The organism is Pseudarthrobacter sp. BRE9 (assembly GCF_031844305.1).
Lineage (GTDB): Bacteria > Actinomycetota > Actinomycetes > Actinomycetales > Micrococcaceae > Arthrobacter.
Window position 1 is genome coordinate 172,560 of record NZ_JAUZUY010000002.1, and the last position, 115,343, is coordinate 287,902.

Sequence of the window (115,343 nt, forward strand, 5' to 3'; positions counted from 1 at the left end):
GTGCCGGCTGGGGACGACGACCGGATTCTCGATGCGGTACGGCAGGCACTGGCAACCCTCGAGGGTGCGGCAGGCAGGGCGGGCTGAACCGTGCACGTTGTCGCCACCGCCGGACATGTCGATTCCGGTAAAAGCACCCTGGTTCGCGCGCTCACCGGCATGGAGCCGGACCGTTGGGAGGAAGAACGGCGCCGCGGGCTGACCATCGACCTGGGGTATGCCTGGACAACCCTGCCGTCCGGACAGGATGTTGCGTTCGTTGACGTACCGGGCCACGAACGGTTCCTCGGCAATATGCTCGCTGGGATTGGACCAGCGCCGGTGGTCTGCTTCGTCGTAGCCGCGGATGAGGGTTGGCAGGCGCAGTCAAGCGATCACCGGGACGCCGTCGCTGCGCTTGGGATAGAACACGGTGTTGTGGTCCTCAGCCGCGCGGACCGGGCATCCCGGCAGCGGGCGGAAGACGTGCTCGCCCGGACCCGCAGCGAGTTGGCAGGGACCGGTCTGAAGGACGCGCCCGCAGTGGCTGTGTCGGCCATCGACGGGACCGGCCTGGCTGACCTGCGCGCCGTGCTCGACGACGTCCTGTCCCGGGTGCCGGCCCCCGCCACCACGGGTCGGGTCCGGTTGTGGGTGGACCGCTCGTTCACAATCACCGGTTCCGGAACGGTGGTGACCGGAACATTGGCAGCAGGAACACTCGCCCAAGGTGACCGGCTGGAGCTGCTGGGCCACGCCGATTCCCGGTCCGTTGTGGTCCGTGCCGTGCAAAGCCGCGATACCTCATACACCTCCGTGGGACCGGTCAACCGGGTGGCGCTGAACCTCCGTGATGTTGCTGCCATGGACATCCGGCGTGGAGATGCGCTGGTCACCCCAGGTGCATGGCCCACTACCGGCGTCGTCGGCATCCACCGCACCACGGGCGTCCCGTATACGGAGGCGCCGGAGCAACTCACGGTGCATGTTGGCACTGCGTCCGTGCCTGCCCGGCTGCGACCGTTCGGAACCGATCACGCCCGGCTCGTCCTTGACAGGCATCTGCCGCTCGTCCTCGGAGACCGGATGGTGCTGCGTGACCCGGGAAGCCGCTCGGTGCTGGGCGGCGCCCGCGTCCTCGATGCCGACCCTCCGGCCTTGCTGCGGCGCGGCGACGGGGCCCAATGGGCGGAGCGGCTTGCAGCCATGGACCCTGCCGGAGACGTGCTGGGAGAAGTAGCAGCACGCGGGGCCGTCCAGGTGCAACACCTCCGCAGGCTCGGGCTGTTGTCCGGGGACGATGCGGAGGCGCCGTCCGGCGTGCAGGCTTTCGGGGATTGGTGGGTGCATGCCCCTGTCCTTGAGGCTTGGCAGCACCGGCTGCGCCATGCAGTCCAGGCGCTGCAGGAGCGGGATCCCTTGGCGCCCGGCCTTTCCATGGGTGCCGCGCGGGACCTGCTCAGGCTTCCCGACGAGAGACTGCTTTCCCCCGTCATCCAGGGGGCAGCGCTTGAACAGCACAGCGGCCACATCCAGCTGCCCGGCAGCCAGGGCAACCTTGGACGTGTCGAGCCGGCAATCGCTGAGTTGGAGCGCAGGCTCAGCGCAGACGCGTTCCGTTCCCCGGAAGCCGATGAGCTGGCTGCACTGGGCCTCGGTGCCCGGGAGCTGGCCGCCGCCGAACGTACGGGCCGCTTGCTGCGGCTGCGCGACGGCGTGGTGTTGCTGCCCACGGCGCCGGCCCTTGCCATGCGCGCCCTCGCACGCCTGGACCAGCCCTTCACCACAAGCCAGGCGCGCCAGGCACTTGGCACAACACGCCGGACCGCGGTTCCGCTGCTGGAACATCTCGATTCGCGCGGCTGGACCCAGCGCCTGGATGCCGGTCACCGCACGGTGGTGCGCTGAGTTGCCATCCGGCTTCCATGAGTCAGGCCCAGAAGTTGGGTGACGCGCTTACGGGACCGGGTGCGAGTGGACGGCGAGTGCTGGGCGGCTAATGCTAGGTCCGGGAGCGGAGCTCGGCGCAGGCAGGAGGGTGAGCGAGTTCAGAGCCGACGGGATCCCTAAAGCGCGGTAGTCCCATCCGGCCGCCCGGTACGCCTCTGCGTCGAGGGCGTGGCGACCGTCGACGATGTTGCGACGCGAGACCAGCCGGCCCAGCGCGACGGGGTCCGCCCGTTTGAACACCTCCCATTCGGTCAGGAGCGCGAGGACTTCCGCGCCCGCAACCGCCGATTCCACGCTGGCAGCATAGGTCAATTCAGGGTATTTCTTCCGGGCATTGTCCATGGCCTGGGGATCGAATACCGTGACTTGCGCCCCGGCGCGGTGGAGCATGCGTGCGACGTCCAAAGCCGGGGCGTCCCGGATGTCGTCGGAGTCGGGCTTAAAGGCCGCGCCAAGGATGGTGACTTTAACGTCGGCCAGGTTCCCATAAGCGAGGTCGGAGACGAGGTCGACCGTCCGCTGCCTGCGGCGCCGGTTGATGTCATCCACCTGGTGCAGGAAGCTTACGGCCTGTCCGACGCCGAGTTCGCGGGCACGGTAAGCGAACGCTCGGATGTCCTTGGGCAGGCATCCGCCGCCGAAGCCTAGTCCGGGTTTGAGGAACTGGCCGCCGATCCTTTCGTCGTAGGAGAGTGCTTCGGCCAGCAGGTTCACGTCACCGCCGACGGCTTCGCAAATTTCAGCCATGGCATTGATGTAGGAGATTTTGGTTGCGAGGAACGAATTGGCTGCCGACTTGACCAGTTCCGCAGTGGCAAGGTCTGTTGTGATGACAGGGGTTCCTGCTGCAATCAGGGGCGCATAAGCAGCGCTTAACTGTGCCTGCGCCCAGTCGCTGGCCACTCCGAAGACGATGCGGTTGGGCCGGAGCGTGTCTTCAACGGCATGGCCTTCGCGGAGGAACTCCGGGTTCCATGCAAGTTCCACCGCGAGGCCGCCGGGCGACAGACTGCGGACCAGGGAGGCAAGCCGGGCGGCCGTGCCGACTGGTACCGAGGATTTGCCCACGATCAGGCACCTGTTGTGCAGATGACTGGCGAGCCGGCGCACGGCGGTGTGGACGAAACGGAGGTCAGCCGCATCCGAATCGGGTGACTGGGGTGTTCCAACACAGATGAAATGAATATCCGCATCCGCAGCTTCCGCGAATCCGGTGGTGAAGCTCAGCCGTCCGGTTTCCAGCGCTTGCCCAAGGAGCTCGTCCAGACCGGGTTCATAAAATGGAAGGTGGCCTCGCGAAAGGTCGCTGATCTTGGCTTCGTCTACGTCGATTCCCATAACGTTATGACCGAGGAGAGCCATACAGACCGCTTGGGTGGCACCCAGGTAGCCGGTTCCTATCACAGATACGGTGAGCGAGGGTGTCACGGCCGCAACCGGTGGCAGCATGGCGGCGATGGATTTCATGGAGTTCTCCTTTGCAGCTTGTGCGGTTGTGCGACGCCTAAGTGCGGGCAGGCATCGGAGGTGGGCTCAGGGGCGGGTAGCCGTTCCGCCCCTGGCGTCTTCCTGCGCCACGGTTTCGGGTAACAGCGGATGCAGGCGAGATGCTGAAGGACACGCGTTCGTCAAAGTTTGTTCCGCCGCCGATTCTCTGCAGTGGTGAGGTATCGCGAGGCTTCAGCTCCCCAGGGCGGCCGAAACGAATACAGGCATGCGAGACGCAGCTTCGTGCAGTTTGCATAGGCGGCAAACCGATGGGGGCTGACGTGTAGCCCGTGTGCTGTGGCAAGGACGCTGCGGTGGGCGATGACGTAACGTCTGGTTGTCAGGAGGTGTTGGCGAAGGCGCAGCTCCAGGTGGACGTCGAGGTTGGCCAGGTCAAGGGCGGCCTCGGCCCGGCAGCTTTCATCAAAGTCCAAAAGACCGGGCACCGCCTGGGCGCCCAATCCGAGTAATTGTTTATCGTGTAGATCCCCGTGGGCCCACACCAGGGGATCGCTTGGGGTGCCTGCGAGCGCGGTAACAGCAGCTTCCGCTCGTTCCTGGAGGGCTGCGCGAGCCGGTGCGGCCTCCGGGATACCCGCGCTGTGCCTGAGCCAGTGGTCAATCCAGCGCTGGAGATTGGCTGCCTCGGTCTCCGCAGTGTGTTCGGGCAGGCGCTCAAGGGTGGGGCGGTGCAGGGGACTGCTTGAAAGCGACACGGTGGCGGCCCAAGCCTGTGACCATTGGATCCAAATGGCGGCAAAGGCTTCGTTGGTGAGTATCGCGTGGTCCTGATCGAGTTCGTAGTACGAGCGACCGGGAAGGCTGCTGAAGACAATGACGTCGGGACCTGCGGTGATGATCCGCGGAGTGGCGAAGAACCTGCCCGCCACTGAGGCGGCGAGGACGTGCCGCACGGTGGCTTCCGTGGCACGCCCTGGGCGGAACACTTTGATGTACTGGTTCCCGGCATGGATCACAGCGCGTTTGTGGGCCCGGTGGACGAGGAGCTCGCCCTTGGCGGCTTCCCGGGCAAGGGCGGGCATCAGCGGGTCGTCGCGGGGGACAGGGTCGACGCTTCCGTGCCGGAGTTGGGCAGCGAGCACTCCTGACCCCGGTGCCTCCTGGACTTCCATGTCGTAGTCGCCGGCCAGAGGCCCGGGCCAGGCCCGGCGTACTGACCACTCGGTGCCAGCGGCATCGGTGACGTGCGCAGGTACCGGCGGATGCCAGTTCATACGATCAATTCCCTTGCCCGGTCAAGGTGCCAGGCCATGTCGGCGGCCCATTCCGGGGCGCGGTCTCGAAAGGGCTCGACGCTGCCGACGAAAAGTCGGTAAGCCGCCCAAAGGTTCAGGCGGCCGGAGGAGAAGGTACCTCCGGAACCGATGTAGCCGTCGACCAGCTGTGCAGTTTTGGGTCCGCCCGCGTTACGCGCCCGCCGGGTATTTCGGGCGGAGGTTTCCTCGACGGCAGCGAACGAACCGAGGTCCGCTTCCGGTGCACTGGCGTGGGCCCGGTCAAAGTCGATGAAGCGCACTTCCGTGCCGGCAACGAGCACCTGGTCGGAAGAGAAGTCGCCGTGGACCAGTGAACCACTGAAGGTGGCTTTTTGCGCCAGCAACCGATCACTGAGTCTTGAGGCGACCAGATCGGCAGTTTCGGCGAGTTGGGGCAGGAGCGCGGCGACCATGGCGCTGGTGGCGAGAAGCTGGGCGCCCAGGTTCGGTGGCGAACCGGCCGTGGCAACACGCGCAGCATCAGAGATGCCATGGAGCGCCGCGAGGGCCTCACCGGCGTGGCCGGCCGCGTTGTCGCCGTGAAGGGTACCCAGGTCTCCCGCACCCCACAGAGGACTGGCGCCGATGCCGTGGGCCGAGCATCTTGCGTCCGCGAGAAGTGGAAGGACCGGGACCCCGTGACGGTTGAGTACGTTCCAAAAATGCACTTGCCGGTTCCGGTCGTAGGGCTCCGTGCCGGCTTTGATCACGACGGATCCGGCGGCGGAAGGCACCATGAACACCACCCTTCGTTCGGGCTTGTAGCGCAGAACCGTGCCAGCGCTTTCGGGGCTGGCACTGCCGGGCGACCATCGTGCACTCAGCCGCCGAAGGCCGTGGTTACGCAGCCACAGGAGGTTTGCCACCAACTCCCAGTCGTCTTCGAAACCTCCGACGGCGACAAGGGCACCGTGCCGGGACTCGTGGGTGGGCACGAGGCGGATGTCACGTCCGCGTGCTCTGGAGAGTTGCTGCCGACCGAGGATCTTGTCATCGTGCGGCGTTCCGCCCCGGGCCCAGCCGTAGTGGTCCCTGCCGTGAAGCGAGTGCCGGAATGCGACGAGCACCGACGTGTGGGGCTTGTAGCGAACCCTGGTGACATGGACGGGTTCGCCCAGCAGTTCCGAGAGACGGTCGTCGTCGAGAAGGTCAGCAAGGCAGGGAAGCTCAGAGTCACGTTGTGCGAGGGCCCGGTCCGGCTGAGCGGAACCTGTTGGAACCCGTCTCATGCCTTCACCTGCACAGCGTCCCTGGAGTGCGCGCGGCGTTGTTTTTGCACCCACCTGGTGAAACGCGTGTCGGGGTCGAGTAGCAGATCGGCCGGACGGCCCTGCTCGACGATGCGGCCGTCTTCGAGCCAGATGATGCGGTCGCACGATCGTGCGGAAGAAACGTCGTGGGTGATGGTGATGCATGTCCGGTCCCTGGTCAGGGCGGCCAGGGCGTCCAGGACGGAGTCGCGGGACTCATGATCCAGTCCGGCGGTAGCTTCATCGAGGATGACGATGGGCGCCTGCCTGAGAATGGCTCGGGCGATGGCCAGCCGCTGGCGTTGCCCGCCGGAGAGATCTTTGGCAGCTTCTCCCAAAACGGTCTCGTAGCCGAGGGGAAGCTGCTGGATGAACGAATCAGCTTGGGCGAGCGATGCGGCTGTGTGGATTTCCTCCTCCGTGGCATCCAAGCGTCCGAATCTGATGTTTTCTTTGACCGTTGTGCCGAAGAGGACGGAGTCCTGGAGCAGGATGGAGACGTGCGAGCGGACCGACGCTATCTTGAGGTCCTTGAGGTCAATGCCTCCGACGCGGACCGTTCCGGAGGAGGGGTCGATCATCCGGAGGACCAAGCTCGCGAGCGTGGATTTTCCAGCCCCGGACGGTCCGAGGATGGCCAGATGTTCCCCGGCGCGGATGTTAAGGGTTATCCCCTGCAGCACTGTTCCTTCCCCGTGCCCGGCACAAACGTTCTCGAAGTCGATGTCCGGATTCCGGCTGTCCAGCACTCGGGCCTCGGGTGCCTCGGGCAGGTCGGTTTGCGCGTCCAGGAGGTCCGCAACCCGTTCGCCCGAGGCCGTTGCCCTTGCGATGCGTCCGGTCTGCTTGGCCAGATCCTTCAACGGTTTCATCCCGGTTTTCAGGTACGTCAGGAAGACAACCAGATCTCCTGGGGTGATCGCGTGATCAAGTACGCGCCAGCCACCTCCCGCCAGGACAACGGCAGTGGCGACGCCGATCAGTACATCGGTGCGACGTTCGAGCCCCGCTGCGAGGCGAAGGGCGACAACACCGGTTCCCAGGGTCGACTTGTTGCTGGACCGGAAACCGGCGCTGATCGCGTCCTCAAGGCCATACGCCTGCACTTCACGGATAGCACCCAGGGTCTGGGCGGCCGTGGACGCCAGGGAGCCTTCCCCCTTGCGCGAGTTCCCTGCCGCTGCGGTGATAGGGCCGGAGGTCTTCCGGGAAAGGAGAGCGAAGATCCCCGTTGCCACGAAGACGACCAGGGCCAGCAGCGGGTCGAGCCAGAGCAGGACTACGGTCATGGCGAGAAGGGTGGCCACGTTTCCCAACAGCGGAAGTCCCGCAGTGACTGCGACCTCCTGCAGACGGGAGACGTCACCGACCAGGCGCTGGACTGTGTCCCCCGTCGAGGCGCGGGTGTGGTGCCGCATGGACAGGCTTTGCACATGCCGGAAGGCACGGGCCCTCAGGTCAGCGGCGATCCGTGACCCAATGAGGGCGAAGGAAATCGCAGACCAGTAGTTGGCAATGGCGCGCAGGACGCTGATGACCACGATCGCGGCCCCGCACAACAGCAGCGAGTCGAGGTTCGCAGTCATGCTCGGACCGGGTTTGCGCAATGACGCGCCCAGTGAACGGGACACGGCGTCGATGACCAGTTTCACCGGCCATGGTTCCAACAGTCGCAGGAGCACCTCGACCACCAGCGCCGCGAATCCACCCGCCATCAGGAGCCGGTGCCCCTGCATGTGCGGGCTGACGCACTGCAGGGTCCGGCGGAGCCCTGACGCCGGTTTAGCGCTTTGCCTGGGGGCCAAAACACGGCGCGTCCATTTTTGCGCCGGATGGTTATTGTGTTGGGGATTGAGCCTCATGAGCTGGAAGCCTTTCGTGAAGCCGGCAAGGCAGCCGTGATTCCCGCCAGAACGCCGTTCCAGTCGAACCATGCAACGGCATCTTCCCGCGCGTGGACGCCGAGGCGGCCCCGGAGGGCCGGATCGGACGCCAGTTGGGCGAGCGCTACAGCCAAAGCGCCTGGTTCCGAGGGCGGCACCAAAATGCCCGTCCGGCCGTGGTCCAAAATGTAGGGAATCTGTCCGACGTTGCTGGCGACGATGGGCATCGCCGCGGCCATGTATTCGTAAACTTTGAGCGGGGAAAAGTAGTTGCCGCCCCCAGCCTCTGCCAAGGGATAGGGGGCGGCTGCCGCATCGCATTGGTGGAGCAGCGCAGGGACAGCCCCGGGCGCGACAGCACCAGTGAACTCAACTTCAACACCAAGAAACGACGCCAACTGCTCAAGCTGGGTCCTGCCCGGTCCGTCACCGATGATCCGCACGCACCAGCGGTCCTCCCGGCGGATCACTGTGGAGTTGGCACTTGCGGTGGCCTCCAGCAGGTCTGGCACGCCGTGCCAGGGCTTAAGCGTCCCGACGAACGCCACCGTCAGGTGGTCGGGGTTCCGCCGCCCCGGTGGCCGTGCGGTGATACGCCGGGTGTTGACGCCGTTTGGCGCCAGGATCGCCCGCGCTGCGGGTACTCTCTGCTGGACCCAGCGCAAGACGGGTTCGGAAACACAGGCCACGACGTCGGCTGCACCGGCGTTCCGGCGGAGGACACTTTCGGCCGCTTTCACCCCTGTCAGCTTGCGGTACCGCCGTTGTTCATCAATGAGGGGCGCGTTGACTTCCAGGATCGTCGGAACTTCGAGGATGCTGGCCACGATGGAGAGGGCCGGACTGAACAGCGAGTACCGTTCATAGGCCAGACTGCACCCCGATCGCAGGATTTTATCGGTCAGGGCAAGGGCTGCGTCTTCGACCGCGAACTCCCGGGCCGGTTCGGCCACTGGCTCCGGGATGATTTCGACGGCCTCAAGATCTGCAAGGTCGACCGGCCTGTCCGTTCCCAGCCGGGTGCAGTAAACCGTCACCTCCGCGCCCGTGTTCCGCCACGCCCGTACGATTTCCTGGACATGGACTGAGGATCCCTTGGTGCCAAAGACCGGGACCCCCGGGTCGGCACAGATAAAGGCCACATGCATCAGGAAACCCTTTTTCGATTCTGGCTCAAAGCCCGGAGCGTTTGCGCCTGCTGGCGGGAGTCGTAGTCGTGTTCGATCAAGGCGCGTGCATTACGCGCCAGGGCAGTCCTGTCGGTACTCCCATCAGTGATGCGATGGATCGCCCGGGCAAGGGCCGGTGCGCTACCCGGCTTGGTGAGGACGCCGGTGTGGCCGTCGCGGACGACTTCGGGGATCCCGGTTACAGTGGTCCCGATGCATGGTACTCCCGCGGCCATCGCTTCCAGCAGCACGGTCGGCATGCCGTCCGCGTTCCCGTCCGCGGCGACAATGCAGGGTGCCACAAAGATGTCCGACCACCACAGCAGTTCCTGGACTTGGTCCTGGGTCAGCGCTCCGAGAAGCCGGACCTTATCGATCAGCCCGAGCCGTTCAATGCTGTCCTGCAGTTCCTGGGCAAGGGCTCCCGTCCCGCCTATCCTCATTTCGAGGTGGTACCCCTCCGCTACAAGCTCGGCTGCGGCTGGAAGCAAATGCTGAAATCCCTTCTTCTCCACGAGCCGGCCCACAGCGGCGATGTGCACGGTTGTCCGGACAGGCGGCGGATCCCGATAGGGGAAACGCTCCAGTTCCAGTCCGTTGCGCACCAGGTACAGCCGGGACGTGGATTCCGGGAATTGCTGGCGCAGATAGCGGAGGTTATATCTACTGATCGTCACCGCATGGTCAGCCTGCTCGAGCTTGAGGCGGAGGTCTTCGCTCCGGACCGACTTATGGAAGATGTCCACGGCGTGAGCCGTGAAGGAGAACGGGATGCCGGTGATCGCGGAGGTCAGCCGTGCCACGCTGGTGGCGACCGATGCAAAATGGACGTGCATGTGCCGGATGTTCCGCTGATGGAGGGCCGTCGCAAGATGTATAGCCTGGCCGGCGTCGTCCGGTTCTGCGGCGGCCAGCCCCGCGAAATTGCGCGCGACGGCCTCCGTGAGCCCGGCGCCGCCGGCGGCGTGGAGGGCCTCCCACAGCTCAACTGTCTTGAGCGGGCGCTCCACGTATGTCACGGGTGCGCGGACCCTGGCAAGTTCGGCGTGGAACCGTGGGTCCTGGGGCGGCCGCAGGGAGAAGATCTCGATCCTGTCCCCGGCTGCTTCCCGAGCCAGGATCTCGGAAACGATGAAGGTTTCAGAGAACCGGGGATACATTTTCAGGACGTAAGCCGTCGCAGGCTCAGACTGCCACACGGCCAGCACTCTCCGTAGTCCGGGAGGGCCGGGGCAGTACTTCGATCAGCGGGCCAGGGTGCAGCAGGTCAGCGGCCAGTTGCGGGACCCGGTTCAGTCCGTTGAGGCCAATGCGGCTTCGGTCCACCCTGGTCCCCACGCTTTGAGTCAGCCAGTCGGCAAGGATCTGGGGAGTCAGCGTCCCGATACGGTGGAGTTGCAGATACCCGTCCCGGGCCAGTGACCGAGCACGGATTAGCTGTTCAGCCCGTGAGTGCTCGCGCGGTACGACCAGCGCGGGAATGTCGGTGCTCATGATCTCGCACACGCTGTTGTAACCGCCCATGGAAACGACGGCGGACGCCTGGCGCAGGTGGCCGACTACGTCGTCGAGGTTTGCCACAACCGTTGCTCCGGTGGCTGCTGCCAGCCGGCGTATGTGGCATAGGTCCGGGGCAGGCATTTGTGGTCCTGTGACGATCAGGTGGCGGAGGCCCACCGGGACGCGTGTCCTCGCAGCGATTCCGGCCAAAGCGCGTCCGTCCGACCCTCCGCCCACGGTTGTCATGACAAAGGGCGCCGGCATGAAGGTGGGAACCGAGCCGGGTGACCGGCCTGTTGCCAGGTACCCCGTGTAGCGGATCATCCCCCGCAGAGAGAAGGGAATCTCGCCAGCCGCAACTGGATCGTGGATTGAAGGGTCGCCGTACACCCAGATTTCGTCGAAGAGCTTCCTGACGACGCCGGGTCCGCCAAGGCGATCCCATTCAGCGAGCGCCGCTTTCGGGGAGTCCAGGACCTCACGCAGTCCGAGCACGGTGCGGGCGCCCCGGCGTGCCCGTACCCGGTTTAGTGCAGCTTCCAGTTCGCCGTGGATCCCGGTGGCGTGGCGGTCGATAATGATCAGGTCCGGGCGGAATCCCTTCAGGAAGCCTTCCAGGACGGCGCCTCGCAGCGAAACCAGATCCTTCATATGCATGTTCAGGTTCCGGGGCTGGTATCCGTCGGTTCCTTTATCAACGCCCGGCAGGAGGACCCAGTCCCAGGCAGTGGGGGCCTGGAAACCCGGGGCGACAGCCGTGCCTGTTATCAGTAGGCCGGTGACGGCACGTCCGGTGAGACCGGGTAGTTCCTTGGCGAAGGCGTGGGCAAGGGCCAGGTTGCGGCGGGCGTGCCCGAGTCCAAGAGAGTCATGAGAATAAAGTGCAATTCGTAACGGTTCCACGATGGTCCTCCCGCAGCTATGCCCGCCCCAGGCCGGATCAACTGCTTGCCACTGTGCCGGGCCGTCATGAGAACCGGATTGGGTGGTGGTTAGAGGTCTCTCATTGATTCAGAGCTCTACCAGGCGGTAGCCGGCGCCGCGGACGGTGACAAAGCGGTCTGCGCCCAGTTTTTGCCGCAGGTAGTGCAGGTAGACGTCCACCACATTCGAAGCCCCCACGTAGTCGTAGCCCCATACGCGGCTGAGCAGCTGATCCCTGGTGAGGACCTGCCCCGGGTTGCGCAGAAAAAGCTCGGTCATCGTGAACTCGCGGGCGGAGAGCTCGACTTCCGTCCTTCCGGCCCGGGCGAGGCGTGTGAGCAGGTCCAGTTCAAGGGACCCGCATCGCAGTATCCGACCCTGATCTTCCGGGCTGTTCTCCCGGAGCCGGACTTTGATGCGTGCCAGGAGTTCTTCGAACCGGAAGGGCTTGGCCAGGTAGTCGTTGGCGCCGCCGTTCAGTCCGGCGACGGTGTCGGTCACGGACGTTCGGGCAGTCAGGATAATGACTGGCAGGCTGCATCCCGACTTGCGCAGCAGGCTCAAGACAGTGAAGCCGTCGAGCCTGGGCAGGCCGACGTCAAGGAGCATGAGGTCAAAATGACCCGTGGTGGCGTAGTCAAGGGCAGTGATGCCGTCGGCGACGACGGATGGTGTGTAGGCCGCGGCGCGCAGCCCCTTTTCTATGAACCGGGAGATGCGCTCTTCATCTTCTGCGATAAGGATCCGGCTCATGAGGCAGGTTCCGGCCCGGACATCGGAAGATGGAGGCAGAAGGTGGAACCCCTGCCGCGTTCGGAAGCCAAGCTGACGTGGCCGCCATGGGCCTCGGCGATGGCGCTCACAATCGCGAGACCGAGGCCGGACCCTTCCTGGCCGCGGCCGGGGACCGCCCGTGCGAAGCGATCAAAGATGTGGCCCTGGTCCTCGGCCGCGATGCCTGCACCCGTGTCACGCATCCACAGGGCAAATACCGGCCTCCCTGCCAGCGGGGACTCCGCCGGCATAGCGGGATAATCGATTCTGGTGCCCACGGCGATTGTGGACGATGGGTCCGTATACCTCACGGCATTTGCGGCCAACTGCACGAGTGCCTGCGTCAGCCGCTGCGGGTCGGCGGAAATGACTGCGCCGGCTGTTTCGTCGATCTGCCAGTGACGGTCGGCCAAAACGCGGATCTTTTCCATTACATGCGCGGTGAAATCGACAAGGTGGATGCTTTCCCTCCGGACAAAGTCCGGCTGGCGGGAGTGGGCCAGAAGGAGGAGATCGTCGACCAGGCGCTGCATGCGGTCTGTCTCTTCAAGGACGAGGTCCCTTGTCCCCGCGATGTCGGCTGGGTCAAGGACCGACATCAGCTCTAAATGCCCTCGTATGATCGTCAGCGGTGTACGAAGTTCGTGACTGGCATCGTCCATGAACTGTTGTTGTTCCCGGACCCCATCGTCCAGACGTTGCATCATGGTATTGAAGGTGCGGGCCAACTGGGCCACGTCGTCAACGCCGCTCCGAACAGCAACACGACGGCTAAGGTCCTTGTGACTGACGATTTCCGTGGCCTCGCGGAGCCGCCGGAGCGGGCCAAGAAGCCGGCCGGCCAGGAGGCCCCCGACCGCCCCGGAGACTGCCAGCGTCGCGGCGGAAACCGAGGTGTAGGTCCAAAGCGAGGCTATGACGCGCTCGCGCTGGTCTTCATTGGTTTTACCCACCATCAGCACCGTCGTCGCATCCTTTCCACCGCCAAGGGGGCTGACCGCGATCCGCAGCGGCTGACCCGCGGCAAGCTCGCCCAACACGGGGTGGTCGAGGGAAGCAAGGGCAGTCGCGCCGTCGTATCTGTCTTTGCGGAGGAGGCTCGTCTCGGGCTCGCCTTCAAACTTCCAGGCCACCCTTCCGTCGATCAGCACGGCGATGACCTCATGCCGACTGGTCTCGATCTCGTCCACGGCGTCTTTGACCCGTGCAACGGCCCTACCAGCCTCGCCGCTGGCGGACGGGGCCGAGTTGGGCTCTGGGTGGGCGATGAGTTTGTGGATCTGACGGGTCCTGTCCAGAAGAGCCTGATCCACCCGGCTGTCCAGATCCCGGAACTCCAGCCCGTAAGTGATGAAGCCGGCGAGAGCAAGGCCTGCGCACATGAGGACCAACATCGTGGCCAGTACGCGGAAGCGGACCGACCGCGCCTTGGGCCCCAGTAGCCGCACACTGTCCTCAAATTCCGGGGGAGCGGCAGAGAGACGAAACTTCCTCCACGGCCTCCGGCTCCCGGTGACGTGGGAGGCGCCCTGGCCGTGCCCCGGTTCTGGACCGGGCGCAAGGGTTGTCTTGACGGCCGTTGTGGTCAGAGACATAGCGCGGTTTATTTGCGTGCGGGGCACCGCGGCGCGAACGCGGGCCTCACGCATGAAACGCATACCGCGCGCGACCAGGTCGCGATCATAGAGGTGCATGACTGCCCTCCAAGGCTACTGCCAACAGGGTCTGGCGCAACGGGTGGCTGGCACACGGTGTCACCCCCTACAGCCCAGGCGTCCACTGCCCCAAGTTCCGGGACAAGGTCCCTGATTACGGCCCACAAGGGCCACCTAATTCTTCCGGCAGCACAGGCCGGGATGGGACAATTGTATTTCTCGGGTCACTACTATCGGGCGAGATGAGCTACGCATTTCTAAAGGAGGGGGACTGCCCCCTGAAGTAGCCGCGGAAAGTAGGGGGTCCTACAGGTAACGTCCCGAATAGGGCCACAAAAAGGCGTGTAAATTGCCCACATTGCCGGCTCTGGATTAGGATCCACTGCCCTCGAACCACAAATAATTCCTTATGTTCCCGGCACGTCCCTGAGTTTGCAGGGCTGGAACGTAGTTCGAGTTCCTGTCCGGGCACAGTGGTTCCGTAAAGTCAGAACCTTATTCCAGGGCCCGGAAGGCCCACTCAAGGTAGCACTGCCGGGCTCACGAATCCTTTCGGATCCGCTGAAGGATTTCGTCCACGACGCGCGAAAGCGGTGCGGTGGCGTCGATCGTCGTGCCGCCGGCCGGGATTTCTTCCCGCGTTCGATGGAGGCGTTCGATCAGTTTCCTTTCCGCATGCCGCCCTCCCCATTCGTCGTCCGGACGTTCGTCAAGCCGTCGGTGCAACGTTTCAAGGTCCACCTCGAGAACGAACACCGCATCAAACAGGTCAATAAACTTGGAGAGATTTCTGGAGCCGCCGCAGAAGAACGTTACGGGCTCCCGCTGATCCGCGATCAGGGCCTTTACGTCATCCACCCTCCAGAGGTGGTGATCATGCACGGAGATGCCCGTGATCCCGGCGAGAGGTTCACCGGTTTCCGGATCGCCTTGATAAGCCAGTTCGCGGTCGCCATTGATAGCCTGGAAGCCACGCCGCCGCAATTCGTTGCAGACGGATGTCTTGCCGGTACCGGAGCCGCCTTCGATAAGGTAGTTCTTCCTGCCCATGCCTGATGGTATCGAGACGGAGTGTCAGGGAAAGTGGATCCATCATGTTCTCGCATGGCTCGTGCTGCGCTGCTGGGAACCGTGATGTTATCCAGCCATGAAGCTTGATGGTTTGATTAGTCAGTGCTCCGGGTAAAACGCTTTGTTGTTTTCAGCCTCTTCGTGGTTTGCGTCAGCACCGCTGTCTCCTTCTGGTTCATCCGGCAGTCGCCCGCGGACGCCCGGGTTGCCTTTTCGGCGCCGCCGCGGGCGGGTGCGACATTCGAAGCCCGGCCCAGCGGTATCGATACCGCCGTCAACGTGACACGAAGTCCGGATGCCGAGTGGCTGATGCGGGCTGCCGCGCAGACAGGCATCCCCGCCCGGGCGCTGCGGGCTTACGTTGCTGCCGCCGCCACGGCCAACGATTCCACTCCCATCTGTGGCATCGGTTGGAACACGTTGGCCGCCGTCGGTTTCGTCGAATCAGCCCACGGAACATATGGCGGCGGCAGGCTTGACGCCGAAGGGCAGGCGAGTGGCCCCATCGTGGGCCCAAGTCTCGACGGCGATGGTTTCGCTGCCATCGCGGACACGGACGCCGGTGCCCTGGACGATGACGCCCGCTGGGATCACGCCGTCGGACCGATGCAGTTCATTCCGTCCACGTGGGGGCTTGCGGGGATGGACGGGAACGGGGATGGGACAGCGGACCCGTCCAACATCGACGACGCCGCCCTCAGCGCCGCCACGTATCTGTGCGCCCACGGCCGAAACCTCACAACGGCGCAGGGGTGGACAGACGCCATCCACTCCTATAACCAGTCGGATGCCTATCTTCGGCAGGTGCAGTCCCAAGCGGCCGATTACGCCGAAAAAACGGGAACGCCGGAATAGGCCGGGGGCTACCACCTGCCCGTTAGGCGGGCTGCCAACTGACGGGAAGCGCCTTCAGCCCGTAGACGATGGTGCTTTCCATCCGCTCCAGCTGCGCTTCGGGTGCCAGGGAAAGTCCGGGCAGGCGGGCCAGCAGCGCCTCGAGTGCAATCCTGGCCTCCAGTCGGGCCAGTGGCGCGCCGAGGCAAAAGTGGACGCCGTGCCCGAATGCAAGGTGCCGGTTAGGGTTTCGGTCCACGTCGAACTCAGCCGGGCGCTGGAACTGCTGCTCGTCGCGGTTGGCGGAACCGATCCACGCCACGATCGGTGCCCCTGCCGGGATTCGCTGATCGCCCAGAATTGTCTCCGCCACGGCCACCCGGTACATCGACTGGACCGGAGACCGGAAGCGCAGCACTTCTTCGAGGGTCTGGGGAAGCAAGGCGGGCTCTCCAAGGACACGGCCGAGGGTATCCGGCGACTCAGCCAAACAAAGGACGGCGTTGCCGATCAGGTTGGTGGTGGTCTCGTTGCCGGCGACGAGCAGCAGGCTGCAGAAGCCCAGCAGTTCAGGGACCGTCAGTTTTTGGCCGTCGATCTCAGCGGAGAGCAGGGCGCTGATCAGGTCATTGCCGGGCTGGTTCCTGCGCCGGTCAATGAGGGCCAGAAAGTACTCCATCATCTCGGCGGCGGTGGCATCCTGCCCGCCGGTGGGTGGGCCGGTCTGCGCTTGGCTGACAATCACGTCCGACCATTGTTTGAAACGCTCGCGGTCCTCGGCCGGGATGCCCATGAGCTCGGAAATCACTATCACTGGCAGCGGGTACGCCAGTTCCTTGATCAGGTCTGCACTCCCGCGGGCCACGATCCCGTCCAGCAGCTCGTCCGTAAGTCCGGCAATGCGTGGAGCCAGAGCGTCGACGGCTTTCGGTGTGAATGCCTGTGTGACCAGGGAGCGAAGCTGCCGGTGCCTTGGGGGATCGGTGGTGATGAGGCTTGCGGCGAAGAGCTGGCCGGACCCGGTTGGACTATCACCGCCCATGCGGGACGAGAACGTAGCGTGCTCGGACAGCACCCGCTGGACGTCGTCATACCGGAACACGTGCCAGCTCCCCGATTGATCGTCCTGAAAGACAGGGGCGGTTGACCGCATTCGTTCATAGTGGGGAAAAGGGTCCAGCGGATATTCGGCGTGCTGTGTGACATCCATGGTGGCCTCCCTGCCTCCTGGCACTCCCCGGACACGACCGGCACCAAGGCCTCAAATGACTGGGCGTGGAACCTTGATCCTAACCAAAGCCTGCCCCCCGGGTCATTACCCCCGTCGTCGAAGTTTGGCTACCGGAAACGCCTGTGCTGCCCGGCTGGCCGGGGGAACCAGCCGGGCGGCGCAGTTCAGCAGCGCAGTTCAGCAGCGCCTTTCAGCTGACGCGCTCCTCAGCCGGTTGGCCCGACGCAACCGCGCGGGGGACTGTCAACAGGCTTACGACGGCCAGTGCTCCTGCTGCCGCGAACGCGTAGAAGCCCCACGGGTAGGCGATCCCTGCGGCGACCAACCCGCCCGTGACGGCAGGTCCCGCAATGGCGCCGACGCGACCCACTCCAGCAGCAAATCCCAGGGCGGTTGCCCGAAGGCGCGCCGGGAACAACTGGCTCACCCAGGCGTAAACGAGCACCTGCGAACTGAAGACAAAGACGCCCGTGACGAAGACAAGCGCGTTGAGCAGGATCGCGTTGTCAACCTTGAAGCTGAGCAGGGCAAGGAACACTGCGGAAAGACCGAACCACAGCAGCACGATGGGCTTGGTCCCGTGCCTGTCGGCAAGGACGCCCGCGATAAAGAGGCCTGCGACGGCACCCAGGTTCAAAACGAGCAGCAGGGAAAGGCCTGCACTGACGGGATATCCCGCCGATGCCATCAGTTGCGGAAGCCATGTGTTCAACCCGTAGACCAGCAACAGCCCCATGAATGAAGCCGCGGCGATCGCCGCGGCCACCACGGGATAGGGCTTTTTGGCCAGATCCCTGAAGGTGGTCTGCTCCTCTTTCCGGGCAGCCCGTTCCGCGGGCGATGTTTCCGGCAGTTTGAACCAGAGGAACGGCAGGAGCGCCAAGCCGGTAAGGCCGCCCACCACGAACATCGTGCGCCAGTCGGGAATCACCATCAGCGCCAGGAAGGCTGTTGCCACGGCGCCGACGTGGTAGCCGGTCATGGTGCGGGTGGTTGACTTACCGGCCGAACCGGACGGGGCGTAGTCATTCATGTATGCGAGGGCGACCGGAAGGCACGCCCCAAGTCCGAGGCCGGCCAGGAGCCGGAAAGCGCTGAACACTGCCACGTTGGGAGCCCATACGACGGCGATGGTGAAGATCGAGAACCAGAGCACGCATGCGAAGAGCAGCTTCCGGTGCCCGAACTTGTCTGAGAGCGGAGCTATGAACAACGCGCCCAGGCCGACGCCAACGAGGGAAATGGTTGCGGCCAGCGTGGCACCAACCGCATCGAAGCCCAGTTCGCCGGTCTTGAGGAGGGTCGGGATAACGGTGCCCAGCACCACCAGGTCAAAGCCGTCCAGGACCATGGCCAGCCAGCAAAGCCAGACCGGCCATCGGGACGGGCGGGTCGTGGGAGAAGTTGTCATGTAATCCTCTTTGATCAATACGGGGAAGAGGCGGGCCGGGGTGGGAGCTCCATTACCTGCGGGAGTGATCTGTGGCACGCCTTCAGCCAGCGAGAATACTCTAAGTTCAAGAAACGCACAAAAGTTCGGAACGCGAACGTAATGCCACTCCATGTCTAACCTTCGGAATCGCTACGGCGTCCGACCTTCGCATTAGGGTGTTGTTGTGCACGCCGTGGACCACGGCCCCGCCCAGGTGGGCGGCGCAAAGGCGGGAACCTGGGCAAAGGAGCGCCAATGGGTGATGGATTGACGAGCGGCCGGCTGGAGCGCCTTTTCACGGGTTCGGTGTGGGCCGAGGGACCTGTGTGGGTACCCTCGTCGCAGTCTGTGCGCTGGAGCGACATTCCGAACGATCGCATTCTGGAGTTCGACCCCGCCACCGGGACTGCCCGGGAATACGCTGTAGGCGTTGAATTCACCAACGGCCGCACGCTGGACGCCGACGGCAGTGTGGTGCAGTGCAGCCACGGACTCCGCCGGGTGGAGCGCGACCGCGAAGGGACAGTCACCCGCCTCGTGGACTCCTTCCAGGGCCGCCGGCTGAATTCACCGAACGACGTGGTGATTGCCCGCGACGGCAGCATCTGGTTCACGGACCCCCCGTACGGAATTCTTCCCGGCACGAAGGAAGGTCACGAGGGAGAGCAGGAATATGGCGGCTGCCATGTGTTCCGTTTTGAACCGGGCTCCGGATCAATGACGGCGGAAGTCACCGACCTCGTGCACCCCAACGGGCTCGCCTTCTCGCCTGATGAGTCCGTCCTCTATGTCGCGGATACGGCCGGTTCCCGCTATGGCGTTCCGCTGCGCATCGCCGCCTACGGCGTGCACGAGGGGCGCTGCAGCTCCAGGACACGGACGCTGGAGCTTGACGACGGCCATGCGGCTGACGGCCTGCGGGTGGACGTCGAAGGCAGGATCTGGACCTCCGCCGGCCCCTCGGTAAGGATTTACTCACCGTCCTTTGAACTCCTGGACACGATCGCCGTACCCGAGACCGTCTCGAACCTCTGCTTTGGCGGTGCCGACGGCCGGGATCTTTACATCACGGCAACTACGAGCCTGTACCGGATTCGCACCACCACCAGGGATGCGGCGGCCCGGAACTTTGAGCACCACAACTGATTGCGAGGACATAATGCAGCATCGAACCCTTGGCCGCAGCGGCACCGTGGTCACCAGCTACGCACTGGGCACCATGACATTCGGTGCGGAGGCGACGGAGGAAACGTCCCATGCCATCCTGGACAGTTATTTCGAATCCGGGGGCAACTTCATTGACACTGCCGACGTCTACAGCGCCGGAGTCTCCGAAGAAATCATCGGCCGGTGGCTGGACAAACGGCCCGACGTGAGGGACAGGGCGGTGATCGCCAGCAAGGGGCGCTTTCCGATGGGGACGGCACCGAACGACGTCGGAACGTCCCGGCGGCGGCTGGCCCGCGCCCTGGATGATTCCCTCCGCCGCCTTGGCGTGGAACAGATCGACCTGTACCAGATGCACGCGTGGGACCCCATCACACCTTTGGAAGAGACCCTCCGTTTCCTGGATGACGCGGTGACCCACGGCAAAGTCGCCTACTACGGCTTCTCGAACTTCCTGGGCTGGCAACTCACCAAGGCTGTGCATGTTGCACGCAACCAGGGATGGAACCCGCCTGTCAGCCTGCAGCCCCAGTACAGCCTGCTGGTCCGGGACATCGAATTCGAGATCGTACCGGCGGCGCTTGACGCGGGAATCGGCCTCCTGCCGTGGTCGCCCCTTGGCGGCGGCTGGCTGTCCGGCAAGTACAAGCGCGACCAGCAGCCATCCGGCGCAACCCGCCTTGGCGAAAACCCCGAACGCGGCATGGAGGCCTGGAAGGCACGCAACGGGAACCCGCGCACGTGGGAGGTAATCGATGCTGTGCAGGACATCGCTGCTGCCCACGGCGTGAGCCCGTCCCAGGTGGCCCTGGCCTGGCTGGCGGGCCGCCCTGCGGTTACATCAGTGATTCTGGGCGCCCGGACCACGGCGCAGCTCGCTGACAACCTCGCCGCCGCTGAACTGCAGCTCACCCCTGAAGAAGTTGACCGGCTCACCCAGGCCAGCCAGCCGGCCACTGGCGTTTACCCCTACGGGCCAATGGCCCGGGAGCAGCGCAGCCGCAAAATGGAGGGCGGGCGGTAGCTCCACCGCGACGAAAAGACGCAGAAGGTCCTACTCCGAGTGCTTCAACACGTCTGGAAGCTCGTCCACGTACACCGTTTGCGGCGGCTCGAAGTAGATCACCAGCACTTCAGTACCTAGCGGGAACTCGCTGGTTTTGTCGAACGGATGGGCGTGGAAGGCCATAATGCCGCCGAGGTAGGGCAGCATCACTTCGCCGATGGTGCCCGGGCCGATGCGCCCGGTCACCCTGCCGATTTTCCCGGTCAGACTGCGGTCAACGTCCTTGCGCACAGGCAGCCTTATGCACCGGGAGCCTTGGGTGGACGCTTGGTGTCCTCACCCTTTCGGAGCGCGGACGCGAGGGCAGGCAGGTAGTCGCCTGCCTGTGTCAGGATCCCGCCCAGCATCTTGTTGACGCCCTCGCCGCCGTTGAGGACGGTCATGTTGCCCACGTGGGAGAAAGGCTCTGCTGCTGCGGCAATGATGGCGGGCATGTTCTCTGCAAGCTGCTGGGAGATGACCGCGTCCTGGTTGGTGCCCAGCGCTTCGGCCCGGGCCTTGATGCCGTCCGCTTCGGCCAGCGCCTTTGCCTTGATAGCGGACGCCGCGGCGTCACCTTTGGCCCTGGTTGCGGCGGCTTCGGCCTCGCCGGTGACCTTGGTTGCTCCGGCAGCGGCTGCGGCTGCGGTGGCATTCGCCTGGGCCTGGAGTTCGGTGCGCCGGGCGTTGGCCTGGGCCTCAAGCTCGGTGCGGCGGGCCAGCGCTTCGGCGGCGCTGATGTCCGCCGCTTTCTGGCCTTCAGCGTCGGTGCGTTTGGCGTAGGCCTTCGCATCTGCAGGTTTGCGGATACTCGTCTGCAGTTTCTGCTCCTCACGGTCCGCCTCAAGCTTGGCAACTTCGGTTTCCTGGACCACCACCTGCTGCCGGGCGGTGGCCTCGGCCAGCGGCCCGGCCTGGGCGGCATTGGCCCGGGCGCGCTCGGCGTTGGCCTGCGCCACTGACTGCCGGATTGCCGAAACGCTCTGTGCGTCGGCGATCAGGGCTGCCGCTTCCGCCTCCTTCTCCGCCGCTTCCCGGTTGCGGGTGGCCTCGGCAATCCGGGCCTCCATCTTCACCTGGGCAATATGGGGCTTGGCAATGTTCTGGATGTAGCCGGTAGGATCCTGCAGGTCCTTGATTTGGAGCGAATCCACCACGAGGCCCAGCTTTTCCATCTCCACCCCGCTGGCGCTGCGGACCTGCGACCCAAGCTTGTCCCGTTCCCGGATGATCTCCTCCACGGTCATGCTGCCGATAATGGAGCGCAGGTGTCCCTCAAAGACGTTGTATACCTGGCTCTGCATTTTGGGTTGCTGGCCCAGGAAGCGGCGGGCCGCGTTGGCAATAAAAGGCGGCGCATCGCCAATTTTATAAATGACGACCCCTTCCACAATGACCTGAATGCCTTGGGAGGTGACGCAGGAAACTTTGAGTTCCGTTTCATTCAGCGTCAGTGACAATGGCCGCACCGTCTGGAGGCCAGGGAGGACCAGGGCACCCTTGCCGGTGACGATCTTGAAGTCCATTCCTGCCCGGGTTTCCAGGGTTCCGCGGGTCAGACCGGAGATGATCAGGGCCTCGTTTGGTTCGGCCACCTTCCACATCAACTTTGTTGCCACCCAGATAAAAACAATGGCAACAAGCACGCCCAAAATAATGGCAATGAGTGGGAAGAACGGTGCAAAGTCCGGCATGGCCAAGGTCCTTTCAGTGCCGCGAAAAAAGCTTCACGGTAAAGCCCCAATAAATGCAGCCGTCCATTTACCCGACCAACGAAAGCACGTCTCTTGCGGCACGCCTGGCCAGCTGTTGTGAACAGTCTGGTTGGGCACCGGCCAAGAGTCCAGAGCGGAATGGATATTTGCCTGCAGCAACGAAAAGTGGCGCACGACGGCGGCACGTGGCACCCGCCGGGGCTGCGGTCAGGTGGCGGGCAGGTAGTGGTCAGCGGCGGGTCAGGTACCCGGACCCTGTTGCCAGGAGTGCCTCGACTTGCGCGGAGCGGTGGGCCTCAAAGACGCGGTCTGCGTTGGCGCGTGTGCTGGCAAGGAACGGTATTGGCAGGCTGGCGTTGCATCCCCTGCAGCGGATCTCATCGGTCCACACCCAGTTGTAGGCCACGTGATGTTCCAGGACGCTTTGCATGGCAGCGGTTATGGCCGACGCGATGATACCGGCTGCGGCGCCGAAAGGCGCCGGGTCCCCGGTGCTGCGGATGGACCCAACCTCAATATCGATGCTCATGGTGCCTCTTCCCGCGATCCGGATGGTGCTGTCGAGCATAGTGTGTTTGCCGTCACGAGCCCGCATTGGCGGGGTATCGGTTGCCTAACGGTCCGCGGTGAAGGGGCCCCTTTCAGGTTGCCGGCGCATTGTCCACGGCTGTGACCTGCGTGGCATCCTGTTTGTCCCGCCCAGGCGGCGGCCCCAACACATTTCGCAACACGTGGGACGCCGCCCGCCCCTGAGGTCCGTCTGCACCAGCCGGAATTATGCCGGGAGCCGTACTCCCGTACCGCCCGCGGCTCGAGCCCCCACGCCAGCGAGGGCAAAAGTGCAGCCTCCTACCGGCCCTTGCCGCCGGAACTGTCCCTGAGCGCGGCAGCCAGGTAGGGCGCGGTGCGGCTTTCACTGGAACGTGCGACGGCGGCCGGGTGGCCGGCGGCGATGAGCTGGCCGCCGGCGTCGCCACCGGCGGGTCCCAGGTCCATCACCCAGTCGGCGGCTGCCACCACGTTCATGGCGTGTTCCACGACGATCACCGTATTGCCGGCATCCACCAGGCGGTTGAGCTGGGCCATCAGCAGCTCAACGTCGGCCGGGTGCAGTCCCGTGGTGGGTTCGTCCAGCAGGTACAGCGTGTGCCCGCGCCGGGCCCGCTGCAGCTCAGTGGCCAGCTTGATCCGCTGCGCCTCACCTCCCGAAAGCTCGGTGGCCGGCTGGCCCAGGCGGAGGTAACCCAGGCCCACGTCCTGCAGCGTCTCCAGCGACCGCGCCGCGGCGGGAACCCCGGCCAGGAAACAGGCGGCGTCATTGACCGTCATTCCCAGCACCTCCGCGATGTTCCTGCCCCGGTAGGTGACCTCCAGGGTTTCGGGGTTGTAGCGCGAACCGTTGCATTCCGGGCACGGACCGTAGCTGCCCGGCAGGAAGAGCAGTTCCACGGCCACGAAGCCCTCGCCCTGGCACGTCCCACACCGTCCGCCGGCCACGTTGAAGGAAAAGCGCCCGGGACCGAAACCCCGGCTCCTGGCGGCGCCGGTGGCTGCGAACTCCTTGCGAACCGCATCGAACAGCCCTGTATAGGTGGCCAGGTTGGAGCGGGGCGTGCGCCCGATCGGCTTCTGGTCCACCTTGACGGTGCGGTCGATCCGCTCCAGCCCGGACACCTGCCCCACACTGCCGGGGCCACCGTCGTCGTCAATCCCCGCGCCCGGCTCTTCGCATGAGTCCTGGCCGTCATCATTGGCCCGCGGGGAGGTGCCGGCCACCTCCGCGAGGACCTTGCTGACCAGGGTGGACTTACCCGAGCCTGAGACGCCCGTGACTGCCGTCAGGACGCCAAGCGGAAAGGCCACATCCAGGTTCCGCAGGTTGTGGCGGCTGATGCCCCGCAGGTCCAGCCATCCGGAGGCCTCCCGCGGTTCACTCCTGCCGGTGCCGCTGTCAGCCATCAACCCTGCCGGCTCCGTGGGGAACAGGAACGGCCGCGTCACGGACCCTGCCACCGCGTCAAGGCCCTGGACGGGCCCGCTGTAGAGCACCTGCCCGCCGTCTTCGCCGGCCCTGGGACCCACATCCACCAGCCAGTCGGCACGCCGGACTACGTCCATGTTGTGCTCCACCACGAACACGGAATTTCCTGATGATTTCAACCGGTCAAGGACAGCCAGGAGGGGTTCAGCGTCAGCGGGATGCAGGCCGGCGGACGGTTCGTCCAGCACATAGATCACTCCGAACAGCCCGGAACGAAGCTGGGTGGCAATCCGGAGCCGCTGCATTTCGCCCGGCGAGAGCGTTGGCGTGGCCCGCCCCAGCGCCAGGTACCCCAGGCCAAGGTCCAACAGCACGGTGATGCGCTGCAGCAGGTCGCCGGTGATGGCCACAGCCACTTCATTGGATTCGGACGACTGCTTGCGCGACGCCGTGCCTGCCGTGGCCAGCATGGTGGTGGGGCGGATGATCTCCGCCAGTTCGGCCATGGGCACTGCATTGAGTCCGGCAATGGTGTGCCCGGCGAAGGTCACAGCAAGGGCCTCGGGCCGCAGCCCGGTGCCGCCACACCGCGGGCACGGTCCCGTCTCCATGAAGCGCAGCACCTTTTCCCGCATGGCAGGGCTTTTGGAGTCGTGCAGGGTGTGCATTACGTAGCTCCTGGCACTCCAGAACCGGCCCTTGTAGGGTTTGGCAACGCGGTCCCGCTGAGGCGTCACTTCCACCACGGGCTGTTCCTCGGTGAAGAGGATCCAGTCCCGCTGCTTGCGGGGCAACTCCCGCCAGGGAACGTCCACGTCGTAGCCCAGGTGGCTTAGGATGTCGCGCAGGTTCTTGCCCTGCCAGGCACCGGGCCAGGCGGCGATTGCGCCCTCGCGGATACTCATGGACGTGTCCGGAACCAATGAGGCTTCGGTAACTGTGTGGGCGGTACCCAGGCCGTGGCATTCGGGGCAGGCCCCTGCCGCGGTGTTGGGGGAGAAGGCATCCGAATCCAGCGGGGAAGCGCCGGCGGGGTAGCTGCCGGCACGGGAGAACAGCATGCGCAGCGAATTGGACAGCGTGGTGACGGTCCCTACCGTGGACCGGGAGGTCGCCGTGCCCCGGCGTTGTTGGAGGGCGACGGCGGGCGGCAGCCCCGTGATCTGCTCCACCTTGGGATTGTGGCCTTGCTGGATCAGCCGGCGGGCATAGGGCGCCACCGATTCGAAAAACCGGCGCTGCGCCTCCGCATAAATGGTGCCAAAGGCCAGTGACGACTTGCCCGAGCCCGAAACGCCAGTGAACGCCACAATCGCGTCCCGTGGCACGTCCACGCTGACGTTGCGCAGGTTGTTCTCACGGGCACCCCGCACCCGGACGAAGCCGTCTTCGGCGTGGTCCGCCGTTGGGGCCTGGAGGTCCAGCTCGGTCAGTTCATTAGTGTTCTGTTTGGCATGCACCACTTCGACTGTAGTAGCCACCGGTGCCGGGCCGAACTTGGGGGACCTGTCGGGACGGCGCGGACGGATTTACACTGAAGCATTCCGTGACGCTGGCAGGCTGGGGCAGGTGCCCGGGGGAAGAGTAGATCAACTACATAAGTGGAAGGGCCGGCCATGGGCAACGCGTCGCAGGGAGCGAACAGGGCAGTATCAGAGGCCGCGTCGGCGAGCCGCAGCCCTGCGGTCCGCATTCTGGCCCGTGCGGGTTTTGTCTTCATCGGACTGGTCCATATCCTGATCGGCGTCATCGCTTTACAGCTGGACCGGGGACAGGGCGGTGAAGCTGACCAGTCCGGGGCGATTGGAGCCCTGGCCTCCAAGCCCGGCGGCGGAATCCTGCTGTGGGCCGGGGCAGTGGCCTGCGCCGCTCTTGCCTTGTGGATGCTCAGCGAAGCCTTTTTCGGGGCCCGCACCGCCACCGATTCAAAGAAGAAGCTGAAAGAGGCCGCGAGCGCGGTGGGAAAGGCTGTTGTCTTCGGTTTCCTGGCCTTCACTTTTGCCGTCTTTGCCTCCGGCGGCAGCAAGAACTCCAGCCAGTCGGCCAGCGATTTCACGGCAAAGCTGATGGGAGCACCTGCAGGAGTGGTGCTGTTGATCGCGGTGGGGCTGGCAATCATCGGTGCCGGTGGTTTCTACGCTTACCGCGGCATCACCCGGAAGTTCATGAAGGACCTGCAGGACCCGGGTAATGCCCGGACAGCCGTGGAATGGATCGGAACCGTCGGCTACGCAGCCAAGGGGGTGGTGCTCGCCGTCGTTGGTGTGCTGATCATCGTGGCGGCCGCCACCGCCGACCCCTCCAAATCCTCAGGCCTGGACGGCGGGCTGAAGACCCTCGGCGCGCAGCCGTACGGGGTGTTCCTGCTGGCCGCAATCGCCGCGGGGCTCATTTGTTACGGAGTGTACTCCATGGCCCGGGCACGCTACGGAAAGTTCTAGCCTGTGCCCCTGGGCCCGTCCTGGCGGGTTCGCCGGGCTGCCCGTGAGCGTGTCCGCGACGGGCTGACAACGCAGCCTACCGCTTCGGCCAGCGGGATGCGCAGGGCAGGTCCATGGCCTGGCAGGACAACCGAGGCGTCGACGCCGGCCAGGTTCCGCAGGGCGGCAAACGCGGCGCCCGGATCTGAGTGATACATGGCAGGCAGCATCTGTGGACCCGACGTCCGGCTGATCGGGTGGCCGCTGACAAACGAATCGCCGACGACGATGGCACGTGCTTCCGGCAGCAGGATTGCCGCATTGCCGGGCGTATGCCCCGGCACGGAGAGGGCAACAGGCCGGCCAGGCAGGGTCCGGAGCCTGGCAGCGTCCCACGCCTCCGCCCGCGTCGCGGGCCTTGCAGCCAATGCGCCTGCCCTGATGGCGTGCACCATCCAGCGGAACACGCACGGCCGCCACGCCCTGCTGAGGACCTGGCCCAGGGTGACCTGGTGCTTCTCCTTCCCCTGCACGTGCGCCAGCTCCCCGGGCGCGCACAGGACCGGGGTCCCATAGGACTCGGAGAAGAAGGCCGCGGAGCCCGTGTGGTCCACATGGCCGTGCGTGACCACAAGGGCCAAGGCGTCCGCCGGTTCCAGGCCCAGGTAGTGGAGCGATGCAAGGACATGCCGGCGGTCATCCGGATAGCCGCTGTCAATGAGGATGTACCCCGTCCCGTCCCGGACTACGGTCCAGTTGGAAGCCGGCCCTTCAGCGAAATAAACGCCGGATGCCTGTTCGGAAACGCTGGTTGCGGGATCCCACCCGGTGGTTTGCTGCTGCACGGGTAAAGCGTAGCCCGCAGGCAACCGCATAGCGGTCCGCGGGCAACCGCACAAACGGATGCCGGATCGCCGGCATCGGGGTACCTAACGCCCCTAAAGTTTCTGTGCAGTCCCTGTGCATCCTTTGATCCTGGTCACCTTGGCCCTACAGTGTTCCCACCATTGCCTACGATGGGACACGGACAGAGGACGGATTGGCGGCGCGCAGCCGCCGCCGGCCCGCGACGATTTGCAGGCAGGAGGTGGACCATGCACCACGATGTGCTGCCCTATGGCCATCCACTGCACCGGCATCCCGGCCGGGTGATAGCTGCGGGTGCGGTTGGTCTCGCCCTGGCCGTAACGTCAGGCAGTACGGCACAGACGCAGCCGCCGGCCACAGCCCCTCCGATCCGCGTTGTGGTGGTGGGGGACTCGCTGAGCACCGGCCATGGCACGTCACCGCAGCAGGCGTGGCCGGCGTTGATGCGGAAAGACCCGCTGGGCGCCGGACTGGAAGTGGTTAACGCCGCCGAGAATGGCAGCGGTTACCTCAGCGCCGGTGATTTGGACGGCACTTTCGGCACCGAGGTTGAAGACTTCGTGACGGCAGATACCGGCATCGTTGTCTTTTTTGGGTCGGAGAATGACCTTGGCTATGCCCCCGCAGACGTTGGTGACGCCGCCTTGGCCGCGATGGACCGTGCGGAAGCGCTGGCCCCGGCAGCCAAGATCATTGTGGTGGGCCCGCCGTCGTACTCCGCAAGCCCGGATCCGGCGCTGGTGGACATCAGCGACCAGCTCAAGGCCGCTGCCCGGCAGGCGGGCGGTGAGTTCGTGGACCCCATCGCCGAGGGCTGGATCAGTGATGATTTTGACGATCTCATTGGCCCCGACGGGGACCACCCCACCGTCCTGGGACAGCACTACCTGCTGGAGCACATCGGCGCCCACCTCGAACAGGCGGCCCCGGCGGCGGCCGCAGCGCAAGGACATCCGGACCCACGCAGGCCTGCGGCCTAGATCAACGGCCAGGGGTAGCGCATGCCGGTGTGGTCAACCGGGAGTACCTTGTCCTGGAGCACCCGCTGGACGCGGCGCCGGAGGGCTGCCACCTCGGCGTGGTCGAGCAGCGCGGCCACATCGGCGGGCACCGTGGCGGCCAGGGGCCTGATGTCCTCGAGCAGCGCGTCCTGAATGGGCTCACCGGCGAAGTCCCAGATCACGGTGCGCAGTTTGAACGCCGCGGAGAAGCACAGGCCATGGTCGATGCCCCAGATATGGCCGTCTGTGCCGCGCAGCACGTGCCCGCTTTTCCGGTCCGTGTTGTTCGCCACGTAGTCGAACAGGGCGATCCGGGCCAGTTCGGCATGGGTCGCGGGGGAGTCTGCGTACAGCGTGAAGTAATGCTCCTGGAGGTCCCCTTCGATGAACCACTGCAGGGAGCCGACCCCAAGCGGCGCGTCCGTGCGGACCACCGTTGGCGGTACGATTCCCCATCCCAGTGCCTCGCTGAGCAGGTAGGCGGCGCACTCCCGGCGGTACAGGCCGGCGTCGAAATCTGCGAGCGGGCGTTCCCCGGCCTCCGGCTTGTAGACGGCCCAGGCGGATTCCTCCGCGCAGGTAAGCTCCACCAGGAACGTGGCGTTGCTGCCGCTCATGATGCGGCCCAGCAGCTCAACGCGGCCCTCGTTAAGGAGGGTCAGTTCCCGCCCGGACACCGGATACCCCGTGCGGCCGCGTCCGGCGGCCATCCAGTCCCCGCCCATCGCCTCCCTGCCCATCGCCCATGCATCACGGCGACCTCAGCCCGCTCAGGGGTTCCGACGTCGAATTCACCGTGAGCACGGCCGGCGCCTGGCCGTCCACATAGGAGATCGCGGAGACCGACGCCGGGCTGATCATGATCCGCTGGAAGAGGTCCAGGTGGGTGCCGAGGTTGTGGGCTACGGCCGCCTTGATGGGGTCGGCGTGGGAGAAGCAGACGACGACGCCGCCCGGATGGGCGGCGCGAAGGGCCTCCAGGGTGCCCACCATCCGGGCCTGCATACCGGAAAAGCCTTCTCCGTTGGGAAACCGGAAGGCCGACGGGTTGTGTTGGACGGTCTGCCACTCCGGCAGGGCCGCCAGGCCGGCGAGCGCGGCGCCGGTCCAGTCGCCGAAGTCGCATTCCAGGAGACCGGCCTCCTCGGTCACCGCCCTGCCTGTGTGGGCCGCCGCAGGTGCGGCGGTTTCGAGCGCGCGCTCCAGGGGCGAGGAGTAGATGGCCTGGACGGGCAGTCCGGAAAGGCGTTCGGCAACGGCCTCAGCCTGGGCCCGTCCGTGCTCGGAAAGGTGCAGTCCCGGGGCCCTGCCCGGCAGGACTGTACCCGTGGTGGGCGTTTGGCCGTGCCGCACCAGGAGGATCAGCGTGCTCTGTGTCATTGGGTCTAAGCGTAGCCGCGCGGCGCCCTTGGCCCCGCACGGTGAAGCGAGGAATCTGGAGGAATCTCTCGATTAGCCGCAGGGCGGGGCTTACCGTAGAGGGGTGACTGATCGCCCCGATATTTTTACCGTTGGTGAACTGCGTGCAGCAGGGTATGTCCTCAAGGACCTGCGCCACGAGATCCGCGGCAATCTCCTCGCCGCCCTGGCCGCGGGGCGTGACCCCTGGCCCGGTTTGTTCGGCTTCAGCCGGACGGTGATTCCGCAGCTCGAGCGGGCACTGATCGCCGGGCACGACATCGTCCTGCTGGGTGAGCGGGGGCAGGGCAAGACCCGCCTGCTCCGCACCCTGGCCGGGTTGCTGGATGAGTGGTCTCCGGTGATCGAGGACTCTGAGCTGAATGAGCACCCCTTTGAACCGATCACGGAACAGTCCCGTGCCCGGGTCCTGACCGAGGGGGACCGGCTGCGGATCGCCTGGCGGCACCGGTCGGAGCGCTATGTGGAAAAGCTCGCCACGCCGGATACCTCGGTGGCCGACCTGGTGGGCGACGTGGACCCGATGCGCGTGGCCGAGGGCCGCCGCCTGGGAGACCCCGAGACCATCCATTACGGGCTCATTCCCCGCTCCAACCGCGGCATCATTGCGATCAACGAGCTCCCGGACCTTGCCGAGCGCATCCAGGTGGCGATGCTCAACGTCATGGAGGAGCGGGACATCCAGATCCGCGGCTACGTGCTGCGGCTGCCGCTTGACGTGCTGGTTGTCGCGTCCGCCAACCCGGAGGACTACACCAACCGCGGCCGGATCATCACACCCCTGAAGGACCGCTTCGGCGCGGAGATCCGGACCCACTACCCGATCGAACTGGAGGACGAGGTCTCCGTCATCCGGCAGGAGGGCCGGCTGGTGGCGGACGTCCCGCCCTTCATCCTGGAAATCCTGGCCCGCTACACCCGCGCCCTGCGGCAGTCCCCGGCCATCAACCAAACATCCGGCGTCTCCGCCCGGTTTGCCATCGCCGGGGCGGAGACAGTGGCCGCGGCCGCACTGCGCCGGGCAAGCCTGCGCGGCGAGGACCCTGCCGTCGCCCGGATCATCGACCTCGAGCCCGCCGTGGAAGTCCTGACCGGCAAGATCGAGTTCGAATCGGGCGAGGAAGGACGCGAACAGGGCGTCCTCGACCACCTCCTGCGCACCGCCACGGCCGAAGCGGTCAGGGCGCACTTCCAGGGCCTGGATATGGGCCCGCTCGTGGCAGCCCTCGACGGGCACCGGACCGTCACGACCGGGGAACAGGTGACGGCCCGGGAGTTCCTCGGCAACCTCCCGTCCCTGAACGGCTCAGGCCTCTACGACGAAATCGGCCGCCGCCTCGGCGCGACAAATGACGGACAGCGGGCCGCCGCCGTCGAACTGGCGCTCGAAGGCCTGTACCTCGGCCGGCGGATCTCCAAGGAATCCGACGATGAGGAAACCATTTACGGCTAGGCACAGGAGGCACCATGGCCATCCACAAGCGGTCCGCCAAGTACGGCCGGTACACCGGCGGCCCGGACCCGCTCGCCCCGCCGGTTGACCTGGCCGAGGCGCTCGACGCCGTCGCCGAAGACGTGATGGCAGGGTACTCGCCGCGTCATGCGCTCCAGGAGTTCCTGCGGCGCGGCGGCCGGGACCGTGACGGCCTGGACGACCTCGCCCGGCGCGTCCAGCAGCGGCGGCGGGACCTGCTCAGCCGGCACCGGCTGGACGGCACCCTGGACGAAGTGAAGAAGCTCCTGGAAACCGCGGTGCTGGAGGAACGCAAGCAGCTGGCACGGGACGCCACAATGGACAACACCGACCGTGCCTTCCGCGAGATGCAACTGCAGAACCTGCCGCCCTCCACCGCCGCGGCCGTCAATGAGCTCGCGTCCTACGACTGGCAGTCAAGTGCCGCCAGGGAAGCGTACGAGCGGATCAAGGACCTGCTGGGCCGGGAGGTCCTTGAACAGCGGTTTGCCGGCATGAAACAGGCGCTGGAGAATGCCACTAATGAGGACCGCGAGGCAGTGAACGCCATGATCCGGGACCTCAATGAGCTGCTGGGCAAACACCGGCGGGGCGAAGACACGGACGCCGATTTCCAGGAGTTCATGGCCAGGCACGGCCACTTCTTTCCGGAAAATCCTCAATCCGTGGAGGAACTGGTGGATGCCTTGGCCCAGCGCGCCGCGGCGGCCCAGCGGCTCCTGCAGTCCATGACCCCTGAGCAGCGTGACGAGCTGATGAGGTTGTCCGCCCAGGCATTCGGCTCGCCGGAACTGATGGCCCAGCTCAACGAACTCGACTCCACCCTGCAGGCGCTGCGTCCCGGGGAGGACTGGACGGGATCGGAACGCTTCGAAGGGCAGGAAGGCCTGGGGCTGGGTGACGGGACAGGCGTGCTGCAGGACATCGCCGAGCTCGACGAACTGTCCGAGCAACTGTCCCAGTCCTACAACGGCTCCCGGCTTGACGACCTGGACCTTGATGCCCTCGCCCGGCAGCTGGGGGAGAACGCCGCCGTGAGCGCGCGTACCCTCGCCGAGATTGAGCGTGCCATGCAGGACGGCGGCTACCTGCGGCGCGGGGCCGACGGCGACCTGCGGCTGTCTCCGCAGGCCATGCGGCGGCTGGGGAAATCGCTGCTGCGGGACACCGCCAGGCAGCTCTCCGGACGGCAGGGAAACCGGGACACCAGGATGGCAGGGGCCGCCGGGGAGCAGACAGGCTCCAGCCGGCAGTGGGAGTTCGGGGACGCCGAGCCCTGGGACGTCACCCGCACCATGACCAACGCCATCCGGCGCACCATGGCCGACGGCGGCGACCCGGCCCGCGGCCTGCGCCTCGCCGTCGGCGACATCGAAGTGGCGGAGACGGAGGCCCGCACGCAGGCAGCGGTAGTCCTGCTGGTGGACGTGTCCTTCTCCATGGCTGCCGAGGGGCGGTGGGTTCCGATGAAGCGGACCGCGCTGGCACTGCACCACCTGGTCTCCACCCGCTTCCGCGGCGACCGGCTGCAGCTGATCACGTTCGGCCGCTACGCCCAGTCCATGGACATCGGCGAACTCACAGCCCTGCCGGCCCTCCGCGAGCAGGGCACCAACCTGCATCACGGTCTGCTGCTGGCGGGCCGATTCTTCCGCAGCCACCCATCCATGCAGCCCGTCCTGCTGATAGTCACCGATGGCGAGCCCACGGCGCACCTGCTGCCCGACGGGGACTCCTGGTTCAACTGGCCGCCGGACCCGGAGACCATCCGGGCCACCGTTGCCGAACTGGACCGCCTTGGCCGCTCCGGCGTCCAGACCACGTTCTTCCGGCTGGGCAACGACCCCGGCCTGGAGCGCTTCATCCAGCGGATGGCGCGGCGCGTTGACGGCCGTGTGGTGGCGCCGGAAGTGGGCGACCTTGGCGCAGCGGTGGTGGGGGAGTACCTGCGGGCCCACGTCCGCAGCGCCTACGCCGACGGCGACTGGTTCTGACCGGTTCCTTGCCGGGCTTCCGGGCCGGGAATAGCATGGGCGCCATGAGCCAACTGATGGTGGACCTGATCATCACCCTGGACGGCTTCGCCTCGGGTGAGGGGTGGCCGGGCTGGTGGGGCCTGGAGGGCCCGGAATACCTGGCCTGGCTCCAGCAGGAGGCCGGGAAGGGTTATACGTTGCTGTTCGGGGCCAACACCTACCGCCTAATGTCAGGGATGTCAGAGGAAGCAGCCGCCGGGGACGCGGGATATTCGCAGGACGAAGGCTCTGCCCTGACGGGCCTTGCCGCCGTTCCCAAGGTGGTGTTTTCCTCCACCCTGGACGCACCGCTCCAGTGGCCGAACTCCCAACTGGTGGCCGGGGACGCGGTTGAGGCCGTCAGGCAGATGAAACAGACGCATCCCGGGCCCTTGAGTACCCTCGGCAGCCTCAGCCTCTGCCGTTCCCTGGTTTCAGCAGGGCTTGTGGACCGGTTCCGGTTGGTCGTCTTCCCCCTGATCACCGGGCGCACGGGACGCGAACGGATCTACGACGGCTACCCGGACGTCGCGCTGGAGATGGTCGACAGCAGGACCTTCGACGGACGCCTCCAGCTGCTTGAGTACATCCCCCGCGTGATTGACCGCCCGCCGCTCAGCGGCCGGCCGTAACACCGCGGCGTACCGCCGGGACCGGCAGTCTGGCGGTGCGCGCGGGTCAGCGCAGCACCACCACCTCCAGCCGCGTGTCTTCCTGTTCGTGGGGGAGCAGGGCAGGACCGGCGACGGCGGGACGGTTCAGTTCAAAGGCGCCGTTGACACGGGCCGGCACGGGAGTCCTGCCTTCGGTGCTGGATGTCGTCCGGATATCGTTTCGTACGGAAATTCGGGGGGTCAACGACAAAGCGGCGAGTCAATCGGGTTCGATCAGCAATGACCTCCCCATTCCGTGTCAGGATCAAGGTATGCCCCAGCGACTCATGCTGCTCGACACTGCCTCCCTCTACTTCCGCGCCTTCTACGGCCTGCCGGACACCATCCGGCGCCCGGACGGAACCCCGGTCAACGCCGTCCGGGGGTTACTGGACATGATCGCCCGCCTCAGCACCGACTACCACGCCACCCACCTGGTGGCCTGTTGGGACGATGACTGGCGGCCGCAGTGGCGGGTGGACTTGCTCCCCACCTACAAGGCCCACCGGGTGGCCGAGGCGGTTCCGGGCGGGGCCGACGTCGAAGTGGTGCCCGAGGGCCTCCAGGCGCAGTTGCCCATGATCCGCCGCGTCCTGGAGTTGGCCGGTATCGCCATTGTGGGCGCGGCGCACCACGAGGCCGACGACGTCGTGGGCACCTACGCGAGCCAGGCCGGCTTCCCCGTGGACGTCGTCACGGGCGACCGCGACCTCTTCCAGGTATGCGATGACGAACGGGCGGTCCGGGTGATCTACACCGCCCGCGGCATGAAGAACCTTGAAGTCATGACGGAAGAAACCGTGGTGGCCAAATACAAGGTCCTGCCCCAGCAGTACGCCGACTACGCCACCCTTCGGGGAGACGCCTCCGACGGCTTGCCCGGCGTGGCCGGGATCGGCGAGAAGACGGCAGCGTCCCTGCTCCTGAAGTACGGAACCCTCGAAGGGCTGCTGGCGGCTGCGGAGGAACCAGGCACGGGCGTGTCCGCGCCTGTCCGGGCCAAACTCGCCGCGGCCGCCGCATACCTGGAAGCAGCCCCCGCCGTCGTCCGCCTGGTGAAGAACCTGGCGCTGCCCACCCTTGAGGAGGCTGGCGCCCGCCTGCAGCCCGTGACGGGTGACCGGCGCGCGGAACTGGAGCAGCTGGCCACCGACTGGAACCTCGGCGGCTCCGTCCGCCGTCTGCTGGCCGCGCTGGACCTGCAGGAGGCGGCGCCGGCGCCGTCCTGACCGCCCCCGGGGCCACGTCATTTTGTTGCGTCAAACAACGACGTTGCGGCGCCGGAAAGCCGGGCGCCGATGACGCCGGAAGTACGGGCATGACAATTCGTTGCGCCGCGGGTCGGTGCGTTTCGGGCGGCTTGAATGAGCCGAACGGCTGATGGTTTGGTGAGGTAACGATCCAGACGAGAGGCCATTTCCATGACAGTCACTTCAGATCTTGCTCCCAGGCGGCTTCGGGACATTTTCGGAACATTCGCCAGCGGCCTGACCATCATCGCCGGGTCCACCCCCGACGGGCCCGCCGGTTTCACCTGCCAGTCCTTCGCGTCCCTGTCGCTGCAGCCGGCGCTGGTCACGTTCAGCCCGGCCAGGACGTCAACCACCTGGCCCGTGCTGAGAGGAGCCGGCTCGTTCACTGTCAACATCCTCCCGGCGGAACACCAGCACCTTGCGGGGCAGTTCGCCCGCTCGGGGACGGATAAGTTCGCCGGCGTCAGCCATACGTCCTCGCCGCTGGGAAATCCCGTGCTGGATGACGCGCTCGCCTGGATCGACTGCGAACTTCATGCAGAATACGACGGCGGCGACCACACCATCGTGGTGGCCGCGGTACGGCACCTCGATGCCCGGAACGACGCCGACCCCCTGCTGTTCTTCAAGGGCCGGTATGCCGGGCTCACGCCGGCGGAGCGCCTGCTCCAAGCGGCGGGCTGAGCAGGGACGGAGCAGGGACAGGGGAAGCCGGCCACGTCCCCCGCGGGCGGGGGATGACCGGCTTCGGCGTGGATCAAGGCGGAGGGCTCAGTAGGAGATGAAGGCCACGAGTTCGCCCACCCGGTCCTCGGGATAGTTCCGGGCAATGTCGGCCTGGCTGATGACGCCAACCAGCTTGTGCCCGTCAATCACCGGAAGCCGGCGCACCTGGTGGTCCTGCATGGTGCGGATCGCTTCCTCGATGGAGTCGTCGGCACCGATGGTGACCGGCTTGCCTTCGGCCAGTTCGCCAGCCTTGGCACTGCGCGGGTCGCCGCCTTCGGCCAGGCACTTCACCACGATGTCGCGGTCCGTCAGCATCCCCTTGAGCCGGTCGTCCTCGCCGCAAATGGGGAGGGAACCAACATCAAGTTCCTTCATTTTGCGGGCAGCTGCCTCCAGGCTCTCATTCTCGCCCACGCACTCCACGCCGCCAGTCATGATTTCGCGCGCCTTTGCCATGTTCGTCTCCTTTATTCCTGCTGCTTTGCCGTATCTGCGGCTGGATCGGATGGCCCTTCGGTGTGTCATTTTGAGGCAGACGGCTCCGGAGAGCTGCCGATAAAAAAATGCTAAGACTGCTTAGTAACGGGTGTCCAGACTCCGCCCATCCCACATTCCGCTGCGCCTGTGAAGGGCGCCCCACTCTTGCCATGGGCCCATCCAGTAGTAAGCTTGCTGAGCATTACTAGTAAGCTTGCTGATTAAATTGGATTGGAGCAGGAGCTATGGGCGCAATTTTCGGGACGGCCCTGTCATTGATGCTGACCGTTGGCGGCGCCGCGGTAGCCGCAGACCGGGGCCCCGGAGGCGTGCAGCACTATCTGGCCGGCCACGTGCTCCTGGGAGTGGGCATCGGCCTGCTGATCGCCACCGCCCTGCGAACCGGCATCCGGCTTCTCCTGGCGCGGCCAACGTCCCGGGCGCGGACGGCTCCCACGGCACCTCCGGCAGCGGAGCTGGCCCCTGTGACTGTCCTCCCTGTCCGGACCGCCTCCGCTGTCCCGCTGCGGGGCAGGCATGCCGCCTAAGGTGCAACCACTATTGGAACGAGTACCGGCTTCGCCGGCCGGAACGGTGGATCCCGTACCGCGGCGCCGTCACGGAGCCCGGGTGCTGATCCTGTTGTGCTGCGCCGTCGTTACGGCTGCGCTGGTGGCCGGCGCGGCCGGCATCCGTTCCGGTGATGCGGACGAAAACGTCCTCCGGGGTTTCCAGATCCGGGTGCTGAGCATCAGCCAGGCCGCGGCCGAGGACAGGGTGGACGGGGCGCTGGCTGCCCTGCAGGCCCTCGAGAAGGACCTGGGCGATGCTGCAGCAGGCGGCCGGCTTTCGGCAGCGCGGTACCGCAGCATCGCGAACGCGCTTTCGGCTGTCCGGGCGGATCTCGCCACGCAGGTGGCAGCAGCCTCCGCGGCAGCATCCCCTGGCACGGCACCGGACGCCGTCACGCCCGCTCCTGTCCTTGCCGGCACCGGGCAGGAGCCCGTTCCAGTGGAACCGGCCGTTCCGGCCGTTGCGCCTGCTCCTGCCCCCGCCTCCGAAGACGCCGCCCCCCAGGACTCCGCCCCGGCAGCTCCCGCCCAGGAGCGTCCGGACGCTGCGAAGGAGGCCAAAGGCAAGGGCAAAGGCCAAGGCAAGCCCTGACCGCAGCGAAAAGGAGCTTCCCTGTCAGGGCAGAATGGACGGATGAATCCTCCAGACGGCCTACCCGGTGCCGGCGCGTTCGACCTTGGCGCCATTGGTGCCGGACTTGCCTTCGCAGGATCACTTTCCGTGTTGCGGAAGGCGCTGGGAAGTAGTGGTTCGCCGGGCGCCGCCGTTGTGCAGGCACCGCCCGGGACCGGTAAAACCACCCTTGTCCCGCCGCTGCTGGCAAACCTCCACGGCCGGCGGGGCCGCGTCGTGGTCACCCAGCCGCGTCGGGTCGCGGCCCGGGCCGCCGCCCGGCGCCTCTCCGCCCTCGACGGCAGCCGGCTGGCCGGACGCGTGGGCTACACCGTCCGCGGGGAACGCCAGGCAGGCCCGGACACCCGAATCGAATTTGTGACCCCGGGCATCCTGTTGCGCCGCCTGCTGTCAGACCCCGGGCTGGAAGGCACTGCCGCCGTCGTCCTGGACGAGGTGCACGAGCGCGGCCTGGAAACGGACCTCCTGCTCGGCATGCTCGCGGAGGTCCGGGCGCTGCGCGGGGATCTCGCCGTCGTCGCCATGTCCGCAACCCTTGACGCGCCCCGGTTCGCCGCGCTGCTGGGGGATGCCGACGGCGGTGGCCCGGCACCCGTCGTCGACTGCCCTGCCGTGAACCATCCGCTGGACGTGCAATGGCTCCCGGCGCCCGCGGCGCGGCTGGATGTGCGGGGAGTGGCGCGCGCCTTCCTGGACCATGTCGCCGCCGCGGCCGCGGACGCCCAGGTCCGTGCTGTTGCCGCCGACGGGTCCGTGGATGCGCTCGTGTTCCTGCCGGGTGCCAGGGAGGTCTCCTACGTTGCGGCGGCCCTGCGCAGCCGGCTGGGCCGTCACGTTGACGTGCTGGAACTTCATGGCCAGGTGGGCCCGGCGGAGCAAGACAGGGCAGTGTCGGGGCGTGGTCCGGGCGATCCTCCGCGGATCATCGTCTCCACAGATCTTGCCGAGTCCTCCCTGACGGTGCCCGGCGTCCGGCTGGTCATTGACTCCGGGCTGTCCCGGGAACCGCGGCGGGACGCGGGCCGGGGCATGAGCGGTCTTGTCACCGTCTCCTGCTCCCGGGCGTCCGCTGACCAGCGGGCCGGGCGCGCCGCACGGCAAGGCCCGGGGACGGTGGTCCGCTGCTACTCCCAGCAGGCGTACGGTGCGGCTTCCGCCCATGCGACGCCGGAAATCAACGTGGCAGACCTGACCGGCGCCGCGCTGGTCCTCGCGTGCTGGGGCGCACCCGGCGGGAACGGGATCGCCTTGCCGGACCCGCCGCCCCGCCAGGCGATGGAGGACGCCGTCGAGGTGCTCCGGGAGTTGGGCGCCGTGTCCGACGACGGCCAGGTGACGGCAGCGGGCCGGGTCCTTGCCGGCATCCCTGCCGATCCGCGGCTGGCACGGGCGTTGCTCGACGGCGGCACCTCCGCAGGCCACCAGTTTGCCGCCGGGGTGGTGGCAGCGCTCTCCGGCGACCACCGCGCGCCGGGAGCGGACCTGCCCCGCCTGCTCGCCCAGCTCAGCGCCGACACAGGCCCGGCGGGAAGGCGCTGGTCGGAGGAGTCGAGGCGGTTGGCCGCCCTGGCGCGGCGGCAACAGGACGGTGCCGGTGTGGTTCCCGCGGCCACCGCCGCCGCAGGCGAAGCTGTTGGGGCCGTCGTCGCACTCGCTTTTCCGGACCGTGTGGCCCGGCGTGTGCCGGGCAGCGACGGCGCCGGGCAGTACCTGCTGGCATCCGGTACCAGGGCGGGCCTGCCCGCCGGCAGCACGTTGTCGGGCCACGAGTGGCTGGCCGTGGCCGAGGTGTCCCGCGCGGAAGGCAGGGACGCAGCCGGCACGGGCGCCGTCATCCGTGCCGCTGCCCCCATTTCCCTGGGCGTTGCCGAAGCGGCGGCGTCCCACCTGCTGGCCGACACCGTGGAAGCAGAATTCAGCGGGGGCCGGTTGAGCGCGCGCAGGACCCGGCGGCTGGGTTCGCTCGTGCTCTCCGCAACACCTGTGCGCCCCACCGCGGAACAGGGCAGGCGGGCCGTGGCGGCCGCGGTGCAGTCCAGTGGACTGGCTGCCCTGGCATGGTCGACGGCGGCGGCTTCCTTCCGGCGCCGCCTCGCCTTCCTGCACCGCGAGCTGGGTGCGCCATGGCCTGATGTGTCGGACGGGGCCCTGCTGGGCCGGCTGGAAGAGTGGCTGGGACCCGAATTGGGAGACTTGGCCGCCGGGAAACCGGTCACCGCGGTTGACCTGGCTGACCCGTTGCGACGGCTGCTGCCCTGGCCCGAAGCTGCCCGGCTGGGCGAGCTTGCGCCGGAATACCTTGAGGTTCCCAGCGGTTCCCGGGTCCGGATCGACTACCCGGAACCAGGTGACGCCGCCGCGCCCGTTGTGGCGGTGAAGCTGCAGGAGTGCTTCGGGCTGGCTGAATCCCCGAGACTGGTGGGCGGCCGTGTCCCGGTCCTGTTCCACCTGCTGTCCCCGGCCCGCCGGCCCCTCGCCGTGACGGATGACCTGACCTCGTTCTGGTCAGGCCCCTACACGCAGGTGCGTGCGGAGATGCGTGGGCGCTACCCCAAGCATCCCTGGCCGGAGGACCCGTGGTCAGCCCCCGCCACGGCACGCACCAAGCAGCGCAGGTAGCCGCTCTTCCCCGGCGGCTGCACCCGGGCGTGAAAAGTCCGATACACGGCCGAAACGTCTTGTCGACGTGCTGAAACATGGCTGTCCTAGGCTCCTTCCTACGCGGACAGTGCGGTCCGCAGCCCCTACGGAAGGACGCACACCATGTTTCCCTTGAACAGCCTTAACCTCCTGCTGGACGGCCGGCGCAGCGACGACGCACGGCGGTACGACGCCGGCCCGTCCGGTGACGGCGCGACCGGTGCCTTTCCCGCGGGCAAGCTCACCTCTGCCGCCTGGGAAGGCTGGTGGCACGAGGACGCTGCCTAGCGGCCTCGCATGTGCGCTGCGATAAACGCGGCCACGGGGGCTGCCAGGGAGGCGCCCACCTCATCTGCTGGCCGCTTCCTTCCCGCCACCGCGAACGAGTGGTCACCGCCCTGCACCCACTGCAGCACGGCGTTGGAACCGATCCGGGCCACGACGTCCGCCAGGATGTCCGGCGTGGCAAACGTGTCGCGGGTTCCCTGCAGGAACAGCATCGGCGTGGTGAGCCCGTACAGGTGCTCATCCCGCAGCTTCTCCGGCTTCCCGGGGGCGTGCAGGGGGTAGCCCAGGTACACCAGGCCGGAGGCCGCCATCCCATCGGCAACGGCCATGGACGCCATCCTGCCGCCGAACGACTTGCCGGCCGCCCAGACCGGGCCGCTGTCACCGTTGGCAGTCACCTGGGCGCGGGCTGTATCCATGGCCGCCCGCCAGGCGGCGATGGCGGCCGGAGGGCGGTCAGGGAACTTCCGCCCTGCCTCACGGTACGGAAAATTGAAGCGGAGGGTGGCCAGGCCCAGGCCGTTGAGGGCATCCGTGAATCCGCGGAGGAACGGGTGGTCCATTCCGGCACCTGCGCCGTGTGCCACCACCACGGTTGCGCTTGGATCTGCGGGGCGGGCGTAGGCGGCGGAAAAGGTGGTGTCACCCACGCTGACGGTGAGCTGCTGATCGGATGCGGGCATGGAACCATCATGCCGGAGTGCTGCCGGATGTTCCGGAGCAATGCCCGATGTTCCGGGTCCTGCCCGTGCCGGGGTGTACGTTGTCCCCATGGCGAGTGAACAGACCACCATCACCGTGCAGGGTCCCAACGGGCCCCGCGAGATGCGCATTTCCAGTCCCAGCCGCGTCCTCTGGCCGGACCTGGGCCTTACCAAGCTGGACCTGGTGAACTACATCTGCGACGTGGGGGAGGTGTTCATCGCCGCCAACGGGGACCGCCCCGTGGCGCTGCAGCGGTTCTCCGGCACCGTCGACGGTGAGCAGTTCTTCTCCAAGAATCCACCCAAGGGCACGCCGGATTTCATCCGCTCCGTCAAAGTGGTTTACCCCAGCGCAAGGTCGCACCCGCAACTCGTGTTCGATGAGCCTGCGGCGGCCGTGTGGGCCGCCCAGATGAACACGGTGGTGTTCCATCCCTGGCCTTCCCGCGCCGAAAACACGGACAACCCGGACCAGTTGCGCATCGATCTTGACCCGCAGCCGGGAACCGACTTCGATGACGCTGTCCCCGCCGCGCTGGTGCTGAAGGACGTCCTGGCCGAGGCGGGCCTCACCTGCTTCATCAAGACCTCCGGAAACCGCGGACTCCATGTTTATGCACCCATCGAACCAACCCGCGAATTCCTGGACGTCCGGCACGCGGTCATCGCCGCGGCCCGTGAAGTGGAGCGCCGCATCCCGGACAAAGTAACCACGGCCTGGTGGAAGGAAGAACGGGGCCGGAAGGTTTTCCTGGATTTCAACCAGGCCAACCGCGACCGCACTATTGCCGGTGCCTACAGCCCGCGGGCCCTCCCGCACGCCCCCGTGTCCTGCCCCATCACCTGGGCGGAACTGGAGCACGCGGATCCAAAGAACTTCACCATCCTCACGGTTCCGGAACGGTTGAAGACGGTGGGGGATCCCTGGGCGGATTTCAACGCCGGCCCCGGCACCATCGACACCCTGCTGGAGTGGTGGGACCGCGACTGCAAAGCCGGCCTGGGCGAGATGCCCTTCCCGCCGGACTACCCCAAGATGCCGGGCGAACCGCCCCGGGTCCAGCCCAGCCGCGCCCGCAAGCCGGACTGACGGCCACAACGACCGGCGGGCCGGACTCACCCGGCCGCTCCACAACGGGGCACTTTGACGCGGACACGCCGGCCGCCGTCGTGATTCACGACGGCGGCCGGCGGCAAAGTGCCCCGGGACGATTGCCCGCGGCGTGAACGCGGTGGCCGGGGTTACTCGAAGCGGGACGGATCGCCCATGCCGCGGCGGACCACCTCGGCCACCCCGCTGGAGAAGTCGACCACGGTGGTGGGCTCGGCGCCGCAGTCCCCGGCGTCGATGACGGCGTCCACCTGGTGGTCCAGCCGCTCCTTGATCTCCCAGCCCACGGTCAGCGGCTCCTCCTCATCCGGCAGCAGCAGCGTGCTGGACAGCAGCGGCTCGCCCAGTTCGGCCAGCAGCGCCTGCACCACGCGGTTGTCCGGAATCCGCACCCCCACGGTCTTCTTCCTGGGGTGGAGCAGGCGCTTGGGAACCTCCCTGGTGGCGGGCAGGATGAAGGTGTAGCTGCCCGGGGTAACGGACTTGATGCTCCGGAACACGTCATTGCCGATGTTCACGAACTGTCCCAGCTGCGCGAAATCCCGGCAGACCAACGTGAAGTGGTGCTTGTCATCCAGGTGCCGGATGCTCCTGATCCGGTCCAGGGCCTCGCGGTTGCCCATCTGTGCGCCGAGCGCGTAGCAGGAGTCCGTGGGGTAGGCGATCAGGCCGCCGTCCCGGATGATATTCACTGCCTGCGCGATGGCGCGCGGCTGGGGGTCCTGGGGATGAACGTCAAAGAATCTGGCCATGACCCAGAGCCTACGTTCCCGCGGACCCCGCCGCACCACGTGCCACGGCATCGGCGCCCTGAAATACGGGATGAACAGGGGAGGCGTCCCCTACCGGGCGGCGTCAGGATGGGGCAGGATGTTGTCTGCCCACGTTCCGGCCGGCGCAGTTCCGGCCCCCTGCGAAGGAGAACAAGCCCCATGCCAACAATCCTCAATCCCTACATCAGTTTCCGGGACAATGCCCGCGAGGCAATGAACTTCTACCAGTCGGTGTTCGGCGGCGAGCTGACACTCAGTACCTTTGGCGACTTCCAGGCCAGCGAGGATCCGGCGGAAGCTGAAAAGATCATGCACGGGATGCTGACCAGTACCCAGGGCCTGGTGATCATGGGCGCTGACACCCCCAACAGCATGGAGTACCACCCCGGTTCCGCCATTTCCATCTCCCTCAGCGGCGATGATGAGGTGGAACTGCGCGGCTACTACCAGAAGCTGAGCGGTGACGGGGGAGCGGTGACTGTCCCGATGGAAAAGTCGCCGTGGGGTGACATCTTTGGCATGTGCACCGACCGCTACGGAGTCGCCTGGCTGGTCAACGTCAACGCCGCCCAGCCCACGCCGGCACCCTGACATGCAACCGTGAGATGTGGCGGGCGGCCGCCAGGCGGAAGTACCGGACCCACCTCTTGGATCTGCCCCCTCCACCTTGAGGCCGGGCGTCCGGGCTGGGAGGATTAACGGGTGAGGCCGCTCATGGACTTCTTGTCCGACAAATGGTGGATGGTGTTTCCGCTGATGGCGTTTGCTGGCCGCTGGGCGGGCGGCTGGCGGCGCGCGGGCGAGCGCCGGTACCGGCGCAAGGTGGAACTGTACAAACTCCAGAACCAGGCACGTGAAGACGGGCGGGCGTCCCTGGCCGAGGTGCAGGCGCTGATGGACACCCATGACGCCACCAACCGGCGATGGCTTGAATATGAGCTCGACGTGGGCAAGCTCATCGATTTTCCCCTCATGACGGACGTCCGGGAACCACTCACGGTGGCCTTCCTGCGCGCCAAGCGGGAAGCTGACGGCCAGCGGCCCTCTTCCGCCGAAGACCTGCAAACAGTCGCCGGCGTTGACGCCTACCGGCAGGCAGTGAACAACTTCGCGGTGGCCCTGGACGTGGCCGAACGCGAAGCCAGGCGGATCAGGGACAGCAAGTTCAGCGGACCCGAACGCCAACGGCTGGCCACCGCCCGGAAGCTGCTGATGATCGCTGAGAACCATGCGGCTACCCCGGCCGAGCGGCAGGCCGCCTACAAACGGGCGCGCCGCGAACTGGACGGGCTCATCGTACTGCCGGACGTCACCGTTGCGGCCCTTGAGGAAAAGATCGCCCCGCAGCTGGACGCGGGCCCCAGGCCGCCGGAATTCCACCAGGGCTGAAACCTCGGTGGTGCAGCGTGGGGAGAACTCTTTATGTGGACGTCGACGGCGTGGTCTGCCCCTTCGGCCCGGAAGGAACCACGGGCTGGGGGTCCGCCTGGCAGCGCGCCGACGCTGGACTGTTGCCCGTCACCTTCGCCGCCGAACTCGTCACAGGGCTGAACTCCCTGGCCCTTACTCCCGGGCTGCGGTGTGTCTGGCTTACCAGCTGGGAGGAGCTGGCGCCCCAATACCTCTGTCCCGCCGTCGGACTTGCCGGCAGCAGGTGGCCCTGGCTTGCCGCGGACGGGGCAGCCGGCGGGACCGGCTGGTGGAAGCTCCGGGCCATCCAGGAGGACGTCGAAAAGACCGGACCAGACGCCATCGCATGGGTGGACGACCAGCTGGCATTCGAGGCCGAAGCACAGTCCTGGGCGCGCTTCCTGGGCAAGCGCATCCTCACGGTGTCGCCGCATCCGCGGCAGGGAATCACGCCGGCGGAACTGGACCTCCTCCGCTCTTTCCTTGCCCGGTCCGTGTTTTGACCTCATGCCCGGGACGCGTACGATCGATAAGGTTTCCCGCCGGTTGTGCCATCGCCGCAACTCATTCCAAAGCAAACAGCTGGTGAACTATGCTGTGCAAGGCAGCCTGGTAAGAGAAACTTGCTGAACGTCGACTCTGCAGATTGGGCAACAGGTGGATATCACCTTCATGGTGGCGCTGGTCATCGCACTGGCACTATTTTTCGACTTCACGAACGGCTTCCACGACACCGCCAACGCCATGGCCACGCCCATCGCAACCGGTGCCATCAAGCCCAAGACAGCGGTGGCCCTGGCAGCCGTCCTGAACCTGGTAGGGGCCTTCCTTTCCACCGAGGTGGCCAAGACGGTGTCCGGCGGCATCATCCGGGAGGGCTCCGGAGGCGTCCAGATCACACCGGAGATTATCTTCGCCGGGCTCATGGGAGCCGTCCTGTGGAACATGGTTACGTGGCTGAAGGGTTTGCCGTCCAGCTCATCGCATGCCCTGTTCGGCGGACTGATCGGCGCGGCAATCGTCGGCGCAGGATTCAGCTCCGTCAACCTTGAGACGCTGCTGCAGAAGGTCATACTTCCGGCCGTCTTCGCACCGGTGATCGCAGGAGTTGCCGCCTACGTATGCACGCGCCTGGCCTACGCCCTCACCTCACGCCACGACCCCGAGACCGGCACCAAGCTCACCCAGAAACGCGGCGGGTTCCGCACCGGCCAGATCTTCACGTCCAGCCTGGTGGCCCTGGCCCACGGAACCAACGACGCCCAGAAGACCATGGGCATCATCACGCTGGTCCTGATCGCCGCCGGAAGCCAGGCGCCCGGTTCCGGTCCCCAGATCTGGGTAATCACTGCCTGTGCCCTCGCCATCGCCATCGGCACCTACGCCGGCGGCTGGCGGATCATCCGCACCATGGGTTCCGGCCTGACCGAGGTCAAGCCCGCCCAGGGCTTCGCGGCCGAGTCCAGCACCGCGTCCGCCATCCTCGCCTCGTCCCACCTTGGCTTCGCCCTTTCCACCACGCAGGTGGCGTCGGGTTCGGTCATCGGCTCAGGCATGGGGCGCCGCGGGACCACGGTCCGCTGGAACATGGTGGGCAAGATCGCGTTGGGATGGCTGTTTACCCTGCCTGCCGCCGGAATCGTCGGTGCCCTGACCGCGCTGCTGGTGATGACCGGCGTCGTGGGCGTGCTCATTGCCGCCATTGCCGGGAGCGGCGCGGTGCTCTTCATGTTCTTCTACTCACGCAAGTCCTCCGTGAGCCACCAGAACGCCGTCGAGGTGGAGGAAGCCGGCCAGGCCGTCCGGTTCGCCAAGAAGAAGGCCATGGCCCGCGCCCGGGCCGAAGCCAAGGCAAAGGCCAAAGCCGACGCCAAAGCCAACAACCCCAAGGAGAATCGGCGATGAAGTGGTTGGAACTCCTGGCCGTTGCCGGCGCCACCCTGGTAGCTGCCGCAACAGTGGTGACCCTCTACTCACTCGGCGTCCGGTTCACGGCCATCGCCGCTGACGCACAACAGACTTCTCCGGGCCTGAAGCGCTCCTTCGCGTATGTCTGTTTTGGCCTGTGCGGCCTGGCTGTCCTGCTGGGCCTGTACCTGATCATTCCGTACTTCTCGAAGTAGCAAACTCCCGGAAGCTGCACGACGGGCAGCCATAGCACGCGCAGGGCCTTGGCCATTGGCTGGACCGGGCCGCCTGGCTAGGCTGGTGCGATGCCCCGCATCCAATATTTCGTGGCCGCGTCCCTTGACGGTTTCATCGCGACATCCACGGACGACCTCGGCTGGCTTCTGCAGTTCGACGGCTTCGAGGGCGGCGCGGACAGTTACAACGAGTTCATGGCCGGTGTGGGCTGCATGGTCATGGGCGGGGAAACCTACGCCTGGCTGATGGAGCACGAGCCCGGCAGGTGGCCGTACACGGGCACGCCCAGCTACGTCTTCACCCACCACGAATACCGTGCCCCGGACGGGGCAGACATCACGTTCGTCCGCGGCGACGTTCAGGAATTCATCACGGACTTCCGGCGGGCCGCCCGGGACCGGAACATCTGGGTGGTGGGCGGCGGCAACCTGGCGGCCCAGTTCGCGGATGCCGGCCTGCTGGATGAAATCATCCTCTCCGTCATCCCGGTGGTGCTGGGCGGTGGGAAGCGGCTGCTGCCGATGAAGGGCCCGACGCCGCCGCTGGAGCTGGCTGCGTCCCGCACCCTGGGCAGGGGAATCGTCGAGCTGCGCTACCTGCTGCCCGGAAGGACAGGTCCACAGGCCTGACGCTGCCCGCCCTATCCGGCGTTGTCCCGGAGCATGTTGGTGATGCGTGCCGTCGACAGCCGCCGTCCCTGGGCGTCTGTCATGACGATCTCATGGGTGGCAAGCGTGCGCCCCAGATGGATCGCGGTGCAGGTTCCGGTGACCAGGCCCTTCGCGATGGACCGGTGATGGGTCGCGTTGACCTCAATGCCCACGGCGTGCCGTCCCGGCCCCGCATGCATTCCTGCGGAGAACGATCCCAGGGTTTCTGCCAGCACCACATGGGCGCCGCCGTGGAGGATTCCGGCCACCTGGGTGTTGCCCTCCACCGGCATGGTGGCAACGGTGCGTTCCGGGCTCATCTCCAGGAAATGGATCCCCATCTTGACCACCAGGGCGCCGACACCGAACCTGCCCAGCCAGCCGTGCATGTGGTCGGGAATTCCGGCGGCTGCGAGCTCTCCGGCGAAAGCGCCCGGCGTGAAATTGTCTGTCATGGCAACTAGGCTGGCACCTGTGAGTGAAACAACCAAACCGGCCCCTTTCCCATCTTCGGCCCTCGATGAAGACGCTGCCGCGCAGCTTTCGTCCGCCACGCCCCGGCCTGCTGCAAAGGCCGCCATCCCCGCTGCCGGTGGGTCTGTTTCAGCTACGGAAGCGCCCGTCATTCCCCTTACCGGCCAACCGCGGCTGCTGGTCCTTGACGGCCATTCCATGGCGTTCCGCGCCTTCTTTGCCCTGCCGGCGGACAAGTTCTCCACCTCCAACGGCCAGCACACCAACGCCATCCACGGCTTCACCTCCATGCTGATCAACCTCATCAAGGAGCAGCAGCCCACCCACGTCGCGGTTGCGTTCGATGTTTCGGACGAATCCACCCACCGGAAGACCGAGTACAGCGAGTACAAGGGCGGCCGGAACGAAACGCCCCGCGAGATGAGCGGCCAGATCGACCTCATCGCCCAGGTCATGGAGGCCTGGGGCATCAAGACCATAAAAATGCCCGGCTACGAGGCCGATGACATCCTGGCCACCCTCGCCACCATGGGTGAGAAGGCCGGATTCGAGGTCCTGCTCGTTTCCGGCGACCGGGACGCCTTCCAGCTCATCACGGACAACGTATTCGTGCTCTACCCGCGCAAGGGCGTCAGCGACATCCCCCGGATGGACGCCGCCGCGATCGAAGCGAAATACTTCGTCAGCCCGTCCCGCTACTCGGACCTTGCCGCCCTGGTGGGGGAGACAGCGGACAACCTCCCCGGCGTGCCCGGCGTGGGACCCAAGACCGCTGCGAAATGGATCAACCAGTACGGCGGCCTAGAAGGCGTCCTGGAACACCTTGACTCCATCGGCGGCAAAGTAGGTGACGCCCTGCGGGAGAACGTCGACGCCGTGAAGCGCAACCGACGGCTGAACCAGCTCCACACGGATCTGGACCTCCCCGTCACGCTGGAGGACCTCTACCAGCCGCGCCCCGACCAGGCCGCCATTGAAGATCTCTTTGACCAGCTGGAGTTCAAGGCCATCCGCGGCCGGCTGTTTGCCCTCTACGGCGACGCTGACACACCCGCCGCCGAACGGGAAAGCATTGAAACCCCGGACTACACCACACCTGCCGATGCTGCCGAACTGGCAGCCTTCCTGGCCGCAGGCGCGGGCCGGCGGACCGCCCTCGCCGTCGACCTCGTACCCGGCCGCATTGGCGAGGACGCCGCCGCGGTGGCCATCGTGCGTGGTGACGCCGCAGTCTACGTCGACCTCACCGGCCAGGACGCGGAGACCGAGAATGTGCTGGCCGGCTGGCTGCGGGACCCCGAAGCACCCAAGGTGATGCACGGCTTCAAGGCAGCGCTCAAGGCTCTCACGGCCCGCGGCCTGGAGCTGGAGGGCGTAGTGGACGACACCTCCATCTCCGGCTACCTCATCCAGCCGGACCGCCGCACCTACGAACTTGCCGAGCTCGCCCAGCACCACCTCAACGTGGGAATCCCGGCCGCTACCGCCAAAGCCGGGCAGCTCGAGCTGTCGTTTGACGGCGACGACACCGCGGCGGCCGACGCCCTGGTCCAGGCCGGCGCCGTCGTACTGGCCCTGAGCCGCTACTTCGAGGACGAACTCAAGGAACGCCGGGCGGAGGAACTGCTGTCCACCCTCGAACTGCCGGTCAGCCGCGTCCTTGCGGATATGGAACTCGCCGGCATAGCGATCGACATGGACAAGATGGACGATCAGCTCGCCGACCTTGCCCGGGTCATCGACCAGGCGCAGGAACAGGCCTTCGCGGCCATTGGCCACGAAGTCAACCTCGGCTCGCCCAAGCAGCTGCAGACCGTCCTGTTCGATGAACTGCAGCTCCCCAAGACCAAGAAGATCAAGTCCGGCTACACCACGGACGCGGCTTCCCTGAAGAACCTCCTGGACAGGACAGGGCACGAGTTCCTGGTTCAGCTCATGGCCCACCGCGAGGCCGCCAAGCTGCGGCAGATGCTCGAGTCCTTGAAGAAGTCCGTGGCGGAGGACGGCCGGATCCACACCACTTACGCCCAGAACGTGGCCGCCACTGGACGGATCTCGTCCAACAACCCGAACCTGCAGAACATCCCCATCCGCAGCGAGGAAGGCCGGCGCGTCCGCGGCATCTTCGTGGTCAGCGATGGCTACGAATGCCTGCTGTCCGCCGACTACTCCCAGATCGAGATGCGCATCATGGCGCACCTCTCCGGTGACGCGGGCCTGATCCAGGCGTACAAGGACGGCGAGGACCTGCACCGCTTCGTCGGCTCGAACATCTTCCACGTCCCCACAGACCAGGTCACCAGCGCCATGCGCTCAAAGGTGAAGGCCATGTCCTACGGCCTGGCCTACGGATTGACCTCCTTCGGCCTGTCCAAGCAGCTGGAAATTTCCGTTGACGAGGCGCGCACCCTCATGAAGGACTACTTCGACCGCTTCGGCGCGGTCCGCGACTACCTGCGCGGCGTGGTGGACCAGGCCCGCGTGGACGGCTACACCGCCACCATTGAGGGACGCCGCCGTTACCTGCCCGACCTCACCAGCACCGACCGCCAGCTGCGGGAGAACGCCGAGCGCATCGCCCTCAACAGCCCCATCCAGGGTTCCGCAGCGGACATCATCAAGCGCGCCATGCTGGGCGTCCATGCCGAACTTCAGGCGCAGGGCCTGAAGTCACGGATGCTGCTCCAGGTCCATGACGAACTGGTCCTGGAAGTCGCCGCCGGGGAGCGGGGCGCCGTGGAGAAATTGGTGACCGGGCAGATGGCCGCAGCTGCCGACCTGAGCGTGCCCCTGGAAGTCCAGATCGGCGTCGGACCCAGCTGGTACGACGCCGGGCACTAGGCACGGAGTGGCCCCCCGCCGGGCAGGGGATGTTTGTGCTGTTCAGTGGCGGGCCTCATTGACTAGGCTCGGGTAAATGGGTGATCTGAGCGAAGACTATGAAATCCGGCGCTTTCCGGCTGTGTCCAAGGGCAAGGAAGGGTACGCAGAGGCCGAAACCTGGGCCCAGGCCGTAGCGTTTGGCTTCCACGAGTCCAGCCGCAGCCCTGACCACCGGGAACGCTCCCTCGCCACCTATGAAGTGGATGGACGGATCTTCACGGGGGCGTACCAGACCGGACCCGTGGCCGCCTCATCCCTGCCGGCCGAGGTGCCCGTGGCCACGTTCGGGACCTTCCGCAAGACCCTCAACATCGGCTTCGGCCGCATGCTGGAAACCCAGATGGTCACGGCCGTGACGGTCCGCACTTCCCATCGCCGCCGCGGCCTGCTGCGCCGGATGATGACCGAAGACCTGCAGGCCGCCAAGGACGACGGCATTTCCGTGGCCGCACTGACGGCCTCGGAGGGAAGCATCTACGGCAGGTTCGGCTACGGAGTGGCGAGCCTTGAACGGACCGTCAAAGTGGATACCACCGCCCGGTTCAACCTGCGGCACCAGGCCGTGGGCACCGTCGAAGTCGCCGACCCCAAGGTCCTGCTGGAAGTGGCTCCGCTGGTGTTCGACCGCGTCCACCGGCACACGCCGGGGTCCCTCGGCCGGCAGGAATGGTACCGACAGCTGGCGTCGGGGTCGCTGGGACGCGACGGCAAGGAGGATCCCGCCATCAAGGTGGCGCTGCACTACGGCCCGGACGCAGCCATCGACGGCTACGTCTCCTACAAGTTCCTCGGCTGGGACACCACCCCCTTCACCGTGGAAGTCGTGGACCTCGTGGCCGGTACGGACCACGCCTACCTTGAACTCTGGCAGTACCTGGCCGCCATTGACCTCGTGGAACGGGTCACCTGGAACGAAGCGCCGGTGGATGATCCCCTCGCCTGGGCACTGGCGGACCCGCGCTGCATGGATGCCTCGGACAGCCGTGACATGCTGTGGCTCCGGATCCTGGACGTCCCGCAGGCCCTCGCGGCGCGGCACTACCCGGCTGACGGCCGGCTGGTCCTCGACGTGGAGGACGCGCTGGGCCTCACGGCAGGAACTTTCGCGTTGGAGGTCAAAGACGGCCAGGCCGCCGTCGAACGTGTGGCAATGGGGGAAAAGGCTGACCTGGCACTGGATGTCTCGGCGCTGTCCTCGATCTACCTTGGCGGAGTCAGCCCCGTGACGCTCAAGGCGGCAGGTATGGTCTGCGAGGCGACTCCCGGCGCAGCGTTGAAAGCGCAGCAGATGTTCGCGGTTGAGCGGGCAACGCACTGCCTGACCCACTTCTGACGTTCCCGAACGCCCGGGGCGGCCGCTTTGACCCGAATTGCAGGCAGCGACTAGAATAAACGGGCGTGTGTTACGTGTGCATCGCTATGGTTCGCATTTGAACGCCACGCAATCAGGATGACCCGGCAATCCGCCGCGCTCCGCCTCCAGGTCAGTACCCGGAAGTGGTGGTCACCTGACCGACTCACTATCCACAACGGAGCCCCTACTACATGACCATCACCTCCACCGAGAAGCCCGGTACCCCCGTAGTCGCCATTAACGACATCGGTACCGCTGAGGACTTCCTCGCAGCAGTCGACGCGACCATCAAGTACTTCAACGACGGAGATCTCGTCGAAGGTACCGTCGTCAAGGTCGACCGCGACGAAGTTCTGCTCGACATCGGTTACAAGACCGAAGGTGTCATCCCCTCCCGCGAGCTTTCCATCAAGCACGACGTTGATCCCGGAGACGTTGTCTCCGTTGGCGATCAGGTCGAGGCCCTGGTGCTCACCAAGGAAGACAAAGAAGGCCGCCTGATCCTCTCCAAGAAGCGCGCTCAGTACGAGCGTGCCTGGGGCGACATCGAGAAGGTCAAGGAAGAAGACGGTGTTGTCACCGGTACCGTCATCGAGGTCGTCAAGGGTGGTCTTATCCTCGACATCGGCCTGCGCGGCTTCCTGCCCGCATCCCTCGTCGAGATGCGCCGTGTACGCGACCTGGCTCCGTACATCGGCCAGCAGATCGAAGCCAAGATCATCGAGCTGGACAAGAACCGCAACAACGTGGTCCTGTCCCGCCGTGCATGGCTCGAGCAGACCCAGTCCGAGGTCCGCTCCACGTTCCTCAACAAGCTGGAAAAGGGCCAGGTCCGTCCCGGCGTCGTTTCCTCCATCGTCAACTTCGGTGCCTTCGTGGACCTGGGCGGCGTAGACGGCCTGGTTCACGTTTCCGAGCTGTCCTGGAAGCACATCGACCACCCGTCCGAGGTTGTCGAAGTTGGCCAGGAAGTCACCGTCGAGGTTCTCGAAGTCGACCTGGACCGCGAGCGTGTTTCCCTGTCGCTCAAGGCTACGCAGGAAGACCCGTGGCAGACCTTCGCCCGCACCCACGCCCTCGGCCAGGTTGTTCCGGGTAAGGTCACCAAGCTCGTTCCGTTCGGTGCGTTCGTCCGCGTCGAAGACGGCATCGAAGGCCTGGTCCACATCTCCGAGCTGGCTGTCCGCCACGTGGAGCTGGCAGAGCAGGTCGTCTCCGTTGGCGACGAGCTGTTCGTCAAGGTCATCGACATCGACCTCGAGCGCCGCCGCATCTCGCTGTCCCTCAAGCAGGCCAACGAGGGCGTCGACGCCGACAGCACCGAGTTCGACCCGGCTCTGTACGGCATGGCCGCAGAGTACGACGAAGAGGGCAACTACAAGTACCCCGAGGGCTTCGACCCCGAGTCCAACGAATGGCTCGAGGGCTACGAGACGCAGCGCGCCGCCTGGGAGCAGCAGTACGCTGACGCCCAGACCCGCTGGGAAGCACACAAGAAGCAGGTTGCCCAGCACGCTGCCGACGACGCTGCAGCTGCAACGTCCGGTGACAGCGATTCCGGCACCACCAGCTACTCCTCCGAGCCTGCTGCCACCGACACCGGTGCCGGCACCCTGGCTTCGGACGAGGCTCTTGCTGCTCTCCGCGAGAAGCTGACCGGCAACTAATTGCCACCGGCCCTTCCGGGCTGACACAACAGACCCCCTGCCTTCGGGCAGGGGGTCTGTTGCTTTAACCAGCCGCTCCGCCGGCACGCGCAACCCAAATGCGTAACTTTTGCTGGCTGGGGTCCGGGTGCTGCCACCTATTGCGGGGCCGGCGGGCCGGCCAGGACGCATAAGTTGCGCAACCCGGTCAGCGGGTTTCCCCTAGAGCTCGACGACGGCAAGGACTGTCCCGTCTGCGTGGTGGGTCAGTGCAGCCCCGGCTGCGGCCAGCAGCCGTTGGGCGACGGCGTTCCCCGCCAAGGTGCGGGCGCTGACGCGCTTGAGTCCGGCCCGGCGGGCCTCCGCCAGGACCAGGTCCAGGGCAGCAGCGCCGATACCGCGCGAACGGAAGCTCCGGCCAAGCCAGATGCCCGTTTCGCCTGAGGGAGTGCCTGAACTGGTTTCCCGCTTGAGTCGCACGGAGCCGGCGATCAGGCTGCCGCTGAAGACGGCCCAGGACTTTTCCGCGGCGGGTCCGTCCAGTCCGCCGGCCGCCGCCTGATGGTAGCTGTAGAACCAGGCGGTGCGCTCCAGGTTCCAGCCGGGGCCGTCCAGCGGGGGAGCCACTTCGTCCGGGGAGGCGTCGCGCTTGGCCAGTTGGAGCAGCCGGTCCGCTACGGCTCTATCAACATCCACGAGGGTGACTTCAGTTGAGGGGTTCATCCACCCATTCCGTTCCATCGGGACTGAGCGTGGCCGTTCCCGCCGTCAGCTGGAGGATGCGGTCAGTTGCGGCAGCAATGGCGGCAGCATGGTCCGGCACGGCAATCCGCAGCACCGTGTACCGGTCCTGGTAGCTGGTCTCGGCCATGACAGCGCCGGCGGCCCGCAGATCGTTTTCCAGCCGGCCCGCTCCCGCGTGCGGTACTGCGGTGGAACAGATCCGGAGCCTGCTGCGGCGGACCAAGGGTGCCAGGTCCAGGGCGGCCGAGACCGATTCGGAGTAGGCCCGGACCAGGCCGCCGGCGCCGAGCAGGATGCCGCCGAAATAGCGCACGACGACGGCACTGACGTCACTGAGGTCGGCCACCCCGGGCGCCGTTTCCCTCTTCAGCAGGGCTTCGAGCATGGGGATGCCCGCCGTCCCGGCGGGTTCGCCGTCGTCGCTGGAGCGCTGGATGGTGCGGTCCGGCCCGATGACGAACGCCGAGCAGTGATGGCGGGCATCGTGGAACTCACGGCGCAGGCCCGCCACCAGGTCGCGGGCCGTGTCCTCGGTGCCGGCCCTCCGCAGAACGGTAATGAACCGGGAGCGTTTTATGTCGAGTTCATGCCGGAAGTCCTGGCCGGCCGCCAGCGTGGTGTAGGTGCCTGACCGGCTGTCTTGCTCTTGCATCCGCCCCAGTCTAGGCCCCACCCACCGCCTCCCTTACCTCGCTGCGCCCGGCCAGGGGACCTGCGGCGGCGTGTGCTAGTAGGCTGACGGCGTGCTGAAAATTGGACTGACGGGCGGGATCGCTTCAGGGAAATCGGTGGTGGCCGCCCGGCTGAAGGAACGCGGCGCCGTGCTGGTGGACGCTGATGCGCTGGCGCGGGAGGTGGTTGAGCCCGGAACCGAAGGGCTGGACCGGATAGTGGTGGAGTTCGGCGCGGACATGCTCGACGACGCCGGGCGGCTCGACCGGGCACGGCTCGGCGGGGCGGTGTTCGGCAACCAGGAGCGGCTGGCGGCCCTGAACGCCATCGTCCACCCCCTGGTACGCACCCGCGCGGCCGCCATAACGGCAGCGGCGACGGAGGACGCCATCGTGGTCCAGGACATCCCCCTGCTGGTGGAAACGGGGCAGGGGGCAGCATTCCACCTGGTGCTGGTGGTGGACGCCCCGGAGGATGTGCGGCTGCAGCGGATGCAGGAGCTGCGCGGCATGACGGAGGAGGCGGCGCATTCGCGGATGGCCGCCCAGGCTACCCGGGACGCACGCCTCGCTGCCGCCGATGTCGTCCTGGACAACTCCGGCACGGTTCAGCACCTGCTTGACCAGGTGGACAGGCTCTGGGACGGGCGGCTGGTGCCCTTCGCCCACAACTTGGCGGCGGGGACGCGTGCGCCCCGGAACAGGGGACCGGTGCTGGAGCCGCACCGGACGGAATGGGCGCAGCAGGCGGCCAGGATCGCGGCACGCCTGGCGGCGGCTGCACCGGGCCTCGTCCTGGCCGTGGACCACATCGGTTCCACCTCTGTTCCCGGCCTGGCCGCCAAGGATGTCATCGACCTCCAAGTGTCCGTGCCCGACCTGGAGGCCGCGGGCAGGATCGCACCGCTCCTGGCCGCTGCCGGCTTCCCGGCGGTGCGGGGTATGGAATCGGACACCCCCAAGCCGGACGCTCCCGATCCGTCAGAATGGCTGAAGCGGTTCCACGCCAACGCGGACCCGTGCCGTGCCGTGAACGTGCATGTCCGGGCCGCCGGCTCGGCCGGATGGCGTTACGCCCTGCTGTTCCGGGACTGGCTGCGGAACGACCCCGCCGCGCTCAAGCTCTATGAGGGACACAAGTCGGAGCTCGCTGCACGCTTTGCCGGCTCTGGCAGCACCGGGGCCTACGCGTCAGCCAAGGAACCGTGGTTCACGGACGTTGCGTGGCCGCAAATGTCCGCCTGGGCCGGGGCAACCGGGTGGGAGCCGCCGTCGTACACGTCCTGAGGCCGGTCCCTGGAGGGGTGGCTGTTCGCCTGTAACGGACGGGGCCGTACAGTGTCGGTGGCCGGTTGTAGATTAGATCCATGAGCCTTGCGCAGGAGATCAACCGTGTTGTAGCGCCCTTCGAAGTCATCAGCGAATTCAAGCCCGCGGGCGACCAGCCGGCCGCCATCGCGGAGCTGACGGAGCGCATCAACAACGGCGAGAAGGACGTGGTTCTGCTCGGTGCCACGGGTACCGGCAAGAGCGCCACCACCGCCTGGCTCATCGAGCAGGTGCAGCGGCCCACCCTGGTAATGGTGCAGAACAAGACCCTCGCCGCGCAGCTGGCCAACGAGTTCCGCGAACTCCTGCCCAACAACGCGGTGGAGTACTTCGTTTCCTATTACGACTACTACCAGCCCGAAGCCTACGTCCCGCAAACGGATACGTTCATTGAAAAGGACTCCTCCATCAACGAGGAAGTCGAACGGCTGCGCCACTCCGCCACCAACGCCCTGCTGACCCGGCGCGACGTGATCGTGGTGGCCACCGTGTCCTGCATTTACGGTCTGGGAACCCCCGAAGAGTACATCGCCGGGATGGTCACCCTGCGCAAGGGCCAGGAGATGAACCGGGACGCCCTGCTGCGAAAGTTCGTCTCCATGCAGTACGCCCGCAACGACATGGACTTCCACCGCGGCACCTTCCGGGTACGGGGCGACACCGTCGAGATCATCCCGATGTACGAGGAACTGGCGCTGCGGATCGAGTTCTTCGGGGATGAGGTGGAGAACATCTACACCCTGCATCCCGTCACCGGCGAAGTGATCCGCGAGGAGACGGAAATGTACGTCTTCCCGGCCTCGCACTACGTCGCCGGGCCGGAACGGATGAGCCGGGCCATCAAGACCATCGAGGAGGAGCTCGCAGAACGGCTGGCGGTCCTGGAGGGCCAGAACAAGCTTGTGGAAGCCCAGCGCCTCCGCATGCGCACCACCTACGACCTCGAAATGATGCAGCAGATGGGCTTCTGCAACGGCATCGAAAACTACTCCCGGCACATCGACGGCCGTCCCGGCGGCACAGCGCCGCACTGCCTCATCGACTACTTCCCGGACGACTTCCTGCTGGTGGTGGACGAATCCCACGTCACCATTCCGCAGATCGGCGCCATGTACGAAGGCGACATGTCACGGAAGCGGACCCTGGTGGACCATGGCTTCCGGCTGCCGTCCGCCATGGACAACCGCCCGCTGAAATGGGACGAGTTCCTGGAACGGATCGGCCAGACCGTCTACCTGTCCGCCACCCCGGGCAAGTATGAACTCGGCAAGGCCGACGGCTTCGTCCAGCAGATCATCCGCCCCACGGGCCTGATCGACCCCGAAGTGATCGTCAAACCCACCAAGGGGCAGATCGATGACCTCCTCGGCGAGATCCGCACCCGGGTGGAAAAGGATGAGCGCGTCCTCGTCACCACCCTCACCAAGCGCATGGCCGAGGACCTGACCGACTATCTCCTGGGCCACGGCATCAAGGTGGAGTACCTCCACTCCGATGTTGACACGCTGCGGCGCGTTGAACTCCTCCGTGAGCTGCGCCTGGGCAGCTTCGACGTCCTGGTGGGCATCAACCTGCTCCGTGAAGGACTGGACCTGCCCGAGGTCTCCCTGGTGAGCATCCTGGACGCGGACAAGGAGGGCTTCCTGCGTTCGTCAACGTCGCTCATCCAGACCATTGGCCGTGCCGCCCGCAACGTGTCGGGCCAGGTGCACATGTACGCCGACCGGATCACCGACTCCATGGCCAACGCCATCGACGAAACCAACCGGCGCCGCGCCATCCAGGTGGCCTACAACCAGGAACACGGCGTGGACCCGCAGCCGCTCCGCAAGAAGATTGCGGACATCACGGACCAGCTGGCCCGCGAGGACGCGGACACCCAGGAACTGCTGAACAACAACCGCCTGGCCAAGGGTGCCAAGCGGAGCAAGTCCGGCGCCAAGGGCGGAGCACAGGTGCGCGCGGACGGCCTGGCCGCTGCGCCGGCGGAGGACCTGGTGGGCCTGATCGAGCAGCTGACGGAACAAATGCATGGTGCCGCAGCGGAACTGCAGTTCGAGGTGGCAGCCCGGATCCGTGACGAAGTCAGCGAACTGAAGAAAGAGTTGCGCCAGATGCAGGCGGCCGGCCACGCTTAAGGCCTGCCCTAACCGGACCGGCACATCCTGACCGCACAACGGCGGGCACCCATCCCGGGTGCCCGCCGTCGCGCTTCGCGTTGCAGTGGTGCCGCTTTACTTCCGTGCCGAATCGATCATTCCCTTCGCTTCCTGCATCAGGCCCTTGGCTGCGTCAGTGGGGGATTTACGGTCAAACAGCACATCGGTGCTGTAGCGCTGGATCAGCGCCTGCACTCCGGAAGAACCGGTGGGAGGCACCGGGGGCCCGCTCTTCAGATCCGGCTTGATGTCCTTCAGGAATGCCGCTGCGGCCTTGTCCGCGGGGGTCAGCAGCGGGTCGATTGCCGTCTGGACCTCGGAGTTGGTGGGGAAGCCCCGCTCGGTCAGGATGGTCTTGGCCGCATCCAGGTTGTTGAGCATGTAGTTGACTACTTCGGCGGCTTCCTTCGGGTGCTTGCTGCGGGAGGAAACTGACCAGAACATGGACGGTTTGTACGACATGCCGTTCTCCTTGGCGCCGCCGGTGGAACTGGGGGCGCGCAGGATCTTGACGTCGGTCTTCAGCGCGGACTGAAGCGCGTTCACCTGGTTGGTCCACCACCAGGACATGGCCGTCTTCCCGGTGGCAAACAGGGTTTGTTCCACAGGGGCGCTGATGTCCTCGGTGGCTATGTTTGCCGGCGGGGCGGCGCCCTGGTTGCGCAGGTTCAGCACGTTCTGGAAGAAGGACGCAGCGGTGTCCTCCTTGAAGCCAAGGCCGCCATCCTCCGAGTACAGCGACTCACCATGCTGCATGGCCCAGGTATTCAGGTCCGAATCGGTCAACGAATAGGAACTGCCGTAGTTGGTCTGGCCGGCCTTGCCCGCTGCTGCCGCGATCCGGGCAGCAGTCCGGGTGTAGTCGTCCCACGTCCAGGTCTTGTCGTCCGGGATGGGAACCCCGTAGTCCTGGAACATCTTGGTGTTGATCATCACGGCCTTTGCGTTCTGGCCGGTGCTCAGGCCGAACTGCTTGCCGCTTACCTGACCTGACTTGAGGGCGTCCTGGTCAATCTTGGACGTGTCAATGTTCCCCTGCTTGGACAGGTCCAGCAGTGCGCCCCGGCCACCATATTCAGCGATGTAGGCCTGGTCCATTTGGATCACGTCCGGTGAGTCGTTGGCGGCCGTGGTGGTGGCCAGCTTGTCCCAGTAGCTGCTCCATACTCCGGGCTCAGCCTGGACCTTGATGTTGGGGTGCGAGGCCTGGAAGGCGTCGATCACCTGTTGGGTCTGTTTGTTCCGCAGGTCATTGCCCCACCACGTGAAGCGGACGGTGACGTTTCCGGCGCTGTCGCCCGACGAAGAGGACGAGGAGGACGAGCAGCCGCTGGCGAGCATGGCCAGTGTTGCGGCGGTGGCAAGGGCTTTGACCACCATGCCAGTGCGATGAGGAGTCTTCATTGACCAACCTTGATCTTTTTGGAAAGGACACCGGGCCCGGGTGAGAAACCGCTTTCTCGCCCGGAGCGATTATTGCAAGCGTGGTGGGAGGCGTCAACACCTACGGGGAAAACGTTATCCAACAGTCGGACCGGGGCCGGTCCGGAATCCCACCCGCGCGAGCGGCCACCCGTCTGGGGTACAGTTAATGGCACGTAGGGGAGTATCCCAGGCGCTACGATCGTCAACACGCAGGGCACAGTTGCCCCGCCGGGCGTAGCGGGCCGCCGTATCAGCACCAAGTGCGCAGGCAGGCCGGAGAGACTTACACCATTTCTGTGTGCCCTGCGAAAGGCTTTCCTGTGCTCGATTTGCCCGTTTGGTTCGAGGTTGGCTCGTTCGTCGTCCTCGGCCTGATTCTCCTGGTCGACCTCCTCCTGGTGGTCCGGCGACCGCACGAACCGTCCATGAAGGAAGCCGGCCTGTGGGTGGCTTTCTACGTCACCTTGGCCCTTGCTTTCGCCGGTGCCATGTTTGCTTTCACCGGCGCGGAGTTCGGCAGCCAGTTCGTTGCCGGCTGGGTCACTGAATACAGCCTCAGCATCGACAACCTGTTCGTGTTCATCATCATCATGGCCAGGTTCTCCGTACCCCGGAAATACCAGCAGGAAGTCCTGATGGTGGGGATCATCATCGCGCTGATTTTGCGCGGTATCTTCATCATGCTCGGCGCCATCGTCATCGAACAGTTCAGCTGGGTGTTCTACATCTTCGGTGCGTTCCTGCTGTGGACCGCCTGGAAGCAGGCCCAGGACGAGGGCGAAGAGGAAGAAGACCGGGAGAACCCGCTGATCGCCAGGATCCGCAAGGTCATTCCCATGTCGGAGAAGTTCGACGGCGGCAAGCTGCGGACCACGGTGAACGGCAAGAAGGTCTTCACCCCCATGGTGATCGTCTTCATCACCATCGGCCTCACGGACCTGCTGTTTGCGGTTGACTCCATTCCCGCCATCTTCGGCCTGACCCAAAGCCCCTTCATTGTCTTCACAGCCAACCTGTTCGCCCTGATGGGGCTGCGGCAGCTGTACTTCCTGCTCGGCGGCCTGATGAACAGGCTGATCTACCTGAAGCACGCGCTGTCTGTCATCCTCGCGTTCATCGGCGTCAAGCTCGTCCTGCACGCCATGCACGTGAACGAGCTGCCCTTCATTAACGGCGGACGCCACATTGAATGGGCACCCGAAATTCCGACCTTCGTGTCGCTTGCCGTCATTGTGGGCACCATCATCGTCGCCGTCGTCGCCAGCCTGCTCAGTTCCAAGGCCCAGGCTGCCAAGATTGATCCCCGGCTCGAGGAAGACGTCCGCAAGAGCCACAGCGACGTCGAGTAGGATCCCGCCCGCTCCTGTGAATCCTCAAGATCCCGGCCGCCTGCGCGGCCGGGATCTGGCCATTAAACCCCTCGCGGAGACGGCGGGCTGTAGCCCCTGTGGCACGCGCCGCCGCGGGACTATGCTCTGAACATGGCCCGCACACTTGTGATGGAGCAGGACGTGCGCCACGTGCAGCGGCGCACCGTTGCGCTCTTGAGCGTGGCCCAGGTTTTCAGTGGACTTGGAACAGGATCAACCGTGTCCATCGGCTCAATCCTGGCCGTGGAACTCTCGGGTTCCAGCGCGTGGGCCGGCGCCGTCGCCACGGTGATGACGCTTGGAGCCTCTGCCGCGGCCCTGCCGCTGGCGTCGCTTGCGGAACGGCGCGGACGCCGGGCCGGCCAGGTGGCCGGTCTCTCGGCGGCTCTGGCAGGGGCCGTGCTGATGGTGCTGGCCGTTGTATCAGGCCTCTTCGCCCTGCTGCTCCTGGGATCGGCCGGCATCGGTGTGGGCACGGCCGCGAGCCTGCAGGCAAGGTTCGCCGCTGTCGACCTCGCCGCCGCAGAGCACCGGGGACGGGCATTATCCACCGTTGTCTGGGCGGTAACGGTCGGCGCGGTGGCCGGTCCAAACCTGATCCAGCCGGGCGCGGCCGTGGGGGCAGCGTTGGGACTGCCGCCGGTGGCAGGCCCGTTCGTAATTTCCGGGGCCGGGCTCCTCATCGCCACGGTGATCCTGTTCGCCGGCCTTCGCCCCGACCCGCTGCAGCTGGCGCGCCAACGCGCCGCGGCCCACGCCGCCCCGGCCGGTCCGCCTGCAGGGGGAGCACCGGCCGGCGTTCCTGCCGCCCCTCCCACCGACGCCGTGGCCGCAGCAGCGGCAGCCCGGGGATCGCTCAGCCGTGGGCTGCGCGCCATCCGCGGCTCACGGACGGCCCTGCTGGCCGTGACCGGCGTCGTGGCCGCGCACGCGATGATGGTCGGGGTGATGTCGATGACGCCGCTGCACCTCCAGCATCTGGTGGAAGGGCCGGGACAGCATGCGGGGCACGTCGCCGAGGGGGACGTGCTGGTGATCATTGGTTTCACCATCTCACTGCACATCGCCGGCATGTTCGCGCTCTCTCCGGTCATGGGCTGGCTGACCGACAGGGCCGGCAGGGTTCAGACCATCATGATCGGCTTCACGGTGCTGATCGCGGCGGTGGCTGTTGCCGGGTTTGGCCAGTCCTCAACCACGGCAGTGGCCCTGGGGCTGGTCCTGCTGGGCATGGGCTGGTCCGCGGCAACGATCTCAGGCTCCACACTCCTGGCCGAAAGTGTGGGGCAGGAAGCCCGGGTGGCAGTCCAGGGTGTTTCCGACATGCTGATGGGCGCCGCCGGTGCCGTGGGCGGCGCGGTGTCGGGACTGGTTCTTGGCTTCGCCGGCTACCTCGGCCTGAACCTGGTTGGCGGAACCATTGGGGCAGCGGTTTTGGCCGCCGCGATCGTCACACGCCTCTCCCACCGGCAGTCAGCGGCCGCCTGACCGCACCATGCCCAGCAGGCGCGCAAATATTCTCTCACCGTCGTCGGCGATTCCGTCGTGGTGGAAGTCCGCCGTCTCCCAGACCTGCAGGCCGCGCACCGCTGCTGCAGTCTGCAGGGAAAGGTCCCGGTCCACGTAGATGTCGTCGGAATAGACCGCCGCGGCCACGGGAACAGTGTTGGCGGTCAGCACCCCGGGGTCGTACAGCGGGGTCCAGTCCTTTTTGGTGGCCAGCAGTTCCGCCACCTCCCGAAGGGGCCGGAGTGCCGTGTCCTGCTCGAAGTACCACGGGTACACCATCTCGCCCGTGAGCAGCAGCGGGTCGGCGTCCGGCCGGAACCATGGGTTCTCGCCGAGCATCCGCCATGCTGACCAATTAGTGGCGTGCCCCTGGCCGTAGATGGATTCGTGCATCAACGCATACAGCGGGTTGGAGCGGCGGGAAACCACGCTGTGGAGCTGCTCCAGGAACGCGTCGGACAGCCGCGGTCCGCTGGCCGTGTCCACAAAGGCGTCCTCGAGCAGGTAATGGAGGCTGTCCACGCGCGTGTTGCCCCCCAGGAACGCCCCCGCCATCTGGAACCGCTCCACGGTGAGCGGTCCGCCGTCGGGCAGGAATTCAGGTGTGGAACGCAGATGGCGGGCGATCCGCTCCACGACGTCCCTGTCCTCTGGGTACCAGCCGAAGTACTCATCGTTGCGTGCCGCTACCCGCTGGTATGTAGCCCGGTACACGTCGTCCGCGCTGCCGGCAAGCGGGGCAAGGCCGCCGGTGATCAGCACCTCCCGCAGGCCTTCAGGCGCGAAGGACAGGTAGGTAAGCGCACAGAAGCCCCCGTAGCTCTGGCCGTAAATGGTCCAGGCGGGTGATTCGAGGGCGCGGCGGATCAGCTCTGCGTCCGCCACGATCGAGTCCGCCCTGAAGTGTTCCAGGTAGGCGGCCTGCTCCGCTGCGGAGCCGATCGCAGGCAGGGTGGTGCGGTCAAGGGGCGTGGAGAGCCCGGTGCCGCGCTGGTCCAGCATGAGGATGCGGAAGTCCTGTGCCGCGGCCTTGCCCCAGCCGCCCAGCGAACCCCACCTGTTGCCGCGGCCGCCGGGGCCGCCCTGCAGGAAGAGGAGCCACGGCAGCCGCGCGGCGGCCTCCTCGCTGTGCGCGGCAGACACGTACTCCCGCGCGAAAACCGTGATGGTTTCGCCCGACGGCCTCCCGTCGCCGGCGCGGGCATGATCCATTGCAGTGGAATGGTCCAGGGGGACCGTGAAGTAATGCTCCACCGTGCGCATGCCACGGAATTCATGCCGGGCCCTGATCTCATGCCGGACGACGGCGGTCGCCTGGTCCCGTTGGGTGTCAGCCACGGGCGGGAGCGGGACGCGAGTTGCGGGATGGTGCCCGGCCGAACTGGTCCAGCGCTTCTCCGGTAAGCCTGAAGGTGGACCAGCCATCCATGGGCCGGGCGCCGAGGCGGCGGTAGAAATTGATGGACGGCTCGTTCCAGTCCAGCACGCTCCATTCCACCCGCGCGTAGCCGTTCTCGACTGCGATCGCCGCAAGGTGCTGCAGCAGGGCCTTGCCGTGTCCTTCGCCGCGGGCTTCCGGGCTGACGTAAAGGTCTTCCAGGTAGATCCCGTGCACGCCCTCCCAAGTGGAGTAGTTCAGGAACCACAGCGCGAAGCCCTGGACCTCACCCGCCGCGTTTTCGGCCATGGCCGCGAAGACGCGGGGGTTCTCGCCGAAGAGCACCTGCTCCAGCCGTTCGGGGGTGTTCCGGACGGCGTCGGGTTCCTTCTCGTAATGGGCCAGTTCATGGATCATTCGGAGGATGGCGGGCACGTCGTGCGGGGTAGCGGGGCGGATTACACTCATTGGTCGAGCTTACCGCCGGCGTCAGAGCCGGTTCACGTCGGTCACCCTGACCACCGCTGTTCCGGTGGCATCCGATTCCGCAAGGTCCACTTCCGCGGAGATACCCCAGTCGTGGTTGCCGGCGGGGTCATCGAAAATTTGCCGCACCTTCCACGTTCCGGGTTCCTCCGTGATGATGAGCAGGCCCGGCCCGCGGGCGTCCGGTCCCGTGCCGATATCGTCGTGTTCGTCGAAGTAGTCGTCCAGCGCGTCTTCCCAGCGTTCGGCACCCCAGCCGGAGCCGCCGTCGAGCTCTCCCAGCGCAGTGGCGTCCTCGTCGGCGAACAGTTCCACGCGCCGGAACATCTCGTTGCGCACCATCACGCGGAACGCGCGAATGTTGGAGGTCAGAGACGGCGGCGGGGGCGGCGGCGCGTCGTGCGGCGTGGGCGCCGCCCCGGAGGTCAGTTCCTCCCATTCGTCCAGGAGGCTGGAGTCCACTTGCCGCACCAGCTCGCCCAGCCAGGCAATGAGATCTTCCAGGTCCTCGCGGAGCATGTCCTGCGGAACCGTTTGGCGCAGCGCCTTGAAGGCATCGGCAAGGTACCGCAGTACGATTCCTTCGGACCGGGCCAGGCCGTAGAACTGGACGAATTCGCCAAAGTTCATGGCCCGCTCGTACATGTCACGCACCACCGATTTGGGCGCCAGCTCAAAGTCGCCCACCCACGGCGCCGCCTTCCGGTACACCTCGAAGGCTTCGCCCAGGATTTCCGCGAGCGGTTGGGGATAGGTGACCTCGTCCAGCATGGCCATCCGCTGGTCGTAGTCGATGCCGTCGGCCTTCATGGCGGCCACCGCTTCGCCGCGCGCCTTCTTCTGCTGGGCCGACAGGATCTGCCGCGGTTTCTCCAGGGTCGCTTCGATCACGGACACCACGTCCAGGGCGTACGACGGCGACTCCGGGTCAAGGAGCTCCAGTGCGGCAAGTGCGAAGGGGGAGAGTGGCTGGTTCAGGGCGAAGTTCGGCTGGAGGTGGACGGTCAGCCGGACGGAACGGCCGTCGGGGCCCTGTTCTTCGGGCGGAATCCGTTCGATGACCTCGGCGGCCAGCAGTTCCCGGTAAATGCCCAGGGCCTTCTTCATCAGCCGCAGCTGGGAGGACCGGGGCTCGTGGTTTTCGGTGAGCAGCCGCCTGGCAGCCGCGAATGGGTCCCCGGGCCGTTCCATCAGGTTCATCAGCATGGCGTGCGTCACGGTGAAGCTGGATGTCAGCGGGTCCGGTACCGATTCCACCAGCCGCTTGAACGTCGGTTCGCCCCAGGACACGAAACCCTCGGGCGGCTTCTTCTTCACCACCTGGCGCAGTTTCTTCTGGTCGTCGCCGAATTTCGCGGTGGCCTTGGCCATCGCCTTGACGTTCTCGATCACATGCTCGGGTGCCTGCACCACCACGGTCCCGGCGGTGTCGTAGCCCGCCCGGCCGGCCCGGCCCGCGATCTGGTGGAACTCACGTGAGTTGAGCGGGCGGGTGCGGACGCCGTCGTACTTGCTCAAAGCCGTGAGCAGCACCGTCCGGATGGGGACATTGATGCCCACGCCCAGGGTGTCCGTGCCGCAAATAACCTTCAGCAGCCCCGCCTGCGCCAGCTGCTCCACCAGTCGGCGGTACTTGGGCAGCATTCCGGCGTGGTGCACACCGATTCCGTGGCGCACCAGCCGGTTCAGCGTCTTCCCAAACCCGGCGGCAAAGCGGAAGTTGGCAATCAGCTCCGCGATCTTGTCCTTTTCCTCCCGCGTGCACACGTTGATGCTCATCAGGTTCTGGGCGCGGTCGATCGCTTCGAGCTGGCTGAAGTGCACCACGTAGACGGGCACCTGCCGGGTGGACAGCAACTCCTCCAGCGTCTCGTGGACGGGAGTCTGGTGGTAGTAGTAATGCAGCGGGATGGGCCGCTCGGCGGAACTGACGGTGGTGGTGGCGCGGCCGGTCAGCGCCGTGAGTCCCGCTTCGAACCGGCTGACATCGCCCAGGGTGGCGGACATCAGCAGGAACTGCGCCTGCGGAAGCTCCAGCAGGGGGACCTGCCAGGCCCAGCCGCGCTGGGGGTCGGAGTAGAAGTGGAACTCGTCCATGATCACCGCGCCGAGTTCGGCTGCCGAGCCCTCCCGCAGCGCGATGTTGGCCAGGATCTCGGCGGTGCAGCAGATGATGGGAGCATCCTGGTTCACCCCGGAGTCACCGGTGATCATCCCAACGTTCTCCGCTCCGAAAATCTCGCAGAGCGCGAAGAATTTTTCGGACACCAGGGCTTTGATCGGCGCCGTGTAATAGCTGCGGCGGCCCTGCGCCATGGCCTGGAAGTGCGCCGCAATGGCCACCAGGGACTTCCCGGACCCGGTGGGGGTGGCCAGTATGACGTTCGCCCCCGTCGCCAGCTCCATGATCGCCTCGTCCTGTGCCGGGTACAGCGACAGGCCCCGGCTTTCCGTCCACTCCACAAACCGGGTGTAAAGGGCGTCGGGGTCGACGGCGGCAGATTGGGCGGTGGCGGACAGATCGCTCAGCTGGTCAACGAGTTTCATTGACTTCAACCTTAGTGCCCCGTCGCGCGCGGGTCCGGAGTCCCCGGCGGGTTAGGCTACGCCTTGCCCGTGTGTGCGTCAGAACCTGGAGAAATTCATGAAATGGGACCCCGCAAAGTACGTCCAGTTTGGCGATTACCGGAACCGGCCGTTCTTCGATCTCACAGCCCGCATCCATGCCGACCGGCCCATGCAGGTGGTGGACCTTGGCTGCGGGCCGGGGAACCTCACGGCAACCCTGGCTGAACGCTGGCCCGGCACCCGGGTCCTGGGCGTGGATTCCTCCGCGGAGATGCTGGCAAAGGCGGCAGCCTTGGTGGAGGAAGAAGCCTCCCTTGAGTTTGAGCAGGCGGACATTGCGGGCTGGATGCCCGGCCCGAACACGGACGTCGTGGTCAGCAACGCCGCCCTGCAGTGGGTCCCGGGGCACCAGGACATGATGCGGAGGTGGCTGGAAGTTCTCCGGCCCGGGGCCTGGTTCGCTATGCAGGTGCCCGGTAATTTCAACGCGCCGTCGCACTCGCTCATGCGGGACCTCGCAGGGTCGGACCGCTGGGCAGGGAAGCTGGGCGGCGTGCTGCGGGGCGGGGAGGCAGTGGGGGAGCCCGCGGACTACCTGGGAATCCTGCTCAACGCCGGCTGTGCGGCGGACGCGTGGGAGACCACCTACCAACAGGTCCTGCCGGGGCCGGACCCGGTGCTGGAGTGGGTCCGGGGCACGGCACTGCGGCCGGTCATGGCCGCCCTCGATGATGACGATGCGAAGAGGTTCGAAACCGAATACGCCGCCGCTTTGCGGGATGCGTACCCCCGCGGCACCCATGGCACCGTGTTCCCTTTCCGCCGCATCTTCGCAGTGGGTCGTAAGGCGGGCTGACATCCGGCTGGCGGGTTTTCGGCGCGGTCACAGGCTGTGACAGCACCGAAAAGTGATCTGGCTTACAATGACGACTGTGGTTTCGGGGTCAAGCCGCTGGCCCCCTCTTCGGCCCAGGCATTTACAGGGGGTATTTTGCTGGTCGGACTCTTGAAGCGGCAGCTTGCCGGTCAAGTCGCGTATGTGTGGGCGATCGTTTTCCTGCAGCTGGTCCAAGCGGCGGCAAACCTGCTGCTGCCTACCCTGAACGCGGCCATCATCGATGATGGGATCGTCGCGGGCAAACCGGAGGTGATCTCGCGCCTCGGCATGCTCATGGCCGTCATTGCCGTGGTGCAGGCAGCCGCCGCCATCGCGGCCGGCTACCTTGGCGCGGTGGTGGCCATGAGGACCGGGCACCGCCTGCGGGCCGAGGTTTTCACCCGGATCCAGTCACTGTCCTCCCAGGACGTGGCCCTGTTCGGAACACAGAGCCTCACCATCCGCGCCACGAACGACGTCCAGCAGATCCAGGCTTTCGCCGTGCTGGTCTTCACCATGCTCTTTGCCGGGCCTGCCATGGGCGTCGGCGGCATCGTCCTGGCCGTGCAGCAGGATGTGGCATTGTCCCTGGTGGTGATCGTCATCGTGCCCCTGCTCCTGCTGATCATGTACCTGATCGTCCGCCGGCTGATTCCGCTCTATCGTGAGGGCCAGGACCTGCTGGACCGATCGGGCGGGATTCTGCGCGAGCAGATCATCGGTGTGGACGTAATTCGTGCCTTTGTCCGCCAAGGCCATGAGGTCCGGAGGTTCGCGGAGACCAATGCGGCATTGACTGCCAACAACCTGCAGTCTGCGCTCCTGGTGGCGGGCATGCTGCCCATGATCATGCTGGTGGTCAATACCAGCTCGGTTGCCGTCGTCTGGTTCGGCGGGCACCGGATCCAGGCGGGACTGATGAACCTTGGAGCGCTCACGGCGTTCATCGCCTACATCATGCAGATCCTGCTGGCGATCATGATGTCGATGTACGTCCTCATGACGGCTCCGCGGGCCGCGGTCTGCGCAGAACGGATCCAGGCGGTGCTGGACACCGAGCCGTCAGTCCGCAATCCAGCTGGCCGCAGCCCGGCCAGCCAGAGTGCAGCCGGGCCGCCGCAGTGGAGTGCCGGCCTGCAGGGGCAGCCGGCAACGCTCGCCTTCCAGGGCGTCGCTTTTTCTTATCCGGGAGCGGAAGCGCCGGTGCTGGCGGATATTAGTTTCACCGCGGCTCCCGGTACCACCACGGCAATTGTTGGCTCCACCGGCAGCGGCAAGACCACGCTGCTGAACCTGATTCCACGATTCCTCGACCCCACCAAGGGCCGGATCACCTTGGCCGGGCACGACATCCGGGACCTGACCCTGGACCAGCTCCGTGCTGCCATGGCCATCGTGCCCCAGCACTCCCACCTTTTTACCGGAACAATCGCGGACAACCTGAGGATGGCGGACCCCGACGCCACGGACGAGGAACTCTGGGCGGTCCTGGAGACGGCGCAGACCATGCGGTTCATGCGCGACCTTCCGCTTGGACTTGCCACCCCCGTAGGCCAGGGAGGCGCCAGCCTGTCAGGGGGCCAGCGGCAACGGCTCTGCATCGCCAGGGCCCTGTTGCGCAAGGCGCCCCTCTACCTCTTTGATGACAGCTTCTCGGCGCTGGACTACGACACCGACACCAGGTTGCGGCAGGCCCTGGACCAGGCGCTCACCGACGCCACGGTCATCATTGTGGCCGAGCGCCTTTCCGCCGTGGAGGACGCGGATCTCATCCTGGTGCTCGACGACGGCCGGCTGGTTGCGCAGGGAACGCACCGGGAGCTGCTGGGAACGTCCGCCACCTACCGGGAGATCGCCGAATCCCAGCTCGCGCTGGACGGCACGCTGTGACGGCGGTGGAAGAAACCGCGGAGACGGCGCACAGGTTCTGGCCGACGGCCCGCAGGCTCCTTGGCCTGCTGCGCCCCTTCCGGCTGCAGATGCTGGGAGCGGTCGGGGCAACATGCGCCTTCGCAGGACTCAACGTTGCCGCCCCAAAGTACCTGGGCGACGCTACTGACGTGGTGGTGGAGGGCATTTTCCAGGGTAGCCTTGACCAGCGCCTCGGCATCCTGCTGGCCGCCGTCGCCATCATGTACACCTTTGCTTCCCTGTTCAACTGGGTCCAGGGCGCCCTGACGGCACGCGCGGTACAGGGACTCATGTACGGCCTGCGGGCAGCGGTTGAGGACAAGCTGCACCGGCTCCCCTCCACCTACTTCCGGGAACGCTCCCGGGGTGATGTCCTGAGCCGGGCCACCAACGACATCGACAACATCGCCCAGGCCCTGAACCAGGTCCTGACCCAGCTCATCGTGTCCGTCCTGATGCTGTGCGGTTCGCTGGCCATGATGCTCTGGATCTCGCCGTTGCTCGCGGCCCTTGCCATTGCCAGCGTCCCCGTCTCCACCTGGATCACGGTCCTGGTTGCCAGACGGTCCCAGGAGCATTTTGCCCGGCAGTGGAAAGAAACCGGCGAGCTCAACGCACACGTGGAGGAATTCATCAGCGGGCACGAAGTCATCAAGGCTTTTGGCCGGCAGGCGCAGGCGGCCGAGGTGTTCCGGCGCAGCAATGGGCGCCTGGCACGGGCAGCCGCGAAAGCCCAGTACTCAGCCGGCATGGTCCAGCCGCTGATGGTGCTGATGTCCAACCTCAATTACATCGCGGTTGCCGTTGTCGGGGCGCTGCAGGTCATCGCAGGCGCCATGACCATCGGCGGAGTCCAGGCATTCATCCAGTTCAGCCGGTTGTTCACGCAGCCTGTAGGGCAGATCGGCGGGCTGCTGAACGTCATGCAGTCCTGCGCGGCTTCCGCGGCCAGGGTGTTCGTGCTCCTTGATGCCGGCGAAGACCCGCAGGAGCCCACAGGGTGGGGCGGCGATGTCCCCGCCGCGGGCCGCATAGCCTTCCACGACGTCACGTTCGGCTACCCGGGTTCCGTTCCGGCGGTCCGCAACCTTACGTTCACGGTGGAACCGGGCCAGGCAGTGGCCATCGTGGGGCACACCGGTGCGGGCAAGAGCACCGTCGTGAACCTGCTGATGCGGTTCCTCGAACCCTCATCCGGCCGGATCACCATGGGCGGAATGGACATCGTGGAAATACCCCGCGACCAGCTGCGGGCCCGGTTCGGCGTGGTGCTCCAGGATTCCTGGCTCTTCGCGGGAACCATCCGGGAAAACATCGCGTATGGCCTGCCGGGCGCCCCGGACGCGGCCATTGTTGCCGCCGCCGAGGCAACCTACGCGGACCGTTTCATCAGGTCCCTCCCGCACGGCTACGGCACATTGCTGGAGAACGGCGGGGAGCCGCTAAGCCAGGGCCAGCGGCAGCTCATTACCATCGCCAGGGCGCAGCTTGCCGGGCGCAGCGTGCTGGTCCTGGACGAGGCCACAAGTTCCGTGGATTCCAGGACCGAGCTGCTCATCCGCCAGGCGATGCAGCGGCTGCGCCAGGGACGGACCAGTTTCGTGATCGCCCACCGTTTGTCCACCATCCGGAACGCTGATCTAATTCTCGTCATGGACCACGGACGCATCGTCGAGCAGGGCACACATGGAAGTCTCCTGGCCGCCAACAGCTACTATGCCAGGCTCTACAACGCCCAGTTCGCGGAACGCGACGGCCGTGCGGGTGTCCTGGAGGGCGGGCTGTGAGCAGCGGAGGCGACTTCCCGGGATCCTGGCGGCCCAACGCGGCGAGCAGCGTGGCGCTGTTTGAGCAGCTGCGGCTACAGGTCATCCACCTGGCGGACAGCGGCGCGCTGGCACCGGGCACCAGGCTGCCTGCCGTGCGGGCCCTCGCGGAGAAGCTCGACGTCGCCCCGCACACCGTGGCCAGGGCGTACAAGGAACTGGAGGCTGCCGGCATCGTCACCACCCGCGGCCGGAACGGGACGGTGATTGCCGCACGTGATGAGCGGCTGGGCGGCCTGTCCGCCGCGGCCGCCGCGTACGCCGCCGTCGCCAAATCCCAAGGGGCCAGCTTCGCCGAGGCGGTGAAGATCCTTGCCGCCGCCTACGATGTTCCCTGACGGCGGAACCGTCAGTGTTCGAAAAAGTTTTCGATTAGCATTATTGGGTGCCTAAAGCCGTAGCTGAAGAAACCCCTGCCCCCTCCACTTCCTTCGCCGTCCCCTCCGCTGCCGCACCGCAGCGCCCGGACCTCTCCCGCCTTGTGGTGAAGGGCGCGCGGGAGCACAACCTGCGCAACGTGGACCTCGACCTGCCGCGCGATGCCATGATCGTCTTCACCGGCCTCTCGGGATCCGGCAAGTCCTCGCTCGCATTCGACACGATCTTCGCCGAAGGCCAGCGCCGTTACGTCGAATCGTTGTCAGCGTACGCGCGCCAGTTCCTGGGCCAGGTGGACAAGCCCGACGTCGATTTCATTGAAGGCCTCTCTCCGGCGGTCTCCATCGACCAGAAATCCACCAGCAAGAACCCGCGGTCCACGGTGGGCACCATCACCGAGATCTACGACTACATGCGCCTGCTGTGGGCCCGTGTCGGCAGGCCGCACTGCCCCGTCTGTGGTGAACCCGTGTCCAAGCAGACGCCCCAGCAGATCGTGGACCAGCTCCTTGAACTCGACGAGGGCACACGCTTCCAGGTCCTGGCGCCCGTAGTGCGCGGACGCAAGGGCGAATTCGTGGACCTCTTCAAGGAACTCACCGCAAAGGGATACTCCCGGGCGCGGGTGGACGGCAACCTTGTCCAGTTGAGCGATCCCCCCAAGCTGGGCAAGCAGTTCAAGCACACCATCGAAGTGGTGGTGGACCGCCTGGTGGTCAAGGAAGGCATCAGCCAGCGGCTCACCGATTCCATCGAGACGGCGCTGGGACTGGCCGAGGGCCGGGTCCTGGCGGAGTTCGTTGACGTTGAGGCAGACGCCCCCGGAAGGATCCGGGCGTTCTCCGAAAACCTCGCCTGCCCCAACGAGCACCCCCTCGCCATCGACGAAATCGAGCCCCGCTCCTTCTCGTTCAACAACCCCTTCGGCGCCTGCGCCGCCTGCAGCGGGATCGGCACCCGCCTCGAGGTGGACGAGGAACTCATCGTTCCCAACCCCGAACTGTCCCTGTCCGAGGGCGCCATCGCCCCCTGGTCAATGGGCACAGCCACCACCGAGTACTGGAACCGGCTCCTGGAAGGCCTGGCCAAGGAAATCGGCTTCTCCATGACCACACCGTGGGAGAAGCTGGGCAAGGACGTACGCCAGACCATCCTGCACGGCAAGGACCACAAGGTAGTGGTCCAGTACCGCAACCGCTTTGGCCGCGAACGCAAGTACAGCACCGGGTTCGAGGGCGCCATCCAGTACGTCCACCGCAAGCACGGTGAGACCGACTCCGACTGGGCACGCGACCGCTACGAGGAGTACATGCGGCAGGTTCCCTGCCCCGCCTGCAACGGCGCACGCCTCAACCCGGCATCCTTGTCGGTGCTGATCAACGGCAAGTCCATCGCGGAGGTGGCCGCCCTTCCGATGCGGGACTGCGCGGACTTCCTGAACAACCTGGTGTTGACCGGGCGCGAAGCACAGATCGCCCACCAGGTCCTCAAGGAGATCCAGGCCCGCCTGACCTTCCTCCTGGACGTGGGCCTGGAATACCTCAACCTCGAGCGCCCCTCCGCCACCCTTTCCGGCGGCGAAGCACAGCGCATCCGGCTTGCCACCCAAATCGGCTCCGGCCTGGTGGGCGTCCTCTACGTCCTCGATGAACCATCCATTGGCCTGCACCAGCGCGACAACCGCCGGCTCATCGAAACCCTCACCCGGCTCCGCGACATGGGCAACACCCTCATCGTCGTCGAGCACGACGAGGACACCATCCACGTGGCCGACTGGATCGTGGACATCGGGCCCGGCGCCGGCGAGCACGGCGGCCAGGTGGTCCACTCGGGGACCTACAAGGAGTTGCTGGACAACAGGGAGTCGCTGACCGGCGACTACCTGTCCGGGCGCAGGGCCATCGAGGTGCCCAAAAAGCGCCGTAAGTACGACAAGAAGCGCGAGATCAAGGTCGTTGGCGCACGGGAAAACAACCTCCTGAACGTTGACGCAGCCTTCCCGCTGGGACTCTTCACCGCGGTGACCGGCGTGAGTGGTTCGGGCAAGTCCACGCTCGTCAACGAAATCCTCTACAAGGTGCTCGCAAACAAGCTCAACGGCGCCAAGCAGGTGGCCGGACGGCACAAGACGGTCCAGGGCCTGGAGCACCTGGACAAGGTGGTCCACGTGGACCAAAGCCCGATTGGCCGCACCCCGCGCTCCAACCCGGCCACCTACACCGGTGTCTTCGACAACATCCGCAAGCTTTTCGCGGAAACAACGGAGGCCAAGGTCCGCGGCTACCTCCCCGGCCGCTTCTCGTTCAACGTCAAAGGCGGCCGCTGCGAGGCATGCTCGGGCGACGGCACCCTGAAGATCGAAATGAACTTCCTGCCCGACGTGTATGTCCCCTGCGAGGTGTGCCACGGTGCCCGCTACAACCGGGAGACCCTGGAGGTGCACTACAAGGGCAAGACCATCGCCGACGTCCTCAACATGCCCATCGAAGAGGGTGCCGAGTTCTTTGCGGCGTTCTCACCCATCGCCCGGCACCTGAACACCCTGGTGGACGTGGGACTGGGCTACGTGCGCCTGGGACAGCCCGCCACCACCCTCTCCGGCGGTGAAGCCCAGCGCGTCAAGCTCGCGGCGGAACTGCAGAAGCGGTCCAACGGCCGCAGCATCTATGTCCTGGACGAGCCCACCACGGGCTTGCACTTCGAAGACATCCGGAAGCTGCTCATGGTCCTGCAGGGGCTGGTGGACAAGGGCAACACGGTCATTACCATCGAGCACAACCTCGACGTGATCAAGAGCGCCGACTGGCTGGTGGACCTGGGACCCGACGGCGGTTCGGGCGGCGGCCAGATTGTCGCCGCCGGGACACCTGAGCAGGTGGCAAAGTCCAGCACCAGCCATACCGGGAAGTTCCTCGCTGAAATACTGGGCTGACCGGAGGAAATTCCAGCGAAGTATTCCGCACGGGGAATGCGAGTTTCAGGCACTCCTGCTGTCGTGAGAAACTAACCCGGTGACTTCAACAACAGTGCCCGTGATCTTTGACCTGGACGGCACTCTTGTCGACCCGGCAGGTGGAATAACGGAGGGGATTGCCCTGGCCCTCCGCGGACTGGGGCTCCCCGTTCCCGGCCAGGACCTGCTTGATGCGATGATCGGCCCCAAGCTGAGCGATTCCCTGCTCAATGTGGCAAAGGTACCGGCGGACCGCCTGGAAGAAGTGGTCCGCCGGTACCGCGAACACTACTTGGCCACGGGAATCGCCCAAAGCCGGCTGTACCCTGGCATCCGCGGGATCCTGGAAGCTTTCGCCGCGGCGGGACAGCCCGTGGCGGTAGCCACGCAGAAGCCCCAGCGGCTGGCGCGTAAAGTGCTGGCTCATCACGGCATCGACGGCTTTTTCCACGGCATTCATGGTTCCGCCGACGACGAAGCGGCAGTTGAAGGGGTCCCGCTGGGCAAGACCCAGATCATCGCCGCCGCCTTGAGGGACCTGGACACGCAGCACGCCATCATGGTGGGGGACCGAGCCCAGGACGTCTCCGGCGCCATCGCCAACGGGCTGGACTGCATCGGTGTTGCCTGGGGATTTGCGCCGGACGGGGAGTTGGAAGAAGCCGGCTCCGTAGCCGTCGTCAGCACCCACGGGGAACTGGTTGCGGCCATCGAGCGGCTGCAGGCCGTCCACGCTGCGGCGATGAGTGGGGTGGGCAACGATGGAAATGTTTGATGCCGTCCGCTGGACCACGCGCAACCTGATCGCCGGCTCGTGCCGGCCCACCGTCCTCGGGCTCGACAACGTGCCCACCGACGGCCCTTTTATCGTGGCTCCCAACCACCTGTCTTTCTTCGACAGCGTGATCGTGCAGGCACTGATGCCGCGTCCGGTCGCCTTCTTCGCCAAAGCCGAATACTTCACCACCGGCGGCGTCAAAGGCAAGGTCATGAAGGCGTTCTTCGAATCCGTGGGCTCCATCCCGGTTGAGCGCGGTGAACAGGCCGCCAGTGTCCAGGCACTCAAGACGCTGCTGGACATCCTGGAGGCCGGCCGCGGCATCGGCATCTACCCCGAGGGAACCCGTTCCCGGGACGGGATCCTCTACCGGGGCCGCACGGGCGTGGGCTGGCTGGCTCTCACCACCGGGGCGCCCGTCATTCCCGTCGGCCTGATCGGCACTGAGAAGCTCCAGCGCGCGGGCGAAAAAGGGGTCAGGCCGCAGCACTTCACCATGAAGGTGGGTGAGCCGCTGTACTTCGACAAGACCGGGCCGGACCACTCCCTGCCCGCCCGACGTGAAGTCACGGACCGGATCATGGATGCGATCGCCGAACTCAGCGGCCAGCAACGCTCCACCAGCTACAACCAGAGCAAGACCATGGAATAGCCGGCCGGCTGGCAAGGAGACCCGGCAGGACTCAGTAGACTTGATAGGTGGCAAATCCAGCAAGTTACCGGCCCCAAACCGGTGAAATCCCCACCAACCCGGGTGTCTACCGGTTCCGTGATCCGCACGGCCGGGTCATCTATGTAGGCAAAGCGAAGAGCCTCCGGTCCAGGCTGAACTCCTACTTCGCCAACCCGGCCGGACTGCTGCCCAAGACCTATGCCATGGTCCACGCGGCCAGCAGCGTCGAGTGGACCGTCGTTGGCAGCGAACTGGAGTCGCTGCAGCTCGAATACACGTGGATCAAGGAATTCAAGCCCCGGTTCAACGTGGTGTTCCGGGACGACAAGACCTATCCCTACCTCGCCGTGACCATGAGCGAGAAGTACCCCCGGGTACAGGTCATGCGGGGGGATAAGCGGAAGGGGACCCGCTACTTCGGTCCGTACACTGCCGGCGCCATCCGCGAGACAATGGATACCCTGCTGCGGGTCTTTCCCGTCCGGAGCTGCAGCCCCGGAGTCTTCAAGCGCGCGGAGGCCAGCGGACGGCCCTGCCTGCTGGGATACATCGACAAGTGCTCCGCACCCTGCGTGGGGCGGATCTCGCCGGAAGACCACCGGGCATTGGCTGAGGATTTCTGCGCCTTCATGGGCGGCGAGGCCAAGCGGTTCATCAACAAGCTGGAAAAGCAGATGGCCGACGCCGTGGCGAAACTCGACTACGAGCACGCCGCGCGGCTGCGTGACGACATCACCGCCCTGCGCAAGGTCTTCGAACGGAACGCCGTGGTGCTGTCCGAGGATACGGATGCCGACGTCTTCGCCCTGCATGAAGATGAGCTGGAGGCTGCCGTCCAGGTGTTCCATGTCCGCGGCGGCAGGATCCGCGGCCAGCGCGGCTGGGTGGTGGAAAAAGTGGAGGACTTCACCACTCCCGACCTGGTGGAGCACCTGCTCCAGCAGGTCTACGGTGAGGACGGCGACACCCAGGGCCGGCTGCCGCGCGAAGTCCTGGTGCCCGTGGCGCCCAGCAATGCGGAAGACCTTGCCAAATGGCTGGGCGGCATCCGTGGTGCCAAAGTGGACATCCGGGTACCGCAGCGCGGAGACAAGGCGGCGCTGATGTCCACCGTCCGCGAAAATGCCGAGCACGCGCTGAAGCTCCACAAGACGCGGCGCGCCGGGGACATCACCGTCAGGTCCCAGGCCCTCCAGGAACTCCAGGAAGCGCTGGACCTTCCCGTGCCCCTGCTCCGGATTGAATGCTTCGACGTCTCGCATGTCCAGGGCACCAACGTGGTGGCGTCCATGGTGGTAGTGGAGGACGGGCTGCCCAAGAAGTCCGACTACCGCAAGTTCTCCATCAGCGGCCCCGCCGCGGCCGATGACACGGCGGCCATGCATGACGTCCTGACCCGGCGGTTCCGCCACTACCTGCAGGACAAGTCCGCGCAGGTGGACGAATCCGTCCTGGCCTCCGGCGACCAGGACGCGGAGGTGGACACTGCCGTGCTGGACACCACCACGCCTGCCCCCAAGGCAAAGTTCGCCTACCCGCCCAATCTCGTGGTGGTGGACGGCGGCCAGCCGCAGGTCAACGCGGCGGCCCGTGCCCTGAGGGACCTCGGCGTTGACGACGTCTACGTTGTGGGCCTGGCCAAGCGCCTGGAGGAAGTGTGGCTCCCGGACAGCGACTTCCCGGTCATCCTGCCCCGCACCTCACAGGGCCTTTACCTGTTGCAGCGGATCCGCGATGAAGCGCACCGCTTCGCCATCACGTTCCACCGGCAAAAGCGGGGCAAGGCCATGACGGTGTCCGCGCTCGACGCCGTTCCGGGCCTCGGCGCCTCCAAGCGCAAAGCCCTGTTGGCGCACTTCGGATCGGTCAAGGGCGTGAAGGCCGCGACCGCGGAAGAGCTTGCGCAGGCAAAGGGGGTTGGTCCGGCACTCGCCAGCGCCATCGTGAACCACTTCGCGGCCGATGGAGCCGAAGGGGTTGCCGTGCCGGCGATCAACATGACCACCGGCGAAATCATCGAAACTTAGCGAGTCCCGGAAACTTAGTTAGGGTAAAGGACGGGCAGCGCCATCATGGCTGCCGGCGGACAACGAGGAAACGGGGCAGGCTTCATGGCAGACACGACGGCGGGATCCGGAGCGGATCAGGACGGGCTGGAGCCCGTCAAACCGCTCGAAGCGGAACTGCTGGTGGTCACCGGAATGTCCGGCGCCGGGCGGAGCACCGCCGCGGACGCCCTGGAGGACCACGGCTGGTATGTCGTGGAGAACCTCCCGCCCCAGATGCTGGGAACGCTCGCGGAGCTCGTCTCGCACGCCCCGCAGTCCATTCCCCGGCTCGCGGTAGTGATCGATGTCCGCAGCAAAGGCCTCTTCGCGGACATCCGCGCGGCCCTGGGCGCACTCGCCGCGAGCGGGGTCACCTTCCGCGTCCTGTTCCTTGATGCCAGCGACAACGTCCTGGTCCGCCGGTTCGAACAGGGGCGCCGGCCCCACCCGCTGCAGGGCGGCGGACGCATCCTTGACGGCATCGCTGCCGAACGCGAGCTGCTGCAGGAACTGCGCGACAGCTCCGACGTCGTCCTGGACACCTCCAACTACAACGTCCACGGCCTTGCCACCGCCATCACCGAACTGTTCAGCGAAACCGGTCCGGTCGCCCTGCGGCTGAACGTCATGAGCTTCGGCTTCAAGTACGGCCTGCCCGTGGACGCCAACTACGTGGCCGACGTCAGGTTCATCCCCAACCCGCACTGGGTTCCGCAGCTGCGTCCGCAGACCGGCCTGGACAAGGACGTCAGCGACTACGTGCTCGAGGCCGAAGGCGTCAAGAACTTCGTTGACCGCTACGTCCTGGCACTGGAACCCGTCCTGGAAGGGTACCGCCGGGAGAACAAGCACTACGCCACCATCGCCGTCGGCTGCACGGGCGGCAAGCACCGCTCCGTTGCGGTCGCCGTGGAGCTTTCCAAGAAACTTGCGCAGTACCCGCGGGTCACCGTGACCACCGCGCACCGGGATCTGGGCCGCGAATAATGGCGCTCTTTACCGGCGCCCTGCCCCTGGTGCCGCCGGCCGCCGGCAAGGGCTCCGGACAGCAGGACAAGGGCCCCAACGTGGTCGCTTTGGGCGGCGGGCACGGCCTGGCGGCCTCGCTGTCCGCGCTGCGCCTGCTCACCTCCGAACTCACCGCGGTGGTCACGGTGGCGGACGACGGCGGCTCGTCCGGGCGTCTGCGCGAGGAGTACGGCGTCCTTCCGCCGGGAGACCTCCGGATGGCCCTGTCCGCGCTCTGCGACGACACCGACTGGGGCCGCACCTGGCGCGATGTCATGCAGCACCGGTTCCGCCCCGGAAAGGGGCCCGGGGGCTCCCTGGACGAGCACGCCATGGGGAACCTGTTGATCGTCACGCTGTGGGAGCTGCTGGGCGATACCGTCGCCGGGCTCAAGTGGGCCGGAGCCCTGCTCGGCGCCCGCGGCCAGGTCCTGCCGATGTCCACTGTTCCGCTCACCATCGAAGGTGACGTGCGCGTCACTTCCCCTGACGGCGGAACGGCGATGCAGACCATCCACGGGCAGGCGCGCTGTGCCGTGGCCGGCTCCCTCGAGGAGGTCCGGCTCCTGCCGGAGGCGGCGCCCGCCTGCACCGACGCCCTGACGGCCATCGAACTGGCGGACTGGGTGGTCCTGGGCCCGGGGTCCTGGTACACGTCTGTCCTGCCGCACCTGCTCCTGCCGGAGATGCGGCAGGCACTCTGCAGCACCCCCGCCAAGCGCTGCCTGACCATGAACCTCGCCACGGACACCAAGGAAACCACCGGCATGACGGCGGCCGACCATCTCCACGTCCTTCGGCGCTATGCCCCGGAGTTCAGCGTGGACGTGGTCCTGGCGGACCCCACGTCCGTGCCGGACCGGCAGGAGTTCGAGAAGGCCGCCGGCATGATCGGCGCAGAGGTGGTCTTGGGTAAAGTAGGGGCGTCGGGACGCCGCCCTGTCCACGAGCCGCTGCGGCTGGCGACGGCGTACCAGGACATTTTTGGGAACAGTTAGGAAGGTGCCATGGCACTGACAGCATCAGTCAAGGAAGAACTGTCCCGTCTGGACATCAAGAAGTCATCAGTGCGCAAGGCCGAGGTCTCCGCCATGCTCCGGTTCGCCGGGGGACTGCACATCATCTCCGGCCGGATCGTCATCGAAGCGGAAGTCGACCTGGCCTCGACGGCACGCAGGCTCCGGGCCGCCATCGCCGAGGTGTACGGACACCAGAGCGAAATCATCGTGGTTTCGGCCGGCGGACTTCGGCGGGCCAGCCGCTACGTGGTCCGTGTGGTCCGCGACGGCGAGGCGCTGGCCCGCCAGACCGGCCTCCTGGACGGCCGGGGACGCCCCGTGCGTGGCCTGCCGTCCGCCGTCGTCAATGGTTCTGCGGCAGACGCCGAAGCCGTATGGCGCGGCGCATTCCTGGCCCACGGCTCACTCACGGAACCCGGCCGGTCCTCCTCACTGGAGGTCACCTGCCCGGGACCGGAATCCGCGCTGGCCCTGGTGGGTGCAGCCCGCCGCCTGGACATCCAGGCCAAGGCCCGGGAAGTCAGGGGAGTGGACCGCGTGGTCATCCGTGACGGCGACACCATTGCCGCGCTGCTGACGCGCATGGGAGCGCACGACGCGCTGATGGTGTGGGAGGAACGCCGGATGCGCAAGGAGGTCAGGGCAACCGCCAACCGTCTCGCCAACTTCGACGACGCCAACCTGCGCCGCTCCGCACAGGCGGCCGTGGCCGCAGGGGCAAGGGTGGAACGGGCGCTGGAAATCCTCGGCGACGACGTTCCGGACCACCTCAAGTACGCGGGCGAACTGCGGGTGGCGCACAAGCAGGCAAGCCTCGACGAATTGGGCCGCCTTGCCGACCCCGTCATGACCAAGGATGCCATTGCCGGCAGGATCCGCCGCCTGCTGGCCATGGCCGACAAGCGCGCGCTTGACCTGGGCATTCCCGGAACGGACGCCAATGTGACGCCCGAAATGCTGGACGAGTAACCGCCCCATAGAATCGAAAATAATTCCGGGCACCAGCTGCCCGGATGCACAATCCGAGAGTTACCAACCGGGCCTGACGGGCCCACGATATTGGAGGATTTTGTGACCGAGTACGTATTGCCGGAACTCAGCTACGACTACGCCGCCCTCGAACCGCACATCTCCGCGCGGATCATGGAACTGCACCACAGCAAGCACCACGCCACGTACGTGGCAGGCGCCAACAACGCCCTGGCCCAGCTGGCCGAGGCGCGTGAAAAGGGCGACTTCGCCAACATCAACCGGCTTTCCAAGGACCTCGCGTTCCACACCGGCGGCCACATCAACCACTCCGTGTTCTGGAAGAACCTCTCCCCGGACGGCGGCGACAAGCCCGAAGGCGAGCTGGCTGCCGCCATCGATGACGCCTTCGGCTCCTTCGATGCCTTCCGTGCACAGTTCTCCGCCGCCGCCCTGGGCCTCCAGGGATCGGGCTGGGGCTTCCTCGCCTACGAACCCATCGGCGGAAACCTCGTCATCGAGCAGCTGTACGACCAGCAGGGCAACACCGCCCTGGGCACCACCCCGCTGCTGATGCTGGACATGTGGGAGCACGCCTTCTACCTGGACTATGTCAACGTGAAGGCCGACTACGTCAAGGCGTTCTGGAACATCGTCAACTGGGCGGACGTCGCCCAGCGCTTCGAGGCAGCGCGCGCCAACGCCACGGGACTCATCACCCTCCCGTAGTGACCGCCACCATACACGGCTGTAACAAACTTCACATTCTGACTTAAACGGGCCGGGATGTGGACCGTCCGCCCCCGCACTTGCGGGGGCGGACCCAGTTAAACGTAAGATAGGTCACGGAAGGCGGTTAGCCTTCAGCAATGAGGCTGGTCGCCCTCCATGTAAATCATCTCTGCCCAATGGCGTGCGGGATCTGTTAGTTGGCTTGAACGCCCGCTCAACTAGTAGTGCTTCTTAAAGCACCAAGGAGACTGTAAAAGTGACGACCCGTATTGGTATCAACGGCTTTGGCCGCATTGGCCGCAACTACTTCCGCGCAGCGCTTGCCCAGGGTGCGGACCTGGAGATCGTTGCAGTCAACGACCTCACCAGCCCCGAAGCCCTGGCCCACCTTTTCAAGTACGACTCCGTCGGCGGCCGGCTGAAGGAAACCATCGAGGTCAAGGACGGCAACATTGTCGTCAACGGCAACGTGGTCAAGGTCCTGGCGGAACGCGATCCCGCCAACCTGCCCTGGGGCGAACTGGGCGTGGACATCGTCATCGAATCCACCGGTTTCTTTACCAAGGCAGCCGACGCGCAGAAGCACATCCAGGCCGGCGCCAAGAAGGTCCTGATCTCCGCTCCGGCCTCGGACGAGGACATCACCATCGTGATGGGTGTCAACCACAACCTCTACGACAACGCCAAGCACAACATCATTTCCAACGCGTCCTGCACCACCAACTGCCTCGGCCCGCTGGCCAAGGTGGTTAACGACGAGTTCGGCATCGAGCGCGGCCTGATGACCACGGTTCACGCCTACACTGCAGACCAGAACCTGCAGGACGGCCCGCACAAGGACCTGCGCCGCGCCCGCGCCGCCGCCATCAACATGGTCCCCACGTCCACCGGCGCCGCCAAGGCCATCGGCCTGGTCCTGCCGGAGCTCAAGGGCAAGCTGGACGGTTACGCCATCCGCGTCCCCGTCCCCACCGGCTCGGCCACCGACCTCACCGTGACTGTCTCCCGCGAGACAACAGTGGAGGAAGTCAACGCCGCCCTCAAGCGTGCCGCCGAATCCGAGGAACTGCAGGGCTTCCTGACCTACACGGACGAGCCCATCGTGTCCTCCGACATCGTCGGCGACCCCGCGTCCTCCATCTTCGACTCCGGCCTGACCAAGGTCATCGGCAACCAGGTCAAGGTTGTTTCCTGGTATGACAACGAATGGGGCTACTCCAACCGCCTCGTAGACCTGACGGAGCTTGTCGCATCCAAGCTGGGCTAGGGTTAGACACATGACATCTCACACCCTCAACGAACTGATCGCTGAAGGTGTCCGCGGGCGGTACATTCTGGTTCGAAGTGACCTGAATGTGCCGCTCGACGGCTCTACAGTCACTGATGATGGCCGTATCAAGGCCTCCCTGCCAGTGCTGCAAAAGCTCACGGACGCCGGTGCCCGCGTGCTGGTAACAGCCCACCTCGGACGCCCCAAGGGCGCCCCGGAAGACAAGTACTCGCTCCGCCCCGCAGTGGACCGTCTTGCCGAACTGGCGGGCTTCAAGGTCACCCTGGCTGCCGACACCGTCGGCGAAGCCGCCAGGTCGGCCGCCGGGTCCCTGCAGGACGGCGACGCCCTGGTCCTCGAGAACGTCCGCTTCGACGCCCGCGAGACCAGCAAGGACGATGCAGAACGCGGAGCCTTCGCGGATGAGCTCGTGGCACTGACCGGTGACAACGGCGCCTACGTGGACGACGCCTTCGGTGCCGTCCACCGTAAGCATGCCAGTGTCTACGACGTCGCCACCCGGCTCCCGTCATACCAGGGCGACCTGGTGCACACCGAGGTGGAGGTCCTGCGGAAGCTGACCACCGACACCCAGCGCCCCTACGTGGTGGTGCTCGGCGGTTCCAAGGTCTCGGACAAGCTTGCGGTCATCGAGAACCTGCTCGGCAAGGCGGACACCATCCTGGTGGGCGGCGGCATGCTCTTCACGTTCCTGGCGGCGGCAGGCCACAAGGTTGGCTCCAGCCTACTTGAGGAGGACCAGATCCCGGTCGTCAAGGACTACCTGAAGCGCGCAGCCGACGCCGGCACCGAATTCGTGGTTCCCACGGACGTCGTGGTGGCAGAGAAGTTCGCTGCGGACGCCAAGCACGAAACCGTGGCTGCCGATGCCATTGAAGGCAGCAGCTTCGGCGCCCAGGGCATCGGCCTGGACATTGGGCCTGATACCGCGGCTGCCTTCTCCGAACGGATCAAGGGTGCCCGGACAGTCTTCTGGAACGGCCCCATGGGTGTCTTCGAATTCGAGGCATTCTCCGCAGGCACCCGTGCCATCGCCGAGTCCCTGACCGAAACTGACGCGTTCACCGTGGTGGGCGGCGGCGACTCCGCCGCCGCAGTGCGCACCCTGGGATTCAGTGATGACCAGTTCGGGCACATTTCCACCGGTGGCGGCGCCAGCCTGGAATACCTTGAAGGCAAGGAACTCCCCGGCCTCAGCGTTCTGGACCGATAGAACATAGCCGGTAAAACCACCACTGCTGACCAGCAGTAATTGGACTTCACAGTCCTCCGGCCGGCAGGTTGCCCGCGGCAGCCTGCCGGCCGCACCATTATCAAGAACTTTTTGGAGATTACGTGACTACGTCAACGAACGGTGCCTTCGACCGCAAGCCCTTCATCGCGGGCAACTGGAAAATGAACATGGACCATGTGCAGGGGATAACCCTCCTGCAGAAGCTGGCCTGGACCCTCTCCGACGCCAAGCACGACTACAGCCGCGTTGAGGTGGCCGTCTTCCCGCCGTTCACGGATCTCCGCGGTGTCCAGACCCTGGTCCAGGGCGACGACCTGCAGGTCGTCTATGGCGGCCAGGACTTGTCTCAGTTTGATTCGGGGGCCTACACCGGTGACATTTCCGGGCAATTCCTGAACAAGCTGGGCTGCACATACGTCCTGGTGGGCCACAGCGAACGCCGTACCATCCACAACGAATCCGACGAGGTCCTCAACGCCAAGGTCAAAGCCGCGTTCAAGCACAACCTGGTTCCTGTGCTTTGCGTCGGCGAAGGCCTGGAGATCCGCCAGGCGGGAACGCACGTGGACCACACCCTGGCACAGTTGCGCGCCGGTGTAGCCGGACTTACTGCTGAGCAGGCATCCGAGCTTGTGGTGGCCTACGAACCCGTCTGGGCTATCGGCACCGGTGAAGTGGCCGGACCGGAGGACGCCCAGGAAATGTGCGCCGCCATCCGCACTGAGCTGGAGTCGCTGTTCGGAGCGGAAACGGCCGCCAAAACCCGTCTGCTCTACGGCGGCTCTGTAAAGGCCAACAACGCGGCAGCCATCCTGCAGGAACGCGACGTGGACGGCCTGCTGGTGGGGGGCGCAAGCCTCGACCCGGCCGAGTTTGCTAATATTGTCAGGTTCGAGAGCCACCTGGTCGCGGACTAGTCCGTAGCCAGCCCATACTCCCGCAATCCCAACTTCCGAAAGGCCGTCGTGGACGTTCTTCATGTCATTCTGCAGATCCTCCTGGGGATCACCAGCCTCCTGCTGACGCTGCTGATCCTCCTGCACAAGGGACGCGGCGGCGGGTTGTCCGATATGTTCGGCGGCGGCATGAGCTCGGGCCTCAGCTCCTCAGGTGTGGCAGAGCGGAACCTCAACCGCTTCACCATCATCCTGGGCGTCACCTGGGGCGTGGTGATCATCGCCCTCGGCCTGATCATGCGGTTCAGCGGGACCGGGGATTCCTGACCCCTGTTGTACAAGGTCCTTTAGGCCCTGCCGGTCATGAGGCCTGCGACTTAGACTGTGGCTGTCGGTTTACCCGGCAGCCACAGTTTTGTCTTTAGCTGCTGGCCGCCGGCGTCCGCTTGGAGGCAGGAGTCGTTATGGTCCATCCGTCATCTGGCTTCCGGGGCACGCGCGCCGGGGTTACGGCAGGGTCCGGTTCGAGCCTGCAGTCCAACGACTCCAACGACTCGTCCCCGCGGCCCCTTCCCCGCATCCGTGTGTCCTATTGGTGCGCCAAGGGGCACGAGACGCAACCGGTGTTCCTGAAGATGCCCGAGGACCAGATTCCCCGCACATGGGACTGCCGGAGGTGCGGTGGTCCTGCTTCCCGGGATGGCCGGGCCGCTGAGGCTGACGACCCCTTCGAGGACGGGTACAAAAGCCACCTGGAATACGTTAAAGAACGGCGCTCCGGCCAGGACGCCGAAGACGTCCTGGCCGGAGCGCTGGAAAAGCTACGCGCCCGCGGCGTCCTTCCGGACCAGCTGCTGCGGGACACGTGAGGCCGCGTTCTCATCGATGAGCCACAGGGTGCGGGAGGTTCCCCGGGGACCGGAGGCAGGTACCTGCACGGGGTTGGCGCCGGCCAGTGCCAGTCCCACCGCTCCTGCTTTGTCCTCCCCGGCCACAACCATCCAGACTTCCGCCGCCGTATTGATGGCGGGGAGGGTCAGGGAGATCCGCAGCGGCGGCGGCTTGGGGGAATTCCTGACGCCCACCACGGTGCGGTCCTTTTCGCGGATCCCGGCCTGTTCGGGGAACAGCGACGCAATATGCGCGTCCGGCCCCACGCCGAGCAGCACCACGTCCAGCCGGGGGAGTGAGGACGGTTCCTCCGGCCGGTCGTCGGACATGTCAGCTGCGTGCTCGGCTGCGGCAGCTTCCCGCAGCTGGCGTGCGTAGTCCTCGGCTGCTTCCTCGGGGGTGCCGAAGTCATCTGCAGAACCAGGGGAGTGGACCCTGTCCGGGTCCACGGGAATGTGCGACAGCAACGCCTCGAACGCCTGCCCGGTATTCCGCTCAGGATCGGCGGATCCAACGAAACGTTCGTCACCCCACCAGAAGTTGACCTTCGACCAGTCGACGGCGGGCGCCGCCGGCGAGTCAGCAACAGCCTTCAACGTGCCGATTCCCACGGTTCCCCCGGTGAGCACCACGGTGGCTTCGCCGTACTTGTCCTGGACATCAACGAGCTTGGTGATCAGGCGTGCCGCGATGGCGGCCATGAGGACGGACGAATCCGGATGGATGCTTACTCGTGGGTCAACGCTCACTGGGTCGGACGCTCCTTAGATTGGTACGTGGCAGTCCAATAGTAATCACTTCCCCAAAGACTTCATCCGGGTCGAGGCGCCGGAGTTCTTCGGCGAGGCAGTCGCGGAGACTGCGGCGCGGGAGGGAGATCCGTTGGGCGGGCTGGCCTGGTTGGGTCAGTTCTGCGACGGAGAGTCCGGGACGGAAGAGCTGGACGTCGCCGCCGGGGCGGGTGAGGCGGACGCGGCGGATACCGGTTCCAGCAGGGTCCGCGACGATGGTGACGGGGGCGTCCAGGGTCAGGGTGAGCCAGGCCGCGAGCAGGATGGTGGAGGGTGAGTCCGAGGCGCCTTCGACCGCGACGGCCGTGACCGGGGAGGAGTCCACTTCGTCCAGGGCCGCGGCGAGCTGGATCCGCCAGTTGGTCAGCCGGGTCCACGCGAGGTCCGTGTCGCCGGCCTTGTAGGTGTGGTGGATCCGTTCCAGCGCCGCCTGCGGGTCCGGTTCGTTGGCGGAGTCGGTGATCCTGCGGTGCGCGATCGCGCCGATGGAGGTTTCGCACGCGTTCTCCGGGGCGCCGTGCGGCCACCAGGCCACGATCGGGGCGTCCGGAAGCAGCAGGGCGGCCACCAGGGATTCGGACTCGTGGGCCAGTTGGCCGTAACCGCGCAGCACGATCACTTCCGAGGCACCGGCGTCCCCGCCCACCCGGATTTGGGCGTCGAGCCGGTCCTGGGCGTCCTTCCCGGCGTCGGCGAGGACGATGATCCGGCAGGGGTGTTCCCGGCTGGCGTCGTTCGCGGCCTCGATGGCTTCTTCCTCGAGCCCGGACTTGGTGACCACCACGAGGGTGAGGACCCGGCCCAGGGCAATCACGCCGCCCTGCTCGCGCAGGGCCATGAGTTTCTTGGACACCTTCGAGGTGGTGGTGTCGGGCAGGTTCACGATCATGGCCTTCTCCAGGTTCGTCCGTCACGGGCCAGCAGCTCATCAGCGGAGGCCGGGCCCCAGGAGCCGGGGGCGTAGGGTTCGGGCTGCTCATTCAAGGACGCCCAGTATTCCTCGAACGGGTCAAGGATCTTCCAGGACAGCTCCACTTCCTCATGCCGCGGGAACAGCGGCGGCTCGCCCAGGAGCACGTCCAGGATCAGCCGCTCATACGCTTCCGGGCTCGATTCCGTGAAGGAGTGCCCGTAGCCGAAGTCCATGGTCACGTCCCGGACTTCCATCTGGGTGCCCGGGACCTTGGACCCGAACCGGATGGTCACGCCCTCGTCGGGCTGGACCCGGATCACCACCGCGTTTTGCCCGAAATCGTCCTCGCCGTGGTCACGGAACAGCAGGTTGGGGGCGCGTTTGAAGACGACGGCGATTTCCGTCACCCGCCGCCCCAGCCGCTTGCCCGCCCGGAGGTAGAACGGGACTCCGGACCAGCGGCGGGTGTGGATGTCCACCCGGACCGCGGCGTAGGTCTCGGTAGTGGAATCGGCGGGGATGCCTTCTTCCTCCAGGTAGCCCTGGACCTGCTCGCCGCCCTGCCAGCCGCCGGTGAATTGTCCGCGGGCAGAGTGCGTGGACAGGTCCTCGGGAAGCTTGACCGCGGCGAGGACCTTTTCCTTCTCCGCCCGCAGGTCATCGGCGTTAAAGGAAATCGGTTCCTCCATCGCCGTCAACGCCAGCAACTGCAGCAGGTGGTTCTGGATCACGTCCCTCGCAGCACCCACGCCGTCGTAATACCCCGCCCGGCCGCCGGTGCCGATGTCCTCGGCCATGGTGATCTGCACGTGGTCCACGTAGTTGGCGTTCCACAACGGCTCAAACAACTGGTTGGCGAAACGCAGTGCCAGGATGTTCTGCACCGTTTCCTTGCCCAGGTAGTGGTCGATCCGGAACACCGCGTCCGGCGGGAACACCGACTCCACGATGTCGTTCAGCTTCCGGGCCGACTCCAGATCGTGCCCGAACGGCTTTTCGATCACCACACGCCGCCACTTGTCCCCCTCGGCCTGAGCCAGGCCGTGCTTGGACAACTGCCGGCAGACCTGCTCGAACGCCTTGGGCGGGATCGACAGATAGAACGCGTGGTTCCCGCGGGTGCCGCGGACGTCGTCGAGTTCCTTGATCGTCTCGCCCAACCGCTCAAACGCGGCGTCGTCGTCGAACTCGCCCTGGACAAACCGGATGCCCTCGGACAACTGGTTCCATACCGCCTCATCAAAGGGCGTCCGGGCGTGCGCCTGCACCGAAGCCTTCACCTCGGCGGCGAAATCCTCTTTGTCCCACTCCCGGCGGGCGAACCCAACCAGGGCGAAACTCGGCGGCAACAACCCACGATTGGCAAGGTCATATACCGCGGGCATGAGCTTCTTGCGGGCAAGGTCACCCGTGACCCCGAAGAGCACCAATGACGATGGACCGGCAATCCGGTTCAAACGGCGGTCGCGCGGGTCACGCAACGGATTACGCCCGCGGCCCGCGCCCTTCCTGCCGTATTCAGTTTCTGGCATGGTTGCTTTCTGCGCCTTAGCTTTCGGTAGCGGATGCGCGGGTGGACAGGGCAGCGACAATGTCCTGCAGCTGCGCCACGCCGGCGGCACGGTCGGTGAGGTGGAGGCGCAGCACGGGACGGCCGTGCCCAGCCAGGACCTGGGCGTCGCCTGCGGCCTGGGCGGCGATGAGTTCGCCGAAGCTGAAGGGCCGGTCCGGAATCCCGAGGTCCTCAGCGGGGGTGGCCGTGACCTGGAGGAACACGCCAATTGCGGGACCACCCTTGTGGAACTGGCCCGTGGAGTGCAGGAAGCGCGGACCCCAGCCAAAGGTGACGGGACGGCCGGATGCTGCGGCCAGTTCGTCCCGGATACCCTCCAGCCCGGCGAAGGCCAGCCGGTCAAAGTAAGCCTGGACGCTCAGGTAGCTGTCCGCGGCCAGCGTTCCCAGAAGAGCCTTGACGGCGCCCTCGGCTGTGGCAGCGTCACCGAGCCAGTCCCCGCCGCGAACCTCAATGGCGCCGTCGACGAAGGCCGCAGGCGTCGGCTCCGGCTGGGCGTCCAGCAGGCCACGCGCTGCCACCTTGGCCGCCTCGACATCAGGCTGGTCGAAGGGGTTGATGCCCAGGAGGCGTCCGGCAACGGCGGTCGCGAATTCCCACACCATCATCTGGGTGGCGAGGCCGCCGGCGATGGCCACCTGGTTGTCGCCGGGTTCGACGTCGGCATCCGCGGCCACGAGCCGCACCACCAGGACGTCGGGGGCGGCGGACGTCACCTCAGGGGCATGCGGCCCCGCCACGACGGGCAGGATGCCGGTGCCCAGTTTGCCCGTGGATTCGGCGATGAGCTGTTCAGCCCAGTCAGCGAACCCAACGATGCCTGAGCCGTCCTCGGCGATGACGACCTTGTTCCGCAACGGGCTGGTTCCCCCCAGCGCGGCGCCCAGGGCCAGCCCGATGTTTTCCGGGGCATCGTCGTTGAGGATTTCGGCTGCTTCCTCAGCCTCGTCCAGGAATGCCTGGATATCCACGCCGGCCAGGCCGGCAGGAACCAGGCCGAACGCGGTCAGCGCAGAGTAGCGGCCACCGACGTTGGGGTCGGCATTGAAGACGGCGCGGTAGCCGGCCTCTCGGGAGGCCTTGTCCAGCGGCGAGCCCGGGTCCGTCACGATGATGATCCGGCTCTTGGCGTCCACACCGGCCTCGGTGAAGGCCTGCTCGAAAATCCGGCGCTGGGAATCGGTCTCCAGGGTGGAGCCGGACTTGGACGAGACCACGATGGCGGTCTGGCCCAGCCGGTCCGCCAAGGCAGCCCGGACCTGGTCCGGGTCCGTGCTGTCCAGCACTGTCAGCTCGACGCCGGCCGTGCCTGCGATAACCTCGGGGGCCAGCGAGGATCCGCCCATGCCGCAGAGCACAATCCTGCTCACGCCCTCGGCGCGCAGGGCATCCCGGAGTTCCAGGATGCCCTTGACCAAAGGCTGTGAGACGGTTGCAGCCTCCACCCAGCCGAGGCGGACTGCCGACTCGGATTCGGCGTCGGGACCCCACAAGGTGTGGTCCTTGGCGAAGATCCGGGTGGCGACCCGGTCCTCCACGAGGGCGGGAAGGTGCTGATCGAGCGCCTGCTGGGCAGCGCCGGTGGCGTCGAAGCTGAGAGTGCTCATAGGTGTTAGGAAGCCTTCCGTGCAGAGGCGAGGGCGCCCTCGACGTCGGCCAGCAGTTCCTTCCAGCTGGCCACGAACTTGTCCAGGCCTTCGGTTTCAAGGAGTGCTACGACGTCGTTGTAGGAGATCCCCAGCTTTTCCAGGGCGTCGAGGGTCGCGTTTGCTTCCTCGTAGGTGCCGGTGACGGTGTCGCCGGTGACCACGCCGTGGTCGAAGGTGGCGTCCAGGGTCTTCTCGGGCATGGTGTTCACCACGCCGGGTGCAACCAGCTCGGTGACGTAAAGGGTGTCCGGGTAGGCCGGGTCCTTAACACCGGTGGAAGCCCACAGGGGCCGCTGGGGGCGTGCGCCGGCTTCGGCCAGCAGGGCCCAGCGTTCGGTGGCGAAGAGCTCTTCGTAGACCTGGTAGGCGAGGCGGGCGTTGGCCAGGCCGGCCTTGCCCTTGAGGGCCTTGGCTTCGTCGGTGCCGATTTTGTCGAGGCGCTTGTCGATTTCCGAGTCCACGCGGGAAACGAAGAACGATGCCACGGAGTGGATCTTCGAGAGGTCGTGGCCGTTTTCCCTGGCCTGCTCCAGGCCGGACTGGAACGCATTGATGACCGCGCGGTACCGCTCCAGCGAGAAGATGAGGGTCACGTTGACGCTGATGCCCTCGGCCAGGGTTGCCGTGATGGCTTCCAGGCCCTCAAGCGTTGCCGGAATCTTGATGTGCACGTTGTCCTTGTTGACGCGCTGCGAGAGGTGCTTGGCCTCCGCGATGGTCCCGGCGGTGTCCCAGGCAAGGCGCGGGTCGACCTCAATGGAGACGCGGCCGTCAACACCCTTTGTGGCGGCAGCCACGGGGGCGAAGAGGTCGCAGGCGTCGGCGACGTCCGTGGTCGTGATCTCGAAGATCGTGTCCTCCACGCTCGCGCCCTCGGCGGCCTTGCCGGCGATGATGTGGTCGTAGTCGGTGCCGGACGTGATGGCGGCGTGGAAGATGGACGGGTTGGTGGTCACACCAACCACGTTCTTCTCTTCAATGAGCTTGCGGAGCGTGCCGGTTTGGAGGCGTCCGCGGGAAAGGTCGTCGAGCCAGATGGAGACTCCGGCGTCGGAGAGCTGCTGGGTGGGAGTAGTCATTTTTCGTATCTCCTAAAAGATGAGGTTTCAGGCCTGGAGGCTGGAGAGGGAGTCCTTGGCGGCGGCAGCCACGGCTTCTGCCGTAATGCCGAACTCCTGGAAGAGGCGCTTGTAGTCGGCGGAAGCGCCGTAGTGCTCAAGGCTCACGGAACGGCCGGCGTCACCGACGAATTCCCGCCAGCCCAGGGCCAGCCCTGCTTCCACCGAGACGCGTGCCTTGACGGCGGCCGGCAGGACGGACTCGCGGTAGGCGGCGTCCTGCTTCTTGAACCACTCGACGCACGGCATGGAGACGACGCGGGCCGCGATGCCTTCGGCCTGGAGGGCTTCGCGGGCCTGGACCGCCAGCTGGACCTCGGAACCGGTGGCAATGAGGATCACGTCGGCCGGAACCGTGGCGCCGTCCTTCGATGCCTCAGCCAGGACGTAGCCGCCCTTTGCCACACCTGCCGTGGAGGCGAAGGTGTCACCGTCGGCGTCGCCCCCGCCGCGTTCCCACGTGGGGATGTTCTGGCGGGTCAGGACGATGCCTGCCGGGTTGGCGTGGTTTTCCAGCATGGTCTTCCAGGCAGTTGCCACTTCGTTGGCGTCACCGGGACGGACCACGTCCAGGCCCACGATGGCGCGCAGCGAGGCGAGCTGCTCCACCGGCTGGTGGGTGGGGCCGTCCTCGCCGAGGCCGATGGAGTCGTGGGTCCAGACGTACAGCGACGGAACACCCATCAGGGCACCGAGCCGGATGGCCGGGCGCTGGTAGTCGCTGAAGATCAGGAAGGTGCCGGAGAACGCGCGGGTGTTGCCCGCCAAACTGATGCCGTTCACGATCGACGCTGCGGCGTGTTCGCGGATGCCGAAGTGCAGCACGCGGCCGTAGGGGTTGCCGGACCAGGCGCCGGTCTGCTTGGAGGCCGGCACGAAGGACGGCGAGCCTTCAATGGTGGTGTTGTTGGACTCGGCAAGGTCGGCCGAGCCGCCCCAGAGTTCGGGCAGGACCGGGCCCAGGGCGTTGAGGACCTTGCCGGATGCTGCACGGGTGGAAACGTCCTTGCCGGCCGGGAAGACCGGGAGGGCCGCGTCGATGCCCTCCGGAAGTTCCTGCGCCTCGATGCGCTGCAGGAGTGCTGCGCCTTCCGGGTTGGCTGCCTGCCAGGCGTTGAAGGACTCTTCCCATTCCTTGCGGGCGGCAGCACCGCGGTCCACCACGGCGCGGGCGTGGTTCAGGACTTCCTGGTCCACGTCGAAGGACTTGGCCGGGTCGAAGCCCAGGACTTCCTTAAGCGCTGCGACTTCCTCGGCACCGAGGGCAGAGCCGTGGATCTTGCCGGTGTTCTGCTTCTTGGGTGCCGGGTAGCCGATGATGGTGCGCAGCGAGATGATGGACGGCTTGGAGGTTTCGGCCTTGGCGGCGAGCAGGGCGCTGTAGAGCTCCTGGACGTCTTCCTTGTATTCGCCGGTCCGGGTCCAGTCCACGCGCTGGGTGTGCCAGCCGTAGGCTTCGTAGCGCTTCAGGACGTCTTCGGTGAAGGCGATGTCGGTGTCGTCCTCGATGGAGATGTGGTTCTCGTCGTAGATGACCACGAGGTTGCCGAGTTCCTGGTGGCCGGCCAGCGAGGAAGCCTCAGCCGTAACGCCTTCCTGCAGGTCGCCGTCGGAAGCGATGACCCAGATGGTGTGGTCGAACGGCGACTCGCCGGCGGGGGCATCAGCGTCGAACAGGCCGCGCTGGCGGCGCTGCGAGTAAGCGAAGCCCACCGAGGATGCAAGGCCCTGGCCCAGCGGGCCTGTGGTTATCTCAACGCCGGCGGTGTGCTTGTACTCAGGGTGTCCCGGGGTCAGCGAACCCCATGTGCGCAGCGCCTCCAGGTCCTTCAGCTCCAGGCCGTAACCGGAGAGGAACAGCTGGATGTAAAGGGTCAGCGAGGTGTGGCCGGGGGACAGGACGAAACGGTCGCGGCCCAGCCACTGCGGATCGCGCGGGTCATGGCGCATCAGCTTCTGGAAAAGCAGGTAGGCGGCCGGGGCGAGGCTCATGGCGGTTCCGGGGTGGCCGTTGCCCACCTTCTCCACCGCATCCGCGGCCAGGACGCGGATGGTGTCCACGGCGCGCTGGTCCAAGCTGGTCCATGACAGTTCTTGCTCTTCCAAATGTGGCACGAAAACCGGGCCCCTCTCTGTGCTGATGGCGGTGGTACACCGGCTCCGTAAAGGGCGCACTGGGTGGCGCCTGCTGCGGTGTGTACCAGCCGTTCACCATCGAAACGTTGATCCTTGCATTCAGTCACGGACAGCAGCGGGAATGCGTTTTCCACCGCTTTCTTGCTGCGTGCTGATCTGGTGACAGCTTAGCTCTTATCCATTCTGCGGGCGGCCCAAATCTCACGTTTTGGACGCAATTTCCCCTTTTGTGCATCACCATCACGAAGGGTTGAGTTAATCTGCTCGAATGGGCCCGTGAGCAATCAACTGCGCATATGGCAGGGCATGGACAGGGCCGGTGGCGCGGTATGATATTCGGAGGCCAACGCCGGGTGCGCATCCCTATTGCCGTCCGGGGTTTCCCGACTGCTGCACGCTCTTGGAGCATTTCCTCCCTTTGCGCCGTGCCCGGGCCCGGGCCGCACGACCGGAGCTGCATTGCCAGCCTCAACTGCCACACAGAACGGGTGACTGCCACCGTGAGCACTACAGATACGCCGCTGAACGCATCCCGGGCCTCCGGCGCCGGGTTTGCCCGTAAGGCCAAGGCGTATCTCGCCCTCACCAAGCCGCGCGTCATCGAACTGCTCCTGGTGAGCACCCTGCCCACCATGATTTATGCCCAGCGGGGCTTCCCATCCATCGGGCTGATCCTTGCCACGCTGGTGGGCGGCGCCTTCGCTGCCGGCAGTGCGGGCGCGTTCAACTGTTATATCGACCGGGACATCGACAAGCTGATGCACCGCACGGAGAACAGGCCGCTGGTCACCGGTGAAGTCACCCCGCGCGAGGCCCTGGTCTTCTCCTGGCTGCTGGGCGCCGCCGCGATCGTGATCCTTTGGTTCGGCGCCAATCCGCTCTCGGCCTGGCTCGGGCTGGGCGCCATCTTCTTCTACGTGGTCATCTACACGATGATCCTCAAGCGGCGCACAGCGCAGAACATCGTCTGGGGCGGTGCAGCCGGCTGCTTCCCGGTACTGATTGCCTGGGCTGCCGTCACCAACTCCGTCGAGTGGCCGGCGGTCATCCTCTTCATGGTGATCTTCCTGTGGACCCCGCCGCACTACTGGCCCCTGTCCATGCGCTACGGCGAGGACTACCGGAACGCCAACGTCCCCATGCTCGGCGCCATCGCCGGCGCCAAGGTGGTGTCCGTCCAGGTGGTCCTGTACGCGTGGGCGATGGTGGCCTGCTCACTGCTGATGATCCCGGCGGGAGGGGCAGGTTGGGTCTACACGGTCACGGCAGTCCTTGCAGGCGCATGGTTCCTCTACGAATCACACGCCCTGTACGCCCGCGCCCAGCGCGAGGACATCGCGGACAAGGGCGCCATGAAGGTCTTCCACGGTTCCATCAGCTACCTGACCCTACTGTTCATCGCGCTGGCGGTGGACCCCTTCGTGGGGCATGCACTCATGGCCGGCTAGGCCCTCCGTCAAGCCTGTGCGGCGGCTTCCACCCGTTGGTGGAAGCCGCCGTCTTGCTTTTAAGCACACAGCCGCAGGTGCGTAACCCATGGGCATGACGTTTTTGTCATGTCAATCACTTTAGCTGTCATCCTGAATGACAAGCTGCTTACGGTGGAGCGGCCCCTTCCCTCGATCAAAGGAAAAATCCATGGAAGTCCGTCCCTCCGCCGTCCCGGCCCCCGGCCACAGCCCGCCGGGAAAAAGGGGAAACCGCAGCCGCAGCAGGCTCCCGCGCCCGCCTTTTGCCGCCCACCTTGGTGCCGACGTGCCGGCATCCCTGGTGGTGTTCCTCGTAGCCCTCCCGCTGTCGCTCGGCATTGCAGCCGCGTCGGGAGCGCCCATCATGGCCGGACTCATCGCCGCAGCCGTTGGCGGAATCGTGGCCGGAAGCCTCGGCGGCTCACCGCTGCAGGTAAGCGGACCGGCCGCCGGCCTGACCGTCGTCGTCGCCGGCCTCGTCCAGGAGTTCGGCTGGCAGGTGACGTGCGCAATCACCGCAGCCGCCGGCGTCGTGCAACTCCTGTTGGGCATCAGCCGCGTGGGCAGGGCAGCCCTGGCCGTTTCGCCGGTAGTGGTCAAGGCCATGCTCGCCGGCATCGGCGTCACCATCATCCTGCAGCAGCTCCACGTGCTCCTCGGATCCCAGCCAGCAGGCTCGGCACTCGAGAACCTTGCGGCATTGCCGGCAGCCATCACCAACCTTGAGCTGCACGCGGCCCTGCTTGGACTGGCCGTGGTGGGAATCCTCCTGTCCTGGAAGTTCCTGCCCGCCGCAGTCCGGCGTGTTCCCGGCCCCCTGGCCGCTGTCGCGGCAGGCACCGCACTGGCCGTGGCCTTTGCCCCCGGCGTCGAACGCATCTCACTGGACGGCTCGATCCTCGATGCCATCGCCCTCCCGCAGCTTCCGGACAGCAACTGGCGCGCCTTCGCCTTTGCCATCCTGACCATGGCCCTGATCGCCAGCATCGAGTCCCACCTGTCCGCCGTCGCGGTGGACAAGATGCACACCGGCCCGCGGACCAACCTGAACAGGGAGCTGATCGGCCAGGGCACCGCAAACATCGTTTCCGGGTCACTGGGCGGGCTGCCTGTGACCGGCGTCATTGTGCGCAGCGCCACGAACGTGGAGGCAGGTGCGGCCACCCGGACGTCCGCGGTGCTGCACGGTGTGTGGGTCCTGGCGTTCTCTGCCCTCTTCGCGGGACTGATCCAGCTGATCCCGCTGGCCGTCCTGGCCGGACTGCTGGTGGTGATCGGAGCGCGCCTGATCAAGGTTGCCGACATCCGGACCAGCCTGCGGACCGGAGACCTCGCCATTTATGCCGTGACGCTCATCTGCGTAGTGGTCCTGAACCTGCTTGAGGGTGTCATGATCGGCCTGGCCCTCGCCGCTGCCAGTGTGCTGTGGCGTCTCCTGCGGGCATCCATCCAGGCCCACCCTGGCGCCGCGCCGCCGTCGCCATGGCGCGTGACCATCGCAGGATCCTGCAGTTTTTTCGCGCTGCCGAAGCTGAACGGCGTCCTCCAGTCGGTCCCCGCCGCCGCGGACGTGGTGGTGGAGCTCAACGCCGACTACGTTGACCATTCCTTCCGTGAAGCCCTCTTGGCGTGGCAGCGCCAGCACCAGGCCACGGGCGGCACGGTGACCCTCGAGGAACACGGCAACTCAGTGTTCCGGGACGCTGCCCACCAGGCTCCCCGGCGCGAGGAAGCCACCGAGTTGCCCCTTCGGCCACGGAGGGAGCCGTTGCTGCAGGGCGTCAACAAATACCACCGCCGGTTTGCGCACCAGGTCCGTCCGCTGGTGCATGACCTTACGGAAGGACAGAATCCGGACAGCCTGTTCGTGGCCTGCGTCGATTCCCGCGTCAACCCGAACCTGATCACCAGCAGTGGCCCCGGGGACCTGCTCACACTGCGGAACATCGGCAACGTGGTGTGCGGCAACGGCTAGGACGCCTCCACCGCGTCGGCCCTGTCCTTCGCCGTCAATGGCCTGGAGGTGCAGTCGCTCGTCATCTGCGGGCACTCGAACTGCGGCGCCATGAAGGCACTGCTCGCAGAGGCCGACGGCGAAGACGACGGTTCCCTTGGCCCGGCATTCGGGCGGTGGCTGGACCACGCCCGGCCAAGCCACGCCGAGTTGCTCGCAGGGCATCCGGTCGGCCGGCAGGCAGCCGCAGCGGGTTACAGCAGGGTGGACCAACTGGCGATGGTCAATGTGGCCGTACAGTTGGCCAAACTTCAGAACCATCCGGTGGCGGGCCCGGCCCTGGCGGCGGGGAAGGTGAAGGCCACCGGCCTCTTCTACGACATTTCCACGGCGCAGGTCCTGCAGGTCTCGGCTGCCGGCATCGAGAACCTTGACCCTGCCTGCGGCGCCGGGCTCCGGGTCAAGGCCGTCGCGGACCGTTAAGGGGCAGGCGCCCCGGTCCCAAGCGGGACCGGGGCGCCTGGCGCCTGGTGCGGGTGAAGGGCGTGCCTACTTCGCTGCCCTGAAGGAGGCAACGGGACTGGAGCGGGCAATGTCCCAGGCGTTCGTCGATGCGGCCATCAGCAGGGCAGCGCCGAGCATGTGGGCCGCCACCAGCAACGCCGGAATGCCGTTGTAATACTGCGTGAACCCGATGATGGCCTGCAGCACCGTGACTCCCAAGAGGGCCAGGACGGCGGTCCGGAAGGGGCCCCTGATGCTGCGCTTGATGACCAGCACGAGGGCCACCACGGTTCCGGCGGTGACAAGGTAGGCCGGCACAGCATGGATGTGGGAGAACAGATCCCAGTCCAGATCGTTGCGGGGAGCATCGGCGTCACCGGCATGCGGGCCGGCCCCCGTGACCACCACGCCGAGCATCACGGCGACGGCGGAGAAAAGGGCGACGGCGGCTGTCACCGGACGCAGGACAGCGGGCAGTGCCGCGGGGCGGCCGGCAAGGAACCGGCCGGTCCGGCCGAAGGCACGGTTGACCAGAAGGGTGGAAAACACCACCAGGGCCATGGACACCAGGAAGTGCAGGCCCACCACCCACGGGTTGAGGTTGGTGAGGACCGTGACGCCGCCGATCACCGCCTGGGCCGGGATGCTGGCCAGCAGGCCCAGGGCCAGGAGGAAGAGGTCCTTGCGTTCCTTCCGCAGGTTCCACAAGTAAACGAGCATCAGGGCGGCCACGGCGGCCAGCGCGAACGTCAGGAGCCGGTTCCCGAACTCGATGAAGCCGTGGATGCCCATCTCTGCAGTGTTCACCAGGGAGTCCGGGGTGCAGCGGGGCCAGGTGGGGCAGCCAAGGCCTGAAGCAGTCAGCCGTACGGCGCCGCCGGTCACCACCAGAAGCGTCTGGCCGATCAGGGAGGCGACGGCGAGACGGCGGACGCGGACATCCACGGTGCGTGGGAGCCGCGACGCCAGGCGGCCGGCGAACTGGGGGAGGCGTGAAGCCGTGGTCACGATTATCTCAATTCCACTTGAACCAACGGATGGCTGCGGCCCCGGCGATAACCGTCCAGAGCAGCAGGATGAGGGCAGCGCCGCCGTTCACGGCGCCGCCCAGGAAAGCGGCCCGCATCGATTCGCCCAGGGCGCCGGAAGGCAGGAAATGTACAACGGCCTGCGCCGCGGCGGGCAGTCTTTCGGCGGGAATGACGATTCCACCCATGGCTCCGAGGAGGATCCAGAGCAGGTTGGTGATGGCCAAGGTCGCCTCGGGCCGCACGGTTCCGGCCACCAGCAGCCCCAGTGCGGTAAAGGCCGCCGCGCCCAGCGCGAGCAGTGCCAGCCCCGGGAGCCAGCCCGCCGCCGTCGGCTGCCATCCCAGCGCAAGGGCTACCAGGCCCACCACCACCACCTGGATGCAAAGGACTGCCAGGACCGAGAGGACTTTGCCGGCTATCAGGCCACCGCGGCCCAATGGCGTGGTGGACAGGAACCGGAGCACTCCGTAGCGGCGGTCGAAACCAGTGGCGATGCCCTGCCCGGTGAAGGCCGTGGACATGGCGCAGAGGGCAAGGATGCCGGGGACGGCCACGTTGATGCGGCTGGAGCCCATTCCGTCCAGGAAAGGGGTCACCGTCAGGCCAACAAGGGCCAGCAGCGGCAGCACCACCGCAAGGATCAGCTGCTCGCCGTTCCGCAGCATGGTCACAGCCTCATATTTGCCCTGAAGCAGGACACGCCGCAGCAGTGAGGCCGGCTGCTGCGCCTCCTGCAATGCCGGGACGCTCATCGGATGTCCTTTCCTGAAATGTCCAAAAAGACGTCTTCAAGGCTACGCGCCTCAAGGCTCAGCGATGCCGGCATGATTCCCTTCGCTTCCCACCACTGGGCCAGGGCTGAGAGGTGGCGCGGCGTCAGGGCGCCGGTGACGGTGTAGCTCCCGGCGCGGGCTTCGGAAACGTCAACGTCGTCCGGAAGGACGGCGGACAGGTCCAGGCCGGCCGGGGCCTCGAACACCAGCGTTCGGACGTGGTCGGCGCCCTGCTCCGCGGCCGGGCGGCGCTGCAGCAGCTCCTGGACCGTTCCTTCGGCAACGTTGCGTCCGCCGTCGATGATGTACACGTAGTCCGCCAGGCGCTGGGCGTCATCCATCAGGTGGGTGGTGAGGATGATCCCCATCCCGCTGTCCCGCAGTTCCGAGATCAGGTCGAACACCAGCTGCCGCGACTGCGGGTCCAGGCCGGCACTTGGCTCATCAAGGAACAGTACTTCGGGCCTGCCGATCAGGGCGGCGGCAAGTGCAAGGCGCTGTTTCTGGCCGCCGGACAACCTGCGGACGCTCGTCCGGCTGAAGGTGTCGATGCCCAGCCTGCCCACCAGGTCTTCCAGCGGCCACGGGCGTGAGTACAGCCCGGCGATGTGCCGCAGCAGCGGCAGGGGCCTTGCCGACGGCGGGAGCCCGCCGTCCTGCAGCATCACGCCGACGCGGGAGCGCAGGTCGGCACCTGCCGCCGCAGGGTCCTGGCCCAGCAGCGAGATGCTGCCGCCGCTGCGCTTCTGCAGGCCCTGGGCGCATTCAAGGGTGGTGGTTTTTCCGGCACCGTTCGCGCCGAGGAGGGCGGTTACCTGGCCGCGTTCCGCGACGAGGGAAACGCCGCTGACAACCCTGAGCATCTTTCCGTCCAGGCTGGAAAGGGGGCCTACGTCCTTGATAAGCCCATGGATGGACAGGACGGGGGACTGGGGGGATCGCACCACAGTATTCTACGGGATGTAGTATTTCTCGACGTCCCTCCCGGCCATGCGGCTCCGCCAGCCGAGGTCAGCCTGCCCTTACTGGAGCGCGGGACTAAATTACGACATGATTGTGTTGTGTATTCCATGACCAACGCTACTGCTGTGCCCGTGGCCGGGCCCAGTCCTGAGGCAGCCAGTTCTGCGGCAGCCAGCCCGGTGGCTGATGCGGACGAGCGTACCCGGGACCGGGTCCTCGCTGCCGTCCTGGAGCACGGGCCTGTCAGCGCGGCCGAACTGGGAGACATGCTGGGGTTCACCCCGGCCGCGGTTCGCCGCCACCTGGACCACCTCTCGCGTGCTGGTGTCATCGAAGTCAAGCGGGTGGCCAAGCCCGGAGCAGGTGCCGGCCGCCCCGCCCGCCGCTACGTCCTCAGCTCCCAGGGCCAGTCCAGCCTGGGCAACGACTACCTGGGCATCGCCGCCCTTGCGCTTCAGCAGCTGCAGAAGGTGGCCGGCCCGGATGCGGTGCGCGCCTTCGCCGAGGAACGCTTTGCGGACATGGAGCGGCGCTACGCACCCGAAATCGAGCAGGCCGGGCCGGACATCCGGGACCGCGCCGCGGCCCTCGCAGCGGCCCTGACCCGCGACAACTTCGTTGCCTCCGCCGCGTCCATTGAGGCGAAGGCACCCCTGCCCGCGGCGCTCTCGAGCGTGCAGCTCTGCCAGGGCCACTGCCCCATCCAGCAGCTCGCCGCCCGCTTCCCGGTGTTCTGCGACGTCGAAACCGAAGTCTTCTCAAGACTGGTGGGAGTTGACGTGCGCCGCCTCTCCACCCTCGCGCGCGGCGGCCACGTCTGCACCACCCACATACCTACAGGCAGGCTGTCTGCCAAACCGGCCACCGCGCCGGAAGCAGCCCCCGCCAGCCTGGACGAAGTAAACAACCATCAGTAAGAAAGGCCGTGATGACGGACCAACTATCAGAGAAAGCAGTAGCCGAAAACACTGTGATCTCGGAGATTCTGGAAAAGAATCCCGAGCTCCACGGCATCGGCAACTACGAGTACGGCTGGGCCGACAAGAATGACGTCGGCGCCAATGCGCGGCGTGGTCTCGATGAAGAGGTAGTCCGGGACATTTCGGCCAAGAAGAGCGAGCCCGAATGGATGCTCGACCTCCGGCTGAAGGGCCTGAAGTACTTCGACCGCAAGCCCATGCCCACCTGGGGTGCAGACCTCTCAGGCATCGACTTCGACAACATCAAGTACTTCGTCCGCTCCACGGAGAAGCAGGCCGCCACCTGGGAAGACCTCCCGGAGGACATCCGCAACACCTACGAGAAGCTCGGCATCCCCGAAGCCGAGCGCAGCCGGCTGGTGTCCGGCGTCGCGGCGCAGTACGAGTCCGAGGTTGTCTACCACCAGATCCGCGAGGACCTCGAGGCCCAGGGCGTCATCTTCCTGGACACCGACACCGCGCTGAAGGAACACCCGGAGATCTTCCAGGAGTACTTCGGCACCGTGATCCCGGTGGGCGACAACAAGTTCGCCTCGCTGAACACGGCAGTCTGGTCCGGCGGATCGTTCGTGTACGTGCCCAAGGGCGTCCATGTTGACATCCCCCTGCAGGCCTACTTCCGCATCAACACGGAAAACATGGGCCAGTTCGAGCGCACGCTGATCATCGCCGACGAGGACTCCTACGTCCACTACATCGAAGGCTGCACGGCTCCGATCTACACCTCTGACTCGCTGCACTCCGCCGTCGTGGAGATCATCGTGAAGAAGGGCGCCCGCGTCCGCTACACCACCATCCAGAACTGGTCCAACAACGTGTACAACCTGGTCACCAAGCGCGCTGTCTGCGAAGCCGGCGCCACCATGGAATGGGTTGATGGCAACATCGGCTCCAAGGTCACCATGAAGTACCCGGCCGTCTACCTCGTCGGTGAGGGCGCCAAGGGCGAGACCCTCTCGATCGCGTTTGCCGGCGAAGGCCAGCACCAGGACACGGGCTCCAAGATGGTGCACATCGCGCCGAACACCAAGAGCTCGATCGTTTCCAAGTCGGTGGCCCGTGGCGGCGGCCGTGCGGCATACCGCGGCCTGGTCCAGATCCGTGAAGGAGCCAAGCACTCGGCCAACACCGTGCGCTGCGACGCCCTCCTGGTGGACACCATTTCCCGGTCGGACACCTACCCGTACATCGACATCCGCGAGGACGATGTCCAGCTGGGACACGAGGCCACCGTTTCCCGCGTCAGCGAGGAACAGCTCTTCTACCTCATGTCCCGCGGCATGCGCGAGGACGAGGCCATGGCCATGATCGTGCGCGGCTTCATTGAGCCAATCGCCCGCGAACTGCCCATGGAATACGCCCTTGAGCTGAACCGCCTCATCGAACTCCAGATGGAAGGATCCGTCGGTTAATGACTGCCGAAGCAACTACCGAAAAGGCGCGCATCGGCGCACCGTCGATTTCCGGCTTCACCGAGGAGGGCGAGCACCTCGTCGCCTCCAAGGTGGACCGCCACCACAGCCATGGCACGCAGGTCATGGCCTCCCGCGCCGAGCGGCTTACCAGCCAGGACGTGGCCGACTTCGCCCTGCCCAACGGGCGGGAAGAGGAATGGCGCTTTACGCCGGTGCGTGAACTGGCCAACCTCCTCTCCGATTCCGCCTCGGAGACCGGCGCCCTGGGCGTTTCGTTCGAGGCGCCGGCGACCGTGGTGCAGCGGACCCTCCATGCAGGTGAGGCCCCTCGTGGCGCCACCCTTGTCCCGGCCGACCGTGCCGCCGTCGTGGCATCCGCCAATGCCGTGGAAGCCCAGTTCATCTCCATCCCGGCGAACGCTGAGCTGGACGTGCCGGTGCGCCTGGTCCTGACAGGCAACGGCGCGGGCCGCCGCACCAACTCCCACGTCGTGATCGAAGCGGGAGTCAACAGCCGCTCGGTCGTGATCATCGAGCACGACGGCACCGCGGACCATAACGGCAACGTTGAGGTCCTGGTCCGCGAGGGTGCCCACTTGACGGTGGTCTCCGTGCAGCTGTGGGAAGACGACGCCAACCACCTGGCACAGCACGACGCCGAGGTTGCCAAGGACGCCGTGTACAAGCACATCGCCGTCACGCTTGGTGGCAAGATTGTCCGCTTGAACTCCAACGTCCGGTTCGCCGGGGAAGGAGCCGAGGCTGAGCTCCTGGGCCTCTATTTCGCCGATGCCGGCCAGCACCTGGAGCACCGCTCGTTCGTGGACCACAACGTAGCCAACTGCAAGTCCAACGTCCTGTACAAGGGCGCGCTGCAGGGCAAGGGTGCGCACACGGTCTGGGTTGGCGACGTGCTGATCCAGAAGCAGGCCGAAGGCACCGACTCCTACGAGAAGAACCAGAACCTGGTCCTCACCGACGGCTGCCGCGCGGACTCCGTGCCCAACCTCGAAATCGAGACCGGCCTGATTCAGGGTGCAGGCCACGCCAGCTCCACCGGCCGCTTCGATGACGAGCACCTGTTCTACCTGATGGCCCGCGGCATCCCCGAAGATGTTGCCCGCCGGCTGGTGGTCCGCGGCTTCCTGAATGAGATCATCCAGCAGATCAAGGTCCCGGCCCTCGAAGAGCGCCTGACCGTGGCTGTGGAACGCGAACTCACGGCAATCGACTACTAGAGACAGGCAGGCAGGAACGTATGAGCGGCAAACCCAAGGGTGAGCTGGTGTGCAGCGCCAATGACATCAAGGTCAAGCAGGCGCTGCGCATCCTGGTGGACGGCTATCCAGTAGCCGTGGTCCGGGACTCGATGGGGGACATCCATGCCATCGGTGACACCTGCTCGCATGCGGACATCTCACTGTCCGAAGGCGACGTGGAAGGCTGCGCCATTGAGTGCTGGGGGCATGGCTCCCAGTTCGACCTGCGCAGCGGCCAGCCGCTCCAGCTCCCCGCCTACGATCCCGTGCCGGTGTTCGCCGTCGAACTCGACGGAGACGACATCTACGTGGACGTCACCAACGTTTTGAACGGCGCAGCAGTAAACAACTACTGAGCGCCCGCAGCACCAGACTTACGAGCGAAAAGAAAGAAGAGCATGTCAACTCTTGAGATCAAGGACCTGCACGTCAGCATTGAGACGGAACAGGGCACCAAGGAGATCCTGAAAGGCGTCAGCCTGACCATCAGGACCGGCGAAACGCACGCCATCATGGGCCCCAACGGCTCGGGCAAGTCCACCCTGGCCTCCACCATCGCAGGCCACCCCCGCTACACCGTCACCAGCGGCACCATCACCCTGGACGGCGAAGACGTCCTGGCCATGAGCGTTGACGAACGTGCCCGGGCAGGCCTCTTCCTGGCCATGCAGTACCCGGTAGAGGTCCCCGGCGTCACCATGACCAACTTCCTGCGCACCGCCAAGACTGCCATCGACGGGCAGGCGCCTGCCCTGCGCACCTGGACCAAGGACGTCAAGGCCGCCATGGAGCAGCTGCGCATCGACGCCGACTTCGCCCAGCGCAACGTCAACGAAGGCTTCTCCGGCGGCGAAAAGAAGCGCGTGGAGATCCTGCAGCTGGAGCTCTTCAAGCCCAAGTTCGCCGTCCTGGACGAGACCGACTCCGGCCTGGACGTTGACGCACTGAAGATCGTGTCCGAGGGCGTCAACCGTGCGCACTCCGAGGGCAACATGGGCACGCTGCTCATCACCCACTACACCCGCATCCTGCGCTATATCAAGCCTGAGTTCGTCCACGTGTTCGTGGACGGCCAGGTTGTCGAGGAGGGCGGCCCCGAGCTCGCCGACCGCCTCGAGGAAGAGGGCTACGACCGCTACGCCAAGGGCGCCGGCGCTGCCACCATCGCCGCTGAAGCCGCAGTACAGGCCTAGTAAGGACTTGTCATGACCGAAATTAAGCCGGGCCGCACGGCCCTGGAGGACGTCGAAGAGGCGCTCAAGGACGTGATCGACCCTGAGCTTGGCGTCAACGTTGTGGACTTGGGGCTGTTGTACGGCCTGAAGTACTCCGACGACGACGGTGCGCTCCTGATCGACATGACGCTGACTACAGCCGCCTGCCCGCTCACCGACGTGCTCGAGGAGCAGGTGGGCCAGGCGCTGGACGGCGTCGTGGACGACTGGCGCCTTAACTGGGTATGGATGCCGCCCTGGGGTCCGGAGCGGATCACCGACGACGGCAAGGACCAGATGAGGGCCCTCGGCTTCAACATCTGAATAAAGTACGACGACGGCGGGTCACCTTTCCCGGGAAAGGTGACCCGCCGTCGTCGTCCCCGCTCCCTCCCGCCGGCGCCCGCCATCGATTGCTCCGTACCTGCCGTTATCACGCGTGAAACGACAGGTACGGAGCAATCGATGGGGTTAGAGGGTGGCGGCGCTGAAGGTGTCGCACTGTTTGATGTCGCCGGACTGGTAGCCCCGGGTGAACCAGCGCTGGCGTTCTTCACTGGACCCGTGCGTCCAGCCCTCGGGGGAGACACGGCCGGTGGCGGCCTTCTGGATCCGGTCATCGCCCACGGACGCGGCCGCCGACAACGCATCGTTCACGTCCTGCTGGGTGAGGGGTTCCAGGTACGGCTGGCCGGTGGCGGGGTTCGGTGTCGTGGAGGCGTATTTGGCCCACAAGCCGGCGTAGCAGTCGGCCTGCAGCTCTGTGCGGACGGAACCTGACTCCGGTCCCTGCGGATCCTGCTGCGCCCGCCCCAGGTCGCCCAGGAGGTTCTGGACGTGGTGGCCGAATTCGTGCGCCACGACGTATTCCTGTGCCAGGGGGCCGCCGGAGGAACCAAAGCGGTCCACCAGTTCCTGGAAGAAGCCGGGATCGAAGTACGCGGTGGTGTCCGTGGGGCAGTAGAAGGGCCCCACCTCGGAGGTGGCTGACCCGCACCCGGTGTTGGTGCCGCCGCTGAAGATCACTGCCTCCGGGCGGGGGTACTGCACGTTGTACTGCTTCAGGTAGCCGGGCCAGAACGCATTAAGGCTGTTGACGGTGCCGGTGATCCGGCAGTCAAGCCGGGCATCGGCGTCCGCTCCGGTGTTGCAGGCCGGCGCCGTGCCCTGGGACTGGCCGGCGGTTCCGCCGTCGGTCAACCCGCCGAGCATGTTGGGGTTAATGCCCAGCAGGAGGGCAACGAGCAGCACCAGTCCGCCACCGATTCCGCCACCGACTTTCACGCCGTTGCCCATGCCCCGCCGGTCCTGGACCTGGGAGGGATCAAGCTGCACGTTGTCATTGAAACTCATATCGTCACATTACCCGCGGGCCGGGGGCTCAACCCATGGCGGCCGGTAAAGTTGGTCCGTGCCTTTCCTCGACAAGATCCAGCTCTGGGCTGGGCAACGGCCGCACGACACCGCCCTGGTGATCGCCGGGCGGCGCCTGGCCTGGGCGGAGCTGCTGGATGCCGCCGCCGGACTCGTGCCGGAGATGAAGTCGGTCAGCACCCTGTGCGAGTCCAACTCCGTGGACTTCGCCGTGAGGTTCGCGGCCGCGGTGGCCGGCAGCCGCCAGTGCGCCGTCCTGGACCCATCGTGGGCCGCCTCCCTGCAGGAGGACATTGTCCGGCGGGTGGAGGCGTGCGCCGTTCCGGCCCCGGTCTCCCCGGACGAGGACCTGGCCGATGGCCCGCCTGACTCCAGCTTCCTCATTGGCCTCACCTCCGGCACCACGTCCGTGCCCAAGGCATTCACCCGCTCCCGCCGGTCGTGGCAGCAGTCCTTCGAAGCCTCGATCGAGTTCTTCGGGCTTCGCCAGGACGACGTCACCCTTGCGCCCGGCCCGCTTGCGGCGAGCCTGAACCTCTATGCCCTGGCCGAATGCCTGTACGCCGGGTCCGAGTTCCAGACGCTGGAGACCTTCGACGTCGGCGACGTCCACGCTGCCATCACGCACGACAGGGTCACCCGGCTGGTCCTGGTACCCACCATGCTGCGGATGCTCAGCGAACGGGGGATGACAGGGTGCGTGGATGCTTCCGGAATCCGGACCATCATCTGTGCCGGCTCCAAACTTGATGCCCGCACCCTGGAAGCCGCCAGGCGCTGGGCCCCGAACGCCACCATCTACGAGTACTACGGCGCCTCCGAGTTGAGCTTCGTCTCCGGCCTTGGGCTGGCCGCAGGGCAGGTTGCTGCCGCGGGCGGTACGGGAATCGGGCGGCCCTTTCCCGGCGTCGACGTCAGGATCCTCGATGACGAGGGCGGTGTGGTTCCGGACGGCGGCTACGGCAACATCTGCGTGCGCAGCGGCATGGTGAGCAACGGCTACCTGTGGGGTGACGACGGCGAGGCGCTGCGGTCCTTCGGCGACTGGTACACGGTGGGGGACCAGGGCTACCTTGTGGACGGGGAGCTGCATATCCTTGGCCGGCGTGCCGACATGATCCTTACCGCCGGAAGGAACGTCTACCCGCACGAGGTGGAACTGGCGCTGGCGGCGGTCCCCGGCGTGGCGGCGGCGGTGGCAGCCGGCATGCCGGACGATCTGCGCGGCCAGCGGGTAGTGGCGGGGGTGGTCGCGTCCCATGGCGGGCTCAGCGCAACCCAGCTGCGGGCCGGCCTGGAGGACACCCTGTCCCGGCACAAGCGGCCACTGCAGTACTACCTCCTGCCGGAACTTCCCACCACGGACCGTGGAAAGGTCAGCCGGAGCCTGCTGCTGGAGTGGATCAATGCGCGGGACCCCAGGGTGCGGCCCCTTGGTGGCTGACGCCGTGCCGGCCGGGCTCCTGCCACCTGACCGCCAGCCGGTGATTATCGCCGCGCGCCGGACGCCCGTGTGCCCCGTCAACGGAGCCCTGCGGACCCTGCGGGCGCATGAGCTCCTGGCGCCGGTCCTGCGCGGGCTTGTCACTGAGCTGTCACTGGCTCCGGAGTCCGTTGCCGACGTCGTGATCGGCAACGCCGTGGGCGGCGGCGGAAACGTCGCCAGGCTGGCCCTGCTGCAGGCGGGGCTGCCCGTCACCGTGCCCGGGATAACGGTGGACCGGCAGTGCGGCTCAGGCCTGGACGCCATCGTCCTCGCCGCCCGGCTCGTGGCGGCCGGCGGCAGCCCCCTGTATCTGGCCGGGGGGGTGGAGAGTACCAGTACCGCGCCCCTGCGCGCCCACCGGAAGGACGACGGCGGCCCGGAGTTCTACCGCCGGGCCCAGTTCGTGCCGGCCAGCTTCGGGGATCCGGACATGGGCGTCGCCGCGGAAAACGTGGCGGCGCAATACGGTGTCGGCAGGGACCGCCAGGATGCCTTCGCACTGGCCAGCCACCGGAAAGCCCTCGCTGCCATCAGGGAGGGCCATTTTGCAGGCGAACTCGTGGCGCTGGACACCGCTGCCGGGACTGTTTCCACTGACGGCGGGCCGCGCGCCGGCCTCAGCCCCGCCATCATGGCACGGTTCCCGGCCGCCTTCGTGCCCGGAGGAACTGTCACCGCCGGCAACTCCTGCTTCGATGCGGACGCTGCATCCGCCGTCGTCATCACCTCCCTTGAGCGCGCACGCCACCTGCGGGCACGCGACGGACTGTTGGTGCGCGGCACCGGCACCGCCGGTGTCGCACCAGGGGAGCTGGGGATCGGTGCTGCGCCCGCAGCCCGGGAGGTGCTGGCCGCGGCCGGCGTTTCAGCCGGCGCGGTAGACCTGGTGGAGTTCAATGAGGCGTTCGCGTCCCAGGCCCTTGCCTGCCTGGACCAGCTTGGCATCGATCCTGACAGGGCTAACCTGGACGGTGGTGCGCTGGCGCTGGGGCACGCCTACGGTGCGTCCGGGGCCGTCCTGGTGACCCGGCTGCTCGCCCAGGCAAGGAGGGCCGGCACGTCGGGCACGTTGGGGCTGGCGATGATCAGCATGGCCGGTGGCATGGGGGCCGCAGCATTGCTTGAATACCGGCTGCTGGCCGGCTGAGAGCTTCAGGGCCGTTTAGTCTTCGGCCTCGCCCAGGCCGCGCGCGGCGAGCGCTTCACCGGTTTGGCGGGCGTAGGCCACAGAGGTGATGAACACCGGCAGGATCAACGCCCGCGGGTTGCGCTCCAGGCCCCTGGCCCTGGCGGAGTCCCGGACGTCGGCGAACGTGCCGGCGATAAACGGGATGCTGCGGAGCATGATGCCGATGGTCAGCGCGAAGCGTTCCGGATCAGCGCCGAATCTTTTGAAGGGTCCCGCCACCCGGACAACGCCATCCAGGAGCCGCTGAATGGGCGTGGTGGCGGTGAGCAGGGACGCTGCCACGACGCAGACCAGGATGTTCAGCACGATCCGGGCCGCTGTGGGCCCGCCCAGCTGCCACCATTGGAAGAGCCCGATGACCAGCAGCACCGGAGCGAGCGGCCGGACCGCCCCCCAGAGCCGCTTCGCGCCGGCGCCGGCTAAGAGGAAGAGACCGGTGAGAACGGCCAGCACGGCTGCGGAGATACGCCAGTCCACGATGATGAAGGACGCCAGCCCGCACGCAAAGACCAGCGCGAACTTCAGCGCCGGCGGCGCCCGGTGAAGCAGGGAGTTGCCCGGCACATAGTTTGCCAGGAGGAACCCGTGCCCCCTCACGGGGCATCCCGCCCAGGAGCGTTAAGCCCTTGCAGGCACCAGGAACGGTAGGCTGCCACGGCTTCGGCGGGGGCCCCGTCAAATGCCACGCGGCCCGCTTCAATGACCAGGACGCGATCCATCTCCAGAGCCAGGTCAAGGTCATGGGTGGACATGATGATCTGCTGGTCCAGACTAGCCAGCGTCCTGCGGAGCAACTCACGGTTGCGGAGGTCAAGGAGCGTGGAGGGTTCATCCAGGACCAGCACCGAGGGGTTTACGGCAAGCACGGCGGCGAGCGCCATCAGTTGCCGTTCGCCGCCTGACAGCTCGTAGATGCTCTGGTCCGCCAGGTGCTGGAGTCCCAGCCGTTCAAGCGCTGCCTCGGCCTGGCGGCCCCGTTCGTGGCCGTTCTTCACGGAGCGGCGCAGGGACAGCTCCACATCCTCCCTGCCGGTGGGCATCACCAGCTGGGAGAGGGGATCGGTGAAGACGAAGCCGACGTTCCGCCTGACTCTGCGTACGGCATGCACCGTGTCATCGCCGTCGACCGTGACCCTGCCGCTGGTGGGCTGGATGAGCCCGTTGACCAGGCGCAGCATGGTGGACTTTCCGGAGCCGTTGGCGCCGATGACACCCACGCGTGCTTCCTCGAGCCGTAGGGTCACCGCTTCAAGGAGGACTTTGGGGTGCGCGGAGTTCTCCGTTTCGACGGCGACCGCCACCTGGTCAAAGGTCACTGCAGGCATGGCGTCGGGTCCTAGGCGCTTTCGGCGGCCAGGGCACGCCGGCGCACGCGGCGCACCAGGACGTCGGGGAAGGCCCGGTGCAGGGCGACGGCGATTGCGGCCGCGAGGACATTCTTGATGATGTCCCCCGGGTAGAAGACCAGGTCGCCCAGGAAGGCCTGCTCCAGGGTCGCCTTGGAGTTCATGGCGATGCCCACGATGCCCAGGGAGTGCACGACCACAATGCTCGTGGCCGTGGCAGACAGGAAGAACCAGAGGGCGCGGGTCTTGGTGGTGCGTTTGATCACCACAGTGGCCAGCCATCCCACGACGCCCGCGGCGATGGGGAACGCGATGATGTAGCCGGCCGAGGGCCCGGCAAGGATGCCCAGGCCGCTGCGGCCCTGGCTGAAGATGGGCAGGCCGGCGAGGCCAAGGAGGGTGTAGAGTCCGACGGCGGCGAATCCGCGGGCGGGGCCCAGCACCAGCCCGGTGAGCATAACGGCAAGTGTCTGGAAGGTGATGGGGACGCCGAAGCCGTTCACGGCCAGTCCCGGCACCAGGGCTGCGCCGGCCACGAGGGCGGCAAAAACGGCGATCAGCCCAAGGTCCGTGCCGTTCCAGCGGCGGCGCTCCGCCCGCGGGCTGTTCTTAGGGGTGGTGTGGGTGTTGCTCATGGCGGTCCTGTCGGGGTTGTACAAGCGGAATCTAATGTACAGCCGACGCTACCGGGGTGGAACAGGGCCTACTTTGTAGGAAATCTACTAAGCGGCCCCGGCTCCTTTGGGCTGGGCACAAGGTGTCCTGGAATAGGGTTTGTTATTTCCTGAGCATTTCTGGTCCCCAACCCCGCTGAAGTGCGCACTACTGGTTAATTTTCAATGGCACCGGGCTTCCAATCGGGAATTCTTTGGACCGACGTTTTGAACAGTGGACGAACGTTTGGACCGACGCCGGCCGGCTGTACTTCCTGCTAAAGATTGGCCGGCACGGCAATCCAATGTGATATTTCGAAACGCTGATTTCCGAACCCACAGGTTTTGGGACGCTTCCGAAGCCGATGACCACCTGCGCCGCTACCGTCCGCCACCACCCTGCCGACTGCATGAAACGCTGTTCACTGCAATCACCGCTGTGGAACCAACGCAAAAGCAGGAAAAGTACGGTCTTTTCTGGTGCGGTTTAGGGGCACCAATTAGGGGGAGCCCGGGATTGTTTTAGATGCCTTGAGCAATGACACTGAACGAACTGGGATTTGGCGTCGGCATTCAACTATTGGGGACTAAATTGATTATTTTTCCGTTTTTCCGCAGGGTCGAACGTGGTGGCAGTTCCAGGGCCTCCACGTATTTCTTAAGGGGTGGCGTTGATCGCGTGGCTGGCCCCCGTCCGCGCCGGTGGCCGCATCTACGGCTCTCTGCACTCTTGGCAGCAATGTTGGTTGCGCTGGCTGCTCTGGTGGTACCCATGCCGGCGACGGCTGCCACGGGTGATGTCGGCGTTCAGGATATGTCGCATTCCGGCACGGCGACCCCCACGGGTACCAAGCGGGCCGTCAGTTCGTTGTGGTTCAACGACGGCTCCTGGTGGGGGAACCTGTGGAGTTCTGCCACGTCCGATTTCCATATCTTCAGGTTCAATGCCGCGACCAGTTCCTGGGTGGACACGGGAGTGGCAACTGAACCGCGCCCGGGCACCCATCATGACGTGTTGTGGGACGGGCAAACCCTGTATGTCGCCAGCTACCGGTTTGTCGACGACGGCCTGCCGGCTGAACCGAACAATCCCACCACGATGCGGCGTTACAGCTACGACTCCGCCGCCAAGAAATACACGCTGCTGGGTTCCACCCAGATCAACAACTCCAAAGTTGAGGTCCTGACCATCGACAAGGACTCCACTGGCAGGATCTGGGCCACGTGGCAGCAGGGAAACAAGATCTACCTCAACGCGACGGCCACGGACGGCAAGACCTGGGGCACCCCCTTCCAGGTTCCTGGATCGATGAGCAACGTCTCTGTGGACGATACATCGGCCGTGATTGCCTTCGACGGGAAGATCGGTGTCATGTGGAGCCGGCAGGTGGGGGACTCCACCGACGGCATGTACTGGAGCTACCACGTCGATGGGGCGTCAAACACGGCCTGGAGTAGTCCAGTGGCGGCCGTGTCGGGGCAGCGCAGCAGCGATGATCACATGAACCTCAAGTGGCTGGACTCCTCAGGCGGCCGCGTGTTCGCGGCAATCAAGACCTCGTACATATCCGCATCCCAACCGCTGATCCAGCTGTTGGCGCTGAGTGGAACCACGTGGTCCGCGCACACGATCGCTACCGTCGCGGAATGCCCCAACCGGGTGATCGTCATGATTGACGAGAGCACCCAGAGGCTGCGTACCTTCGCTACCTATCCAAAGCCGGGCGGCACGACGAACGCCGGTGTCTGCAGCACCTCGGGCGGTGCGATCTACGAAAAGTCCACCCCGCTCGACAAAATCAGCTTCACCACCACGAAAACGGCCCGGATCGTCGATGCCGACCAGTACGTGCACAACGTGACGTCGACGAAGCAAAACATCAACAGTGCCGCGAGCGGCACGGCAGACAGCGGCCTGTTGCTGCTTGCCGACGTCAACGCCACAAGCCGGTACTGGCACTACTACGACCCGCGCGGCGGTGGCAGTGTCACCGCGCCTCCGGCCGGACAGAGTCCCATCGCAGCCAAGGCAGCTTCGCTGAATGGCGCTCTTGGCGCAGCCACCACAGGAGAGATCTACGGGCTCAAGGACAACGGCGGGTACCAATGCTTTGAACGCGGATGCATCCTCTGGTCGCCCGCATCCGGGGCCCACATCTCCGTCGGGGCGATCCGCGGCCTGTGGGCAGCTACAGGGTTTGAAAACGGCAGGCTCGGCTACCCGACCACGGACGAAGTGGGCGGACTCAGGGACGGCGGCGTCTACCAGAACTACCAGGGCGGGGCGATCATCTGGTCACCGGCAACAGGAGCCCACATCTCCGTCGGGGCGATCCGCGGCCTGTGGGCAGCCACCGGGTTTGAAAACGGCAGGCTCGGCTACCCGACCACCGACGAAGTGGGCGGACTCAGGGACGGCGGCGTGTACCAGAACTACCAGGGCGGCGCGATCATCTGGTCACCCGGAACAGGAGCCCACATCTCCGTCGGGGCCATCCGCACAATCTGGGCCT

General features: G+C 66.1%; 99 protein-coding genes and 1 pseudogene (2 of these 100 cut by a window edge). 58 read left to right on the forward strand and 42 right to left on the reverse strand.

Annotated features, from left to right (window positions below; translation table 11 throughout):
* A protein-coding gene (selA, locus tag Q9R31_RS05675; RefSeq protein WP_311261777.1) for an L-seryl-tRNA(Sec) selenium transferase crosses the window boundary here: on the forward strand, window positions 1–87 show its 3' portion. The gene continues 1,242 nt to the left of window position 1, outside the view; the window shows 87 of its 1,329 coding nt (coding positions 1,243–1,329); its start codon lies beyond the left edge, outside the window; the stop codon is at window positions 85–87.
* A gap of 3 nt (window positions 88–90) precedes the next feature.
* Window positions 91–1,887 carry a selenocysteine-specific translation elongation factor gene (selB, locus tag Q9R31_RS05680; RefSeq protein ID WP_311261778.1) on the forward strand — a complete coding sequence of 599 codons (1,797 nt, stop codon included), beginning with the start codon at window positions 91–93 and terminating at the stop codon, window positions 1,885–1,887.
* 48 nt (window positions 1,888–1,935) lie between these two features.
* Here selB and Q9R31_RS05685 read toward each other — a convergent pair whose 3' ends face one another.
* The 10 genes from Q9R31_RS05685 to Q9R31_RS05730 form a co-directional block, all read right to left on the reverse strand.
* The gene (locus Q9R31_RS05685; protein WP_311261779.1) at window positions 1,936–3,396 is read right to left on the reverse strand and encodes a UDP-glucose/GDP-mannose dehydrogenase family protein; all 1,461 of its coding nucleotides are present in this window, start codon (window positions 3,394–3,396) and stop codon (window positions 1,936–1,938) included.
* Window positions 3,397–3,557: 161 nt separating this feature from the next.
* Window positions 3,558–4,652, reverse strand: coding sequence for a phosphotransferase (locus Q9R31_RS05690; RefSeq protein WP_311261780.1), 1,095 nt, complete (start codon window positions 4,650–4,652; stop codon window positions 3,558–3,560).
* Window positions 4,649–5,923, reverse strand: coding sequence for a phosphotransferase (locus Q9R31_RS05695; RefSeq protein ID WP_311261781.1), 1,275 nt, complete (start codon window positions 5,921–5,923; stop codon window positions 4,649–4,651). The genes Q9R31_RS05690 and Q9R31_RS05695 overlap by 4 nt, the downstream gene beginning before the upstream one ends.
* Window positions 5,920–7,749, reverse strand: a complete 1,830-nt coding sequence (locus Q9R31_RS05700; RefSeq protein WP_311261782.1) for an ABC transporter ATP-binding protein — start codon at window positions 7,747–7,749, stop codon at window positions 5,920–5,922. Before Q9R31_RS05700 ends, Q9R31_RS05695 begins: the two co-directional genes overlap by 4 nt.
* Before the next feature lie 53 nt (window positions 7,750–7,802).
* Window positions 7,803–8,975, reverse strand: coding sequence for a glycosyltransferase family 4 protein (locus tag Q9R31_RS05705; protein WP_311261783.1), 1,173 nt, complete (start codon window positions 8,973–8,975; stop codon window positions 7,803–7,805).
* Window positions 8,975–10,195 (reverse strand): glycosyltransferase, encoded by a 1,221-nt coding sequence (locus Q9R31_RS05710; protein ID WP_311261784.1) that lies wholly within the window; start codon window positions 10,193–10,195, stop codon window positions 8,975–8,977. Before Q9R31_RS05710 ends, Q9R31_RS05705 begins: the two co-directional genes overlap by 1 nt.
* Window positions 10,182–11,153 (reverse strand): glycosyltransferase, encoded by a 972-nt coding sequence (locus tag Q9R31_RS05715; RefSeq protein WP_311261785.1) that lies wholly within the window; start codon window positions 11,151–11,153, stop codon window positions 10,182–10,184. The genes Q9R31_RS05710 and Q9R31_RS05715 overlap by 14 nt, the downstream gene beginning before the upstream one ends.
* Window positions 11,154–11,507: 354 nt before the next feature.
* A complete protein-coding gene (locus Q9R31_RS05720) occupies window positions 11,508–12,173 on the reverse strand; it encodes a response regulator transcription factor (protein WP_311261786.1) in 666 nt (221 codons plus the stop codon).
* The gene (locus tag Q9R31_RS05725; protein WP_311261787.1) at window positions 12,170–13,888 is read right to left on the reverse strand and encodes a HAMP domain-containing sensor histidine kinase; all 1,719 of its coding nucleotides are present in this window, start codon (window positions 13,886–13,888) and stop codon (window positions 12,170–12,172) included. The genes Q9R31_RS05720 and Q9R31_RS05725 overlap by 4 nt, the downstream gene beginning before the upstream one ends.
* A 501-nt stretch (window positions 13,889–14,389) precedes the next feature.
* A complete protein-coding gene (locus tag Q9R31_RS05730) occupies window positions 14,390–14,899 on the reverse strand; it encodes a nucleoside kinase (protein WP_311261788.1) in 510 nt (169 codons plus the stop codon).
* Window positions 14,900–15,022: 123 nt separating this feature from the next.
* Between Q9R31_RS05730 and Q9R31_RS05735 the strand changes: the two genes are divergently transcribed.
* Window positions 15,023–15,775 (forward strand): lytic transglycosylase domain-containing protein, encoded by a 753-nt coding sequence (locus Q9R31_RS05735; protein ID WP_311261789.1) that lies wholly within the window; start codon window positions 15,023–15,025, stop codon window positions 15,773–15,775.
* A gap of 22 nt (window positions 15,776–15,797) precedes the next feature.
* Here the strand turns inward: Q9R31_RS05735 and Q9R31_RS05740 are convergent, their stop codons facing one another.
* Entirely contained in the window at window positions 15,798–16,964 is a 1,167-nt protein-coding gene (locus Q9R31_RS05740; RefSeq protein WP_311261790.1) for a cytochrome P450, read from the reverse strand.
* Window positions 16,965–17,175: 211 nt separating this feature from the next.
* Window positions 17,176–18,396, reverse strand: a complete 1,221-nt coding sequence (locus tag Q9R31_RS05745) for an aromatic acid/H+ symport family MFS transporter (protein ID WP_311261791.1) — start codon at window positions 18,394–18,396, stop codon at window positions 17,176–17,178.
* Between the two features lie 276 nt (window positions 18,397–18,672).
* Here Q9R31_RS05745 and Q9R31_RS05750 point away from each other — a divergent pair, with 276 nt between their 5' ends.
* Entirely contained in the window at window positions 18,673–19,563 is an 891-nt protein-coding gene (locus Q9R31_RS05750) for an SMP-30/gluconolactonase/LRE family protein (RefSeq protein WP_311261792.1), read from the forward strand.
* A 13-nt stretch (window positions 19,564–19,576) separates the two neighbouring features.
* A complete protein-coding gene (locus tag Q9R31_RS05755; protein WP_311261793.1) occupies window positions 19,577–20,608 on the forward strand; it encodes an aldo/keto reductase in 1,032 nt (343 codons plus the stop codon).
* 30 nt (window positions 20,609–20,638) lie between these two features.
* Here the strand turns inward: Q9R31_RS05755 and Q9R31_RS05760 are convergent, their stop codons facing one another.
* The 4 genes from Q9R31_RS05760 to Q9R31_RS05775 all read right to left on the reverse strand — a co-directional run bounded on the left by Q9R31_RS05760 (window position 20,639) and on the right by Q9R31_RS05775 (window position 25,758).
* Complete coding sequence (locus Q9R31_RS05760) at window positions 20,639–20,881, reverse strand: hypothetical protein (protein WP_311261794.1); 243 nt, start codon at window positions 20,879–20,881, stop codon at window positions 20,639–20,641.
* A gap of 8 nt (window positions 20,882–20,889) precedes the next feature.
* Window positions 20,890–22,323 carry an SPFH domain-containing protein gene (locus Q9R31_RS05765; RefSeq protein ID WP_311261795.1) on the reverse strand — a complete coding sequence of 478 codons (1,434 nt, stop codon included), beginning with the start codon at window positions 22,321–22,323 and terminating at the stop codon, window positions 20,890–20,892.
* A gap of 250 nt (window positions 22,324–22,573) precedes the next feature.
* Entirely contained in the window at window positions 22,574–22,873 is a 300-nt protein-coding gene (locus Q9R31_RS05770; RefSeq protein ID WP_311261796.1) for a hypothetical protein, read from the reverse strand.
* Window positions 22,874–23,193: 320 nt separating this feature from the next.
* Window positions 23,194–25,758, reverse strand: coding sequence for an excinuclease ABC subunit UvrA (locus tag Q9R31_RS05775; RefSeq protein ID WP_311262191.1), 2,565 nt, complete (start codon window positions 25,756–25,758; stop codon window positions 23,194–23,196).
* Window positions 25,759–25,941: 183 nt separating this feature from the next.
* On the opposite strand from Q9R31_RS05775, the gene Q9R31_RS05780 reads away from it, so the two are divergent.
* Window positions 25,942–26,766, forward strand: coding sequence for a DUF1206 domain-containing protein (locus Q9R31_RS05780; RefSeq protein WP_311261797.1), 825 nt, complete (start codon window positions 25,942–25,944; stop codon window positions 26,764–26,766).
* Here Q9R31_RS05780 and Q9R31_RS05785 read toward each other — a convergent pair.
* Window positions 26,763–27,590, reverse strand: a complete 828-nt coding sequence (locus tag Q9R31_RS05785) for an MBL fold metallo-hydrolase (RefSeq protein ID WP_311261798.1) — start codon at window positions 27,588–27,590, stop codon at window positions 26,763–26,765. The genes Q9R31_RS05780 and Q9R31_RS05785 overlap by 4 nt on opposite strands.
* 249 nt (window positions 27,591–27,839) lie before the next feature.
* On the opposite strand from Q9R31_RS05785, the gene Q9R31_RS05790 reads away from it, so the two are divergent.
* Complete coding sequence (locus Q9R31_RS05790) at window positions 27,840–28,592, forward strand: SGNH/GDSL hydrolase family protein (RefSeq protein ID WP_311261799.1); 753 nt, start codon at window positions 27,840–27,842, stop codon at window positions 28,590–28,592.
* On the opposite strand, the gene Q9R31_RS05795 is transcribed toward Q9R31_RS05790, so the two are convergent.
* Together Q9R31_RS05795 and Q9R31_RS05800 are read right to left on the reverse strand one after the other, a co-directional pair.
* On the reverse strand, window positions 28,589–29,290 hold the full coding sequence (locus tag Q9R31_RS05795) for an SCO1664 family protein (protein WP_311262192.1): 702 nt from the start codon (window positions 29,288–29,290) through the stop codon (window positions 28,589–28,591). The genes Q9R31_RS05790 and Q9R31_RS05795 overlap by 4 nt on opposite strands.
* A gap of 73 nt (window positions 29,291–29,363) precedes the next feature.
* A complete protein-coding gene (locus Q9R31_RS05800; protein ID WP_311261800.1) occupies window positions 29,364–29,993 on the reverse strand; it encodes an MSMEG_4193 family putative phosphomutase in 630 nt (209 codons plus the stop codon).
* Window positions 29,994–30,096: 103 nt separating this feature from the next.
* Between Q9R31_RS05800 and Q9R31_RS05805 the strand changes: the two genes are divergently transcribed.
* The 5 genes from Q9R31_RS05805 to Q9R31_RS05825 all read left to right on the forward strand — a co-directional run bounded on the left by Q9R31_RS05805 (window position 30,097) and on the right by Q9R31_RS05825 (window position 36,111).
* Window positions 30,097–31,485 (forward strand): sigma 54-interacting transcriptional regulator, encoded by a 1,389-nt coding sequence (locus Q9R31_RS05805; protein WP_311261801.1) that lies wholly within the window; start codon window positions 30,097–30,099, stop codon window positions 31,483–31,485.
* Between the two features lie 14 nt (window positions 31,486–31,499).
* Entirely contained in the window at window positions 31,500–33,500 is a 2,001-nt protein-coding gene (locus Q9R31_RS05810; protein ID WP_311261802.1) for a VWA domain-containing protein, read from the forward strand.
* 35 nt (window positions 33,501–33,535) lie between these two features.
* Window positions 33,536–34,153 (forward strand): dihydrofolate reductase family protein, encoded by a 618-nt coding sequence (locus tag Q9R31_RS05815; protein WP_397428208.1) that lies wholly within the window; start codon window positions 33,536–33,538, stop codon window positions 34,151–34,153.
* Between the two features lie 293 nt (window positions 34,154–34,446).
* Window positions 34,447–35,403 carry a 5'-3' exonuclease gene (locus Q9R31_RS05820; protein ID WP_311261804.1) on the forward strand — a complete coding sequence of 319 codons (957 nt, stop codon included), beginning with the start codon at window positions 34,447–34,449 and terminating at the stop codon, window positions 35,401–35,403.
* A gap of 192 nt (window positions 35,404–35,595) precedes the next feature.
* Window positions 35,596–36,111 (forward strand): flavin reductase family protein, encoded by a 516-nt coding sequence (locus Q9R31_RS05825; RefSeq protein WP_311261805.1) that lies wholly within the window; start codon window positions 35,596–35,598, stop codon window positions 36,109–36,111.
* A gap of 87 nt (window positions 36,112–36,198) precedes the next feature.
* Here the strand turns inward: Q9R31_RS05825 and Q9R31_RS05830 are convergent, their stop codons facing one another.
* Window positions 36,199–36,612, reverse strand: a complete 414-nt coding sequence (locus tag Q9R31_RS05830; protein ID WP_311261806.1) for a CBS domain-containing protein — start codon at window positions 36,610–36,612, stop codon at window positions 36,199–36,201.
* Between the two features lie 266 nt (window positions 36,613–36,878).
* On the opposite strand from Q9R31_RS05830, the gene Q9R31_RS05835 reads away from it, so the two are divergent.
* The 4 genes from Q9R31_RS05835 to Q9R31_RS05850 all read left to right on the forward strand — a co-directional run bounded on the left by Q9R31_RS05835 (window position 36,879) and on the right by Q9R31_RS05850 (window position 40,767).
* The gene (locus Q9R31_RS05835) at window positions 36,879–37,181 is read left to right on the forward strand and encodes a hypothetical protein (RefSeq protein WP_311261807.1); all 303 of its coding nucleotides are present in this window, start codon (window positions 36,879–36,881) and stop codon (window positions 37,179–37,181) included.
* A 13-nt stretch (window positions 37,182–37,194) separates the two neighbouring features.
* Window positions 37,195–37,797 carry a hypothetical protein gene (locus Q9R31_RS05840; RefSeq protein WP_311261808.1) on the forward strand — a complete coding sequence of 201 codons (603 nt, stop codon included), beginning with the start codon at window positions 37,195–37,197 and terminating at the stop codon, window positions 37,795–37,797.
* 42 nt (window positions 37,798–37,839) lie between these two features.
* Window positions 37,840–40,458, forward strand: coding sequence for an ATP-dependent helicase HrpB (gene hrpB / locus Q9R31_RS05845; RefSeq protein WP_311261809.1), 2,619 nt, complete (start codon window positions 37,840–37,842; stop codon window positions 40,456–40,458).
* Between the two features lie 144 nt (window positions 40,459–40,602).
* Window positions 40,603–40,767 carry a hypothetical protein gene (locus Q9R31_RS05850; protein ID WP_311261810.1) on the forward strand — a complete coding sequence of 55 codons (165 nt, stop codon included), beginning with the start codon at window positions 40,603–40,605 and terminating at the stop codon, window positions 40,765–40,767.
* Here Q9R31_RS05850 and Q9R31_RS05855 read toward each other — a convergent pair.
* Window positions 40,764–41,450, reverse strand: a complete 687-nt coding sequence (locus Q9R31_RS05855) for an alpha/beta family hydrolase (RefSeq protein WP_311261811.1) — start codon at window positions 41,448–41,450, stop codon at window positions 40,764–40,766. The two genes, Q9R31_RS05850 and Q9R31_RS05855, sit on opposite strands and share 4 nt — an antisense overlap.
* 88 nt (window positions 41,451–41,538) lie before the next feature.
* Between Q9R31_RS05855 and ligD the strand changes: the two genes are divergently transcribed.
* Window positions 41,539–42,561: a non-homologous end-joining DNA ligase gene (gene ligD / locus Q9R31_RS05860; protein WP_311261812.1), complete on the forward strand. Its 1,023-nt coding sequence runs from the start codon at window positions 41,539–41,541 to the stop codon at window positions 42,559–42,561.
* Window positions 42,562–42,713: 152 nt separating this feature from the next.
* Here ligD and Q9R31_RS05865 read toward each other — a convergent pair whose 3' ends face one another.
* Complete coding sequence (locus Q9R31_RS05865) at window positions 42,714–43,334, reverse strand: L-threonylcarbamoyladenylate synthase (protein ID WP_311261813.1); 621 nt, start codon at window positions 43,332–43,334, stop codon at window positions 42,714–42,716.
* Between the two features lie 180 nt (window positions 43,335–43,514).
* On the opposite strand from Q9R31_RS05865, the gene Q9R31_RS05870 reads away from it, so the two are divergent.
* The 6 genes from Q9R31_RS05870 (at window position 43,515) to Q9R31_RS05895 (ending at window position 47,539) form a co-directional block, all read left to right on the forward strand.
* A complete protein-coding gene (locus tag Q9R31_RS05870) occupies window positions 43,515–43,946 on the forward strand; it encodes a VOC family protein (protein WP_311261814.1) in 432 nt (143 codons plus the stop codon).
* A 123-nt stretch (window positions 43,947–44,069) separates the two neighbouring features.
* A complete protein-coding gene (locus Q9R31_RS05875; protein ID WP_311261815.1) occupies window positions 44,070–44,744 on the forward strand; it encodes a hypothetical protein in 675 nt (224 codons plus the stop codon).
* A gap of 17 nt (window positions 44,745–44,761) precedes the next feature.
* Window positions 44,762–45,268 (forward strand): HAD domain-containing protein, encoded by a 507-nt coding sequence (locus Q9R31_RS05880; protein ID WP_311261816.1) that lies wholly within the window; start codon window positions 44,762–44,764, stop codon window positions 45,266–45,268.
* 154 nt (window positions 45,269–45,422) lie between these two features.
* Window positions 45,423–46,670: an inorganic phosphate transporter gene (locus Q9R31_RS05885; protein ID WP_311261817.1), complete on the forward strand. Its 1,248-nt coding sequence runs from the start codon at window positions 45,423–45,425 to the stop codon at window positions 46,668–46,670.
* Window positions 46,667–46,888: a hypothetical protein gene (locus Q9R31_RS05890; RefSeq protein ID WP_311261818.1), complete on the forward strand. Its 222-nt coding sequence runs from the start codon at window positions 46,667–46,669 to the stop codon at window positions 46,886–46,888. The genes Q9R31_RS05885 and Q9R31_RS05890 overlap by 4 nt, the downstream gene beginning before the upstream one ends.
* A gap of 90 nt (window positions 46,889–46,978) precedes the next feature.
* Complete coding sequence (locus Q9R31_RS05895; RefSeq protein WP_311261819.1) at window positions 46,979–47,539, forward strand: dihydrofolate reductase family protein; 561 nt, start codon at window positions 46,979–46,981, stop codon at window positions 47,537–47,539.
* Window positions 47,540–47,550: 11 nt separating this feature from the next.
* Here Q9R31_RS05895 and Q9R31_RS05900 read toward each other — a convergent pair whose 3' ends face one another.
* A complete protein-coding gene (locus tag Q9R31_RS05900) occupies window positions 47,551–48,015 on the reverse strand; it encodes a hotdog fold thioesterase (RefSeq protein WP_311261820.1) in 465 nt (154 codons plus the stop codon).
* Window positions 48,016–48,232: 217 nt separating this feature from the next.
* Here Q9R31_RS05900 and polA point away from each other — a divergent pair, with 217 nt between their 5' ends.
* The 3 genes from polA (at window position 48,233) to rpsA (ending at window position 53,938) form a co-directional block, all read left to right on the forward strand.
* A complete protein-coding gene (polA, locus tag Q9R31_RS05905; RefSeq protein ID WP_311262193.1) occupies window positions 48,233–50,875 on the forward strand; it encodes a DNA polymerase I in 2,643 nt (880 codons plus the stop codon).
* 76 nt (window positions 50,876–50,951) lie between these two features.
* A complete protein-coding gene (locus Q9R31_RS05910) occupies window positions 50,952–52,250 on the forward strand; it encodes a GNAT family N-acetyltransferase (RefSeq protein WP_311261821.1) in 1,299 nt (432 codons plus the stop codon).
* A gap of 212 nt (window positions 52,251–52,462) precedes the next feature.
* Window positions 52,463–53,938 carry a 30S ribosomal protein S1 gene (gene rpsA, locus Q9R31_RS05915; RefSeq protein ID WP_306631227.1) on the forward strand — a complete coding sequence of 492 codons (1,476 nt, stop codon included), beginning with the start codon at window positions 52,463–52,465 and terminating at the stop codon, window positions 53,936–53,938.
* 201 nt (window positions 53,939–54,139) lie between these two features.
* Here the strand turns inward: rpsA and Q9R31_RS05920 are convergent, their stop codons facing one another.
* Complete coding sequence (locus tag Q9R31_RS05920) at window positions 54,140–54,640, reverse strand: GNAT family N-acetyltransferase (protein ID WP_311261822.1); 501 nt, start codon at window positions 54,638–54,640, stop codon at window positions 54,140–54,142.
* Complete coding sequence (locus Q9R31_RS05925; RefSeq protein ID WP_311261823.1) at window positions 54,624–55,313, reverse strand: YigZ family protein; 690 nt, start codon at window positions 55,311–55,313, stop codon at window positions 54,624–54,626. Before Q9R31_RS05925 ends, Q9R31_RS05920 begins: the two co-directional genes overlap by 17 nt.
* A 91-nt stretch (window positions 55,314–55,404) precedes the next feature.
* Between Q9R31_RS05925 and coaE the strand changes: the two genes are divergently transcribed.
* Both coaE and uvrB read left to right on the forward strand, forming a co-directional pair.
* Window positions 55,405–56,619: a dephospho-CoA kinase gene (gene coaE, locus Q9R31_RS05930; RefSeq protein ID WP_311261824.1), complete on the forward strand. Its 1,215-nt coding sequence runs from the start codon at window positions 55,405–55,407 to the stop codon at window positions 56,617–56,619.
* A gap of 80 nt (window positions 56,620–56,699) precedes the next feature.
* On the forward strand, window positions 56,700–58,799 hold the full coding sequence (uvrB, locus tag Q9R31_RS05935; RefSeq protein WP_311261825.1) for an excinuclease ABC subunit UvrB: 2,100 nt from the start codon (window positions 56,700–56,702) through the stop codon (window positions 58,797–58,799).
* 96 nt (window positions 58,800–58,895) lie between these two features.
* Here uvrB and Q9R31_RS05940 read toward each other — a convergent pair whose 3' ends face one another.
* Window positions 58,896–60,224, reverse strand: coding sequence for an extracellular solute-binding protein (locus Q9R31_RS05940; protein WP_311261826.1), 1,329 nt, complete (start codon window positions 60,222–60,224; stop codon window positions 58,896–58,898).
* A gap of 341 nt (window positions 60,225–60,565) precedes the next feature.
* On the opposite strand from Q9R31_RS05940, the gene Q9R31_RS05945 reads away from it, so the two are divergent.
* Window positions 60,566–61,594, forward strand: a complete 1,029-nt coding sequence (locus Q9R31_RS05945) for a TerC family protein (protein ID WP_311261827.1) — start codon at window positions 60,566–60,568, stop codon at window positions 61,592–61,594.
* A gap of 132 nt (window positions 61,595–61,726) precedes the next feature.
* Window positions 61,727–63,103 (forward strand): MFS transporter, encoded by a 1,377-nt coding sequence (locus Q9R31_RS05950; protein WP_311261828.1) that lies wholly within the window; start codon window positions 61,727–61,729, stop codon window positions 63,101–63,103.
* Here the strand turns inward: Q9R31_RS05950 and Q9R31_RS05955 are convergent.
* From Q9R31_RS05955 to Q9R31_RS05965, 3 genes are all read right to left on the reverse strand, one after another.
* On the reverse strand, window positions 63,089–64,387 hold the full coding sequence (locus Q9R31_RS05955) for an alpha/beta fold hydrolase (protein WP_311262194.1): 1,299 nt from the start codon (window positions 64,385–64,387) through the stop codon (window positions 63,089–63,091). The two genes, Q9R31_RS05950 and Q9R31_RS05955, sit on opposite strands and share 15 nt — an antisense overlap.
* 67 nt (window positions 64,388–64,454) lie before the next feature.
* Entirely contained in the window at window positions 64,455–64,970 is a 516-nt protein-coding gene (locus Q9R31_RS05960) for a GNAT family N-acetyltransferase (protein ID WP_311261829.1), read from the reverse strand.
* A gap of 21 nt (window positions 64,971–64,991) precedes the next feature.
* Complete coding sequence (locus Q9R31_RS05965; RefSeq protein WP_311261830.1) at window positions 64,992–67,535, reverse strand: DUF3516 domain-containing protein; 2,544 nt, start codon at window positions 67,533–67,535, stop codon at window positions 64,992–64,994.
* 97 nt (window positions 67,536–67,632) lie between these two features.
* Between Q9R31_RS05965 and Q9R31_RS05970 the strand changes: the two genes are divergently transcribed.
* From Q9R31_RS05970 to Q9R31_RS06050, 17 genes are all read left to right on the forward strand, one after another.
* A complete protein-coding gene (locus Q9R31_RS05970; RefSeq protein WP_311261831.1) occupies window positions 67,633–68,412 on the forward strand; it encodes a trans-aconitate 2-methyltransferase in 780 nt (259 codons plus the stop codon).
* Window positions 68,413–68,547: 135 nt separating this feature from the next.
* Entirely contained in the window at window positions 68,548–70,323 is a 1,776-nt protein-coding gene (locus Q9R31_RS05975; RefSeq protein ID WP_311261832.1) for an ABC transporter ATP-binding protein, read from the forward strand.
* Window positions 70,320–72,131 carry an ABC transporter ATP-binding protein gene (locus Q9R31_RS05980; protein ID WP_311261833.1) on the forward strand — a complete coding sequence of 604 codons (1,812 nt, stop codon included), beginning with the start codon at window positions 70,320–70,322 and terminating at the stop codon, window positions 72,129–72,131. Before Q9R31_RS05975 ends, Q9R31_RS05980 begins: the two co-directional genes overlap by 4 nt.
* A complete protein-coding gene (locus Q9R31_RS05985; RefSeq protein ID WP_311261834.1) occupies window positions 72,128–72,508 on the forward strand; it encodes a GntR family transcriptional regulator in 381 nt (126 codons plus the stop codon). The genes Q9R31_RS05980 and Q9R31_RS05985 overlap by 4 nt, the downstream gene beginning before the upstream one ends.
* A 47-nt stretch (window positions 72,509–72,555) precedes the next feature.
* A complete protein-coding gene (uvrA, locus tag Q9R31_RS05990) occupies window positions 72,556–75,480 on the forward strand; it encodes an excinuclease ABC subunit UvrA (protein WP_311261835.1) in 2,925 nt (974 codons plus the stop codon).
* A gap of 79 nt (window positions 75,481–75,559) precedes the next feature.
* Window positions 75,560–76,276, forward strand: coding sequence for an HAD hydrolase-like protein (locus Q9R31_RS05995; RefSeq protein ID WP_311261836.1), 717 nt, complete (start codon window positions 75,560–75,562; stop codon window positions 76,274–76,276).
* Complete coding sequence (locus tag Q9R31_RS06000; protein WP_311261837.1) at window positions 76,263–76,931, forward strand: lysophospholipid acyltransferase family protein; 669 nt, start codon at window positions 76,263–76,265, stop codon at window positions 76,929–76,931. Before Q9R31_RS05995 ends, Q9R31_RS06000 begins: the two co-directional genes overlap by 14 nt.
* Window positions 76,932–76,978: 47 nt before the next feature.
* The gene (uvrC, locus tag Q9R31_RS06005) at window positions 76,979–78,979 is read left to right on the forward strand and encodes an excinuclease ABC subunit UvrC (protein ID WP_311261838.1); all 2,001 of its coding nucleotides are present in this window, start codon (window positions 76,979–76,981) and stop codon (window positions 78,977–78,979) included.
* An 84-nt stretch (window positions 78,980–79,063) separates the two neighbouring features.
* Window positions 79,064–79,987, forward strand: a complete 924-nt coding sequence (gene rapZ / locus Q9R31_RS06010) for an RNase adapter RapZ (RefSeq protein WP_142031191.1) — start codon at window positions 79,064–79,066, stop codon at window positions 79,985–79,987.
* Complete coding sequence (gene yvcK, locus Q9R31_RS06015) at window positions 79,987–81,006, forward strand: uridine diphosphate-N-acetylglucosamine-binding protein YvcK (protein ID WP_311261839.1); 1,020 nt, start codon at window positions 79,987–79,989, stop codon at window positions 81,004–81,006. The genes rapZ and yvcK overlap by 1 nt, the downstream gene beginning before the upstream one ends.
* 9 nt (window positions 81,007–81,015) lie before the next feature.
* Window positions 81,016–81,996 (forward strand): DNA-binding protein WhiA, encoded by a 981-nt coding sequence (gene whiA / locus Q9R31_RS06020; protein WP_043454785.1) that lies wholly within the window; start codon window positions 81,016–81,018, stop codon window positions 81,994–81,996.
* A gap of 102 nt (window positions 81,997–82,098) precedes the next feature.
* Entirely contained in the window at window positions 82,099–82,725 is a 627-nt protein-coding gene (locus tag Q9R31_RS06025) for a superoxide dismutase (RefSeq protein WP_306631207.1), read from the forward strand.
* A gap of 259 nt (window positions 82,726–82,984) precedes the next feature.
* Window positions 82,985–83,995 carry a type I glyceraldehyde-3-phosphate dehydrogenase gene (gap, locus tag Q9R31_RS06030; RefSeq protein WP_142031193.1) on the forward strand — a complete coding sequence of 337 codons (1,011 nt, stop codon included), beginning with the start codon at window positions 82,985–82,987 and terminating at the stop codon, window positions 83,993–83,995.
* 10 nt (window positions 83,996–84,005) lie between these two features.
* Window positions 84,006–85,232 (forward strand): phosphoglycerate kinase, encoded by a 1,227-nt coding sequence (locus Q9R31_RS06035; RefSeq protein ID WP_311261840.1) that lies wholly within the window; start codon window positions 84,006–84,008, stop codon window positions 85,230–85,232.
* Window positions 85,233–85,354: 122 nt separating this feature from the next.
* Entirely contained in the window at window positions 85,355–86,170 is an 816-nt protein-coding gene (gene tpiA / locus Q9R31_RS06040; protein ID WP_311261841.1) for a triose-phosphate isomerase, read from the forward strand.
* Window positions 86,171–86,218: 48 nt separating this feature from the next.
* Complete coding sequence (secG, locus tag Q9R31_RS06045) at window positions 86,219–86,476, forward strand: preprotein translocase subunit SecG (RefSeq protein WP_018771976.1); 258 nt, start codon at window positions 86,219–86,221, stop codon at window positions 86,474–86,476.
* Between the two features lie 137 nt (window positions 86,477–86,613).
* Window positions 86,614–87,018: an RNA polymerase-binding protein RbpA gene (locus Q9R31_RS06050; RefSeq protein WP_311261842.1), complete on the forward strand. Its 405-nt coding sequence runs from the start codon at window positions 86,614–86,616 to the stop codon at window positions 87,016–87,018.
* Here Q9R31_RS06050 and pgl read toward each other — a convergent pair.
* Genes pgl through tkt form a run of 6 tightly spaced genes read right to left on the reverse strand, consistent with a single transcriptional unit; the run spans window position 86,971 to window position 95,190 of the window.
* On the reverse strand, window positions 86,971–87,789 hold the full coding sequence (pgl, locus tag Q9R31_RS06055; RefSeq protein ID WP_311261843.1) for a 6-phosphogluconolactonase: 819 nt from the start codon (window positions 87,787–87,789) through the stop codon (window positions 86,971–86,973). The genes Q9R31_RS06050 and pgl overlap by 48 nt on opposite strands.
* Window positions 87,779–88,720: a glucose-6-phosphate dehydrogenase assembly protein OpcA gene (locus Q9R31_RS06060; protein ID WP_311261844.1), complete on the reverse strand. Its 942-nt coding sequence runs from the start codon at window positions 88,718–88,720 to the stop codon at window positions 87,779–87,781. Before Q9R31_RS06060 ends, pgl begins: the two co-directional genes overlap by 11 nt.
* Window positions 88,717–90,276 (reverse strand): glucose-6-phosphate dehydrogenase, encoded by a 1,560-nt coding sequence (gene zwf, locus Q9R31_RS06065; RefSeq protein WP_311261845.1) that lies wholly within the window; start codon window positions 90,274–90,276, stop codon window positions 88,717–88,719. The genes Q9R31_RS06060 and zwf overlap by 4 nt, the downstream gene beginning before the upstream one ends.
* Before the next feature lie 16 nt (window positions 90,277–90,292).
* Window positions 90,293–91,924, reverse strand: a complete 1,632-nt coding sequence (locus Q9R31_RS06070; protein ID WP_311261846.1) for a glucose-6-phosphate isomerase — start codon at window positions 91,922–91,924, stop codon at window positions 90,293–90,295.
* Window positions 91,925–91,929: 5 nt separating this feature from the next.
* Window positions 91,930–93,045: a transaldolase gene (gene tal, locus Q9R31_RS06075; RefSeq protein WP_311261847.1), complete on the reverse strand. Its 1,116-nt coding sequence runs from the start codon at window positions 93,043–93,045 to the stop codon at window positions 91,930–91,932.
* A 27-nt stretch (window positions 93,046–93,072) separates the two neighbouring features.
* Entirely contained in the window at window positions 93,073–95,190 is a 2,118-nt protein-coding gene (tkt, locus tag Q9R31_RS06080) for a transketolase (protein WP_311262195.1), read from the reverse strand.
* A 518-nt stretch (window positions 95,191–95,708) separates the two neighbouring features.
* Between tkt and Q9R31_RS06085 the strand changes: the two genes are divergently transcribed.
* Together Q9R31_RS06085 and Q9R31_RS06090 are read left to right on the forward strand one after the other, a co-directional pair.
* Window positions 95,709–96,668 carry a heme o synthase gene (locus Q9R31_RS06085; RefSeq protein ID WP_311261848.1) on the forward strand — a complete coding sequence of 320 codons (960 nt, stop codon included), beginning with the start codon at window positions 95,709–95,711 and terminating at the stop codon, window positions 96,666–96,668.
* A 190-nt stretch (window positions 96,669–96,858) separates the two neighbouring features.
* A pseudogene (locus tag Q9R31_RS06090) lies at window positions 96,859–99,126 on the forward strand (SulP family inorganic anion transporter).
* A 66-nt stretch (window positions 99,127–99,192) separates the two neighbouring features.
* Here the strand turns inward: Q9R31_RS06090 and Q9R31_RS06095 are convergent.
* From Q9R31_RS06095 to Q9R31_RS06105, 3 genes are read right to left on the reverse strand one after another with little or no spacing between them, the layout of a single operon-like run.
* The gene (locus tag Q9R31_RS06095; protein WP_311261849.1) at window positions 99,193–100,155 is read right to left on the reverse strand and encodes a COX15/CtaA family protein; all 963 of its coding nucleotides are present in this window, start codon (window positions 100,153–100,155) and stop codon (window positions 99,193–99,195) included.
* Between the two features lie 7 nt (window positions 100,156–100,162).
* A complete protein-coding gene (locus Q9R31_RS06100) occupies window positions 100,163–100,930 on the reverse strand; it encodes an ABC transporter permease (protein WP_311261850.1) in 768 nt (255 codons plus the stop codon).
* Window positions 100,927–101,895: an ABC transporter ATP-binding protein gene (locus Q9R31_RS06105; protein WP_311261851.1), complete on the reverse strand. Its 969-nt coding sequence runs from the start codon at window positions 101,893–101,895 to the stop codon at window positions 100,927–100,929. The genes Q9R31_RS06100 and Q9R31_RS06105 overlap by 4 nt, the downstream gene beginning before the upstream one ends.
* Before the next feature lie 117 nt (window positions 101,896–102,012).
* On the opposite strand from Q9R31_RS06105, the gene Q9R31_RS06110 reads away from it, so the two are divergent.
* From Q9R31_RS06110 to Q9R31_RS06135, 6 genes are read left to right on the forward strand one after another with little or no spacing between them, the layout of a single operon-like run.
* Entirely contained in the window at window positions 102,013–102,831 is an 819-nt protein-coding gene (locus tag Q9R31_RS06110) for a helix-turn-helix transcriptional regulator (protein ID WP_397428210.1), read from the forward strand.
* 11 nt (window positions 102,832–102,842) lie between these two features.
* Window positions 102,843–104,306, forward strand: a complete 1,464-nt coding sequence (gene sufB, locus Q9R31_RS06115) for a Fe-S cluster assembly protein SufB (protein ID WP_311261853.1) — start codon at window positions 102,843–102,845, stop codon at window positions 104,304–104,306.
* Window positions 104,306–105,547 (forward strand): Fe-S cluster assembly protein SufD, encoded by a 1,242-nt coding sequence (sufD, locus tag Q9R31_RS06120; protein ID WP_311261854.1) that lies wholly within the window; start codon window positions 104,306–104,308, stop codon window positions 105,545–105,547. The genes sufB and sufD overlap by 1 nt, the downstream gene beginning before the upstream one ends.
* Before the next feature lie 20 nt (window positions 105,548–105,567).
* Window positions 105,568–105,924 (forward strand): non-heme iron oxygenase ferredoxin subunit, encoded by a 357-nt coding sequence (locus Q9R31_RS06125; protein ID WP_311261855.1) that lies wholly within the window; start codon window positions 105,568–105,570, stop codon window positions 105,922–105,924.
* Between the two features lie 42 nt (window positions 105,925–105,966).
* On the forward strand, window positions 105,967–106,761 hold the full coding sequence (gene sufC, locus Q9R31_RS06130; RefSeq protein WP_311261856.1) for a Fe-S cluster assembly ATPase SufC: 795 nt from the start codon (window positions 105,967–105,969) through the stop codon (window positions 106,759–106,761).
* Window positions 106,762–106,773: 12 nt separating this feature from the next.
* A complete protein-coding gene (locus tag Q9R31_RS06135) occupies window positions 106,774–107,106 on the forward strand; it encodes a metal-sulfur cluster assembly factor (RefSeq protein WP_018761278.1) in 333 nt (110 codons plus the stop codon).
* Between the two features lie 147 nt (window positions 107,107–107,253).
* On the opposite strand, the gene Q9R31_RS06140 is transcribed toward Q9R31_RS06135, so the two are convergent.
* A complete protein-coding gene (locus Q9R31_RS06140; RefSeq protein WP_311261857.1) occupies window positions 107,254–108,135 on the reverse strand; it encodes a neutral zinc metallopeptidase in 882 nt (293 codons plus the stop codon).
* A gap of 58 nt (window positions 108,136–108,193) precedes the next feature.
* Here Q9R31_RS06140 and Q9R31_RS06145 point away from each other — a divergent pair, with 58 nt between their 5' ends.
* Entirely contained in the window at window positions 108,194–109,600 is a 1,407-nt protein-coding gene (locus Q9R31_RS06145) for an AMP-binding protein (protein WP_311261858.1), read from the forward strand.
* Window positions 109,563–110,789 carry a thiolase family protein gene (locus Q9R31_RS06150; protein ID WP_311261859.1) on the forward strand — a complete coding sequence of 409 codons (1,227 nt, stop codon included), beginning with the start codon at window positions 109,563–109,565 and terminating at the stop codon, window positions 110,787–110,789. The genes Q9R31_RS06145 and Q9R31_RS06150 overlap by 38 nt, the downstream gene beginning before the upstream one ends.
* Window positions 110,790–110,804: 15 nt before the next feature.
* On the opposite strand, the gene Q9R31_RS06155 is transcribed toward Q9R31_RS06150, so the two are convergent.
* From Q9R31_RS06155 to Q9R31_RS06165, 3 genes are read right to left on the reverse strand one after another with little or no spacing between them, the layout of a single operon-like run.
* Window positions 110,805–111,428 carry an energy-coupling factor transporter transmembrane protein EcfT gene (locus Q9R31_RS06155; RefSeq protein WP_311261860.1) on the reverse strand — a complete coding sequence of 208 codons (624 nt, stop codon included), beginning with the start codon at window positions 111,426–111,428 and terminating at the stop codon, window positions 110,805–110,807.
* Complete coding sequence (locus tag Q9R31_RS06160; RefSeq protein ID WP_311261861.1) at window positions 111,425–112,156, reverse strand: ABC transporter ATP-binding protein; 732 nt, start codon at window positions 112,154–112,156, stop codon at window positions 111,425–111,427. Before Q9R31_RS06160 ends, Q9R31_RS06155 begins: the two co-directional genes overlap by 4 nt.
* An 11-nt stretch (window positions 112,157–112,167) precedes the next feature.
* Window positions 112,168–112,812, reverse strand: coding sequence for a biotin transporter BioY (locus Q9R31_RS06165; RefSeq protein WP_311261862.1), 645 nt, complete (start codon window positions 112,810–112,812; stop codon window positions 112,168–112,170).
* A gap of 832 nt (window positions 112,813–113,644) precedes the next feature.
* Here Q9R31_RS06165 and Q9R31_RS06170 point away from each other — a divergent pair.
* On the forward strand, window positions 113,645–115,343 hold the 5' portion of the coding sequence (locus Q9R31_RS06170) for a hypothetical protein (protein WP_311261863.1). 134 nt of this gene lie beyond the right edge of the window; the window shows 1,699 of its 1,833 coding nt (coding positions 1–1,699); it begins with the start codon at window positions 113,645–113,647; its stop codon lies beyond the right edge, outside the window.

What these genes read in the sequence shown, in the direction of transcription:
- Q9R31_RS05725 (WP_311261787.1), bottom strand. Translation starts at nt 13,888, where the DNA reads ATGCACCTCTATGATCGCGACCTGGTCGCGCGCGGTATGCGTTTCATG.
- Q9R31_RS05780 (WP_311261797.1), top strand. Translation starts at nt 25,942, where the DNA reads ATGGGCAACGCGTCGCAGGGAGCGAACAGGGCAGTATCAGAGGCCGCG.
- Q9R31_RS05825 (WP_311261805.1), top strand. Translation starts at nt 35,596, where the DNA reads ATGACAGTCACTTCAGATCTTGCTCCCAGGCGGCTTCGGGACATTTTC.
- Q9R31_RS05750 (WP_311261792.1), top strand. Translation starts at nt 18,673, where the DNA reads ATGGGTGATGGATTGACGAGCGGCCGGCTGGAGCGCCTTTTCACGGGT.
- Q9R31_RS06070 (WP_311261846.1), bottom strand. Translation starts at nt 91,924, where the DNA reads ATGAGCACTCTCAGCTTCGACGCCACCGGCGCTGCCCAGCAGGCGCTC.
- tal (WP_311261847.1), bottom strand. Translation starts at nt 93,045, where the DNA reads ATGACTACTCCCACCCAGCAGCTCTCCGACGCCGGAGTCTCCATCTGG.
- sufB (WP_311261853.1), top strand. Translation starts at nt 102,843, where the DNA reads ATGACGGACCAACTATCAGAGAAAGCAGTAGCCGAAAACACTGTGATC.
- Q9R31_RS05895 (WP_311261819.1), top strand. Translation starts at nt 46,979, where the DNA reads ATGCCCCGCATCCAATATTTCGTGGCCGCGTCCCTTGACGGTTTCATC.
- yvcK (WP_311261839.1), top strand. Translation starts at nt 79,987, where the DNA reads ATGGCGCTCTTTACCGGCGCCCTGCCCCTGGTGCCGCCGGCCGCCGGC.
- sufD (WP_311261854.1), top strand. Translation starts at nt 104,306, where the DNA reads ATGACTGCCGAAGCAACTACCGAAAAGGCGCGCATCGGCGCACCGTCG.
- Q9R31_RS05865 (WP_311261813.1), bottom strand. Translation starts at nt 43,334, where the DNA reads ATGGCCAGATTCTTTGACGTTCATCCCCAGGACCCCCAGCCGCGCGCC.
- Q9R31_RS06035 (WP_311261840.1), top strand. Translation starts at nt 84,006, where the DNA reads ATGACATCTCACACCCTCAACGAACTGATCGCTGAAGGTGTCCGCGGG.
- Q9R31_RS05830 (WP_311261806.1), bottom strand. Translation starts at nt 36,612, where the DNA reads ATGGCAAAGGCGCGCGAAATCATGACTGGCGGCGTGGAGTGCGTGGGC.
- Q9R31_RS05910 (WP_311261821.1), top strand. Translation starts at nt 50,952, where the DNA reads ATGGGTGATCTGAGCGAAGACTATGAAATCCGGCGCTTTCCGGCTGTG.
- Q9R31_RS06060 (WP_311261844.1), bottom strand. Translation starts at nt 88,720, where the DNA reads ATGATCGTGAACCTGCCCGACACCACCACCTCGAAGGTGTCCAAGAAA.
- Q9R31_RS06135 (WP_018761278.1), top strand. Translation starts at nt 106,774, where the DNA reads ATGACCGAAATTAAGCCGGGCCGCACGGCCCTGGAGGACGTCGAAGAG.
- Q9R31_RS05870 (WP_311261814.1), top strand. Translation starts at nt 43,515, where the DNA reads ATGCCAACAATCCTCAATCCCTACATCAGTTTCCGGGACAATGCCCGC.
- Q9R31_RS05855 (WP_311261811.1), bottom strand. Translation starts at nt 41,450, where the DNA reads ATGCCCGCATCCGATCAGCAGCTCACCGTCAGCGTGGGTGACACCACC.
- whiA (WP_043454785.1), top strand. Translation starts at nt 81,016, where the DNA reads ATGGCACTGACAGCATCAGTCAAGGAAGAACTGTCCCGTCTGGACATC.
- Q9R31_RS05800 (WP_311261800.1), bottom strand. Translation starts at nt 29,993, where the DNA reads ATGACACAGAGCACGCTGATCCTCCTGGTGCGGCACGGCCAAACGCCC.
- rpsA (WP_306631227.1), top strand. Translation starts at nt 52,463, where the DNA reads ATGACCATCACCTCCACCGAGAAGCCCGGTACCCCCGTAGTCGCCATT.
- Q9R31_RS05720 (WP_311261786.1), bottom strand. Translation starts at nt 12,173, where the DNA reads ATGAGCCGGATCCTTATCGCAGAAGATGAAGAGCGCATCTCCCGGTTC.
- Q9R31_RS05790 (WP_311261799.1), top strand. Translation starts at nt 27,840, where the DNA reads ATGCACCACGATGTGCTGCCCTATGGCCATCCACTGCACCGGCATCCC.
- Q9R31_RS06125 (WP_311261855.1), top strand. Translation starts at nt 105,568, where the DNA reads ATGAGCGGCAAACCCAAGGGTGAGCTGGTGTGCAGCGCCAATGACATC.
- Q9R31_RS05850 (WP_311261810.1), top strand. Translation starts at nt 40,603, where the DNA reads ATGTTTCCCTTGAACAGCCTTAACCTCCTGCTGGACGGCCGGCGCAGC.
- Q9R31_RS06050 (WP_311261842.1), top strand. Translation starts at nt 86,614, where the DNA reads ATGGTCCATCCGTCATCTGGCTTCCGGGGCACGCGCGCCGGGGTTACG.
- Q9R31_RS05970 (WP_311261831.1), top strand. Translation starts at nt 67,633, where the DNA reads ATGAAATGGGACCCCGCAAAGTACGTCCAGTTTGGCGATTACCGGAAC.
- Q9R31_RS05925 (WP_311261823.1), bottom strand. Translation starts at nt 55,313, where the DNA reads ATGCAAGAGCAAGACAGCCGGTCAGGCACCTACACCACGCTGGCGGCC.
- Q9R31_RS05705 (WP_311261783.1), bottom strand. Translation starts at nt 8,975, where the DNA reads ATGCATGTGGCCTTTATCTGTGCCGACCCGGGGGTCCCGGTCTTTGGC.
- Q9R31_RS05820 (WP_311261804.1), top strand. Translation starts at nt 34,447, where the DNA reads ATGCCCCAGCGACTCATGCTGCTCGACACTGCCTCCCTCTACTTCCGC.
- zwf (WP_311261845.1), bottom strand. Translation starts at nt 90,276, where the DNA reads ATGCCAGAAACTGAATACGGCAGGAAGGGCGCGGGCCGCGGGCGTAAT.
- Q9R31_RS05920 (WP_311261822.1), bottom strand. Translation starts at nt 54,640, where the DNA reads ATGAACCCCTCAACTGAAGTCACCCTCGTGGATGTTGATAGAGCCGTA.
- Q9R31_RS05715 (WP_311261785.1), bottom strand. Translation starts at nt 11,153, where the DNA reads ATGCATATGAAGGATCTGGTTTCGCTGCGAGGCGCCGTCCTGGAAGGC.
- Q9R31_RS05835 (WP_311261807.1), top strand. Translation starts at nt 36,879, where the DNA reads ATGGGCGCAATTTTCGGGACGGCCCTGTCATTGATGCTGACCGTTGGC.
- Q9R31_RS05875 (WP_311261815.1), top strand. Translation starts at nt 44,070, where the DNA reads ATGGACTTCTTGTCCGACAAATGGTGGATGGTGTTTCCGCTGATGGCG.
- Q9R31_RS06160 (WP_311261861.1), bottom strand. Translation starts at nt 112,156, where the DNA reads ATGCCTGCAGTGACCTTTGACCAGGTGGCGGTCGCCGTCGAAACGGAG.
- Q9R31_RS05685 (WP_311261779.1), bottom strand. Translation starts at nt 3,396, where the DNA reads ATGAAATCCATCGCCGCCATGCTGCCACCGGTTGCGGCCGTGACACCC.
- polA (WP_311262193.1), top strand. Translation starts at nt 48,233, where the DNA reads ATGGCGTTCCGCGCCTTCTTTGCCCTGCCGGCGGACAAGTTCTCCACC.
- Q9R31_RS05740 (WP_311261790.1), bottom strand. Translation starts at nt 16,964, where the DNA reads ATGGATGTCACACAGCACGCCGAATATCCGCTGGACCCTTTTCCCCAC.
- sufC (WP_311261856.1), top strand. Translation starts at nt 105,967, where the DNA reads ATGTCAACTCTTGAGATCAAGGACCTGCACGTCAGCATTGAGACGGAA.
- hrpB (WP_311261809.1), top strand. Translation starts at nt 37,840, where the DNA reads ATGAATCCTCCAGACGGCCTACCCGGTGCCGGCGCGTTCGACCTTGGC.
- Q9R31_RS05955 (WP_311262194.1), bottom strand. Translation starts at nt 64,387, where the DNA reads ATGCGCACGGTGGAGCATTACTTCACGGTCCCCCTGGACCATTCCACT.
- uvrB (WP_311261825.1), top strand. Translation starts at nt 56,700, where the DNA reads ATGAGCCTTGCGCAGGAGATCAACCGTGTTGTAGCGCCCTTCGAAGTC.
- Q9R31_RS05690 (WP_311261780.1), bottom strand. Translation starts at nt 4,652, where the DNA reads ATGAACTGGCATCCGCCGGTACCTGCGCACGTCACCGATGCCGCTGGC.
- Q9R31_RS05695 (WP_311261781.1), bottom strand. Translation starts at nt 5,923, where the DNA reads ATGAGACGGGTTCCAACAGGTTCCGCTCAGCCGGACCGGGCCCTCGCA.
- Q9R31_RS05940 (WP_311261826.1), bottom strand. Translation starts at nt 60,224, where the DNA reads ATGAAGACTCCTCATCGCACTGGCATGGTGGTCAAAGCCCTTGCCACC.
- Q9R31_RS05900 (WP_311261820.1), bottom strand. Translation starts at nt 48,015, where the DNA reads ATGACAGACAATTTCACGCCGGGCGCTTTCGCCGGAGAGCTCGCAGCC.
- Q9R31_RS05745 (WP_311261791.1), bottom strand. Translation starts at nt 18,396, where the DNA reads ATGACAACTTCTCCCACGACCCGCCCGTCCCGATGGCCGGTCTGGCTT.
- Q9R31_RS05765 (WP_311261795.1), bottom strand. Translation starts at nt 22,323, where the DNA reads ATGCCGGACTTTGCACCGTTCTTCCCACTCATTGCCATTATTTTGGGC.
- Q9R31_RS05890 (WP_311261818.1), top strand. Translation starts at nt 46,667, where the DNA reads ATGAAGTGGTTGGAACTCCTGGCCGTTGCCGGCGCCACCCTGGTAGCT.
- Q9R31_RS05815 (WP_397428208.1), top strand. Translation starts at nt 33,536, where the DNA reads ATGGGCGCCATGAGCCAACTGATGGTGGACCTGATCATCACCCTGGAC.
- Q9R31_RS06150 (WP_311261859.1), top strand. Translation starts at nt 109,563, where the DNA reads ATGCGCGGGACCCCAGGGTGCGGCCCCTTGGTGGCTGACGCCGTGCCG.
- Q9R31_RS05950 (WP_311261828.1), top strand. Translation starts at nt 61,727, where the DNA reads ATGGCCCGCACACTTGTGATGGAGCAGGACGTGCGCCACGTGCAGCGG.
- Q9R31_RS06100 (WP_311261850.1), bottom strand. Translation starts at nt 100,930, where the DNA reads ATGAGCGTCCCGGCATTGCAGGAGGCGCAGCAGCCGGCCTCACTGCTG.
- Q9R31_RS06165 (WP_311261862.1), bottom strand. Translation starts at nt 112,812, where the DNA reads ATGAGCAACACCCACACCACCCCTAAGAACAGCCCGCGGGCGGAGCGC.
- Q9R31_RS05730 (WP_311261788.1), bottom strand. Translation starts at nt 14,899, where the DNA reads ATGGGCAGGAAGAACTACCTTATCGAAGGCGGCTCCGGTACCGGCAAG.
- Q9R31_RS06140 (WP_311261857.1), bottom strand. Translation starts at nt 108,135, where the DNA reads ATGAGTTTCAATGACAACGTGCAGCTTGATCCCTCCCAGGTCCAGGAC.
- Q9R31_RS05770 (WP_311261796.1), bottom strand. Translation starts at nt 22,873, where the DNA reads ATGAGCATCGATATTGAGGTTGGGTCCATCCGCAGCACCGGGGACCCG.
- Q9R31_RS05965 (WP_311261830.1), bottom strand. Translation starts at nt 67,535, where the DNA reads ATGAAACTCGTTGACCAGCTGAGCGATCTGTCCGCCACCGCCCAATCT.
- Q9R31_RS06000 (WP_311261837.1), top strand. Translation starts at nt 76,263, where the DNA reads ATGGAAATGTTTGATGCCGTCCGCTGGACCACGCGCAACCTGATCGCC.
- Q9R31_RS05810 (WP_311261802.1), top strand. Translation starts at nt 31,500, where the DNA reads ATGGCCATCCACAAGCGGTCCGCCAAGTACGGCCGGTACACCGGCGGC.
- Q9R31_RS05960 (WP_311261829.1), bottom strand. Translation starts at nt 64,970, where the DNA reads ATGAGTGTAATCCGCCCCGCTACCCCGCACGACGTGCCCGCCATCCTC.
- rapZ (WP_142031191.1), top strand. Translation starts at nt 79,064, where the DNA reads ATGGCAGACACGACGGCGGGATCCGGAGCGGATCAGGACGGGCTGGAG.
- Q9R31_RS05755 (WP_311261793.1), top strand. Translation starts at nt 19,577, where the DNA reads ATGCAGCATCGAACCCTTGGCCGCAGCGGCACCGTGGTCACCAGCTAC.
- ligD (WP_311261812.1), top strand. Translation starts at nt 41,539, where the DNA reads ATGGCGAGTGAACAGACCACCATCACCGTGCAGGGTCCCAACGGGCCC.